Source organism: Arthrobacter sp. UYCo732, from assembly GCF_040547265.1.
Taxonomy (GTDB): domain Bacteria; phylum Actinomycetota; class Actinomycetes; order Actinomycetales; family Micrococcaceae; genus Arthrobacter.
Window position 1 is genome coordinate 228,275 of the sequence record NZ_JBEPPJ010000003.1, and the last position, 113,608, is coordinate 341,882.

The following is a 113,608-nucleotide window of genomic DNA, read 5'->3' on the forward strand; positions in this document are numbered from 1 at the left end:
GCCCCGACGGTGACCATGACGGCCACACCGTCATGAAGAGCGATCTCGCCGGAATGGCAGCGCACCCCGCCCCGGAACAGGAGCCGGAGCCGGACGCGGGACCACTGGTGCTGGCCCGGGTCTGCAACCGCGGCCATGCCAACCCGCCCACCCACGCCCAATGTGCTGCCTGCAGCTTGCCGCTTCCCTCCGACGCTGTCCAGGTGGCCCGGCCACGGCTGGGCAGGATGCGCGTGTCCACGGGGGAACTGGTGGACCTTGACCAGTCGCTGGTGATCGGTCGCCAGCCATCCGTGTCCCGGGTGCAGGGCGGTGTGATGCCACGGCTCGTCCAGGTGTCCAGCCCCAGCGCAGACATTTCCCGCTCGCACGTCGAAGTCCGGCTCGAGGGCTGGCACGTGATGCTGTGCGACCTGAAGGCCACGAACGGCACCGTCCTGGTCCGCGGGGGACAGCAGCCCCGGCGCCTGGCCCAGAACGAGACGGCCATCCTGCTCGACGGCGATATCGCGGAACTGGGTGACGACATCTCGCTGCGTTTTGAGGAGATTCTTTGAGTTCCAAACGGCCGGTTGCGCCGCCGCCCCACATTCCGGGGTTTACCTACATCAGCATGCTCGGCTCGGGCGGGTTCTCCGACGTTTACCTCTATGAGCAGGACCGCCCCCGGCGGAAGGTGGCCGTTAAGGTCCTCCTCTCGGACCTGAAGACCGAGGGCGCCCGGCGGCGCTTCGAGTCCGAGGCAAACCTGATGGCCCAGCTTTCGTCGCACCCGTATATTGTGACGATCTTCGAGGCTGAGGTGACCGAGGCCGGGCACTCCTACTTGGCCATGGAGTACTGCTCCCGGCCCAGCCTGGACGTCCGCTACCGCCGCCAGCGCTTCAGCGTCGACGAGGTCCTCGCCGTGGGCATCCAGGTGGCCTCCGCCGTCGAAACTGCCCACCGCGCCGGCATCGCCCACCGTGACATCAAGCCCGCCAACATCCTGGTGACCGACTACAACCGGCCGGCCCTGACGGACTTCGGGATCTCCGGCACCCTGGGTGGCGACACCGATGATGACGCGGGCATGTCCATCCCGTGGTCGCCGCCGGAACAGTTCACCGGGGGCCCGGTCGACGGCGTCATGGTGGACGTCTGGGCGCTGGGCGCCACACTGTACACACTCCTTGCGGGACGGTCCCCGTTCGTGATGCCCGGTACGGACAATTCCCAGCGTGAACTGATCTCACGCATCACCAGCGCTCCGCTGCCGCGCCTGGGCCGGGACGACGTTCCGGCATCACTGGAACGTGCGCTTTCCACGGCCATGGCCAAACCCGCCGCGTCCAGGTACTCTTCGGCCCATGCCTTCGCCCTGGCCCTGCAGCGGATCCAGGCCGAACTGAACCTGTCGGTCACGCCCTTTGAAGTGCTCGAAGAGCCGCACCACGATGACAGCCACCCGGATGACGGCTTCGAGGAGACCCGGGTCCGGAGCATTGCAGCCATCGATCCGGAGCGGACCGGCAGCGCCCCCACCTTCCCGGCACGCACTCGGCCCCGGGGCACCGGAACCGGAACCCCGCCGTCGGGGTTTCCCGCTGGTGCATTCCCCCCGGCCGCAGGTGCGGATTCCGCGCCCCGGCCCCAGGTTCCGGGAAATCTGTTCTCCGGCCCGACGGACGGACAACAGAGCGGCGGCCCGGCCGGAGGCTGGCAGGCCAGCGGCCCCGCGGGGGAGTGGGCCGATGCCACGATGCTCCGCGGCAGTGCGCCGCCCGCCGACTACGGCTCCGCACCCGACGCCACTGTCCAGCGCCCACGGCTCCAGCCAGCCCAGACTGCAGGCCCCCAGGCAGCACAGCAGGCCGGCCGCCTCCCGGGCCGGGCAGAACCCGGGATCGACTCGACGGTCAGCAGGCCTGCCGCGGTAGAGGAAAGTGCCCCCGAGGCTGTCCAGGACCACGGAAAAAGGAACCTGTGGCTCGCCTTCGCCGGCGGGACGCTGCTGGTGCTGGCCATCATTGTGGGCATCGTGCTGGCGTCGTCGGCACCGGAGCCGAAGGCCGCCGAAACCGGACAGGTCTCCAAGCCCCCGGCGGACGCCCTGGACAACGGGAGTGTCCCCGACGTCGCGGCCCTGGCCGGGGCGGTTAACTCTTCCGGCAAGGCAACGTTCACCTGGACCAACCCGCAGCCAAAGTCCGGCGACTTCTATAAATGGCGGGTCTATGCCGTGGGCGGAAGCGGCGAGTACCAGTCCACAACGGCGCCAACGGCCCAAATGGCCCTGAACCCCGCGGAACCCACCTGCATTCAAGTAATGCTCGTGCGCAGCGACGGCGCCTTCTCGCCCCTGAAAGAAGACTCGATCGCCTGCCTCCGCCAGTGACGGCACGGCATACCGGAAACGACAGTGAACGCGGGCAGCGCCCGGCGAGGAGGCACGGAAAATGGGGGATCTAGCAATAGATTTCTGTGGTGAATGGTACGAACCGTCCGATGAGGAAATCTTCAACATCGGCCGCGAAGGCGATCTTGAGGTGGACGACAACCCCTACCTTCACCGTCAGTTCCTGCAGGTGGCCCGGTACGACGGGATCTGGTGGCTGAGCAACGTCGGCAGGATGCTTTCCGCCACGGTGGCCGACGGCTCGGGCGGCATGCAGGCCTGGCTGTCGCCGGGGGCACGCATTCCGTTGGTGTTCAGCCACACGAACATCATCTTCACTGCCGGTCCCACCACGTACGAGTTCGCTGTCCACCTCAAGACACCGTCCTTCCGGCAGCAATCACGGGAAGACGACAGCAACGGCGACACCACGATCGGCCCTGTCGTTTTCACCGACTCCCAGAAGGCCCTCATCGTGGCGCTCGCCGAGCCGATGCTGCGGCGCGAAGGGACCGGGTTCAGTGCCATCCCGTCGTCGGCGGCCGCAGCCAAGACCCTGGGCTGGGCACTCACGAGGTTCAACCGGAAGCTGGACAACGTCTGCGACAAGCTTGACCGCGTCGGTGTCATGGGACTGCGCGGCGGCGGCGGAAAACTGGCCACCAACCGGCGCGCCCGCCTCGTCGAACACGCGGTCACCACCCATCTGGTGACCGCCGAGGACTTGTACCTTTTGAAAAAGATGAGGGGCGTGGACGAAGGATGAGGATCAGGCTGACACTCCGCCGGGATCCGGCGGAAACCAAGGACCTGGCCGTCACGGTCGACGGCCTGGCCACCGTGGCGGACATCGCCACGCAATTGTGGGTGGCCGACCCCGACAGGAAGGGCTCCATGGCGCCGGGGAACCTCTCATTGCGCATCGACGAGGCATTTGTGGGCGGTGGGATGCGCGGCAACGTCCTGACCCGGACGGACAACCTGCTGGAGTCGGGACTGCGCCCGGGATCCGTGGTTTCGCTGGCTGAGGTCAGCGACCACTTCAACGCCCCCGGCGCCAACCGCGGCCCCGCCGCCGCCACCCTGCGGATCCTGTCAGGGCCCGACGTCGGGCAGGAGTTTTCGCTGCCCTCCGGCACCAGCTACATCGGCCGGGACCGGGACGTGGACATCCGGCTTTCGGACCCCCTGACCTCCAAACGCCACGCCCGCATCACGGTGGGCGAGAGCGTGGAGATCGTGGACACCAACTCCGCCAACGGCCTCCTCATGGATGGCCTTCCCGTCACCCGGGCCACCCTGAACTCCTCGGACACCGTCACCCTGGGGGAGACCACCGTCACGGTGGTGCCGCTGGGACACAAGCAGGCGGCAGCGCCGACGTCGCCCCTTGTTGATTTCAACCGCTCCCCACGGGTGGTTCCCCGCTTTGACGCGCCCAAGCGGGTGCCCCCGGCGGGTCCCAAACGGCCGGACCACCAAGCGTTCCCGTACATCATGCTGATGGCACCGCTCCTGATGGGCGGCATCATGTTCGCGGTCACCCGGAACATGCTCTCCGTGATCTTCATGATGATGATGCCGCTGTTCATTGTGGGCCACTACGTGGACCACAAAATGCAGACCAGGCGGCAGCAGAAGGAGCAGCTCAAGCAGTTCCGGGAGTCCATGGCCGCTTTCCGGCAGGACATCACCGAACTGCAGCATGTGGAACGTGCAGTCCGACTGCAGGAAGCGCCCTCGGTCAGCGACACCGTGGACTCCATCTACAAGCTGGGCCCGCTGCTGTGGACCCACCGCCCCGAGCACCTCGGCTTCCTCGGCTTGCGGTTCGGGCTCGGCACCAGCCCGTCCCGCATCATGTTCGAGGAACCCAACAACAACGACACCGCAGCCGAATACATGCGCGAGATCCAGGACTGCCTGAAACAGTTCCGGGACATCGAAGGCGTGCCCGTGGTCTCCCAGCTGCGCACGGCCGGGGCCTTCGGCGTGGCCGGGGCACGCGGTCTCGTCGACGATGTGGCCCGCGGCATGGTGCTGCAGTTCGTTGGGCTCCATTCGCCCGCGGAAGCCGTAGTCACGGCCATCACCTCGGCGCAGTCCCGGCAGCGCTGGGACTGGCTGCAATGGCTGCCCCACGTCGGTTCCGGCCACAGCCCCCTTCCCGGCGACCACCTGGCCGCCGGTTCCGCCGGCGGCTCCACACTCCTTGCCCGGCTTGAGGACCTTGTCGACGCCCGCGAGGCGATGGCCAAGCGTTCCGCCCCGGAGCCGAGGGGGACCATCGACCCCGCCAAACACGAGCTTCCCGCCCCGGTGCTGCCGGCGGTGCTGGCCATCGTCGAGGACGACGCCCCGGTTGACCGCGGCAGGCTGACCCGCCTCACCGAACGCGGCCCGGATTCCGGCGTCCACGTGATGTGGGTTGCCACCGACATCCAGGCCCTCCCGGCCGCCTGCCGCGACTTTATGGTGGTGGACGGTGAAAACGGCACCACCACCGGTCAGGTTCGGCTGGGCCGGCACACCTATCCTGTCAGCTGCGAAAGCCTTGACGCCGAACTTGCTGCCCAGCTGGCAAGGATGCTGGCGCCCGTGGTGGACGTTGGCAAGCCGGTCACTGACGATTCGGACCTGCCGCGAGCGGTCTCCTACGCCACCCTGATCGGCAAGGACTTCCTGGACAACCCGCAGGCCGTCGCGGAGCGCTGGGAAGAGAACAATTCCGTCCATGCCTCAGCCGTGCCCAACCGGAAGGACAACGGAACCCTCCGCGCGCTGGTGGGTTCGAAGGGCATTGAGCCCCTCTATCTGGACCTGAAGAACGAGGGCCCGCACGCGCTGGTGGGCGGTACCACCGGTGCCGGCAAATCCGAGTTCCTCCAGTCCTGGGTCATGGGCATGGCCGCGGCCTACAGCCCGGACCGGGTGAGCTTCCTGTTTGTGGACTATAAAGGCGGGGCCGCGTTCGCCGACTGCCTCAACCTGCCCCACACCGTGGGTCTGGTCACCGACCTCTCCCAGCACCTGGTCCGCCGCGCGCTGACGTCCCTCCGGGCGGAGCTGCACTACCGGGAGCACCTGCTGAACCGGAAGAAGGCGAAGGACCTGCTGGCGCTCCAGCGCGAAGCCGATCCCGAGGCTCCGCCGTACCTGGTCATCATCGTTGATGAGTTCGCGGCGCTGGCCACCGAGGTGCCGGAGTTTGTGGACGGCGTGGTGGACGTGGCCGCCCGCGGCCGCTCCCTGGGCCTGCACCTGATCCTGGCCACGCAGCGTCCGGCGGGGGTCATCAAGGACAGCCTGCGGGCCAACACGAACCTCCGGGTGGCCCTGCGAATGGCCGATGACGACGATGCCACCGACATCCTGGGGGTGCCTGACGCAGCCTACTTCGATCCCACCATTCCGGGACGCGGCGCCGCGAAGACCGGACCTGGCCGCATCCAGGGGTTCCAGACCGGCTACGCCGGCGGCTGGACTACCGAAAAGCCCCAGCGCCCGCAGATCGACATTGTGGAAATGGCGTTCGGGTCCGGGCAAAGCTGGGAGGCGCCCGCCCCGGAGAAACCCGTCAAGGAAGCTCCTGCCGGTCCCAACGACATCGCCAGGATGACCACCAACATTGTCCGTGCAGCCGAATCGCTGGCCATCCGGCCGCCGCGCAAGCCGTGGCTTGACGAGCTCGCCACCACCTACGACTTCTCCAAGCTGCCTAACCCGCGGACCGACGAGCGGCTGCTCCTGGGCGTAGCGGATGATCCCACCCGCCAGGACCAGCCCACCGTGTTCTACGAACCGGACAAAGACGGCAACATGGCCATCTACGGCACCGGCGGCTCCGGCAAGTCCGCCGCCCTGCGCGGAATCGCGATTGCCGCCGCCGTCACGCCCCGTGGTGGTCCCGTGCACATCTACGGCATTGATTGCGGATCCGCCGGGCTCAAGATGCTGGACGGGCTCCCGCACGTGGGCGACGTCATCGACGGCGACGACGTGGAACGGGTCGGCCGGCTGCTGCGCCTGCTCAGCGATATCGCCGATGAACGGTCTGCCCGCTTCGCCGAGGTCCGGGCCTCCACCATTGGCGAATACCGGACCCTGGCGGACCGCCCCGACGAGAAGCGTATCTTTGTCCTGCTCGATGGCATGTCGGCTTTCCGCGAGACGTACGAATACAGCCGCCTGTCTCCGTTGTGGGACATCTTCCTGCAGCTGGCCACGGACGGGCGCCCCCTGGGCATCCACCTGGTCATCACCGGTGACCGGCCCAACTCCGTGCCGGCGTCATTGCTGGCCTCCATCCAGCGCCGGCTGGTCCTGCGGCTGTCCTCCGAAGACGACTACCTGTCCATGGACGTCCCCAAGGATGTGCTCAGTGCCTCCTCACCCCCCGGGCGCGGCTTGTTGGGTGGCCTCGAAGTACAGTTGGCCGTCCTGGGCGGGAACTCCAACCTCGCCCTGCAGGCCCGCGAGGTCCACAGGCTCAGCCAGGCCATGCTGCGGCAGGGGCTGGAACAGGCGCCAAAGATCCAGCGGCTCCCGGAGCAGGTGGACCTGGACCTGCTGCCCGCCGGCAGCCCGGACCTCCCTGTCATCGGCGTCGACGACGAAACCCTCCTGCCTGCGGAGATCACGGCCCAAGGCCCGCTGCTTCTGGCAGGGCCTCCGGGAGCAGGGCGCACGGTGGCGCTTGTCAGCCTGGCCTACGCGCTGCGCCGCACCAACCCGGATACCGAACTCGTGTACATCGGCTCGCGCCGGTCCGCAGTGGCATCCCTGCCACTGTGGAACCGCTCCGTGGTAGGGGCGGACGACCTTGCCGAAGTGGTGGAAGACCTGGTGGAGCACTCCATCGGCAATCCCGGCAAGGTGGCCATCTTCGTTGAAGGCCTGACCGAGTTCACGGACACGGCGGCGGAATCGGGCATGTCGCAGCTCGTGACGGCGTCCATCAAGGCTGACCAGTGGGTTATCGGCGAATCCGAAACATCAACCTGGTCCTCTGCCTGGTCACTCTCACAGCCGTTCAAATCAGGCCGCCGCGGGCTGCTGCTGAACCCGGGGGACATCGAAGGGGACAGCCTGCTGAGCACCTCGCTGGGCCGTGTCAGCCCGGAGTTCATCCCGGGCCGCGGCTACATCGTGGGACGCGGCAAGGCGCGCAAGCTGCAGATCGCTTTGCCGCCTGAAAACAGGGACTGAGTCCAGCCATCGCCGCGGGCCCGTAAAACCGAGGATTTGCGGGCCCGCGGCGCGTTGTAGGAGACTACGGGAACCACTAGTTCGCCGCGGAAAGGTGCCGCGCGCCCTCCGTAAAGGCAAACATGATCCGATCCTCTTCCGTGCTCCGCCACGTCACCTCTGCGGTGGCCACAGCGGTGCTGGCGCTCACCGTTGGCCTGTCGGCGGCGGTCCCGGCTCGGGCAGACGACGGCGGCGTGACCCCGGGATTGTGCATCCTGAACTGTCCGTCCGGGAGCGCACAGCCGGACGAACCGGGCAAGCGGAAGCCGAGTGTCCCGCCGCCGGACACTCCTTCCCCGCCGCCTTCAGCGCCCGCCCCGGCCCCCACATTTCCCGCCATTCCAGCAGCGCCGGCACCCGCTCCCGTTCCCGCCGTCGCCCCGGAGCCCACGGTTCCTGCACTTGAGGAGACACCGACGCCGGACGCCGCCACCACCACCGCGGAACCATCAGCGACTACCGCGAGCCCGTCCACTGAGTCGAACTGGGATAAACCAGTCACGAGATCGGCAAAGCACACCCAGGCAGCCGCCGTTTCGCGGAACGATGACTCAGGGCTGTTCGGAAGTCCTGGGCTGCTGGCCATCGTGGCGGGGGTGCTGCTGGTGGGAATCTCCGGCCTGGCGTTCGCCTGGTGGGGCCGGAACCGCCTCGCGTCGCATTGACTCGACGGTGAGCCCTTTGGTGATCGAGTTTGTCGGGCGCCAGGTTCGGCACGCTGAAACCACCGAAATGCTGTCCGGCATGGGCAGCGGTGCCCATCGACGGGTTTCCGGGGCCGGGATAGGTTTCAGGTAATGGATCTTCCGGATCAGCCGGGGGCCGCTGGGGATGCCGATCTGGATCGGATCCAACGACGCATGAGGAGAAACTGATGGCGATTTGGGGCGCAGATGTAGAGCAGCTCAGGACTCTTGGCACGAAGCTGCAGGCCGGTGCTTCGGAGATCGAGCAGCAGAGGTCCAACCTGTCCCGCCTTCTGGACAGCACCACCTGGGAAGGCCCGGACGCGAAGAACTTCCGCAGCGAATGGTCAGGCACCCACACCAGTGCGCTGAACCAGGTCATCCAGGCGCTGAAGGATGCCGGCCAGAAGGCCACCAAGAACGCCAACGAGCAGGACCAGGCTTCACGCTAGCCAGCACCGCTTGACTGACCCGCTTGACTGAGGGCCCGGACACCACAAGTGCCCGGGCCCTCTGGCATCCGGGTCTTGGTTGATCAGCGAGCGATCGGGGGCGACGACCCCGTGTGTGGGCACGATGTCGGGGGCGTAGGGCAAGATAGGTCTGTGAGCACAGCACCGGGCCCCGCGGGGGAAACAGCCGCCAGTAATGACGCCTTGACTGAACCGGACGCCGTCCCTTCGGGGTCCGTCCGCGAAGAATACGAGAACCTGGCCGACCTCGTCAGGAAATACCGGTTCGCGTATTACCAGGAGGACGAACCCCTGGTCTCGGACGCGGAATTCGACGAACTGTTCCAGCGCCTGGAAGAGATCGAGGCCCTGCACCCGGAACTCGTTGCCAATGACTCGCCCACACAGGAAGTGGGCGGCGAAGTCTCAGCCGCGTTCGCCGCCGTCGAACATCTGCAACGCATGTACAGCCTCGAGGACGTCTTTTCCCTGGAGGAGCTGCAGGCGTGGCTCACCAAAGCCGAGGCCGGCATTGCCAAACTGGGGGACACTGCCCGGCCCGCATGGCTCACCGAACTCAAGATCGACGGCCTGGCAGTGAACCTGTTGTACCGCGACGGCAAACTGGTCCGGGCCGCGACCAGGGGTGACGGAACCACCGGCGAAGACATCACGCATAATGTGCTGACCATCAAGGAAATCCCGCAGGAACTGACCGGCAGCGGCTTCCCGCCGGAGATGGAGGTCCGGGGCGAGGTCTTCATCCCGTCCAAGGCATTCGCGGAATTCAATGAGGCACTGATCGAGGCCGGCAAGGCGCCGCTTGCCAATCCCAGGAACGCCGCCGCCGGTTCCCTCCGGCAGAAGGACCCCGCAGAGACGGCAAAACGTCCGCTTCGCATGTTCGTCCATGGCATCGGTGCGCGTGTCGGACTGGAAACCCTCAGCCAGTCCCAGACCTATGCCGTGCTGGAAAAATGGGGTCTGCCCGTCAGCCCCTACTTCGAGGTCCTCGGGAGCCTCCCGGAAGTGCTGGCGTTCATCAAGCGGTACGGCGACAAACGGCACAGCCTCATGCACGAGATCGACGGCATTGTGGTCAAGGTTGACGAGCTCGCCACCCAGCGCGCCCTCGGCTACACCACTCGTGTGCCGCGGTGGGCTGTGGCGTACAAATACCCGCCGGAAGAAGTGCACACCAAACTGCTGGACATCGCTGTCAACGTGGGGCGGACCGGCCGGGTGACCCCGTTCGGCGTGATGGAACCAGTGAAAGTCGCCGGGTCCACGGTGGGGATGGCCACGCTGCACAACCAGGACGTCGTCAAGGCCAAGGGCGTGAAGATCGGCGACATTGTTGTGCTGCGCAAGGCCGGCGACGTCATCCCCGAGATTGTTGGCCCGGTGCTGGCCCTGCGCGCCCAGCAGCAACCGCCGGTGCGGGACTTTGTGATGCCCACTGAATGCCCCTCGTGCGGAACCCCGCTTGCTCCCGGCAAGGAGGGGGACGTGGACATCCGCTGCCCCAATGCCCGGTCCTGCCCAGCGCAGCTGCGGGAGCGGGTCTTCCACCTGGCCGGCCGCGGGGGGTTCGATATCGAAGCCCTCGGCGGGGAAGCCGCCATCGCTTTGACCTCTGGTCCGGGTGTGGATCCGGCCACCAACTGTGGAAGGGTGGAACCCGCCGGCGACGGCATCCTGGGAAGTGAGTCCGAACTGTTTGAACTGGCTGCGGACTCGGGACTGGAGGAACTGCGGAACAAGCTGGCAGACGTGAAGGTCTGGCGGGAGAAGCGCGTCAAGGGCGAGGGCACCGGGACGTGGGATCTGGTCCCATACTTCTGGACTCGAGCCACCGCCAAGACGCCGTCCAAGCCCACGGCAACCACCACCAAGCTGTTCAACGAACTGACCAAAGCCAAGACCCAGCCACTGTGGCGGGTGCTGGTGGCGTTATCAATCCGGCACGTGGGTCCCCGGGCGTCACGGGCCCTGGCCACGGCCTTCGGCAGCATGGAGAACATCCGGAAGGCCTCGGAGGAAGACCTGGCCCACGTGGATGGCGTTGGGCCCACCATCGCTGCCGCGCTCAAGGAATGGTTCGCCGAGGACTGGCACCTGGAAATCATCGACCGCTGGGCTGCTGCCGGGGTCCGGATGGAAGACGAACGTGATGAGTCCACGCCACGGACCTTGGAGGGGCTGATCATTGTGGTCACCGGCTCGCTGCCCACGTTCAGCAGGGACGAGGCGAAGGAAGCTATCCTCATCCGGGGTGGCAAAGCCGCGGGCTCGGTCTCCAAAAACACGAGCTATGTGGTGGCCGGCGAGAACGCGGGCACCAAGCTCGATAAGGCCGAGCAGCTGGGAATTCCCGTGCTGGACGAGGACGGTTTCCGGGAGCTTCTGGCGAACGGTCCGGCCACGGCTCCGGGTGCTGATGATGCGGAGAGTGCAACCGAATGAATCACCCGGACATCACCTCGGAACTGCTGAAGGTGGCCAAACAGGCGGCGGCCGCGGGCGCTGAAGTGCTGGCATCGCGCAATGGCGATGCCCTGGACGTCAGCAACAAGGGTGACGCCGGTGACTGGGTCACCGCCTTTGACGTCGCTGCGGAAGATGCAGTCCGGCAAGCCATCACCGCTGCCCGGCCGCAGGACACCATTACGGGGGAGGAACACGGGACCACCCGGCCGGCTTCCCCCAGCGGCTACCGCTGGTCCATCGACCCGCTGGACGGCACCACGAACTTCATCCGGAACATCGTTTACTACGCCACTTCCGTGGCAGTGGCGGATTCCGACGGCGTCTGGCTGGCCGGCGTCGTCAACGCACCGGCGCTGGGCCGCACCTATTACGCTGCCCGCGGCCAAGGCGCCTGGCTGGAAGAGCGCGGCCGGCTGACACGGCTGGAGGGCCCCGTAGCGGGCCGCGCCGGCCAGATCCTGGCCACCGGTTTCAGCTACGATCCCGCGATCCGCACCGAACAGGCCGCGCTGCTCGGCGACCTGATGGAAGGATTCGCCGACGTCAGGCGGTTGGGTTCGGCCGCGCTGGACCTCTGCCTGGTAGCTGATGGAACCCACGACGCCTACGGCGAACGGGGCCTCAACGAACATGACTTCTCTGCCGGTGCGCTCATCGCGGAGGAAGCGGGCTGCTGGGTGCGGCGTCCCCGCCTGGACAGTCCCCTCGACGGCGGCCCCACCGATGCGGACAGGCTGGCGGCCTGGACCTGCGCTGCAACCCTGGAGCTTTCGGGAAAGTTTCCGCTGTAACCCTGCAGCGGAACTAGCATTGTCAGGTGCAGCAGTCAATAACCATCAGACCCGCCGTTGAGGCAGACTTTAACGCCATCGCCAGGATTACCCGGGACTCCTACCTCGCAGCGGGGTACTTCGACAGTGCGGACCACCCGTACATGCAGCAGATCCAGGACGTCGCTGCGCGTGCTTCGAAGGCCACAATCTGGGTTGCCGAGCGCAACGGGCAGGTGGTGGGTTCTGTGACGCTGGCGCTCGCGGGCGAACAGTACGCCGACATAGCGCTCGATGATGAGGTGGAATTCCGGATGCTGGTGGTGGACCCTGCCGTGCAGCGCAGCGGGGCAGGGCAGGCCATGGTGGAAGCCATCATCGCGCACGCAAGATCGCTGGACGGGATAAACGGAGTGGCTCTGACGACCGGCAAGACGTGGGAGAGCGCCCATGGCCTGTACCGGAAGACCGGCTTCCGGCGGGTCAGGGAACGCGACTGGCTGATCCCGGGCACCGACATAAAGCTGATGGTTTACCGGCTCGACGTCCAGCAGCCATAAAGTGGTGCCGACTCATTCCAGCACTGAAAGGCCCACTATGCGCAAAACATTCGGCACGGGCTCTGTTTGGGAACAGTCCCTCGGCTACTCCCGGGCCGTCCAGGTGGACAATACCCTCTACATTTCGGCGACTGCCGCCAGCGGTGAAGACGGCATCGTGGGCGAGGACTTCTATACCCAGACCCAGTTCATCCTCCAGAAGCTTGGCACTGTCCTGGCCGACGCCGGTTTCAGCTTCGACGACGTAGTGCAGTCCAAGCTGTACCTGACGGATATCAGCAAGTGGGAAGAAGCCGGCCGCGCCCACGGCGAGGTCTTCGGCGACATCCGCCCCACCTTGTCGCTGGTGCACGTCCTGCCGTTCCTGGACCCGAAAATGCTGGTGGAGATCGAGCTCGTCGCCCAGAAGAGCGTCAGCTAGCAGGCACGCTACGCGGGGACACGCATCCTCCGCGTGCTCGCACGTTCCTCGCTTAGACGCACGCTTCCAGATACCTGTCCCCGTCTGGCGTGTCCTAAAGGCGCTCTTGGCCCGCCGACGGTTTGTTAGGAAGTTGGCCGCCCGTAGCGGTCTTCAGGGCGGCCGGTGGTCCCGTATCGGAGTTGGATGTCGACGGCGCCGTCATCGGCCAGCGAGGACAGGTATCGCCGGGCCGTGGCCCGGGAAACCCCTACCAGGGTGGCTACCTCCCCGTCCAGGCCACCCCCGTCCAGGCCACCCCCGTCCAGGCCACCCCCTCCAGACCAGCACCGCCTGGCTGCGGCGGTGTAGTTAAAGTCATCGGCGAAGAAGGCCTCGGTGTCCGTCCCGGGGCCAGCCCGTCGCCGGAGTCGGCGACGACGATGAGCAGCGTCCCGCCGTCGTCGTGCAATGGTCATGGCCGCGGCCGTCCTCCCCGGCGTCCCGAAGGGCACCGGCATGGTCGAGGCCACGTCGGCGTGGCTGGTCCAGATCATCCCGTCGGACATGGGCCCGTTTCTGGCCGTCATCACCGGTGTACTCAGCATCCCCATGCCGTTCTCCATGAGCAACGACGCCTTCTACTCCGGCGTGCTGCCGGTCCTGGGCGAGACCGCTGCGCACTACGGCGTCAGCAGCGCCGAGATGGCCCGCGCCTTGATCACCGGACAGCCGTTCCACCTGCAGAGCCGGCTGGTTCCCGCCATCCTGCTCCTGGTCCCCCCTGGCCAAAGTGGACCTGGCCACCATCATAAGAAGGTCCTGTGGCGCACCGCTGTGGTCGCCCTCGTCATGTTGGCAGTGGGAATGCTGACCGGAGCCATCGGTATCGGTTAGTCTTATGCTGCCTGTGGCCGGTCCACGTGACCGGGACCACGGCACCGAGGTGCCCGTCTGACGCCCGCTGGGGGTCGTCAGACGGGCACTGACGTTTCCCCACTAGACTGGTTCGGAAAACAATCCGAACTTGCAGGGGAGATCCATGGCTGCGATCAACCGTGACGACGTTGCGCACCTCGCGCAGCTCGCTCACATCGAGATGAGTGCTGAAGAGCTGGACAGGATGGCCGGCGAACTCGCCGTCATCGTTGAGTCAGTGAAGTCCGTGAGTGAAGCCGCCGGTGATGACGTCCCGGCAACCTCCCACCCGATCCCGCTGACCAACGTGTTCCGCGAGGACGTTGTGGGCCATACGCTCACCGCGGAGCAGGCACTCTCGGGAGCTCCGGATTCTGATGAGAACCGCTTCAAGGTCCCGGCAATCCTGGATGAGGCATAACCATGACTGACAACAACGAACTCATCCGCCTCTCCGCCGCCCAGCTGGCGGCGAAGCTTCGCGCCGGCGAGGTCACCTCCGTCGAGGTCACCCAGGCGTTCCTTAACCGGATCGCAGCGGTCGACGGCGGCGAACGCGGCGTGCACGCGTTCCTGCACGTCAACACGGAAGAGGCCCTCGCCGTCGCCGCCGAAGTGGACGCCATCCGCGCCGCCGGCGGCGCCGCAGCTGAGGAACTCCACGAACTCGCCGGCGTGCCCATTGCGGTCAAGGACCTCATCGTCACCATCGGCCAGCCCACCACGGCAGGGTCTAAAATCCTCGAGGGCTGGCACAGCCCCTATGACGCCACCGTGGTCAAGCGGCTCCGCGCCGCCAAAATGCCCATCCTGGGCAAAACCAACCTGGACGAGTTCGCCATGGGTTCATCCACGGAGCACTCCGCATACGGCCCCACGCGCAACCCCTGGGACCTGGACCGGATCCCGGGCGGTTCCGGCGGTGGCTCGGCAGCCGCCGTCGCCGCGTTCGAAGCGCCGCTTGCTCTCGGCACGGACACCGGCGGGTCCATCCGCCAGCCCGGCGCCGTCACCGGCACCGTGGGCGTCAAGCCCACCTACGGCAGCGTCTCCCGCTACGGCGCCATCGCCATGGCCTCCTCCCTGGACCAGATCGGCCCGGTCTCCCGGACCGTGCTGGACTCGGCGCTCCTGCACCAGGTCATCGGCGGGCACGATCCGTTCGATTCCACCTCCCTGCCGGACCCGCTGGAAGACCTGGTGGCCGCTGCCCGCGTGGGCAACGTAGAGGGCCTGCGCATCGGCATCATCAAGGAACTCCACGGCGAGGGCTACCAGGCCGGCGTCGAAAACCGTTTCAACGACTCCCTGGAACTGCTCAAGGAAGCGGGCGCGGAAATCGTTGAGGTCTCCTGCCCCAACTTCCAGTACGCCCTCGGCGCCTACTACCTGATCATGCCGTCGGAGGCCTCCTCCAACCTGGCAAAGTTCGACGGCGTCCGCTACGGCCTGCGCGTCCTGCCCGAGGACGGGCCCCTGACCATCGAACGCGTGATGGCAGCTACCCGCGCCGCCGGCTTCGGCGACGAAGTCAAGCGCCGCATCATCCTTGGCACCTACGCCCTGAGCGCCGGCTACTACGACGCCTACTACGGCTCGGCACAAAAGGTGCGCACGCTGGTCCAGCGCGACTTCGACGCCGCGTTCGCACAGGCCGATGTGCTGATCTCGCCCACGGCCCCCACGACGGCGTTCAAACTGGGCGAGAAGCTCAACGACCCGCTGGCCATGTACCTCAATGACGTCGCCACCATCCCCGCCAACCTGGCCGGCGTCCCGGGCCTGACCCTGCCGGGCGGCCTTGCGGACGAGGACGGCCTGCCCGTCGGCATCCAGCTCCTGGCCCCGGCTCGCCAGGACGCCCGCCTCTACCGGGTGGGCGCTGTCCTGGAATCCCTCCTCGAAGCCAAATGGGGTGGCCCGCTGCTGGCCCAGGCGCCTTCGCTGGTTGAGCGTGTTGGATTTCGGCAGGCTCAATTACCGATGATCGAAACCCAGGAGGCAAAATAGTGAGCACCGACGCAACCCTGAGCTTCGAAGAGGCCATGGAGAAGTACGATCCCGTCCTGGGGTTCGAGGTCCACGTGGAACTCAACACCAGGACCAAGATGTTCTCCTCCGCGCCCAACGTTTTTGGCGATGAGCCGAACACCAACGTCAACGAGGTGGACCTCGGCATGCCGGGCGTGCTGCCGGTGGTGAACAAGACAGCCATCGAGTCCTCGATCAAGATCGGCCTGGCGCTCAACTGCAAGATCGCCGAGTCCTGCACGTTTGCCCGGAAGCAGTACTTTTACCCGGACACCCCCAAGAACTTCCAGACGTCACAGTATGAAGACCCGATCGCGTACGACGGCTACCTGGACATCGAACTCTCGGACGGCACCATCTTCCGGGTCGAGATCGAGCGTGCCCACATGGAAGAGGACGCCGGCAAGCTGACACATATGGGCGGGTCTGCCGGCCGCATCCAGGGTGCCGACTTCTCGCTGGTGGACTACAACCGTTCCGGCGTGCCGCTGGTGGAAATCGTCACCAAGCCCATCGAAGGGGCCGGTTCCCGCGCTCCCGAGCTGGCCAAGGCGTATGTGGCCGCTGTTCGGGAGATCGTCAAGAACCTTGGCGTGTCCGACGCGAAGATGGAACGCGGCAACGTGCGCTGCGACGCCAACGTCTCGCTCCGACCGCACGGCCGCGAACGCTTCGGCATCCGTTCCGAGACCAAGAACGTGAACTCGCTGCGAGCCGTCGAACACGCCGTCAACTATGAGATCCGCAGGCACGCTGCCGTCCTGGACTCCGGCGAGCCGGTCATCCAGGAAACGCGCCACTGGCACGAGGACACCCGTACGACAACGTCGGGCCGGGCAAAGTCCGACGCGGACGACTACCGCTACTTCCCGGAGCCGGACCTGGTGCCGATCGTCGCTTCCCGCGAATGGGTGGAGGAACTGCGTGCCACCCTGCCCGAGCCGCCGGCCGAGCGCCGCAAGCGACTGCAGGCCGACTGGGGCTATTCGGACCTCGAATTCCGCGACGTGGTCAACGCCGGTGTCATGGACGAGATCGAGGAAACCATTGCCGCTGGCGCCACGGCCACCGTGGCCCGCAAGTGGTGGATGGGCGAGATCGTGGGCCGCGCCAAGAACGCCGACGTGGACCCCGGCCAGCTGGGCGTCAAGCCGGAAACCATTGTGGAACTGAACAAAATGGTGGAAGCCGGCAAGATCAACAACAAGATGGCGGCCGAAGTCCTGGACGGCGTGCTCGCCGGCGAAGGCACCCCGGCGGAGATCGTGGAACAGCGCGGCCTCGCCGTGGTCTCCGACGATGGCCCCCTGCTGGAAGCCATCGACGCCGCCCTGGCCGCGCAGCCCGACGTCGCGGACAAGATCCGCGGCGGCAAGGTCCAGGCCATCGGCGCGATCGTGGGCGGGGTCATGAAAGCCACCCGCGGGCAGGCCGACGCGGCCCGCGTCCGCGAGCTGATCCTGGAGCGCCTCGGCGTCGAAGGCTAAACCCCACGGCCTAACCCAACTGGGTCGCAGTTAATGTCGCGAAAACCCCTTTTGACGACGTTAACTGCGACCCAGTTTGGCGTGTAAGTACTCGTTTACTGCCGCTGCAAAGTACCCGTGTTCAGCACGGCGCCCCGGTTCTACACTGAGGGTCCAGGGCGCCGGTGCCCTGCGCGTGCCGTGGGAGGTCTGGTCATGTCAGTTCGGGAGCCGCTGAGGCTGCGCAAGGCAATACTGGCCGGCGTGGTGGCGCTGGCGCTGACCGGCGCGGGCACCGCGATCGCCTGGTCCGCCACCGACACGCCGTCTGCCTCGCCGTCTCCGTCGGATTCTGCCCCGGGCCAATCGGGCCAATCGGGCAAAGCGGACAAAGACAAGGCGGACAAAGCCCAGCGTCCACAGCATCTGCACAGCGAGAGTGTGGTCAAGAAGGCGGACGGGACGTTCGAAACGCACCTGACCCAGCAGGGCACGGTGGAATCCGTCACTGGAACCTCTGTCACCGTGAAGAGCGAGGACGGCTTTTCGCAGAGCTACGCGGTCAACGCTGACACTAAGATCGTGAAGTTCCCTGCCCCTGCTGCGGACGGCGCACCGGCAAAGAGCAACGACGGCAAACGGCTCGGGCCCGTAGAGGCCGCCATCGGGGAAATCGCCACGGGGGAGTCGGTCCGCGTCTCCGGCGTGAAGAGCGGCAACGACGTCGCCGCCCGCCAGATCGTTGAAGGCGCCGGAACCGGCCTCCGGAACGGGATGGGGCTCGGGAAAGGCCACGGGAAGGGACTGGGCCTGGGCAAAGGCCACGCGAAGGGGCACGGCCAGCGCTAGCTACCCTCCCCAAGTAGGTAGCAGCAGATGTCGTTTTGAGCGCTCATAACGACATGTGCTGCTACCCAGTTGGAGCGGCCGCCCGTGCGGTCAACTGTCCTCCACCAGCCCGGTCATGATTGACTGCAGGGCCTCGCACACAATCATCACCGACCGGCGCTTCAGGTTCTCCGGGCGGGCCAGGATGTCGATCCGCCGCCGCGTGCTAATGCCCTCGAGCGGCCGCAACACGATCGCCGGATTGAGTACCGGCCGCGCGGTATGCCGCGGCAACAGGCCCACCACGCCACCGGCCGCCACCAGTGCGGCGACCGTGGAGTAGTCGTTGATCCGGTGCACGATGTTCAGTTCCTTACTGGAGACGGCCGCGACGGCGGACAGCACGTCGGCGGGGGAGTAACCGGTGTGGCTGGTCACCCAAGGTTCGCCCACGACGTCGGCCGCTGTGACGGTGCCTTGACCGGCCAGACGGTGGTAGGCCGGGAGAGCGACGTCCAGCGGTTCATGCGCCAGCGGAATCACCGCCACCCGTTCCTCCGGCCACCGCGGACTGTGGTCCATCCGGTGCGCCAGCACCAGGTCGTAGCGCGCAGTCAGAGCCGGGAAGTCCTGCTGCGCCACGTCCTCGTCGGAGAGCTGGATCCTGGGCTGGCCGGGCGCGTCCAGGAGCCGTGCGAGCGGGGCAAACAGCGCCTGGCCGGCGCTGTGGAATCCGCTGAGCGTCACCGGCGCCACCGGTGAGCCGTGATACGCGCCGATCGCCGTGCGGGCATCCGCCATGGCGCTGACGACGGCGGCCCCGGCGTCGGCAAGCACCTGGCCGGCCGCTGTGAGCACCAGGTTCCGCCCCTCCTTCCGGGTCAGCGGGACCTCCACGTTGCGCTGCAGCAGGGACAGCTGCTGGGACACGGCGGACGGGGTCACCATCAGCGTTTCGGCCACTGCCTTCACACTGCCCAAGGCACCTAGCTCCCGAAGGATTTCCAGCTGATGAATTTCCATCCACCCAGTCTAAGCATTAGGTTTTGCTTTATCGTCGATTGAGAAAATACTGCTTGTGCTAATGCTTTGGACTGGCTCTAATGAAGGTAGATCGCCGTCCCGCGCGAAGCGGGGCGGCCACCAACAGTCAGGAAGCCAATGAAGGCCCTTTATAAATCCGGACCACACGCCGGGTTCGAGCTCGTTGACCGGCCGGAGCCCGAAGCCGGTCCCAACGACGTCAAGATCCGGGTAATGACCACCGGCATCTGCGGCACGGACCTGCATATCCAGTCGTGGGATGCCTGGGCCCAGGGAATGATCGAGGCACCGCTGATCGCGGGCCACGAATTCTACGGCGAAGTGGTGGCAACAGGTGAGGATGTGCGGGACGTCAAGGTAGGGGACCGCGTCTCCGGCGAGGGCCACGTGGTCTGCGGGATCTGCCGCAACTGCCGCGCTGGACGCCGCCAAATGTGCATCCACACCGTCAGCGTCGGCGTGCAGCGGGACGGCGCCTTCGCCGAGTTCGTGGTCATCCCCGAGACCAATGTCTGGGTGCACCACGATCCTTCCGTCACCCCGGAGCTCGGCGCAATTTTCGATCCGTTCGGCAACGCCGTGCACACCGCACTCAGCTTCCCGCTGGTGGGCGAGGATGTGCTCATCACCGGAGCAGGTCCCATCGGCCTCATGGCCATCGCCGTGGCCCGGCACGCCGGGGCGCGCAAGATCGCCATCACGGACGTGTCCCAGCCACGGCTGGACCTTGCCCGCCAACTGGGCGTGGACCTGGCAATCGATGTCTCCAGCACCCGCGTCAAAGACGCGCAGCGTGAGTTGGGCATGCGTGAAGGTTTTGACATCGGCATGGAAATGTCCGGCCACCCCACCGCGCTGCCTGAGATGATCGACAACATGAACCACGGCGGACGCATTGCCATGCTCGGCCTGCCCAGCCAGGACATCACCATCGATTGGGGCAAGGTGGTCACACACATGCTGACCCTGAAAGGCATCTACGGCCGGGAAATGTACGAGACCTGGTACGCCATGAGCGCCATGCTCTCGTCCAACCCGGTGCTGCATGCCGGCATCTCGGCCGTGGTGACGGACAGGCTCCCCGCCCTGGAGTGGGAAAAGGGCTTCGATATTGCCCGCGCCGGCGTCGGCGGAAAAGTTGTCCTCGACTGGACCGAACTCTAAGGAGCACCATGTACACCTCCACCAAGGAGCAGCTGCAGGCCGAGCTGGACGACATCCGCACCGCCGGGCTGTTCAAAACCGAACGCAGCATCAACTCCCCACAATCCAGCCACGTCACGGCGGGCCAGATCGGTGAGGCAGGCGCAGACGTCCTGAACTTTTGCGCCAACAATTACCTTGGCCTCGCCGACCACCCGGACATCATCGCCGCAGCCAAAGACGCCATGGACACCCGTGGCTTCGGCATGGCCAGCGTTCGCTTCATCTGCGGCACCCAGGACCTGCACCTGGAACTGGAAGCCCGGGTTTCCAGGTTCCTCGGGACGGAGGACACCATTCTGTTCTCCAGCTGCTTTGATGCGAACGGAGGCGTGTTCGAATCCCTTTTCGGGCCGGAAGACGCCATCATCTCCGACGCCCTGAACCACGCCTCCATCATCGACGGCATCCGGCTCTGCAAGGCCCAGCGGTTCCGCTACGCCAACCAGGACATGGCGGACCTCGAGGCCAAGCTTGTTGAGGCGAAAGATGCCCGCCGCAAGATCATCGTCACCGACGGCGTGTTCTCCATGGACGGCTACCTGGCGCCGTTGGTAGCCATTTGCGACCTCGCGGACAAGTATGACGCCCTGGTGATGGTGGATGACTCCCACGCTGTCGGATTCATGGGTGCCACCGGAGCGGGTACTCCGGAGCACGCCGGCGTGTCGCACCGCGTGGACATTTACACCGGAACCTTTGGCAAGGCGCTGGGCGGCGCCTCGGGCGGGTACGTGTCTGGCCGCAGCGAAGTGGTGGCCATGCTCCGGCAGAAGGCCCGGCCGTACCTGTTCTCCAACTCCCTCGCCCCCGCCATCGTGGCCGCGACTATCAAAGCGCTGGACCTGGTGGAGAATTCCGGGGACCTGCGGACCAGGCTGTTCGACAACGCCGGGCTGTTCCGCCGCCGGATGACCCAGGAGGGCTTCGACCTCCTGGCCGGCGAACACGCCATTGTCCCCGTCATGTTCGGCGATGCCGTGATGGCTGCCAAGGTGGCGGACCAGATGCTCCAGCATGGTGTTTTTGTCACCGCGTTCAGTTTCCCGGTGGTCCCGCGCGGCGCCGCCCGGATCCGTGTGCAGCTCTCGGCCTCGCATTCAGCGGACGACGTCGAAGCCTGCGTCGGTGCCTTCGTCGCCAGCCGTGCCGCAGTGGTGCGCTGACTCCTGCAGTGCAGGGTCAAGCCTGGCGCGGCGGCCCTGCAACTCTGCAAGGATGGAGCCATGACAGCACATTACGACGTCCTGATCGTCGGCGGCGGCATAGCGGGTCTGTCGCTGGCGTCGGCGCTCGCCGGCAGCTGCAGCGTTGCTTTGGTGGAAGCGGAGCAGGAGCTGGCGTACCACACGTCCTCCCGCTCCGCCCGCCAGCTCATCCCCAGTTACGGGCCGGAAGTTGTCCAGGAATTGACGCTTCGAACGCTGGCTCTGATGGCGGCACGGGACGCAGAACTGCCCACGCCGGTCCTGTCGCCCCGCAGTTTTATGCTCATCGGCACCGAGGGATCCGTCCGGGCCGAGGCCAGCGGCCAGATGAAGCCCGTTACACATGCGAGGGCGTTGGAACTGTGTCCCGCCCTCGTGCCGGAATCGTTTACCGCCGCCGGTCTGGACACCGGATCCTTCGGCTGCGACGCCCCGCTGCTGCTGGCTGACCACCGGCAGCGGGCGGAAGCCGCCGGCGCCGACATCATCACCGGCGCCCGGGTGTATTCCGGCCAGCGGCTGGGGTCCGGCTGGGAGGTCGGCGCTGGCCAGGAAGCCTTCCAAGCCGGCGTCCTGGTCAACGCCGCCGGCGCCTGGGCCGACGAACTCGCCGTCATCAGCGGGGTGGAGAAGCTCGGGCTGCAGCCGTACCGGCGCACTGCGGCCATTGTCGACGTCGAACGTTCCCTCCCTGATGACAGCCCCATGGTCGCGGCAGCAGATAACTCGTTCTACTTCCGCCGCGAAGGCGGCGGGGTGCTGATCTCGCCGTCGGAAGCGGTGCCCAGCGGCCCTGAGGACGCCCGGCCGCGGCCCGGCGACATCGAGCGCCTCATCGTCAAGCTCAACCAGCTGACCACGCTCGGGATCAGCGGTGTCCGGACCGCGTGGACGGGGCTCCGGACCGAGGCGGCCGACGGCATTCCGGTGGCAGGCTTCGACGCCGAGGCTCCCGGGTTCTACTGGCTCGCCGGACAGGGCGGTTACGGTTTTCAGACCTCGGCAGCGATGGCCGAGCTCGCTGCCGCCCAGATCCTGGCAGGGCAGGGGACCGGGCAGGATTCAAGGCAGCGTGCAGGGCAGGAGGCAGTGCAGGACGCAGGGCGGAGTGCACAACCCGCCGCCGCGCCGGATACCCGCACCCGTCCGGAATCCCGGACAGCGGAGGCGCTGGCCGCCACGCGCTGGTCCATCCGGCGCTGAAGAATGGTTCCATGAGTACCCTGATCACCAATATCGCCGAGCTGATGACCCAGGACCTGGAGCACCGGGTCCTGAAAAATGCCGCCGTGGTGATCGAGGGTGAGCGGATCGCCTGGCTTGGTGCCGCGGCGGACGCCCCGTCGGCCGATGATGCCGTGGATGCCGGCGGCCGGGCCGTGCTGCCCGGCTGGGTGGATTCCCACACTCACCTTGTCTTCGCCGGGGACCGCACCGCGGAGTTTGAAGCCCGGATGGCGGGGGAGCCCTACTCTGCGGGCGGCATCGCCGTGACCGTGGACGCCACCCGGTGGACGTCCGACTACGACCTCACCAAGCTGGCCATGGCCCGCGTGTCTGAGGCCGTCTCCCAAGGCACCACCTACCTCGAAACCAAGACCGGGTACGGGCTGGATGTTGAGCATGAGGCGCGCAGCGCAAGGATCGCTTCCACCGTGGCCGACGAAGTCACATTCCTGGGCGCCCACCTGGTGCCCGCGGGCACCGATGCTGAAGCCTACACAGGCCTCGTCTGCGGCCCCATGCTGGCCGCCGTCCGGCCCTACGTCCGATGGGCGGATGTGTTCTGCGAGGAAGGTGCCTTCAACGCTGACCAATCCCGCCGGGTCCTTGAAGCCTGCCGGGCTGCCGGACTGGGGATCCGGGTCCATGGCAACCAGCTCGGTGCCGGCCCCGGCGTCCGGCTGGCGGTGGAGCTGGGGGCGGCGAGCGTGGACCACGTGAATTACCTGTCGGCCGGGGATGTCGCAGCGCTCGCGGACAGCTGGTCCGGTTGGAATCAGGGAACGGGGATTGGCGAACGGGGGACCGTGGCCACGTGCCTGCCTGCCTGCGACCTGTCCACCCGGCAGCCGCTGGCCCCTGGGCGTGAGCTGCTGGATGCCGGCGTGCAGGTGGCGCTGGCCTCCAACGCCAACCCGGGCACGTCCTACACCAGTTCCATGGCCTTCTGTGTGACGACCGCGGTGCTGCAGATGCGTCTCAGTGTCCACGAGGCGGTGCGTGCCGCTACATACGGCGGCGCACTCGCACTGCACCGGGAGGCAGGGAACGACGCCGACGGCGAACGTGCGGTGGGATCCCTCGCCGTGGGGCACCGTGCGGACCTGCAGATGCTGAACGCCCCGTCTGCCACGCATCTCGCCTACCGTCCGGGCATGCCCCTCACGTACGCTGTGTGGCGGGCCGGCGCACGGGCACGATAGTTGCGTAGCGCCCAGGTCAACAGCCACCACAGTGACTTAATGTGATCGTTTGCCTCTGTTATGATCAATAAACGTCACATTTTGGTGATTGGTTGACTCTGAAAGGCCCCTATGACCCGCACTGACCGTCTGACGGCCATCCTGGATATCCTCGCCAAGACCGGCCAGGTGGAGGTGGAGGAGATCGTCACACAGCTGGGCGTCTCACCGGCCACGGCGCGGCGGGACCTGGACAGCCTGGCCAACCGGCGGCTGCTGACCCGGACCAGGGGCGGCGCCACCATCGGGGCGCTGGCATATGACCTGCCCGGGCGATACAACCGCGACGACCACGCCGAGGCCAAGGAACAGATAGCCCAGGCCGCTTCGGCACTGATTCCGCCGGGCGCCGTGATCGGGCTCTGCGGCGGCACCACCAGCACCGCACTGGCGCAGATCCTGGCAACCCGCGAAGACCTCAACGCCCCGGCCAACCAGTCCACGCTGACGGTGGTCACCAACGCCATCAATATCGCTTCGCAGCTGGCTGTCCGGCCCAACATTAAAGTCATGGTGACCGGCGGCATCCTCAACCCGCGCTCCTACGAGCTGGTGGGCCCCTACACGGACATCATCATGCAGAAGGTGGTCCTGGACATCGCGTTCATCGGCGTAAACGGTATCGACCCGGAGGTAGGCCCCACCAACACCGGTGAGGGCGAGGCGTCAGTGAACGCCCTGCTGGCCAGCCGGGCCCGGGTGTCCTACGTGCTGGCGGATTCCTCCAAGGTGGGAGTCCGGGCTTTCGCCACGATGGACGGCTACGCCTTCAACCGGCTGATTACGGACCACGGTATCTCCGCCGAGGACAAGGCAGCGTTCGAAGCCAACGGCACGGAAGTGATCGTGGCGCCGCACTAATATGTGCTGGCCGGTGTCCTGAACCACAGGCGGCCCGGCCCATCATCAGCTCTAATAGATCAGCGGCGGCGCATCCAGGACGGTCGCGTCCACCCGGCGGTCCACCCACTGGGTGAACGGCATATCCAGTTCATACTTATCGAGTTCGGTGCGCACCAGGGTCCGGACCTCGGAGTTGTTCGGGTTGTTAAGCGATTCGAAGTACTCCACCGACCAGTGGAACCAGCGCATGCAGAATAGCCGCATGGTCAGTCCGTGGGTTACCAACAGTGTGTTCGGTGCGTAATCCGGTTTGGACCAATGGCGGTAGAGCGTCTCCATGAAGGATGAGATCCGGTCGTAGACGTCTGAGCCGGATTCGCCCTCCCGGAACCGGTAGAAGAAATGCCCGTAGGCGTTGCGGAGCTCCTTTTGGTCCTCGATCTCGCCGCTGATCTGGAAATTGGCCCAGTCCTGTTCGCGGAGGCGCGGTTCCTCGATCACCCGCTCGGTCAGGTTACCCAGGTTGAGTGCCTCGAGGGTCTGGTATGCCCGCAGGTAAGGCGAAACATACACGCAGACCTGCCTGCCTTCCAGCTCACGGCGGATCCGTTCGCCGGCCGCTGTGGCCTGCTCCAGGCCGAGGGGAGTCAGTGGAATCCGATAGTCCGGGACCCTGTTGTAGATGGACGTATCGACGTTGGCCGTGGACTGGCCGTGCCTGACCATGATGATTTTTCCTGGCGCGCTCATAAGCCCCAAGCATAAGTGGGTGTTAACCCGGCAAGATGGAACCATGTTGGTTCCCTCGCGCCGTCGGCTGCGTATCGAAGTCTGGATTGTGCTTGGACTGTCCCTGGGGCAGTCCGCCGTGTACTCAGTGGTTCAACTGCTGGACAAGATGTCGCGGGCCCCGCTTGCGGAGGGAACCTCCACGCTGAACCAGTCGCGGAGTTCCCGCGAATACTTCGACCTCACGTACCAGTTGCTGGATATTATCTTTGCCCTGGTACCCGTGCTCCTGGTTATCTACTTCCTCACGGACCAACGGCAGTCGGGCGCGGGCGCGGGCGTGAGCACGCACGGCAGTTCGGCCTTCCAGAAGCTCGGATTCAATTTCGCCAGGCCGGGCCGTGACCTGTTGCAGGGCCTTGGCCTCGCAGCACTGATCGGGATTCCATCGCTGGGCCTCTATGCCGCGGGCCGGGCGCTGGGAATCACTACCGCCATCATTCCCAGCGCACTCGACGCCCACTGGTGGACCATTCCCGTGCTGATCCTCTCCGCCCTGCGGCATGCCGTGGTGGAGGAAGTCATAGTGGTGGGCTACCTCCTGGACCGCTTCGGCAAGTTCGGCTGGAGCATACCGCTGGCAATTTTTACCAGTTCCCTGCTCCGCGGCACCTATCACCTGTACCAGGGATTCGGGCCGTTCTTCGGCAACGTCGTTATGGGGGTGGTGTTCGCTTGGCTTTATACCAGGACGAAGCGGGTGATGCCGCTGGTCATCGCCCATGCGGTGCTGGACATTGTGGCTTTTGTGGGCTTTAGCTTGTTCGGCCGGGCTGTTGGCTTGGGGTGACGCGGCTGGGTTCCGTTAAAGCGATTCGGCCGCCGTCGGCAGGTGACGTCGTTGTCACGCGCTGATGGCGGCCGAAGATGTGATCCGGGCAGCGCTGCCCGGGGGATCGGATATTGGTCGGAAACGGACCGTCAGATGGTGACGGCTCCGGTGGCAGTTTCGAACGTCACGGACAGGATGCCTGGGGTTCCCTTCGGTGCAACCCACTCGACTGCCACGTCCTCCAACGGCTTCTCTACCGGTTCACCCAGCCAAGCCGTCACTCGCTCGGCGGACCCGGCGATAGTCAGGCAGCTCATCTTGACGTTGCTCTCATAGGCGTTGGACGGGTGGAGGGAGGGGTCGCCCTCCCACTTGAGCATGTAGGGAACCTGCGGGTCCGCGATCAGGCCCAGGATGCCGATCTGCTTCCAGGCCAGCTCACGACCGTCCGGGAACTTGCGGTTGCCGTTGACGGCGGCCCGGCCCAGGCGGTCTTCGAACGGGGCGAGGTCGTCCACTTCGACGCACCATCCCATCCAGCCGCCGCCGGCTTCGGACCGTGCCCGGACAGCCTGCCCGAAGGGAGCCTTGTCCGAAGCCGGGTGGTTCAGAACCTCTACAACTTCCAGGTATTTGTGGTCGGCGAGGGGAATGATCATGTTTCGGGTTCCGAAACGGGGGTGCACTCCACCCTTCACGGCTTCAACGCCGAGGGCGGACGAAATACGTTCGGTGGTGGCAACGAGGCCATCTTGTTCACAGGCGTAAGAGACGTGATCCATGCGCATGCCATCATCTTGGCACTTTGTGATGCGCCTCTCAGCTAAGGGTTGCCTTACCAGGTTTTGTGTTTCGGCAGCCCATCGACACCCGCGCACAACAACCCTGAAAACCGCCCCTGACCACCTTCGTCACAATCCTGTTACCGGCCCGGAAGCCTTCCTACACTGAACGCACATGCGCAGTGCCATATCTCGTCAAAGGAGCCCTGAATGTCGAACGGATGGTCTTTCGAAACCCGCCAGATCCATGCTGGCCAGGAGCCGGACAGCGCCACAGGCGCCCGTGCCCTCCCGATTTACCAGACGACGTCGTTCGTCTTCCCCAGCGCGGAAAGCGCCGCCAACCGGTTTGCCCTCGCGGAGCTCGCGCCGATCTACACACGCATCGGCAACCCCACGCAGGATGCCGTGGAGCAGCGTATTGCCAGCCTGGAGGGCGGGCTGGCGGCCCTTCTGCTGAGTTCCGGACAGGCGGCGGAAACCTTTGCCATCCTGAACATTGCCGAGGCCGGGGACCATGTGGTGGCCAGCCCCAGCCTCTACGGCGGTACTTACAATCTCCTGGCGCACACCCTGAAGAAGTTCGGCATCTCCGTGACGTTTGTGGCGGACCCGGACAACCTGGAGCAGTGGCGGGACGCCGTGCAGCCCAACACCAAGCTCTTCTTTGCCGAGGTGGTCTCCAATCCGCGACAGGACGTGCTGGACATCGAGGGCGTGTCGCAGGCCGCCCACGATGCCGGCGTGCCGCTGATCGTGGACAACACCCTGTCCACGCCTTACCTGATCCGCCCGCTCGAATGGGGCGCAGACATTGTGCTCCATTCGGCGACCAAGTACCTGGGCGGGCACGGCTCTGCCATCGCCGGCGTGATCGTGGACTCCGGCAATTTCGACTTCGGCAAGGACCCGGAACGGTTCCCCGGCTTCAACACTCCGGATCCGACGTACAACGGGCTCGTGTACGCCCGGGATCTCGGGGCCGGAGGGGCGCTCGGCGCCAACCTGTCCTACATCCTGAAGGCGCGGGTCCAGCTGCTTCGTGACCTCGGCTCGGCGGTGTCCCCGTTCAACGCCTTCCTGATTGCCCAGGGGCTGGAGACGCTGAGCCTGCGGGTGGAACGGCACGTGGCCAACGCAGTCGACGTTGCGCGCTGGCTGGAGGCAAGGGACGACGTCGAATCGGTCGCCTATGCGGGTCTGCCGTCCAGCCCCTGGTACGAACGGGGCCGCAAGTACGGTCCCAAGGGCACCGGTGCCGTGGTTGGATTCACCCTGGCCGGCGGGGCGGAAGCAGGCAAGCGCTTCGTGGACGCCCTGGATCTCCACTCGCACGTGGCCAACATCGGGGACGTCCGCTCGCTGGTCATCCACCCGGCGTCCACCACGCACAGCCAGCTCCCACCCGAGCAGCAGGCCATCGCCGGTGTGACACCGGGGCTGGTGCGTCTATCGGTGGGCATCGAACACATTGATGACATCATCGCCGACCTCGAAGCAGGGTTCCGGGCGGCCAAGGGCGCGGCCGTCAGCTGAGCCAGGAAGCCCCGCGAAGTCACAACCAGTCACACTCTTAGCCAGAGGCCGGGGCTGTTTCGTACACTCGAAGCAGGTCATGAGTGTCAGCGACAGCCCCGGCTTGCTGGCCGGCAACCCTCTTCCGTGGCGGGGTGCCCCGGGTGAGGACCTGGCCAGCCGGTCAAATGACGGCGGGCAAGCGCGTAGAAGAGGTCCTTTCCATGACGATCACCATCTCCCGAACTGCGGCTCCCGGAAACGGCGTGGTCCGCTACGCCAGCATTGGCGGCCTGCAGCTCGAAGCCGGCGGCAACCTGCCGGACGTCACTCTGGCATACGAAACGTGGGGAACGCTGAACGCGGACGGCTCCAATGCCGTCCTGATTGAGCATGCTCTGACCGGCAGCACGCACGTGACGCGCGGCGACAGCGACGAGCCCGGCTGGTGGGAGCAGCTGGCCGGACCCGGTGCGCCGGTGGACACTGACCGTTTCTTTGTGGTCTCCATCAACATTGTGGGCGGCTGCTACGGCTCCACCGGCCCGTCGTCGGAAGCCCCTGATGGAAAGCCATGGGGATCCCGTTTTCCGTTGGTGACGCTGCGTGACACCACGGAGGCTGAGGCGCGGCTGGCTGACCAGTTGGGCATTCACAGCTGGTTTGCCGTGCTGGGCGGCTCGTTGGGCGGCGCGCGTGCGCTGGAGTGGGCGGTCAGCTTCCCGGAACGGGTGCAGCGCTGCGCTGTGATCTCGGTCGGGGCGGCGAGTACGGCCGAACAGATCGCGTTCGCCCAGGCGCAGACCCTCGCCATCCGGCAGGACATCAACTTTAACGACGGCGACTACTACGGCGGACCGTTGCCCCAGGACGGCCTGGCGCTGGCCCGCCGCATCGCCCACATCACTTACCGTTCGGCAGAGGAACTCGACGGCCGTTTCGGACGCTCAGCGCAGCTTCCCGAATCACCGCTTCGGGCCGCAGCGTTGGGGGAGCGCGGGCGCTATCAGGTGGAAAGCTACCTGGACCACCAAGGGAAAAAGCTGGTGAGCCGCTTTGACGCCAACAGTTACATCGCGCTCACCGATGCATTGATGAGCCACGATGTCAGCCGCGGCCGGGGCTCCCTGGACGAGGCTCTTGGCCGCGCCACCGCCAGGTTCTTCGTGGCGGCCGTGGACAGCGACCGGTTGTACTTTCCGTCGCAGTCCCGCGAACTGGCCGACGCGCTCCCCGGCGAGGTGGACGTCCATGTCATCGAGGCTCCGATCGGCCACGACGGCTTCCTGACCGAGATCGGCCAGCTCGGCAACCAGCTGCGGAGCGTGTTCCTGGTCTAGGACGGGTTCCAGGTTTAGGGCCCGTTCTGGTTCAGGGCGGAGGTTCCCTGCCGCCGAGGTTCTGGGCGGGGATCAGCCGTTCATGATGTCGGAGCGGCGCTTCATGTATTCCTCCATGGCCAGTTCACCATTGCTGTACTGCTGGTCCAGCTCGGCTAGCTTCCGGGCGCGGTAGCCCTGCGGGGCCGACGGCGGCGGGGGAGTCGCCGGGGCAGAGGGGGCCTTGGGTGTTTCTGCACTGCGCTGCTGCCCGTTCTGGGGCTCCCCATACTGTTGCGGCTGACCGTACGGCGGGAACTGCTGGCCGGGGAACTGCTGGTCGGCGGGCGGAACAGGCTGTATCGGCGGGAGTGGCTGGCTCGGCGGCAGGGGCTGCGGGCTCATGATCTCGCGGTAGCCGCCGCTCATGTAATCCTGCTGCGTGTAGCCATCGCGGGGCTGCCGGTTTTGCTGTCCGGGAAACTGACCGGGGTAGCCGCCGGAGAACCCCTGCCCCTGATTCCGTTTGTTGACAGATTTCCGGTACATCCGCATCGCAATCGGAATCACGAACGACAGGATGATGATCCAGAAAAACAAGCTGTTCACGGTGTAGCGCCTCTCATATGTGTCCTTCCAGCTTAAGCCCCGGCCAGCCTAAGTCTCCGGAGCCACCCAGACGGCCCGGATTCCCAGGAAAGCCCCGTCCCGGTCCACGGCGCACTGCACCGCACGCTCCACGGCTTTGCCCCGCGTCGTGCCGCGAAGGGGCCCGATCGGGCGCGTCGAACACACGGATGTCCAGCTCGCAGCGACCGGGACAGAGGATGTGCCGCCAGAAACCGGCCAGCCGCCTTTTCAGCAGGACCACGTGCATCGGCGCACCGTCCCACGGGAACGCGGGAGCGATGCCGCCCAGATAATGCCCGGCGGCGGAATAGCCCATCACGTATTCGTCGTAGCACTGGATCAGGTCGATCCGCCGAGTGGGGCCGGGCGCCGCGCCGGCGGCTAGCGGCGGACGTCGGTGGTGCCCAGCGGACCCTCACCGGAACCCAAGGGGACGCCCGGACCGAACACCGGCCCCGGCGTCGGGCGTTTTGCGGTAATGCCGTCGCCGGAGGAGCGGTTGCGCAGCCGCCGCACCACCCACGGGACAAAGTGCGTGCGGGCCCACACCAAATCCCCGGACCGGGCTTCGCGCCACGTGCGCTGTGGCATTGACTTGGGCAGAAGCGGCTCCAGCGTGTGGTTCACATTGAGCGAGTCCAGCACCATGGCGGCGATGGTGTGGTGCCCCAGCGGTGAAAAATGCAGGCGGTCCTCGTCCCACATCTGCGGATCATTCAGCTGTTTGAGCGACCACATGTCGGCAATGATGGCGTCGTGGCGTGCCGCCACGGTGCGGAGGTTCTCGTTGTAGATGGCCACTTTGCTGCGGATCCGCCCCAAAACAGAGGAACCCGTGTCCGGGCCGTTGAACAGCACCACCGTGGCGCCGCCCATCGCCAGGATCTGGACCACCGAATCGAGCTTTTCCGCGAGGGCGTCGGGGTCGCCGCCGGGCCTGATGAGGTCGTTTCCGCCGGCGGAAAGGGTCACGAGGTCCGGCTTGAGAGCCAGGCACGCGGCGAGTTGCTGGTCCACGATCTGCTGCAGGAGCCGGCCGCGGACGGCCAGGTTGGCATAGGCAAAATCGTCCTGGCCGCGGCCCAGTTCCTCGGCTACGCGGTCAGCCCAGCCGCGGTATCCGCCGGGGCTCGAAGGTTCGGGGTCCCCGATGCCCTCCGTAAAGGAATCTCCCATGGCTACATAGCGGCTCCACGGGTGGGATTCCGTAACCGTGTGCGGATTCTGCAGGGCTCTCGCGTCACTCACCGTCCTATCCTGCCCCTTCGTCCGTAAGCTACGCCACCGTAGGTAGTTACCGGCGGGTAACTGTAAGAATGGAAACCATGACTGACGCCCAAGTATTTCCCGCCCCTGTTGTTATGTGGTCCCGGCCCGAGGACCAGCGCTCCGGACGGCCGCTGCTGGTGCTGCTCCACGGCTATGGCGCCAACGAACAGGACCTGCTGAGCCTGGCGGATCTGCTGCCCGAGGAAATTGTGGTTGCCTCGCTCAGGGCGCCGCTGCCCACTGGTCCGGGCTTCATGTGGTTCCCGCTGACGGCCTCGATCGATTACACCCTGGACGCCGTCAAGGAGGCGGCCGGCTACGTGCAGGGCTGGATCGACTCCGTCAAGGCCCACCACCCGTCCGTGACCCTGCTGGGCTTTTCCATGGGCATGGCCATGGCCACCACGCTGCTCCGGCAGCGGCCCACCGACTACGCCGCCGTCGTCGGGCTTTCCGGCTTTGTGATTGATGCCGACGGCGATCCCGCGTTCCGGGACAGCGAACTGGACGGATCCGTCCCTCTGTTCTGGGGCCGCGACCAGCAGGATCCGGTGATCACTCCGGACAAGATCGAATACACCATGGGCTGGGTCCGTGGGCACGTCAAGCTCACCAAGGTGCTCTATACCGGGATGTGGCACGGCATCAACCAGCAGGAGATCGGGCACGTCTCCGAGTTCCTGACCCACGAGGTGCTGAACAAGTAACAGACACCACAAGCAACGGACGACGGCGGCCCGCGGCTAAGTGGCGCTGGCCGCGCCGTTGTTGTTGTCGCGAGTGCGGGTGTCAGGCTTCGGGAGCGCTGACCCTGACCGTCTGGCCATTTACCGTCACGGTATCGCCGTTGTGCAGCTGGCGGCCGCGCCGTTCGTCGATCTCGCCGTTGACCTTGACGAGTCCGTTCTTGATGAGCTCGGCGGCTTCCACGCCGTCCTCCACCAGGCTGGCGAGCTTCAGGAGCTGGCCGAGGCGGATCATGCTGTCACGGATGGGGATCTCTTCAATGTCCTGGTTGCTCATACCAGCAATAATGCCTGACGTAAGGTGAATTCAATGACCCACACCCCACGGCTGCCACTGCTCGCCGGCCTTCCGCTGGCAGTCGGGGCGGGACTGGCCATTCCCGTCCAAGGGCGCATCAACGGCGCCCTGGGGGCAAGGCTCAACGACGGCATCGCCGCGGCTGTTGTGGGGTTCAGCACCGGCCTGGTGCTGATGATCGTGATCTCCCTGGTCATGCCCAGTGGCCGCGCCGGGCTTGCGAGGATCCTGCCGGCGGTTCGGAGCCGGGCCTTCCCGCCCGTATATGTCCTGGCCGGCGGGATCGGTGCCTTTTTTGTGTTCGCACAGTCCTTCACCGTCGGCGTCCTGGGCGTGGCCCTGTTTACGGTGGCAGTGGTGACCGGCCAGACGCTGAGTGGCCTGCTAGTGGACCGGCTGGGCATCGGACCTGCCGGCAAACGGGCTGTGACCGCGATGCGGGTGGTGGGCTGCGTGCTGACCGTGGCCGCGGTGGCATGGGCTGTTTCGCCGCGGCTGGCCGGCTCCGGCTTGCAGGGCGGCACTGGCACCTCCCTGGACGGCACCTCGCTGAACGGCGCAGGCGGCCCGGAGTTGGTCCTGCCGCTGATCCTCCCCGTCCTGGCAGGGTTCCTCATGAGTTTCCAGCAGGCCATGAACGGGACGGCCACGGTCCATTACCGCTCGCCCATTGCGGCCACACTGGTCAACTTCGTCGCCGGTGCGGTGTTGCTGTGGATTGCCTTGGGCATCAAAGTGGCGTTGCTCGGACCGGGCAATCCGTTGCCGGCCGAATGGTGGTACTACCTGGGCGGGCCCATGGGCTGCATCTTTATTGGCCTGGGTGCGCTGCTGGTCCGCAGCCTGGGAGTGCTGGTCACAGGGCTGGGCATGATCGCGGGGCAACTTCTGGGTTCGCTGGGCTTGGACCTCCTGGTGCCGGCGCCGGGGACTGTCGTGGAGTTGACCACCGTCCTGGGCACCCTGCTGACGCTGGGCGCTATTATCTTGGCCACCCTGCCTTGGCCCCGGGGTGCCTTCCGCCGGTAGCGCTTTCCCGGCGCAGTGGCCGGTAGGCTAGGACACGCAGTCCGCTGCACCTTGTTCCCAGCACCGTTCCCAGCCCCTTGTTTCGTTCATTCGCCCCGCCCGCAGTCAGCGGGATTGCACACCCGTGCATCGGGGCCAGATAAACCGCGGACCGCACCCAGCGGCCCTGTAGAAAATTGGAGTTCCACCATGGCACCAAAGTCCGTACTCGACCAGGTCATTTCCCTCTCCAAGCGGAGGGGTTTCGTGTTCCAGGCCGGTGAGATCTACGGTGGTTCGCGTTCTGCCTGGGACTACGGGCCCCTGGGTGCCGAGCTGAAGGAAAACATCAAGCGCCAGTGGTGGCAGTCCATGGTCCGCGGCCGCGAAGATGTGGTTGGCCTGGACTCGTCCGTCATCCTGCCCCGCCAGGTATGGGAAGCCTCCGGCCACGTTGAGGTCTTCTCCGACCCCCTGGTGGAGTGCCTCTCCTGCCACAAGCGCTACCGTGCAGACCACCTTGAGGAAGAGTATGAGGAAAAGAAGGGCCGCCCCGCCGAAAACGGCCTGAAGGACATCGCCTGCGCCAACTGCGGCACCCGTGGCGAATGGACCGCACCGCAGGAATTTTCCGGCCTCCTCAAGACCTTCCTCGGCCCGGTGGCCAGCGAGGAAGGCATGCACTACCTGCGTCCGGAAACGGCCCAGGGCATTTTTGTGAACTTCAACAACGTCCTCACCACGTCCCGGAAAAAGCCGCCGTTCGGCATCGGCCAGATCGGCAAGTCCTTCCGGAACGAGATCACCCCGGGCAACTTCATCTTCCGCACCCGCGAGTTCGAGCAGATGGAAATGGAGTTCTTCGTCGAGCCCGGCACGGACGAAGAGTGGCACCAGTACTGGATGAAGGAGCGCATGTCCTGGTACACCGGCCTGGGCATCCGCGAGGACAACCTGCGTTTCTTCGAGCACCCGCTGGAAAAGCTCAGCCACTACTCCAAGGGCACCACCGACATCGAATACCGCTTCGGTTTCCAGGGTTCGGAATGGGGCGAGCTGGAGGGCATCGCCAACCGCACCGACTTTGACCTCTCCACGCATTCCAAGGCGTCCGGCCAGGACCTGAGCTACTTCAACCAGGCCACCAATGAGCGCTACACCCCGTACGTGATCGAGCCGGCCGCCGGCCTGACTCGATCGTTCATGGCCTTCCTCGTGGATGCTTACACCGAGGACGAGGCACCCAACGCCAAGGGCGGCGTCGATGTCCGCACTGTGCTGAAACTTGATCCGCGCCTGGCCCCGGTCAAGGCCGCCGTCCTGCCGCTGAGCCGCAACGAGGACCTGTCACCGAAGGCCAAGGACCTGGGCGCCAAGCTGCGCAAGAACTGGAACATCGACTTCGACGACGCCGGCGCGATCGGCCGCCGCTACCGCCGCCAGGATGAGATCGGCACCCCGTTCTGCATCACCGTGGACTTCGACACCCTCGAGGACCAGGCCGTGACCATCCGTGAGCGGGACACGATGAGCCAGGAACGCGTCTCGCTGGACAAGGTGGAAGGCTACCTGGCCGCCCGCCTGATCGGCGCCTGAGAATGGCCATCGAATACCGCGAATGGCGCGACGGCGATGACCTGGCGCTGCTCGAAATCTGGGGCGGCACGGAGACCGAGCAGGCCCGGCAGTTCCGCGGGGCCCTGACCGTCTCGTCTGCCGGCAACGACGGGACCCCGTGGCGGCGAACCATCGTGGCCGAGGACGTGATCGACGGCGTCGGCATTCCGGTAGCGGCCGGCGTGGTCTACGAAGCCTCGCTGCACCCCGAACGGCTGTGGGCGTACATTGAGGTGGCGCGCGACCACCGGCGCTCCGGCATCGGTGCCACGCTCCTGACCATGCTGCGCCGCGAAGCCGAGCGGGCGCCGTCGGGCGTTGCCAGGCTCCGCGCGAAGGTGCAGCCCGGCAGCCCTGGCGCGGCGTTTGCCGAGTCGTTCGGGCTCTCGCCCATCCAGCGCTCCCGGCTGGTTGTGGTGGACCCCGGCGCGCTGAAGCTGCCGGTGTTCCCTGGCAAGGACGATGGCGGCCGGCCGGCGAACGATGAGAACGCCGGTTCCGATGTGGTCATGGACCTCGCCACGGGCTCTGTTGAGCTGACCGACCTGGTGGGGCGGTACTACACGTCCATCCACGGCTGGGATTCGCCGGGCGTGTTGTCGGTGGGGCAGGTGCAGAAGCTGTTCCTGGACGACCTCACCGGCGCGCACGGTGCCATTGTGTTGCGTGCTGAGCCGGAATCCGCTTTTGGCGCCGGGGTTGCGCCCAGCAAAAAGGGCCGCATCCGGGCGTTTGCAGTGAGCTACGCCCAGCCGGCCCAGGACCCGACGGCGGCCACCGCATCCGCCCAAGGGCACCAGGCGACGGACGTCTTTGTGGGCCACGAACCCGCACTGGACGCCGACGACGCCGCAGCCGCGGTCCGCGACCTCCTCGCGCTTCTCGCGTACCAGCACCCGGTCATGCTGGAACTGGACGATTCGATGACGGCCCTGCGCGCCGCCGTCGAGCCCTTGCTGGAAAGCGGCACGGCCCGCCAGCAGGGGGCCGACACGCTGGTCGTCTCGGACTGACCTGTCGGGCCCAGGCGGCCCAGCCGTCCGCATCTGAGTAGCGCCAAGTCGTTTGAACCCTTAAAACGACTTGGCGCTATCCAGTTAAGTCCTGCTACGGCACGGCCGTTCCGGCTGGGAGCACAGGTGGCACGAAGTTGAACGTCATCCCGAGCAGCCACACGAGCAGCCGCACCACCGGCAGGTGCAAGACAAACTGCAGGAACGTGAATCCCATCAGGTCACGGGCGCGCAGCCTCAGCACCGCCAGGAGCGGCAGCATAAAGAACGGGTTGCCCAGATTGGGCAGCGCCTCGGCGATGTTGTAGATCTGCACGGTCCGGCCAAGGTTCATCTGGACATCGGTGGCTAACTGCATGACATACGGCGCCTCGACGAGCCATTTGCCGCCGTCGGAGGGCACAAGCAGGCCTAGCAGGGCCGTATACAAGGCGATGACGACGGCGAACGCGCCGCCACCGCCGATGTCCGAGAAAAACTCGGCCAGGTGTGAGGACAGGGTCATGCCGCCGTTGCCGGTGGCCCTGGTCAGGATGGCTGCCATGGCGGAGAGCGGGAACTGAACCAGGATTCCGGCGGTCGGGGGACGGCCTTGTTGACCGCCTGCAGGAAGTTCCGCGGAGTTCCGTGCAGCACGAGGCCCAGGATCAGGAACACCAGCAGGGACCCGTTGCGGTGCCGCTGCGACGGGTTCGTCGTCGAGTTCGACGCCGAGATCCTCTGCGGTGCGGATCGCACCGCCCTGGGGTGCAGAGAAATGCGCGATCACGGTGGTCAGTTCCGTCAGGATCGCCAGGTGAAGATAGTGGTGCCGAAGTCCAGCACGCCGGTGATCTCCAGCAAGGCGGGCGGGAGGGACGCCGCCGTGGCCTGCAACTGCGCAGCGGAGGAGGACAGGCCCAGCGCCCCAGACTGCGCCACGGCGGTGCGGGCAGCGGCCGGGATCAGGGCGAGCCGGATGATGAGCCTGGCTACGGGCGGCGACGGCGATGAGGACGACGCCCGCCAGGGGAAAGATGTAGGCGCCCGGGAATCCTTTCTCGGTCCAGGCCGCCATCTTTTGGGCTACCTAGGCGCCCGGGAATCTTCGAGGCCGCCGTTTTTCAGGACTGCGTGCCACAGGAATACCTCTCCATTGAGTTGATCAATGCCAGTGGGAGTCTAGCCAGGCGGCGGGCCGGTTATCCGCCGCCTGCTCGCCGCTGCCCGGCTCCGCCGTTGGTGCGCCGGCGTGGTGGCCACGGCAGGAACCCCGACGTCGACTCCAGGTACTCCTGATAGCCGGGCCGGCTGGACATGGCCTTCTCGGCGAGGGGTTTGCCGGTCTTGGCCGCGAGGGTCCAGATCATGAGGGCCGGTGAAAGGATGGTGAGTACACCCGGCCAGGAGTCTGCGGCAATCAGGAACAGACCCGTCCACACGGCGGCGTCGCCGAAGTAGTTGGGGTGCCTGGTGTACCGCCACAAACCGGTATTGAGCACCGTGCCGCGGCGCGAGGGGTCCTTCTTGAACTGCGCCAGCTGCCAGTCGCCCACGGTCTCAAACACGAAACCCAGGACCCAGAGCAGGACTCCAAGGACTGCCACCCATCCCACGGCGCCGGTGGCGAACATTCCCACCTGGACCGTCAGGGACACAAAGAACATCGAGGCGCCCTGCGGCAGGTAGACGCGGCGGAGCGCGTAGGTGTTTCTGGATCCAGGCGCCGATGACAGGAGGTTTTTGTAGCGCGGGTCTTCGTGCCCGTCCCGCGCCCGCCAGCCGATGTGGATTCCGAGCCGCAGCCCCCAGACCGCAGTCAGGAGGACCAGCAGCAGGCGCCGCGTGTCGTCGCCCGATCCGGCGGAAAGGAACCAGCAAACCGCCGCCACGGCGACGAACCCGGGCCCCCAGGCGACGTCCATGACCGAGTGCCTGCCCTGCCTGACGGCCACGGCAAAAGTTACCGCCAGGACCACAACTACAGCCAACGCCGTCCACGGCAGCGAAACAGCGAACTCCGGCGAGGGAAATGGGCTCACAGGTTCACCTGCGTGGCGGATGCCGGCAACAGTTCGTCCAGGGTGTGGGACGCCGGGGAATCAAAGCCGATGCGCTCGGCGAAGGCCTTCATCACAAAGCCTGTGGCCAAAGAGTGCCACAGGCGGACCCGCCGGACCATGAAATGCCCGGCACCGCTGATCGAAACGTACTGCATGGAGGCCGCTGCGTCAGCGGCACGGCGGGCAAACTGCCGCGATTGGGTGGGGCTTGTCATTCGGTCATCGGTGCCATGGACAATGAGGACCTTGCGTCCGGCAACCCGTTCGGCCGGGGTCTCCGGCCCGAGCCATGGCGCCAGGGCAACCACAGCTTCCACATTCGAAGCGTCGGCCGCGCAGACGGCGGTGAGGCCACCCATGGAATGGCCTACCAGGAAGACAGGAACACCGGGGTGCTGTGCGGTGATGTGCTGGAGGGCCCAGCGGGCATCGTGGAGCGCGGACATGTCCTTCCCATTCCAGCCGCGCACGCTGTTCCGCAGTGACCAGACTGCCAGCCCGTGACACCTGCCCGCCTGGTGCAGGTGGCGGGCAAAGGTGACCATCCGCAGCGGGCTCAATTGCAGGGCAGCCACGGGTTCGTAGCTGTGCGCCCTGCCGCCGTGCAGCACCAGGGCCACGCCCTTCGTGGCGCCGGCGGCCGGCAGGACGGTGAGGGCCGCCTGCTGCCTGCTGCCCCGCGCCTTTTCGGCGGCGTTGCCGGGGGTACTCCGGTACTCCTGGGTTTTGCGGTCCGTCATGACTGGTTCCTTCCCGCTTCCTGCCATTTATCAACCTTAAGGTGCCGGACGTAGAGTTCAAGGTATGAGGATTAGCTGCTGATGGGATCCGGTCACTCCCACGCTTCCATAGATCATTCGGAGCCGACAGCAGAAGCGATTGCTGCGCGCCGGAAGGCGAACCGCATCCTTGCCGCGGTGCTGGTTCCGCTGACGCTGCTGACCCTGGCAGGAATGGCCATGCTGTGGCCGTCCGGGTCCAAAGAGGGGATCTCGCTCGCCAGCCCCTACTCGGCCGCGCCCGGTGTCACCTTTGACACCGGCAAGATCCAAAGTGTGGTCGAAGAAAGCTGCATGCAAGGCTCAGTTGCTGGCGGCCCGTCCGCCGATGGCACCGGCCAGCCAGCCCCGCAGGGTTCGGACTGCATGTTTGCCTTCACGCAACCCGACCAGGGCGGCAGCCCCGTCAAAGTGGTGATCAACCCCGATGTCGCAAAATCACACGGGGTGCGGCCGGGGGACCAAATCAGGTACCTGAACCTCTCCAAGGCCCAGGGGGCGGCGGCGTCGCAGGGCTCGCCAGCCTACATTTTTGTTGACTTCGTCCGGACCCTGCCCATCGTGGTGCTGGCGCTCCTGTACGCCTTGGTGGTGATTGTCGTGGCACGGTGGCGGGGACTCCGCGCACTCCTTGGCCTGGTGGGCGCCTACTTTGTCCTTGCCGGGTTTATGCTGCCGGGACTGGTGGAGGGGAAGCCTCCGCTATTGCTGGCGCTGGTGGGATCCACGGTGATTATGATCGGGGTGCTGTATTTTGCCCATGGATTCTCGGCCCGGACCTCGACGGCGCTGCTGGGCACCATGTTTGGGCTGGGCATTACGGCGTTGCTGGCTGCCTGGGCCACGGACGCCGCCAACCTCGCCGGAGTGGGCAGCCACGACGCCACCACCTTGATCAATACCTCGGCCAACATCTCCATTTCTGGGGTGATCCTGTGCGGCCTGATCATCTCGGGGCTGGGTGTGCTGAATGACGTCACCATCACACAGTCCTCCGCTGTCTGGGAACTGTACGAGCTGGCACCCGGCACCAGCGCCCGCAAGCTGTTCACCTCCGCCATGCGGATCGGCCGCGACCACATCGCCTCTACCGTGTACACCATCGCCTTTGCCTACGCGGGCGCAGCCCTGCCCATCCTGATTATTGTGATGCTCTACAACCGTCCGCTGGGGGACACCCTCACCAGCGCCGAGCTGTCCGAGGAAGTCATCCGGACGCTTGTCGGTTCCATTGGGCTGGTGCTGGCCATTCCGGTGACCACCCTGATCGGCGTGCTGGTGGTCAAGGCCACCAGCATCCGGACAGCGGGCCAGCCGGTGCCGGCCAGCAGCGCAGCGGTTCAGGAAATCAACCCGGACGACGTCGGCGATACCGGTGCGCTTGCAGCGGCAGTTGTCAGCGGCCGGTCGCGTGGTACAGCGCTGGATGACGGGGTGCCAGTGGAGGCGGAGAGCGGGGCAAACCTGGGGGCGCCCGAAACCCGGCGAGGCCGCCGCGCGGACCGCGGCTGACCCGAGCGGAAGGTAATCCCGCCGATTTGCCCGCCTTTGCGACAATGGACAGGTGACTGTTACCGCAACGCCTCCTGCCCCCAAGCTGGAACTCCCGCCCCTGAAGCTGGGCAACATCACGGTGGACACCCCCGTGATCCTGGCTCCCATGGCGGGCATCACCAACTCCGCCTTTCGTCGCTTGTGCCGTGAATACGGCGGCGGCCTCTATGTGGCGGAGATGGTCACCTCGCGTGCCCTCGTTGAGCGCACGCCCGAATCGCTGCGCATCATCTCGCACGACGACGACGAAAAAGTACGGTCCGTCCAGCTGTACGGCGTGGATCCCGTGACGGTGGGCGCCGCCGTGCGGATGCTCGTGGACGAGGACCGCGCGGACCACATCGACCTGAACTTCGGCTGCCCCGTCCCCAAGGTGACGCGGCGCGGCGGCGGCTCGGCCCTGCCGTGGAAGATCGACCTGTTCACCTCCATTGTCCAGACGGCGGTCAAAGAGGCCACCAAGGGCAACATCCCGCTCACCATCAAGATGCGCAAAGGCATTGACGAGGACCACCTTACGTACCTCGACGCTGGCCGGATCGCCCGTGATTCCGGTGTTGCCGCCGTCGCACTCCACGGCAGGACAGCCGCGCAGTTCTACTCGGGCCAGGCCGACTGGACGGCCATCGCACGGCTCCGCGAAGCCCTCCCGGATGTCCCCGTCCTGGGCAACGGCGACATCTGGTCTGCCGAGGACGCTGTCCGCATGGTCCGCGAAACCGGGGTGGACGGCGTGGTGGTGGGCCGTGGCTGCCAGGGGCGCCCGTGGCTGTTCGGCGACCTGATGGCTGCTTTCGAGGGAAGCGATGTCCGCCATAAGCCGGACGCCCGGAAGGTGGCCGACAGCGTTTACCGGCACGCCGAACTAATGGTCGAAACCTTCGGCGATGAAGACAAGGCCCTGCGTGAGATCCGCAAGCACATCGCCTGGTACTTCAAGGGCTACGTGGTGGGCGGCGAACTGCGGACTAAGCTGGCGCTCGTGACCAGCCTGGAGATCTTGCGCGAGACCCTGGACCAGCTGGACCTGGATTCGCCCTACCCCGGTGTGGATGCCGAAGGACCGCGCGGCCGGGCGGGATCGGCCAAGAGGCCGGCGCTGCCCAAGGACTGGCTGGAATCCCGCGCCCTGAACGAGGCCCAGTCCAAGGACATCTCAGCCGCGGAGCTGGATGTCTCCGGTGGCTGAAACCCGTACCACGGCACCGGTGCTGCCCGGCTACGAGGCACGGGACTCGGCCCGCTGGGTGGAGGAGCCGCCCAAGAACAACTACCGCTCCGATTTTGAGCGCGACCGTGCACGGGTCTTGCACTCCTCGGCCCTGCGCCGGCTCGGTGCCAAGACGCAGGTAGTGGCGCCGGACACGGACGACTTCGTCCGCACCCGCCTGACCCACAGCCTCGAAGTGGCGCAGGTGGGCCGGGAGCTTGGCCGCGCCCTGGGCTGCGATCCGGACGTTGTGGACACCGCGTGCCTCAGCCATGATCTGGGACACCCGCCCTTCGGGCACAACGGCGAGTCTGCCCTCAACGAGGTGGCACACGCCATCGGCGGGTTCGAAGGGAACGCCCAGACCCTCCGCCTGCTCACGCGCCTCGAACCCAAAGTGCTGGCCGCCGACGGCCGCCCGGCGGGACTGAACCTCACCCGCGCCAGCCTTGACGCGGCGTCGAAATACCCGTGGTCGGCACTGGACGCGCCCGTGATCCACGGTCAGCGCACCAGCAAGTTCGGCGCCTACGAGGACGATCTCCCCATCTTCAACTGGATCCGGGAAGGCGCCCCCGCGCGCCGGTCCTGCCTTGAAGCCCAGGTCATGGACCTGGCCGACGACATTTCCTACTCGGTGCACGACGTCGAGGACGCGATTGTGGCAGGGCACTTCCAGCTGCGCTGGATGGACAACCCGGACCACCGAGCCCGGGTGGTGGGCTACGCCAAGCAGTGGTACCTCCCGCACAATGATCCGGCCGCCATCGACGCCGCCCTGGCCCGGCTCGAGGCCACCGATGTCTGGGTCCGTGAAGCCGACGGCAGCCGCCAATCCATGGCCGCCCTGAAGAACATGACCAGCCAGCTGATCGGCCGGTTCTGCCAGAGCGCCCTGGAGACCACCCGTACCCGTTACGGCCCGGAAAACCTCACCAGGTACAACGCCGAGCTGATGGTCCCGGACGAAACAGTGATGGAGATCGCGGTGATGAAAGGCCTGGCCACCACCTTTGTGATGACCACCGAACACCGCCAGCCCATTTACGAGCGCCAGCGCGAGGTCCTGCACGCCCTGGTCATCGCCCTGAACGCCGCGGGTGACCGCCACCTGGAGCCGATGTTCGCGGCGGACTGGCGGGACGCGGCCGACGACGGCGCACGGCTGAGGGTGGTCATCGACCAGGTGGCGTCGCTCACGGACGGGTCGGCGCTGGCTATGTACGAACGGCTCGTGGGTAGCCTGCCGTCGCTTTGGTGACAGAGGCCATAGGGCGCCTTTCCCTGTCGCACCCCGGGACTAGGATGGCACTGTGGTTGGCCTGATCAAACGTGAAGATATTGACGAAGTACGCCAGCGCACGGACATCAAGGAAGTGGTTGACGGGTACGTCACACTCAAGGGTGCCGGCCTGGGCACGTATAAGGGCCTGTGCCCTTTCCACGACGAGCGCTCGCCGTCGTTCACCGTCCGCCCGCAGGTGGGCCGGTACCACTGCTTCGGCTGCGGCGAAGACGGCGACGTTATTGCCTTTGTGCAGAAACAGGACCACACGTCCTTCCATGAAGCTGTGGAAAAGCTGGCCGCCCGAATCGGCTACGAACTGCGCTACGAAGACGGCGGGACCGGCCCCAGCCGCGAAGAGGTGGGCCGGCGCCAGCGGCTCCTGGATGCCCACAAAATTGCCGATGAGTTCTTCCGCGCCCAGCTGCTGACGCCGGGCGCAGCCGAAGGCCGGAACTTCCTGTACAACCGCGGCTTTGACCGGGCCGTCTCAGAGCAATTCGGCGTGGGCTACGCGCCACAGGGGTGGGACGCGCTGCTGAAGCACCTGCGCGGGCGCGGTTTCACAGATGCTGAGTTGAAATTGACGGGGATGTTTTCTGAAGGCAATCGGGGGATCTACGACCGATTCCGCGGCCGCCTGATCTGGCCCATCCGCGATATCGCCGGCGACACCATCGGCTTCGGCGCACGGAAACTCTACGAGGACGATCAGGGCCCCAAGTACCTCAACACCCCCGAAACCACGCTCTACAAAAAGTCCCAGGTGCTCTACGGGATTGACCTCGCCAAAAAACACGTCGCCAAGGACAGGCAGCTCGTGGTGGTGGAGGGCTACACGGATGTCATGGCCTGCCACCTCGCGGGAATCCCGACGGCGGTGGCCACGTGCGGTACTGCGTTCGGTACCGAGCACATCAAGATCGCCCGGCGGCTGCTGTCCGACGACGGCAGCGGGGGAGAGGTCATCTTTACCTTCGACGGCGACGCCGCCGGCCAGAAGGCCGCGTTGCGGGCCTTCGAGGAGGACCAGCGCTTCGTGGCGCAGAACTATGTGGCTGTGGACCCCACCGGCGCCGATCCCTGCGACCTGCGGCAGACCAAGGGGGACGCCGCCGTCCGGGATCTGATCAACAGCCGGCGCCCACTGTTTGAATTCGCCATCAAAGCAACATTGAAGCGCCACAACCTGGACACCGTTGAGGGCCGTGTGGCCGCGCTGCGGGAATCTGCTCCGGTGGTGGCACAGATCCGCGACGCCGGCATCAGGCCCGCCTACGCCCGTGAACTGGCAGGCTGGCTCGGCATACCGGTGGAAGAGGTTAGCAGGGCCGTGGCGGTAGCCATGAAGCGCGCCAGCGCCGGCCCGCAGGGCGGCACGGGATCCGCCGTTGGCCCGGCAGGGGGCCCGGCTCCCGTGAGGCCTGCACAAGCCGGCGGACCCGGCGTCGCTGCGGGACCGGCGTCGGGCGCTGTTCCCTCTTATCACCGCCCCGATCCCCGCGACCCGGTGGCGTCCATGGAGCGGCAGGCGCTGGAGGTGGCGCTGCAGGAGCCTGCATCCCTGGGCGGCGGCATCTGGGAGCGTTTCTCGGCTGCGCGGTTCGTCACGCCCGCATTCCAGGCCGTTCACGACGCCATGCGGGCCTCGGGACCGGGTTTCATCGGCGAACCTGTGCGCTGGGTGGAGCAGGTGATGAACGAAGTCCCGGAACCCCTGCGTCCGTTGGTGTCTGAACTGGCCGTGGTGCCGCTGCCGGCCAGCACCGCCGAAGCCGTGCAGAAATACTGCAAGGACATCCTGGCGCGCCTGTTCGAGCTCCAGATCACCCGGGTGAAGGCCGACAAGATGGGCCAGTTGCAGCGGCTGGACCCGGCAGCCAATCCCGCGGACTTCCAACGGCTCAACCGGGAACTGATGATGCTGGAAATGGAACGCAGGGCCCTGCGCTCGGACGCTTAAGGGCCCCGATTTCGCTTCCGATTTCACTTCCCCGCGGGGTCTTTGCTAGGCTGGTACCCGCTTCATTCCTCCTTAGCTCAATTGGCAGAGCATTCGACTGTTAATCGAAGGGTTGCTGGTTCAAGTCCAGCAGGAGGAGCGCACAATCCCCGTTCCGGGTCTCCGGAGCGGGGATTTTTTTCTACCCGGGGAGGGTATCCCGGCCCTTTGGTGGCACCGATTTCCCTTTGCCGGGAGACCTTTGCTAAGGTCATACCTGCTTCATTCCTCCTTAGCTCAATTGGCAGAGCATTCGACTGTTAATCGAAGGGTTGCTGGTTCAAGTCCAGCAGGAGGAGCCAACAACAAGAAATCCCCGTCCTCAGGTGAGGGCGGGGATTTCTTGTTGACTGGACCTTGCCCCCTGGATTTGCCCCCTGGATTTGCCCGTTAGACAAAGTCCATTTCCACCTGCAGGAAACGTTCGGCCTCGGCGATGGCTGCGAGGAAGGCTTCCTGCTCAGTGGGGGACTTGCGGGGTTCGCGCGGGTGCCACTCATGCGGTGCTGAGTGCACCCGGGCGAAGCCTGCGGCCGGCGGCGCGTAGAAGATACCGAAACGCTGCACCGGCCACTCGGCGGACGTCTCAGGGGCTACCAGGAGGGCCGCGCTGGAGGCGGGGTTGAACCACTGGGCGATGGGCCGGCGCCGGTCCTCCGTGAACAGGCCGGCAGCGTAGAGGGCCGCCGACTGCTGGCCCGTCTGCGCGCACAACCGATCCCACCACAGTGGCAGGATGCCGGAGTCGCAACGTTGCCAGGTGGCCGGGAGCGGCGAGGAGTACTGCCAGCTGGGCATGGATTTATTTTATCGCGCGACGGTGCGCCACGGCAGGGTCGGCGCCTCCTTTGCCGGCAGCCGCCCTGAGGGCCGGAACCATGGCCGGAATCGCGGGCAGGGCACGCGCCGGTTCACGCGCTGGCGGCTTTCACGGCCAGGGGCGTGCCGGTGGTTCACCTACTTGCGGTTCCAGGGCCCGGGGTTCAGCCGGTACAGCAACGCCGAGCCTGCCAGCGCGCCGAGGATGATCCCGATGGCCGGACTGCCGAACATCCGGCCGGCAAAATAGCCGGCGACGGCGCCCAGCACCGCCCCGAGGAACAGTCCCCTGGGGTTGCGGTGCGGTTTGCGTTTCATCAGGTCACCTTTCGGCTGGCTGCGGGGCTCGGTGTGTGGGTTGGACTCTATGTGTGGATGCGACCCAGCGCGTGGGCGGGGCTCGGCGCGTGGACGGGCTCATGGGCATTGCCGGCTCGCGGAATTTGCCCGCTCACTGGATAGACGGGACGGTGCGCGGCCGCACGATCAGCCAGAGAGCGGCTATCGCCACCAAGATGCATGCGGCCTGAACGGCTCCCATGGGCGTGGAGCTGGTGATCCCCAGCCACCCCACTACCGGTGAGATCAGGCCCGCCATGAGGAAGGTCGCGGCCCCCAGGAGGGAGGCGGCCGTGCCGGCCTGCGCCCCGTGGCTGGACAGCGCCAGGACCTGCACACAAGGGAACATGAATCCTGTGCCCATAATGTAGAGCCAAAGCGGGACGAGGACGCCCCAGAGGCCCAGGCCGGCCTGGTCGAAAATCACGATCAGCAGGGCCATGAGGAACATCCAGGCTGTGGCATAGACCAGGATCCACTGCGGCGGGACCCTCCTGATGAGCCGGGAACTGATTTGGACGCCGGCCACGATGCCCAGCGAATTGATTCCGAAGAGCAGGCCATACTCCTGCGGTGAGAATCCGAAAATGTCCTGGAACAGGAACGGTGAAGCAGACAGGTATGTGAACAGGCCAGCGAAGTTCATGCCGCCCACCACCAGCAGACCAACAAATATCCGGTCCGTAAAGAGGACTTTGTAGCGCTGGCCGGCAGTCAGGCCGGAATGGCCGCGCATCTCCGGCGGCAGGGTTTCCCGGACCAGGAAAAGCGCGCCAATGATCACCAGGGCGCCGTAACAGGCGAGGAACACGAAGATGCCGGGCCACGGCATCACCAGGAGCAGCTGCGATCCGATGACGGGAGCCAGGATCGGTGCGAGACCGTTCACCAGAGCCATCCGTGAGAACATCCGCACCATGGCGTAGCCGGAGTACAAATCGCGCACCATGGCCATGGCCACCACGCCACCGCCGGCCGCGCCCACACCCATCAGCACGCGGAAGAAACCCAGCATGGCGATATCGGTGGACAGGGCCGCCCCCACGGAAGAAGCAATGTGCAGTGCGGTGGCAAGGATCAGCGGCAACCGCCGGCCGAACCTGTCGCTGAGCGGGCCCACCACCAGCTGACCCAAGGCAAAGCCCACCGTGGTACCGGCCAGGGTCAGCTGTACCTGTGCTTCTGAGACACCCAGGCTGGCTTCGAGCGCCGGAAAGGCTGGCAGGTACAGATCGATCGTGAAGGGTCCCAATGCGGTGAGGGCGCCGAGGAGGAGGATGTACAGAAATTTCCGGCGGCGGCTCAGTGAATCGCCCGGATTGAAGGGAGTGGTCACGGAGACCAATCCTAGGCCCGGCAGGTCACTTCCTCATGGTCTTACAGGCGCGCCGTAAGGCCAGCACGGACGGTTGCCTGAAGCTGAATGATAGCTTTGGGGGCGGGACTGTGCTGTCGCACGCTCCTGCAGATCACTGACGACGGATCGACCAAACAGCAGACCAGCAACAATTAAGGCGGGAACCGATGAGCGGACGACACACCGGGCGGACCAGCCAGGGACTGCGTATCACCGCACTCCCCAGGACGCTGAAACTTCTCTTTCGCCTTGCACCCCGCCAACTCAACGACGAAATCGCCTTTGCCAAGGTAGAGCTGAAGCGCAAGGGCATTCAGGTGGGGGTGGCGGCCGCGTTTTTCGCCGTCGCGCTCCTTTTCCTGGCTTTCCTGGTAGTTGGCCTCATTGTGGCCGCCATCATGGGCCTCGCCACCATCATGCCGGCCTGGCTCGCGGCCTTGCTTGTCTGCGCCGCGTTCCTGGTCATTGGGCTCATCGGTGCGCTGATCGGTCTCCGCAAATTCAAGAAGGCTATGCCCCTGTTGCCGGAGGAGACCATCCGGGGGATCAAGTACGATCTGGGGATTGCCAAGGAAGGCTCGGACTTCAACGCTGCAATCCTTGATCCGAACAGCCCGGAGGCCAAAGCCGCCAAGGCCGCCAAGGACGAAGCCGCTGCCAAGGCCAAGGCAGAGAAGGAAGCCAAGGAAGAGGCTCACAGGGTGGAGTTCCCGCACGCGTCCGAGCCCGAGCTTCACCGCAGGCTGGAGCAGCGGCGGCGGCACATCGCCGAAGTCCGAGACGAGCTGGACGCCGAGCTCGACGTTAAGCCCCAGGTCAGTTTCCTGCTGGGTGCGGCCAAGGAAAAGCTGGGGGAGGGCAAAGCCGTTGTTGAGCATGGCAAGGCCACGGCCGGACAAAAATTCGCCGCGTTCTCGGATTCCATTGAGAATGCCGGCGTCCGGTGGAAGCCCTTTGCCGCCCTAGCGGCTTCAGCCACCATCTTCGTGGTGCTGCTGCGCAGGCTGCTCCGGAACCCATAACTGACCGACACATTTACGCTGTGCTGTGAGGAGGGGAGCGGAGTGAAGTTCATCGGCGCTGGCGCGCGTTCCGGCCGCCCCCAGATTGACCACGACCACGTCTTCACCATCCCCAACGTCCTGACTGTGCTGCGCTTTATGGGCGTGCCGTTGTTCATCTGGCTGGTCTTGGCGCAGAAAGAGTACGGCATCGCCGTCGTGGTCCTTGCGGTTATGGCGGGCACCGACTGGATTGACGGGTACGTGGCACGCCGCTTCGATCAGGCGTCCAAACTCGGCCGGGTCATGGATCCGATGGCTGACCGGCTCGCGCTCATCGCGGTGGCTGTCACCCTGGTGATCGCCGGTGTCGTGCATTGGCTCTACCTGGCCGCGCTGCTGGTGCCGGACGCCGTGCTCCTGGTCCTGACCCTGTTCTACTTCCGCGGCCATCCTGACCTGGTTGTGAGCCGGGTGGGCAAGGTCCGCACCGGCTTGCTGCTGCTCGGCACCCCCCTGCTGGTCCTGTCGCGGCTGGATACTCTCGTCAGCGGCGCCCTGTTCGTTGCCGCATGGATGGTGCTGGGACTCGGACTCGCCGGCCATTGGATCGCTGCCTACAACTATTTCTGGGCCATTCTGCGAAAAGGCAAAATGCAGTCACATCAGGCCGGCAAACAGCAGGACGGCAACCAGCACAACGGCAACGAGCACAACGGCGACCAGTACGACGGCGGCACCGCCTGATGGTGTGGGTGGCGGTTCTGCTGGCGGTGCTTGGGGCATTCTGCCTTGCCTTGGGTGCGCAAAAGCAGGGGAGCGCCGTCAAGGCCGACACGGGTGGGCTCGCCCTGAGTTCACACGGCTTCCTCCGTCTGCTTCGCAACCCGCGGTGGATGCTGGGCCTCCTCTTGTTGTGTGTCGGGATGGGCATGAATGCGGTGGCGCTGGTGTCAGCGCCCCTAACGGTGGTGCAGCCGATCGGGGCAATCGCGCTGGTCATTACCACCGTGGTGAACGCACGCGACCAGGACATCACCATCAACCGGGCCACCATGGTGTCCATCGCGGCCTGCGTGACCGGTTCCGCGCTGTTTGTCCTCCTTGCCGTGAACGTGACGCAGGAGAACCACAACGTTGGCCAGGACGAGGAACTCACCATTGTGTTGCTCCTTGCCCTGGCGGTGGGGGTCTTCGGCACCCTGACGGTGATGTTCCGGCACCGGATGAGCGCCTTCGTCTACATCCTCGGTGCCGGCGTCCTGTTCGGCTTTGTGGCGGTGCTGACCCGCATCATCGGCAAGCACCTGCTGGATCCGAACGGACTGGTCCTGCTCAACGTCCAGTGGTACTCGGTGGTGGCCATTGCGGCCGCCGGCGGACTCGGTTCCTGGTTCGTCCAGAGTGCATACTCTGGCGGCCCGCCTGACCTGGTCATTGCCGGGCTGACGGTCATTGATCCGATCGTCGGAATCGCCATCGGCATCGTGATCCTGGGAGAGTTGCGTCCTGACGTCCACGCCGTCATGGCGATTGGCATGGCTACGGCAGCTTCCCTTGCTATCGTGGGGGTGATCGCCCTTTCCAGGCACCACCCCGAGGTCACCAAGCGCAAGAAAGATGCGCGGAAGGCGGCGGGCAGGGCGTCCCACTAGCCTGTCCCACTGACCAGCCGATTCTTGACCTAGCCGATTATCACTAAGAGGCCCCGCGCCACCGTGCCGGCGGCCACCCGGTGCATCCAGCGTCAGCTGCGCATCGTGACCTTCAGGAGCTCTCCACGTGACACCGCCCTCTGACCAGCGCCCTCTGACCATCCTGATCGCCGCGGATACCTATCCGCCCCACATCAACGGGGCCGCCCAGTTCAGCTACCGGCTGGCGAAGGGCATGACCGGCCGCGGCCACAACGTGAACGTGCTGGCCTGTCGGGCGGATAACGGCGCGAGCTTCACCGAGTTCCGTTCCGAGGCAACTGTTCACCGGCTCCGCTCGCATGGCGTGTTCACCCACGAGTACTTCCGCATCTGCTTTCCCTGGGAGATCAAGAAAGAGATCAGCCTCCTGTTCGACCGGGTCAAGCCTGACGTGGTGCACATCCAGAGCCACTATATGATCGGCGAGCACGTCTTGTATGAGGCGGTGAAGCGGGGCATCAGGATTGTGGCCACCAACCACTTCATGCCGGAGAACCTGAACCCCTTCCTGCCCTTCCCGCAGTGGTTCAAGGACATCATCGGCAAGATCTCCTGGAAGGACATGGGCAAGGTCATGGGCCAGGCCGACGTCGTCACCACGCCCACGCCCCTGGCCGCCAAGGCCATGCATCAGCATGCTTTCCTGCGCAAGGTGCTGCCCCTTTCCAACGGGATCGATGCTGCGGCCTATGAGTTGCAGCCCGGTGAGGTCATCGAAGGGCATGCCAGTCCTACGGTGGTGTTTGCGGGCCGGCTGGCGGAGGAGAAGCACGTGGACGTGCTCATCAACGCTGTTGCCAAGACCCCTGCGGAACTGAACGTCCACCTGGAGGTAGTGGGCGGCGGTGAAGTCCGCCAGTCCCTGGAGGCGCAGGCGAAACGGCTTGGGCTCGAGGACAGGGTGCGGTTCCTTGGCCTGGCCAGTGATGAACAGCTCCGGGAGACCTACATCAAGGCGGACCTGTTCTGTATGCCTGGTACTGCCGAACTGCAGTCCCTGGTGACACTGGAAGCAATGTCGGCCTCGACGCCTGTCCTGCTGGCAGACGCCATGGCGCTGCCGCACCTGGTGCGCGACGGCGAGAACGGCTACCTGTTCACTCCTAACGACAGCGACGACCTCGCGGCGAAGATTACCCGCATCCTTCAGCTGCCTGCCGCCGAGCTGGCAGCGATGGGCCAGGCCAGCAGGCGGATGGTGGAACCGCACAGCATCGAGGGCACCCTGCAAACCTTTGAGGACCTCTACCGGGGGGCAAGCTTCGAAGACAAAGTGGTCTGATCGCAGGAAGCTGTCGGCCTGGCAGCCGCCGCCGCCGCGACCTGACCAGCAGCAACGGTGGTCTGAGGAAGCGTCCCGGTTTGCTAGAGTGTTTTTGCCCTGCTGAATCCGAAGTCCTCCATGGATCTCGTAAGCAGAGGGCATGGGGCTATAGCTCAGCTGGTTAGAGCGCGGGACTCATAATCCTAAGGTCCTCGGTTCAAGTCCGAGTAGCCCTACCTGAAAAGAGCCCTTGAACTGCGGAAACGTGGATCAGGGGCTCTTTAATTTTGATGTTCTCAGGTAGTAGTCCACCGCTTGCCCACCGGAATCATTCCCGGCGCTGGCCGAACGGCTCCAGCACAGTCGTGTTGTCCGGCGCCTCGTGGGTCTTTTGGACGTAGTGCTTCCGCGTGACGTTTTCGCTGGAGTGCCCGAGCTGGGCGGACGCGACGGCCATGCCGGAGGAGGCTTCCAGCAGGGTTCCGACGGTCTTTCGGAAGGTGTGCGGGGTCACCCACTGGAAGCCGAGCTCGTCGCGGGCAGAGCGCCACTGCCTGCGGAAATTGTTGGGGTCCCGGAGCGACCCGACGGCAGATGGGAACACCACGTCCCACGGTTGGCCTCCAGCTGCCCAATTTGCCGCCTCAGCAGCATTTCCCCGGCGAAGGCGGGTAGGAAGTACCTTTGACGGGAATGGGCGCTCTTAGGGTGATCCTGGATGGTCAGGCCCTGACCCGGCATGTAGACGATGGTCCCCTTCACGGTGACTGCCGGCTTGGCTGACTTCAGATCGATGTCCTTCCAGCGGATCGCGAGGGCTTCACCAATCCGCGCGCCGGTGGCGAGCATGATGTCGACGACGTCGAGCATGTCCACCGTGGGGTAGCGGCCGGCCTGCTTCTTGTTGGCCTCCCATTGGCGGAGGCCGGCGCGCAGTGCGCCGACCGCGGCGACTGTCAGGGCCCGAACCTCCTTGTGGTTGGTTGGAATCGTGGCAACGTCACGCAGAGGGTTTCCCGTCAAGGGCGCCGTGCCTGGCTGCCAGGCCCGGCATGCCCGACAGGACGGTCTTGCAGAGGTTCGCCGTGGCGTTGCCGTGCTTGGTTCGCATGGTTTTGAGGAACCTGTCCAGGGTGGAGACGGTGGCTTCCCGGATCCGGATCCGGATTCCGCCGATGCCCGGGCTGACGAAGTTGTCCATGATGTCCCGGTACCGGCGCCGGGTGTTCAGCGCCCGGTCAGTGTCCTCAAACTCGGCCCACCAGATGACCGCGAGCTTTGCAGACACCTCGATCCGGAATTGAGTAACATCACCCCCGAAACCACGGGAAGGTTTGCGCACTCAGCTTCTGAAAGTGACCGATCAGTTTCGCCAGGGGCTGCTCCGACGTGTCTACTACTAAGGAAACGAAGGTGACCTATCCTGCAGAAATGGGCGTGAGGGTGGGCTCAAACCGAGCGAGACCATTCGGCGTTGGAGCCGCTTTTTGGCGCGTTCGGGTTCGTTTTGTCGAAATGGTCAACGCCGAGTTCGTCATAGGCGACTCCGTCGTGGAGCATGTTCCAGACGATGACGAGCAGCGTGTGTTGGAGAGCGACTACGGCGCGCAGGGCGCCGGCATGGGATTGAATGCGACGGTATTTCACGGCGAGATAGGTCGTTTTTGATCGGGAAACGGCCAGTGCCGCGATTCCCAATGCGGCTTTGAGGTAATGGTCGCCGGGCCGGGTTTGGGTGGATTTTATTCGTCCAGCGGACTCGTTCCGGCTGGGACACACTCCCGCCCATGATGCGAGATGGCCCGCCGTGTCAAAGACGTTCATGTCGACGCCGGCTTCGGCGATGATGACGTTAGCGACATTCTTCGATATCCCGGGGACGGTCATCAGCAGCTCCCGGGCTAAGGAAAAAGGTTCCATCGCAGTCGATGCGGGCGTCGAGGGCCGTGAGGGTCGCCTCGATTTGGTCGATGCGGTCCAGATGCAAAGGCACCATGAATGCGTGGTGGTCGGTGAAACGGCCCGTGAGGGCTTCGACTAGCGCCGCGGATTTTGCGGCCCATCGAGGCGTGTGCCAGCGAAGCCAAGGTCTGCGGGTTACGTTCTCCGGATATGAGAGAGCATCGAGGATGCGGCGGGCTGATTGGGTGCTCAGCGTGCTGAAGACCGAGGACAACTTGATGTTGGAGTCCCTCCAGCCCTTTTTCCAGTCGTCCCTACTCGCGGGTGCGCTCATGAGTCAGGTTCGACCGCGTGCGGGTTAGATCCCGCAACTGCCGGATCGGCTCCGGCGGCACGAAACTGGCCCGCAGCAGGTTGTGAGCCGCGAGCTCCGCAAGCCATGTCGCGTCTGAGACATCCGACTTCGGCCCCGGGATATTCCGCGCAGCTTTAGCATTGACAAGTTGCACATTCAGCGACTCCGCCAGCAGGAAATAGAACGGTTTCCAGTAGTCGCCGGTGGCCTCCATCACCACCACTGTCACCGCGGCTGCCTCAAGATCACGCCGTAGGCGCACGATCTCATTCGTCGTCGCCCCATATGTGGTCACAGTCCTCCTGAAAGTTCCTACCCGCATTCCCGGTACCCGGATGCAGACCTTCGCATCACGTTTGGAGATATCCATTCCTGCGGCACGCTCGTGCACGATGTCCATCATCTACTCCTCGCATCTGGTCCAACGACACCACCGGCTGGTGGTGCCAGGTGCCGCGGGAAGGGCGGGGAAATTAATCAGGAATCTACTAAACGGGCTCATCAAACCCGATGCTTTTGGGCTTGCGGCACCAATCCACGGTTCCCGTGGAAGCCCTCCACGCCACGCTCATAAACAGGCTCTAAGCACTAAGACACATCGGCGTCGACCGCGGCACCGCCATCATCCGCCGCTACCCAACCCGGCCGCAAGAGCGTTTTCGCAGAACCACAACGCCGCGAAGCGGCTCCACCGCTCATAACTAACGGTGCATACACCGACTCAACCATGAGGTTTCGAAGCATAGTTACGAGAATCGCTGGCCGCTCACGAACTCGCACAATCACGCCAAATTTGGAGCCGTGCGGTCGTGGTGTTCGCCCGGACGGTGAGCCAGGGGTGCCGTGGGGATAATCCCACAGCGGACTTTCGCCTGCTATCGGCTTATAGACGACCACCTCCTCGCCGATGCTGCCAAGGAATGTAGCGTTTGAAGCCGTCGTGATGCGGCCGGTGAGCGTCAGCTCGGCCATCACTAACTAGGTCCGGTGCTGGCATCAGACCTCGGGAAGGGTGCAGATGTGCCCGTCGGCGTCTATGGGGTAACCGCAGAGCAAGCACATCGGACGCCCGGCGCCCACGACCTCACGGGTGCGTTTGGCGAATGCGCGGGCGGTGCCGACCGGCATTCGTACCAGCAGCATCTCGGTCTCGTTAGCGGCGTCCTCATCAAGGGATTCGTCGTTCTCATCAGCATCGACATCGGTGATGGGGTAGGCCTCTATTACGACCTGCGCCGTCGGTGGGTCCCAACCTAAGCTCATGGCGCCGGTCCGAAACTGCTCCTGAACGGCCTCGAGCTTGTCATCGTCGACAAGTTCCATGGGAGTACTCGTGGGAACGCTGAAGGGGTTGCCCTCGACGGTGATGACCTGGTCGAGAATTTCGTCGATCTTCTCGGCGAGCAGAGCCGACTGCTGCTTCTCCAGGGCAATACTCACGATCTGCGTGCCTGCGCGCACCTGCAGGTAGAACGTGCGCGCCCCCGGAAGGCCGATGGTGCCAACGACGACCCGATCAGGCCAGGCAAACTCATGAACACGTTTAGGCATGTCAGTATTTTAGGCACATGAGGTTCATGGCGCCTTTTGCCCTGCACCGCCGCCCACCGGCGCATCGCCAGAGTGGATGCCGTTCGACAGCCACGACAGATCACCCGCGTCGGTGTTGGTCGCATGGACGCTCGGCCGACTAGCGCCGTAGCGCACGATCGATACGGAGGCGGGGCCCACGTTAATACGCTGGAACAGGTCAAGGTGCATGCCGAGCGCGTCGGCGAGGATTGACTTGATGATGTCACCGTGACTCACCGCCACCCACACGGCCCCTGGCCTGTACTCGGCTTCGAAGGCCGATCGTGGCGTCGAATCGCTGCCACCGACCGAGCCTGCATCGCGGCCATGGATTCACCGCCGGGAAAGATGACGGCGGACGGTTGCGACTGCACAACCGACCACTTCGACCCGGGAGCAGGGTGTCGCAGACTTCAATGGAGCCGCCGCGTCCATTGCTGTCCCTGAGGACCGCGATGCGGTAGGCCGGGGGCGCGGGAGGAGATCCGCTTTGAGTCGTAGCAAACTCCACGACCAGTTCGCCAGCCTGAGGCGGATCGGCATCGACGAGATCTCCTACAAGCGCGGCCACAAGTATCTGGCCGTCGTCGTCGACCACGACAGCGGCTGGCTGGTCTGGGCGGCGCCGGGCCAGGACAAGGCCACCCTGGGCAAGTTCTTCGACGCCCTCGGGGTGGAACGCTGCTCCCGGATCACGCATGTCTCCGCCGACGGGGCCGCGTGGAACGACGCCCGTAAAGCGGCCCGGGCCAGCGAGGCCAGGCGCGGCCGCTGCCGGCCCGCGAAAGACGCGGCGCCCCCCCGGACAGTGCCCGCGCAGCCGGTGTGAAGAACTCCCGTTATGCGCTCTGGACGAACCCGGAGAACCTGACCGAGAAGCAGCAGCTCGCCTGGATCGTGCAGACCGACCCCACCCTCGGCCGGGCCTACTACCTCAAGGAAGGACTCCGGGTCATTTTCAAACTGCCCCACGACGAAGCCGCTGAAGCCCTCGATAAGTGGGTTGCCCGGGCGCGCGGGTGCCGGATCCCCGCGTTCGCGAAGCTCCAACGCAGCATCGTCAACCACCGTGCCGCGATCCTCGCCGCAATAGAGCATGGGCTCTCCAAACGGCGTGTCGAATCGATCAACACGAAGATCAGACTGATCACCCGCATCGCCTTCGGCTTCAAATCACCCGAAGCACTCATCGCCGTCGCGATTTTCAGCCTCGGTGGTCACAAACCGGTGCTCCCAGATCGGAATTGACCTACGGAAGAGTCAGCTCTACACGGCCTCCCGTACCTGCGTACAAGTGAGGCTTCGCTATTGGTCGCTCGCCTGAGCTCCGGAACATCACCGGGGAGGAGCCACCATTCGGGCGTTGGAATTGATGGGGGCTTGTTTCCGCTGGGGCAAGGGACGATAGTTCTGATATGCGGGCCAGCCGGTCGCCCAGCCTTGGTCCGCATCCAGGTCTTTTTTGGTCGATTGCCTGATGCTAGGAGGATCGCGAAATGTCGGGTTGGAACGCCGACAACGCAGCCGGTCCGGCGGGCGCGGGAGCCGTCACAGTTCTTGATGGCTCCTCATTTTGTTTGACTGCGTCCGACGGTGACATGCACTCGGGGAGTCCCCATGGCGCGTTTTTTCACGACACCCGGTACATATCCGAGTGGAACGTTAGCGTTGATGACGTTCCACTCGAGGCGCTTGCCGCGACGGCTGTGGAACCCTTCCGGGCCGTGTTTATAGGCAGGTTAAGCGGCCATTCCGGCAGCGCTGATACGCCGTTGCTGATAGAGCGGGAAAGGATCATTGGTGCCGGTCTTACGGAAACCATCACGATCGAGAATCACTTGGCGGTGCCTAACACTTTACGGCTCGCCCTGAGCGTGAATGCCGATTTCGCCGATCTTTTTGAGGTTAAGGATGGCAGGCCTGCCAGCCCGGGGCAGCAGCAGATCCGGATAGAGGGCGATAGTCTCCTCCTTGAGTGTGAAGGGGAGGGCCGGCGTCATGGGCTTGTTGTCCGCGCACCAGGCGCCGCTGTAGAGGGCCACCGACTCGTGTGTACGGTCACCATTCCTGCCCATGGGAAGTGGGCTCAGACGTTCACTGCCACGCCCTATCTGAACGGGCAGGCGGTGATTTCAACGGCGGCGTATGGCACTGATGAAGTTTCCTCCGAGGCCCGGCATCGTCTCTTTTCGTGGCGGATGTCCATGCCCATCCCTAACTTGGGTGATGCCTCCGTCCGAAATACGATTTTGCGCAGCCAGGAGGATCTCGGCTCACTCCGGATCTTTGATCCGGACCACCCCGACCGCGTCGTAGCTGCGGCAGGCGCTCCATGGTTCATGGCCCTTTTCGGGCGTGACAGCCTGCTCTCGTCCCTTATGTCCCTCCTGCTGGATCCCTCCTTGGCACTAGGCACCCTCCAGACGCTGGCGGACCACCAAGGCAAGGAAGTTAACCCCGACACGGAAGAAGAGCCCGGCCGGATCCTCCATGAAGTGCGTCTGGGTACCAGCACGGAGTCCGTTCTGGGCGGCCGCAGTATCTACTACGGAACCGCGGATGCCACCCCGTTGTTCGTCGGCATCCTTAGCGAGCTGGGACGTTGGGGGCTGGAACCGGAGGCAGTCCACGCCCTGCTGCCGGCCGCAGACCGCGCGCTGGCATGGATCGAGAACTACGGCGACCGTGACGGCGACGGATTCGTCGAATACCAGCGGCAAACTGAACACGGGCTGATAAACCAGGGCTGGAAGGATTCGTGGGACGGCATCAATTTCGCCGACGGCTCACTCGCTCAGGGGCCCATAGCGCTGTGCGAAGTGCAGGCCTACACGTACGGGGCCTATGTCGGGCGTGCCCTGATGGCGCTGGACGACGGCGACACCGAAGCAGCCGATCTCTGGGCGGGCAGGGCGGTCCGGCTGAAAGAGGCGTTCAATGAACGGTTCTGGCTGCCGGACCGGGGATATTTTGCCGTCGCCCTGGATGGGGACAAGAAGCCAGTAGACGCCCTGGCCTCAAATATGGGTCATTGTCTCTGGATGGGCATCGTGGACACCGACAAAGCAGCCCAAGTAGCGGCGCACCTGATGTCCACGGAAATGTTCACCGGCTGGGGTATCCGCACTCTGGCCAGCACGATGGGGGCCTACAACCCTCTCAGTTATCACAATGGTTCCGTCTGGCCGCACGACAGCGCCCTGATAGCGCATGGGCTGATGAGATACGGATTCATCGACGAGGCCCAGAGAATCGCCTACGGACTGTTCGAAGCAGCCGAGCACTTCGGCGGCCGGCTCCCGGAGCTGTTCTGCGGACTGGACCGTGAAAGGTTCCCAAATCCGGTACCCTACCCTGCAGCGTGCTCACCCCAGGCGTGGGCGGCGGCGGCTCCGATCCATCTGATCCGCATGCTGATGCGGTTCGACCCTGCCCTTCCCTGGAACGAGCTCTGGCTCGCACCGGAACTTCCAAAAGGCTTCGGGCAGTTCCGAATCGACAACGTGCCGTTTGCCGGAAACAGGCTCACCATCAACATCACCCAGGACTCCGTTACCGTGGATGGCCTGCCGGAATCCATAAAGCTCCGGCTCGAAGCGCGTCCCGCCCTTCGGGAACTCCTGAATCTGACCCGGACGAAATGAGTGCTGCTCTACTGGGTATGGAGAAGCACGACATTATGCAATTCTCGGGTCCGATGGCTTCTTCCTCGATCGCTTCGTAGTTGTGTCGCGTGGTGTCTACCTTCGAATAAATGCATGGAATCGGAAACGGGGCGGCGGGCGCATATGGTCAGCAGCCTGGGCCAGAACGTTCAACGCCAGCTCGAGGGCGTCCAGCTGGAGGGGGTCTTTACCGACAAGGCCTCTGGCAAAGACACCCAGCGCCCCCAGCTTGATGAGCTGCTGCGCTTCATCCGCGACGGCGACACCCCTCGTGGTGCACAGTATGGACCGGCTCGCCCGGAATCTGGACGATCTCCGGTCCAGGCACTCACGAAGATACGCGTGCGGGTCAAATTCGTTAAGGAGCAGCTGGTCTTCACCGGGGAGGAATCACCCTTGGCGAATCTGATGCTGTCGGTGATGGGTGCTTTTGCCGAATTCGAGCGGGCCCTGATCGGTGAACGCCGGCGCGAAGGCATCACACTGGCAAAGGCGCGCGGTGTCTACCGCGGCCGCAAGAAAGCACTCTCGGCCGAGAAGGCCAGTGAGCTGCGGGAGCGGGCTGCGGCGGGGGAGCAGAAGACGGGCCTGGGCCGGAAATTCGGCATCAGCCGCGAAACCCTCTACCAGTACCTGAAGGTCAGGAGCTAGGTTGCCGGGCTTCGCCTCTGCAGGGTGCCATGCCGGTGTTGGGAACAGGCACAGTGATGGATGAACCGATGTGCTCACGGGGAACGCCCTTGTGCTCCGGGGCCAGGATGTCGGGGCCTTGTGTGCTGAGGGTCAGGCTGTGGGGGAGTGCCGGCAGCGCGCGGCGTGAAGGGTGATGCCCACGCTCACCGCGACGCTGAGGGCGAGTGCCAGTAGGCCGGAGTATGCGGCGAGGGAGTAACTCCCAGGATCAGCTATCGTATCCGCAACAGGTTCCATGTAGTAACAAATCGTCTGCCATGCGGTGACTCCGAGTACCGCGATGAGTGCGGCGACGGTCCACGCGGCTGCCACCAACAGGATCGCCTTCGTACGTCCTTTCATTCGTCCCGTTTCGTTGCGAGTCTAGCGTCAGCGAATTTCGCCCGGCGGAACAAATACGAGCGGAGCCCGTACCCGGACGCCCCGGCAAATCTGACAGGGGTGCAGGGTGCCTGGAAGCTGAAATCGGGTTGGGGCAATGCCTGACGTTGCCCTGGCCACCAGCCCGGGCCTTCGGAAGATCTCCTTCACCGGCTCCACCGACGTGGGGATTTCCATCGCGCAGCAGGCTGCCGCCACGGTCAAGCGCGTCACCATGGAGCTCGGCGGCAACGATCCTGCCATCGTGCTGGACGACGCGGACCTCGCGGTCACGGCCCGCGGGATCGTGGGCAGCGCGTTCCGCAACGCCGGCCAGGTATGCATGGCGGTCAAGCGCGTCTACGTCCCGCGCAGCCGCAGCAGGGAACTGGCCGAGGCCATCGCCGCCGAGGCGTCTCGCCACGTGCTGGGTCACGGCATCGCGGAGGGAACCACCATGGGCCCCATGCACAACGAATCGCAGCTCAAGCTGGTCCACGGCCTGGTCGACTCCGCCGTCGGCAGCGGCGCCCGCATCATCACCGGCGGCCGTCCCGGCTGCGACCTGCACGGCTACTTCCTCGCCCCCACGGTAGTGATCGACGCAGAGCCGGGCATGGACCTGGTGGAGCAGGAACAGTTCGGTGCGGCACTGCCGATCGTTGCCCATGACGATCTCGATGCCACCATCGCCGGGCTCAACGCCGGGGAATTCGGCCTCGGTGCTTCCGTGTGGAGCCCGGACCAGGAGCGCGCGTATTCCATCGCTTCCCGGCTCGAAGCCGGAACCCTATGGATCAACCAGCACACGCTTGTGGAGCCCGATGCCCCGTTCGGTGGCTGGAAATCCTCCGGCGTCGGCCGCGAACGCGGCCGCTGGGGGCTGGAGGAATACCTGGAAACGCGCGTCCGTAATGCCCGCCGCCATTCCTGATCCCGCACCCATACTGCAGAAGTATTCACCTTGAGCGTCGAACTGATCACCCTGGGCACCGCCGCCGGACCGGCCATCCGCGGACCGGAAAACGGCATCTCCAGCGCCCTCGTGGTGGGCGACGCCTTCTACATGGTGGACTTCGGGCTCGGCTGCTCCCGCGCCGCCCATGAAGCAGGGCTCCGGGGCAAGGACTTCAAGGCCGGCTTTGTCACCCACCTGCACTCGGACCATGTAGGGGAAACTGCCCGGCTTCCTGCTGTGGAACTGGGGCAACCCGGTGGACGGCTTCACCGGACCGGTGTCCGTCGTGGGGCCGGTTAAGGACCACACCCGCGAGGGAGGCGCGGGTCTCTCCGGCACCAGCGAACTCGTCTCTCACGCGCTGAAGGCGTTCTCCTACGACATTGACATCAGCGTCCACGACGAAGCCCGGCCCGATCTGGCCTCCCTGCTGCTCACCGTCGACCTCGACACGCCCGCCCACGGCTCGCTGGCGAAAGCTGCCGGCCGCACTGGCCGACATCCAAGCCGATCTGGGCACTACGCTGGTGCAGGCCGGGCTGCTGCTGGGCATCATCCAGGTAGCCAGCATCGTGGGCGGGTTGGCAACTGCCGTGGGCGGGGAGATGGCGGGCCTCCGCCGACCCCTGGTCTCGGGCCTGCTCCTCCTGAGCGCCGCCTCCGCGCTCGGAGCGGCCGCCCCCAGCACGGAACTGCTGATGGCCGCACGGACGCTGGAGGGCGTCGGGTTCCTGCTGGCCGTCGTCGTCGCCCCTGCCCTGATCCGCAAGGTGGCACCGCCGCGACGGCTGAACGTGGCGCTAGCAAGCTGGGCCACGTTCCAGGGCATCGCCGCGCTGATTGGCCTGACCGTGGGAGCGGTGTTCCTCCAGGCCTCCGGCTGGCGGCAGTGGTGGCTGGTAATGGCCGTAGTCACGCTGCTCCCGGTGCCGCTGCTGCTGCGCCGCGTGCCCAGGGATGTGCCACCGGCCCTCGCCGGGCTGCACCCGCGCTCCGCCGGGTGGGCCGCACTGTGGCCACCCGCCGGCCGTGGATCACCGGGGTGGTCTTCGCCTGCTATACGGCCCAGTGGATGGCCGTTCTCGGCTTCCTGCCGTCCATCTACCGGTCAGCCGGGCTGGAAGGCGCGTGGCCCGGCATCCTCAGTGCCGTCGTGGGCGGCGTCAACGCTCTCGGCGCCGTCAGCGCATCCAGCGCGGCGTGCCCGAGCGGAGAATTGTCTTCTGGACCTTCCTGGCGATGTCCGCCGCCTCCGTGGCCACGATCGCCGTCCCCTGGGCGAGCTTCGGGAATGGCTTCCTCATCCAGTTCGGCCTCATTGCTGCGTTTTCCGCCGTCGGAGGCCTGATCCCTGCCGCAATGACCAGCTACTCAGTGCGCATCGCCCCTGCCGACGGATCCGTCACGGCTGTGCTGGGGCTGACGCAGCAGATCTTCAACGTAGGAAATTTCCTGGGCCCCATGCTCTTCGCCCTGCTGGCCACCCGCACCGGTGGCTGGGGCACCACCTGGTGGCTAACCTGTGGACTGAGCGTCCTTGGGATGGGCCTGCTCGCTTTCCTGGGAGAGACCGGCTCCGGGACGATCGCCGGTGTGCCGCGCCCCGGAAAGTGTCTTTCCACCCAACGGAAAGCTAAAATGTAAGGCCCGTCACAGGAGCCTAGAGTCAAGGAAATGCCGCTGCAATCCAGCAAAGGCTCCCTCTTCAACGATTGGGCATACTGTGTCTGCAACTCCTCTTCCCGACGTGGCTCCGGGCTCCGAAAACTCCCGCGATCCCCGGACCTGGTCCCAGGCCAAACGCAACCGCTACGGCTTGATCATCACGGTCTGCCTGCTCTTCCTGATGATGCTCAGCTGGGCGGACAAGGCGGTTCTGGGCATAGCCGCCGTGCCCCTGATGAAGCAGCTGGGCATCACGCCCGAGCAGTTCGGCCTGGTGGGCAGTGCCATGTTCCTGACCTTCGGCGTGGCGCAGATCGTGGCTGCCCCCATCGCCAACAAGGTCTCCAGCAAGTGGATCCTGCTGGTGCTGTGCCTGCTGTGGTCCCTGGCTCAGGCCCCCATCCTGCTGTTCGCGTCGCTGCCCGCCCTCTGGGCCAGCCGCCTGCTGCTGGGCGCCGGCGAGGGCCCGCTGGCACCGGTGCTGATGCACGGCATCTACAAGTGGTTCCCGGAGAAGAAGGGCGCCACACCGGCCGCTCTGGCGTCCGCCGGTGTCACGCTGGGAATCGTGGCCTTCGCCCCGGTCCTGGCCTGGGTGATCGGGCAGTTCGGCTGGCAGACAGCGTTCGCCGTGCTGGCCATCCTGGGCCTCATCTGGTCCCTGTTCTGGATCATCGTGGGCAAGGAAGGCCCGTACACCAGCCGGAAGGCCGAGCAGGAGATTGACGGCATCGCCCCGGAGGAAGCTCCCGTGGTGGTGGAGGCCAAAGTCCGCGACTGGCGCACCATCCTCTCCACCAGCTGGATCTTCGCGGTACTGGCGTCCTTCTTCGGCTACTGGACCTTCACCCTGGCCATGTCCTGGGGCCCGGCCTACTTCCAGAACGTGCTGGGCTTCACCGGGCAGCAGGCCGGCACCATGATCGCGCTGCCGGCCGCCTGGGGTGCCATCGCCACAGTGGGCCTCAGCGCACTGACACAGCGCCTGCACCTCAGGGGCGTCCCCACCCGGAAGGCCCGCGGCTGGGTGCTCAGCATCGCCGCAACCTTCGCCGGCGCCTGCCTGGTGGCGGCCACGCTGACCACCTCCCCCTTCCTGTCCATCACCCTCATGGTCTTCGGCTTCGGCACCGCACCGGCGCTGTTCGCCATCACCTACCTGATCGTCGCAGAACTGACCACCATCGCCCAGCGCGGCGCCAACCTCTCCATCGCCAACGCCGTCCTCACCACCGGCGGTGTTTTCGCCCCGGCAGTCTCCGGCTTCCTGATCGGCGGCGCGGCCACCCCGGCGGAAGGCTACAAGGCAGCCTTCGCCCTGGCCGGCGGCCTTATGCTGACCTTCGGAATCCTGGCCCTGATATTCGTCAACCAGCAGCGCGACCGCCGCAGGCTTGGTCTGGACACACCCGCTGCCCCCGCCACGCCGGCTGTCTCAGCCTCGGCAGCAGGCAACGGATCCACTCCATTGGAGGCAGGCACCAGGGCCTGAACCCGAGCCTGTCGTCGGACACTGTTTAGACAAGGTGGACGACGCCGGCGGCTACTACCACGCTGCTCAGCAACAAGGCAGGTGTCGCAAGCTTCGGCTTTGGAACTGGGTTCGCTTCCATGGATTACTTACTCGACCAGTTTAGAGTTGCCAACCGACATTGATAAGGCTGTCTTCCCAAGTCACATGGTCGTCGAGCGACCCCCAAGCAAAAAGATTGCAACATCCTTGCACCCGACGTTACCGAAGTTCGTCGCACCGTTCATCTGCCGCGACGCCGCCGGTCCAACTGCCTTCCACGGCCGGCGTTGCATCGGGGAAGGCAGTTGCGGTAAGTTACTCACCAGTAACTTCACTTGCTTCGGGGATGGTCATCCTTGGAGCCCTGCGGCCAGCACTGATCCCGAGCGAGGAACCATGTCCAGGAAATCCATTGACATCAACGACCTTCCGTATGCCGACGGTGACTTTTTCGCCTTCGAGCAACTACTCGCGGGCAAGGAGCGGGACCGCCTGGCCGAGATCCGGGGCTTCCTGTCCCGCGAGGTCCGGCCGATTGCCGTGGACTGCTGGAACCGCGGCGAATTCCCCATGGACCTCATCCCCAAGCTGGCCGAAATCGATCTGGTCAGTCCCGTAAGGCGGCAGGGCTACTCGAACCTGTTTGCCGGCCTGGTCCACGCCGAGGCCACGCGTGCCGACGCTTCCATTGCCACTTTCCTCGGCGTCCACGACGGACTCTTCACCGGCTCCATCGAGGCTCTGGCCTCGCAGGAACAGCAGGAAGCCTGGCTCACGGACATTTATTCGCTGAAGAAGATCGGCGCGTTCGGACTCACTGAACCCCTGGGCGGCTCGGACGTGGCAGGCGGTACCCGCACCACGGCGGAGCGCGACGGCGACACCTGGATTCTCAATGGCGCCAAACGGTGGATCGGCAACGCCACCTTCTCTGATTGGGTGGTGATCTACGCCCGCGACCTTGCCGACAACCAAGTCAAGGGCTTCCTCGTTGATACGGCACTGCCCGGCTACAGTGCCACCAAGATTGAAAACAAGATCTCCCTACGGACCGTCCAGAACGCGGACATCGTTCTGGACAACGTAGTGGTTCCCGACTTTTACAAACTCGCGGGCGCCAACAGCTTCCGCGACACCAACAAGGTCCTCAAAGTGACCCGGCTGTCCGTCGCCTGGCAGGCGGTCGGCCAGCAGCTCGCTGCTTTCGATGTGGCCCGCCGCTACGCCGTGGAAAGGCACCAATTCGGCCGTCAGCTGGCATCGTTCCAGCTGGTCCAGAGCCAGCTGGTGCAGATCCTTGGCAACGCAGTCAGCTCCATGGGCATGATGGTCAGGCTTTCGCAGCTGGAGGACGCGGGCGAGGCCAAGGACGAACAGTCTGCGCTGGCCAAGGCATTCACCACCGCGCGCATGCGTGAAAGCGTGGCCATCGGTCGTAGCCTCCTGGGCGGCAACGGGATCGTCACGGACTTCGAAATGGCTAAGATTTTCGCTGATGCTGAAGCCATCTATTCGTACGAAGGAACCCACGAGATCAATACGCTGGTGACCGGGCGCGCCATCACGGGGGTCTCAGCCATCGTCTAAGGCCACTGGCTCCGCCCGGCTGTCGGGGTCCGCCCTGCCCGCTGGCTCGGCGCTCGTGACTGGGTCCGCCTTTCTGACCGGCAGCAGGATGGACGGGAGGAGGTCCGTCACGAATTCCAGCGGATTGACGTAGTCATCTGCCCGCCTGACGCCCCAGTGGACGCAGGCCAGGGCGCCGCAATGACCTGCCTGCAAGGTACCGATGATTTCGCCCTGCGCCACAACGGTTCCGGCCGTTAGTCGGCTCTCAACGGGCTCAAAGCTACTCCGAAGTCCGCCCCCGTGATCGATGGTGATCACTGGGCGGTCCACCACCACGCCTACGAAGCTCACGGTGCCGGACGCTGGCGACGTGACCGGGACGCCGTCGTGGGTTGCCTTAAGGTCCACGCCGCGATGACCGCTCATCCACGGCTTGTCCGGCGGGTCGAAGGCCCGCATAACTGCGGGCCTGGGCGCAAGGGGCCAGTCCCAGGCGGGGCGGGGAGCCGTTGCCTGCGGAGCCGCAGCGGCCGGCAGCAGAAGGACGGCGGCAAGCACAAAAGTTGCTTTCATCTGCCCAGCATTCCCTCTTGGATCGGCCACCGGGAGTGCCCGGTGCTGCCATGTGGAAAACGCCCGCCGGAGGCCCGGATGCTGTCCTTGTGGTGTTGACGGGTGGTTCCGTGGCTGTCGTAGGGTCGTGGCTGCCCGGGGGAGGCGGTTATGGCTTTGGTTGCTGTGGCCCGGCGATTCACGTCGTGACGGCTTCGAAGGATTGGCCGCCCGCACTCTTCGCGATGACCCGACCGCTGATTGAGAGACGCGACATGATCGCGATGCTCGTCGCGCACGGCCAGAACATCCTCTACATCCCGGGCCGGATCGTCCACCACGCCTCCAAGCTCTACCGCGGAGAGGGCAAAACGGATGCGAAGGACGCCGCTGTGATTGCTGACCAGGCACGGATGCGCCGGGATCTGCAGCCCCTGCGGGCGGGGGATGAGATCAGTACCGGGGTGAGGATCCTCACCTCCCGCCGGGCGGACAAGTCCGCGGACCGGGTCCGGGCGATCAACCGGCTGCAGGCCCAGCTGCTCGAGTACTTCCCGGCCCTGGAGCGTGCTTTTGACTACAGCCGCTCCAAAGCCGCCCTCCTGCTGCTGACCTAACACCGGACCCCGGACGGAATCCGCCGCACCGGCCAAGCCAGGCTCCAGGCGTGGTTGAAGAAACACGGCGCCCGCTCCTCCGCCGTTGTCGCTGCCGCTGCGGTCGAGGCCGCGAAGTCCCAGCACACCACCGTTCCGGCCCAGCACCTCGGGGAACTTATCGTCGCGGCCCTGGCCCAGGAGATCGTCACCCTGAACAAAGAACTGGCCGAGCTGGACGCCCTGATCAGCGCGAAGGTCACCGAACACCGGCACACCCGGACCTTGCTCAGCATGCCCGGCTTCGGCCCCGTCCTGGCCGCGGAGTTCCTTGGCGCTACCGGCGGGGACCTGACGGTCTTTGAAACCGCGGACCGGTTCGCCGGCGTCGCCGGACTTGCCCCCGCACCCAGGGATTCCGGCCGCATCAGCGGCAACCACCACCGCCCCAGACGCTACGACCGCAGGCTCCTGCGCGTCTTCTACCTCTCTGGCCTCTCGGCGCTTAAATCCTGCCCGGCATCACGGACCTACTACGACCGCAAACGAGGCGAAGGCAAAACCCACATCCAGGCCATGCTTTCACTGGCCCGGCGCCGCCTCAACGTCCTCTGGGCCATGCTCCGCGACGGCACCACCTACACCCGGTTCTCCGCACCGGCGCCACCATTGGTCGTCTGACCGAGTCCGTCCCGCCCCGAAATCCGCGCCGCAGACTCAAGCGGCACCGTTTTTCTCCACGATTTCCGAGGTATGGCCCCCTCGAGGCGGTATTGCCGGCCTGGGTTGCTATCCCGTCCGACAAACCCGGGGTCGGACCCGTGGCGAAGCGTTATCTATGTGACCGATAGATGACACCCCTGCGGAATCCTGCGCGCTGGACATCCCGCGAGGAATGAGTCAAGAATGAGCCGGCGGGTGTCGGCGAAACTCCCTGTGCTCCCGGCCGGGCTCGTTCAGCCCGGCGGATCTGACCCTTGGAGGCGGGACATGAAGGCTGTGGTTGTCGGGGCGGGCATTGCGGGCCTCGTGGCGGCCCGCCAGCTCGGTTTGGCCGGCTGGGACGTCGAGGTCCTCGAGAAATCGGCCGCTCCGCGCCCCGATGGCTACATGATGGACTTCTTTGGTCCGGGCGTGGAGGCGGCGGAGCGGATCGGCCTCTACCCGCGGCTCGCCGCGGTGGCCTACCACGTCGAGGCCGCCGAATATGTCGATGCAACAGGACACCCCACCTCCAGCCTCGATTACGACCAGTTCGCCGGCTTGCCGGCGGGAAGGTCCTGAGCCTGCTGCGCCCCGACATGGAACGCGCCGCCCTCGCTGCGCTCGACGACGTGGCCTCCGGCCGGGTGCGAATCCGTTACGGGGCGCCGGTTTCCCAGGTATGGAGCGGTGAGGACGGCGTGGAGGTCGCCGTCGGTGACCCGCCGGACGTGACGCTCGGCGCGGACGTCCTCGTCGGCGCCGATGGCATCCATTCCGGTGTACGAGCCCAGGTCTTCGGCCCCGAAGAGGAATACCTGCGCCCCCTGGGCATGCGGGCCGCCGCGTTCATTGTGACCGAGCCGGTCCTGAATGCCCGCTTCCGGAACCGGTTCGTCCTCACCGACAGCATCGACCGGATGGCCGGGCTCTATAGCCTCCGCTCAGACGAGGTGGCGGCATTCATGGTCTACCGGGATGCCACAGACGCGCCAGGGCACCAGCGCTCCGGGAGTCCACGGGAGCGGCTGCGCCGCGAGTTCGCCGGCCTCGGCCACGCCGTCGACCGGCTGCTGGAGCTGTGCCCCGAGCATCCGTACGACGACGTCGTCGCACAGGTTGTCATGCCGGGCTGGCAGAGGGGGCGGACCGTTCTCGTGGGGGACGCCTGCGGGGCCGTGTCGCTGCTCGCGGGTCAGGGCGGCTCACTCGCCATCGCCGGTGCCGCGTTGCTGGGGGACTTCCTGGGACCCGTGGCTTCACCTGACGGGATCAGCGCAGCCCTCGCCGAATTCGAGCGACGCTGGCAACCGGTAGTCGAGGAGGCGCAGGCCGCCGGGAGGCGCACCGCGTCATCGTTCCTCCCCTCCAATCGGACCCAGCGCCTCCTGCGCCGCTGGATCATACGGGCCACCCATCTGCCAGGAATCGACCGGCTCGTGGCCCGCCAGATCGTGGGCAGAATCGCCAAATAGGCCGCGCGACCGGCATCGGTCGTCCAGAAGAGCGGCGGGAATCGGCCGAGAGCTGCCCTAGTTTCGACGCGGAGCTGGAATGCTCCGCGTCGCGGTGGTGGCCAGCATCGTGCCTCAGCACAACCCGCCCTGCCGTTACTGCTCCGGAACCAAGTTGGGGAACAAGCGCCACTGCGGATTCGTTGCACTCGGGACGACAACCAGGGAACGAGGAACGGATCATGACCGCTGATTACGATGAACTGCGCGCCGACGTTAAGGAAACGCAGGATAAGTCCCTTGAGGCACTAAAGTCCGCCAACGCCCCTGACGCGCTCAGCGTGGTACGGGAACTCGACGCACCCGATGATGCTGACGCTCTCGGCGTTCCGGGCGGCGAAATCGTAGCTGAGGAACTCACCGTTCAGGTCGTCCCCCAAGCCGCGGACGAGTTTACGTGCCACTCCTGCTTCCTGGTCCGGCACCGCTCCCAAATGGCCCGTGAACACGACGGTCACCAATATTGCCAGGAATGCGAAGGCTAACCGCCCCGTTTGGCGTTCGAGCACCAAACCTGACACCACGCCGGAGCCCGCCGATGGTGAAGGCGCTGACCATTGCCGGTTCTGTTGCTACCAGATAGCCGAGCACCACGAAGAAAGGATGACATTCAGGACCTTCTTCGGCCCGTCCAGCCGCCGGGCCAGTGCGTCAGCTCGGCGAAGCCGGCCGCTTCCCGCAGATGCGCCCGGGGCCTCGGCACTGGGCCCTTGTTCTGTCATGAATGTCCGGACCACGGAGCATGGTGGACACCATAGAGAGCAGACCCATCGCCGAGTTTGCTCTTGGGAATGACGCTGATTTCAAGCACCACCGCTGTAGTGTCGGCGAGGTCGCCGGATCCGGTGCCACGCACCGCCTGCAGCACCTCAGATTCGCTGAGGCGGTTTCTGCGCAGTTGGGCATGCTGAAGTTCTCCAAAAAAACGAGTGCCACGGGCTTGGACGTCACTGCAGATCTGGCCCCGGGCACATGCGAGGACGCCCACGCGACGACGAACTGCAGGCCCGCGAGCAGCGCCAACGCCGTCACCCCTCAAAAAGGCAACGTCAGAACTGAGTAGGATCCTCGCGAGCGTGGATCCCAAGGCGACCGTCACAATGAAATCGAACGCGTTGAGCTGCCCCAACGTCCTCTTGCCCGAAACCCGCAGGACCACCACCAGGGCAGCATACAAAACTGAACCGATGATCAGGACACGGAGAATATCCGCCCAGGAATCAAACCACATACTCTTCATGCTCCTTCGATACGGTAGTCGGCCGATATCAGGGACAGGGGAACGTCACTGACAGTACGCTGGGTATTTCCGGTTCGGTTAGCTGCAAACCAAAGGACAGTAGGCAGTGAAGCTGAATCGCCCGTCGAAAGCTGGCCTTCGGGTAGGAAGAGCAGGACCTTATGACTGAAGTGCCTTCACTACAGGCGGACCGCTGCTGATGAACGGCCGTGCCGCGCACTGGCTGGACGCGCTGCGGAGCCAGTTATGGCCTCTCCCGGCGTTGTCAGTTGCCCTCGCCGTGGTGCTGGGTGTGGCGGTGCCTGCTCTGGATTCCGCTGTCGACGGCCAACTGCCCGGGAATGTCGGTGTTTTTCTCTTCAGCGGAGGCCCGGGAGCGGCCAGGTCGGTCCTGCAGGCCATCTCAGGGTCCCTGATCACGGTGACGTCCCTGACCTTCTCGCTCACCGTGGTCACGCTGCAGCTGGCCAGCAGCCAATTCTCGCCGCGGCTGTTGCGGACTTTCACTTCCGACCGGTTTGTGCACGTAACGCTGGCCCTCTTTCTGGCATCTTTCGCCTTCGCGCTGACGGTCCTGCGCAGCGTCCGCGACGAAAGCAACGGAAACACCGCCTTCGTACCGGAAATTTCGGTCACCCTCTCGTTCGCGCTTGCCATAGCCAGCGTCGTGGGGCTGGTGCTCTTCCTGGCGCATCTCACCCGGGAAATCCGTGTGGAAACCATGATGCGCAACGTCAACGTGGAAACCCGGGAAACCATCGACCGGGTCTTTCCCGAGGACCGGCCCGCACGCGGGCCCGAACCCGTCCCGGCGTCCGGCGCCTTCCACATCAAATCCAGCTCCTCAGGCTTCCTGACGTCGCTGGATAAAGGCGCACTCCTGCAGGCCGCGAGAGATTCCGGTGCCGTGGTGCGGATAGACCGGGAACCGGGCAGCTCCCTCGTGGAGGACGTTCCCTTCGCTACCGCCTGGGCGGCCGAACCGGGAAGAATATTAGGACACGAGGCCCGCGAGAAGCTGGCCAAAGATGTCAATGCCGCTGTGGCAACAGGGTATGAACGCACCAACGTCCAGGACGTCGGGTTCGGGTTCCGGCAACTGGTTGATGTCGCCGCGCGGGCACTCTCGCCGGGCATCAACGACCCCACCACGGCAGTGCACGTCATCGGGCACCTCTCGGCCCTGCTGTGCCGGCTGGCGGGAAGGAACCCCGGCCCGGAGCACGTGACCGACGAGGACGCGCGCGTCAGGGTGGTGCTGTCACTTCCCACGCTCCGGGACCTGCTCGACATGGCGATGAACCAGCCCCGGCAATACGGCGCCGCGGACGCGGCCGTCGCGCGCCGCCTCCTGGGGCTCCTTCACGAACTTGCATGGTGCGATGCGAAGGGCCAGTACCGGATGGAGATCCTGGACCACCTGGGCCGCATGCGCAACGCCATCGGCGCCGGGGATTACTCAGGCCCCGAACGAAAAAACCTGCTGGACAAGGCCGACTCCATAGGAACCCAGCAGACATAGAACCGGCAACCCAACGGGGTTCAGCTGTGGCAAAAGTAATACACGTGTGACCAACCGGATGGAGATCCGAAGATAGGCTCGCAGACGTGTCCAACAGGAAGTGGGGATGGCCGCGCTGAGTTGGCCTTCGCTTGGGATGCTTCGCTACGAAGCGCTTTCTTGTGTTTCCTCGCGGCTCTTCTCCTCACGGGGGCCGCCTCGCACACCCACGGCAGCCGGTACGCCATCGTTGGACACAACCCCTTTCAGTCAGTGGTGACCCCATCACCCGGCCCTGAAGGAGTTGAGGCAGGGGCTCCTCCGGCGGCAACTTCACCCGGCCCGGGTGAGGCACGGTCGTCGGCTTCTCAGGCTGTCCGCGTGGTCCATCAGGCCGGCCCGTGTAGTGACCCCGAGCCGATGGAGCGGGACTGCTGCGAACGGAGGCAGGCTCCGCGCGGCGAACCGGCCCCGCTGAAGACAGGGGCGGTGGACCCGCCCGCTTTGCTCCAGCGGCAGCCCGGTGACGGACTTCTTTCCAGCGCTGTCCCCCCGGAGCCGGATCTTCCGGCGCTCACGGTGGTTCAGCTTTCCATCAGCAGGACGTAAAAAACGGTCTCGCCGTTGCAATGCACCACGACCTGTTGAATAGACCTGGAAAAGAGAAACCAATGACACATGTACAGTCCATGCTGGACGCCCACCCTCTGGGCACGGGAAGCATCGACAAGGCCAAACTAGTCGAATGCATCCAAGCATGCTTTGAGTGCGCCCAAACGTGCACTGCGTGCGCCGACGGTCGCTGACCATCCATCCCGTCCGCGGAACCGCCGGGGCCGGCTTCATCTTCCGCGGCCCACCCGGCCTGGACTACCGCCAGATCCAGGCCCAGCAACGGATCCTTTTCGACGCCTAAACCCCGCATGAGTGGCCGGTGCCTGAACTGCCCGACCTACGCGGCCAGGTGTGCGCCGCCGACGACCTGTACTTCGACGCCGTCAGCCAGGTCCGGCTGCCTGGCTGGTCCCGGGGACGGGTAACCCTGCTCGGCGACGCCGCGTCCTGCGTATCGTTGGTCGGAGACGGGTCCAGCCTCGCCATGACCGGGGCCACCACCCTCGCCGGAGCCCTGGCCGGCACCCCCGGTGACCCCACCACCGCGCTGCGCGGTTACGAATCGCACCACCGCAAGCTGGCCAACTCCGGCCAGCGCGGCCACGTCCTGGCCGCCGCGCTGCTCGTTCCCGCGACCCGAACCGGCCTCACCGCCGCAACCTCACCGCCCACCTACTGCCTCACTGAGCCCCGAAACCAGCGCGGGCCGCCACCAACTGGAAAACTCCCGCAAAGGCGCCCCGGCTGGCCGCTTGAGAAAGTTGTCCGCGCCGAGGCGATCAGGGACTGAATTCGTCGCCCGGACGTGACCCAGCCACAGCCTTCCGCGCGGCGCCAGCGCTGGGACTTACCCGGCAGAGGACGCGGGCTTGCGGGAGGAGTACCCTGTGAATATCCGTCCGGCACGGACGGACGCCTTCGGTGTTAGGGGATGAAAAAACGTGGCTGCTGATCCAGCGCCGGCTCCATCAACGGGGCCGCACCCCGCCTCGCGGCCGGTCAACAAACCTGCCCCTTCCAAGCCAAAACGCCCTCCAGGGAAACCGTCCCAGCACAGGGATGGGACCACGGACGTGACGCGGGCCGGGATGATCTGGGTTGCGGTCAGTGCGGGTCTCGTTCTTCTGGTGTTGCTCATCATCTTCATCCTGCAGAACCAGGATCGCGTGACCGTGTACTATTTCGGCGCCGCGGGCGAGCTTTCCCTGGGCATGGCGCTGTTTATCGCGGCAGTGGCGGGCGGGATCCTGGTCGCGATCGCCGGGGCAGCGCGGATCCTCCAGCTGAGAAGCCAACGCCGTCACCCGCCCGCCGTGCCTCCGGCCCCGTCGGGGCCCGCCGCCACCGGCCGGCCAGGCCCCACGCCCGGGCCGTGAGTCCGCGGCGCTAGTCGGGACGGCGCCCAACTTCCTGAGCCGCCGAGCGGGCCCTGGTCAGCAAGAACGCGAAGGGCCTCGCTGCGCTCGGACAGCACAAGCATTTCTTGACCTTTTTTGCTGCTGTCCGTTGGATCGTACGTGCCCGCTCCACCGGCTCAACCGTGCTGCGGCCGGCCGCGCAGCCGACGTTTCGTGTTCGGCGTTGCGCTTATTTCCTCACACAACCCGCCCGCTGGTTGCCCTTCGGGTTGCCCCGGTTCCGTCGGGCACAGCTACGCGATGCTCCGCCAGCAGGCAAAAACATGGTGGGGGAGAAGGGGTAGCCGGTACGCCAGGCGCCCCGCCCCGCCCGAGCGAAACGGAGCATCACCTCGTGAGCACAACAACCATGACCCACGCCGTCAGCGGCGACACCACAGAGCCGGTGGACGACCGGTCCTCCCCGCCGACAACCGGGCAGGAGACGGGTACGGCTGGATGGACACCCTCGAAGGCACCGCCTGGTCCGTTTCCGCTCAGGCCCCTCTAACGTGAAATCGGGTCTGCCCTTGGTCTTCCCGGTTATCGTCGTTTGCGCCGGGTGTTCAGGTCGGTCCGCCACCGGCGTAGGAACAGCAGTGTTTTGATAAGGGCTGCCGCGGCTGGTGCGCGCAGGCGGGCACGGGTGTCGGCGATAGCGGCGTGCCATACCCCGTCCGAGTAGGTGGGGTAGGGGTGTGTGACCGCGGCGATGTCGGAGGTCTTCAGCCGGCGTTCCATGGCCAGGACGACCTCGGCCAGGGATTCCCCTGCGCGGGGCCCGACGATGGTGGCGCCCAGGATCCGGCCGGCCCGGTCTACGTGCAGCCGGGTGAAGCCCGCGGTGGTGTTGTCGGTGACGGTCCGGTCCACGTGGGTGTGGGGGGTGGTCAGGACATGGGCGTCCGTCCCCGTGACGCCAGTTGTGCCGACGGCGGCGAGTTCGGGAGATGTGTAGGTGACCCGGGGCACGATGGGACTGATTTTGCTGGTCAGGCCAAGAACAGCGTTACGTGCAGCGATACTGGCGTGCACCCCGGCAACATGAGTGAACCTGGGATGGGAGGTGACATCCCCCGTGGCCCAGAAGGACGGATTAGTGGTGCGCATCCCGGGATCGGTGATGATCTGGCCGTGGGCGTCCGTGGAGATGTCCAGTTGTTCGAGTCCGTGCCCGACGGTTCGCGCCGTCCGTCCGGCCGCCAGCAGGACGGTGTCGGCGGTGAGGGCTGTGCCCTCGTCCAGTTCCAGACGGGAACCGGATCCGGTCGGGCTGATCCGTTCCACACGGGTGTGTTCCAGGATCCGGATGCCGTCCGCTTCCAGGCTGGTCTTGACTAGTGCGGCTGCTTCGCGGTCTTCTCTGGGCAGGATCGTTGACCGGATGATCAGCGTGACCTCGGATCCGCGCCGGGAGCGGAGAACCTTGCAGCGCCCCTGATGAACCGCACCCCGGCAGCCTCCAGGGCCTGAGGGGAATCCACCGGTTCGATGGCGCGATGGCATCCCGGATCATGGTGCGCACGAGGGAAAAGTCCGGGGCCTGCCCGGTGAGCATTGCCCTTGTGCGGGTCGTGGTGGCGGCGGCAGGGAGTGTCTTGGACGGGACACAGCCGGTCCACGCCAATCACCGCCCGTCCGGTCGCGTTCGACCAGCACCGTCCGGGCGCCGACGTCGGCGGCCGTCATCGCGCCGACAAGCCCGGCGGTGCCGCCGCCGAGGACCAGCAAATCGACAATCCCGTCCCTGTCCACCATGTCCGTGCCCTCCGTCGTCGGGTAAGTTTGGCACCCAATCCTGCCCCATCGTCAGCGTGCGTGGCCAACTGGAACGGGAGGGCACCGTCAAAAACAAGTACAACATCTATGCGCCGGCCTACGACGTGCTCTCCGGCGAGTTCGCCGTGTACCGGGCAGGACGTATCCTGGGCATCGATGCACTCGACCCGAGGCCCGGGGATCAGATCCTGGATATCGGCTGCGGGACCGGCCTGAACTTCCCGCTCCTGCAGGACAGGATCGGACCCGCTGGGACAATCATCGGCATCGACCGCAGCCCCGGAATGCTCCGCCAGGCACAACTCCGGGGCCACGCACCACGGCTGGGTCAACGTCATCCTGGTCCAGGCCGACATGACCAGCCTCGACGCCCGGACCGTCACGGCCCGGATCCGGGACCAGGGCGGGGCAGCCGCCTCGGACGGCGCCCTCGCCACCTAATCCCTCTCCCTGATGCCGGCCTGGCGGTGCGCCTGGACAAATATCCCCGGCCTCCTCCGCGCGGAGGCACGCGTCTGCGTCGTGGACATGCAGGCGCCGGCCGGACGGGCACCCTGGCTTGCGCCGCTCGCCCGCCTTGCCTGCAGGATTGGCGGAGCCGATATCCTAGCCCACCCCTTCCAGGCCGTGGAGGAGGACTGTGCGGGCGTCCTCAGCCGGTCTGCCCGGGGCGGGCATCTCCAAATCCGGGCCGGGACCCTGCAGCCCCGCCACGACTAGCGCGGCCGGGCTCAGGGCCCGGCGCACGTTCGGGCCGTTCGGCGGTCGCGGATCTCTGGCGTCCCGGTGACGGCGGGACCCCGGCGGGGGCGGGCAGCCTGAGTGTCCCACGAGCTGGTCACCCGTGTGGGCAGGGCCGGGCGTTCCTCAGGCGCTGGTTTGGTTCACACTGCACCGCTTGCCGGGCCGCGTTTCTGGTGCCAGACAAAGGCGAGTCGCAGGCTGGTGACGGATGCGAGGGATACGCCGATGAGTAGCAGGGTGGCCTGGTCGTGGAGGATGAGCTGGATCACCAGGACGATCAGGGCGCCGAGGCAGGCCAGAAACCCGGTACCGCTGACCAGCCGTGGCCAGAACCCCGCCAGGACCCGGGCTGCGAGAAGGTTCGTGGCTCCGAAGACGGCCAGGAAGACCGCCGATCCGAAGGTCAGCAGGGCAGTGATGTCCGGCAGCATGGCGAAGGCCGCACCGAACACTGCCAGGAACACGAGCGCGGTGACGGGCAGACCGGCCCTGCTTCTTGCGAACGCCGCCGGTAGCTCGTTTGCCAACGCTATCTCGTGCATCTGGCGTGCCGTGGAGAACAGGGTGGCGTTGATCGCAGAACTCGCCGCCAGAAGCGCCCCGAGGCTCGCGATCCAGTACCCCGCCGGCCCCAGGGCCACCTGGCCGGCCGCGGCAAACGCGACTTCCTTCTGGGCCACGATGACCTCGTCGCTGACCAGCATCTGAGAGCCGATCGTCACAGTGACGTAGATCAGGGTGACGAGCGCGACCGAGAGGTAGAGTGCCCGTGGCAGTGTCCAGCGTGGCCTGACGAGGTCATCGTAATCGTAGGAAAGCAGTTCGAACCCCTCGTAGGCGACGAAGATCGATGCCGATGCCACGATGGCCCCGGCCAGACCCTTTTCATCCAGCGGGGCAAGCCGTTCCGGGGAAAAGTGCGCGAACCCGATGACGGAGATCAGGGCCAGAACCCCGACCTTGATCAGGACCACGAGGTCCTCAGACAGCGCCGATGCCCAACCCCGCGAAGGTTGATCCCCAAAAACACCAGCAGGATCAGGACAGCGAAAACGTTCGCGAATGCCCCCGGCAAACCAAAAGCGTGCGCCGCGTAGTGGCCGAAGGTGAACCCATAGACTCCTACGGCGATCAGATAACCGAACATCAGCAGCCACGAGATGTAGGAGCCGGTGCGCGGGAACCCGGCATTGTGCAGGTAGACGAAGAGGCCGCCGGAGCGACCGGCCCTGGCCGAGAGCGCCGCGAAGGAATGCGCGGTCACCATGGCGATCGCCCCGCCGATCACGAAGCTTCCGACAGCGAGATGTCCGGCAAGTGCGACGGTGACACCCAGGACGCTGAAGATGCCCCCGCCGATCATGCCCCCGACCGCCATCGCCACCGCATCACGCAGGCGGAGCCTGCCCACTCCCTTGTCCCGGCGCGCGGCCGTCCTGGGATGAAACGCCGCCTTGGGTGTCGGAGGTCCGCTATCCATATGCTGCGCCCAATCTGTACGACAGTGACGGCCGGATTCCGTGCCTGTGCCGACCGTAGCACTACCGACTCTGAACGGCGCGGGAACGCGGGGTCTAGGATGCTCATTGAGGCCGGTGAAAGGAAAAGACAAATGACCAGTAACAGCTCATTCACGATTGTGGTTGGTTTTGACGGTTCCGAACATTCTCAGACAGCACTGAACTGGGCGGTGGCCGAGGCCCGCCAGCGCAACGGCCAGCTCCGCCTGATCACGGCCTGGAGCAAGCCGCCGATGGCGTGGTACCCGGCGGTGCTGGAAACGGCGGCGGGTGAGATTGCCGCTGAAGAGTCTCCAGAGACAATCGCAGGGACGCTGCAGGCTGAGGCGCTGAAGTCCGCTGCAGATGAGGGCGTGGCCGCCACCGGGCAGGTTGTTCGCAGTGATTCACCGGCGTCAGCGATACTCGACGCCGCCCAGGACGCGGATCTCGTCGTCGTCGGCTCACGGGGTCACGGCGGATTTCCCGGGCTGCATCTGGGCTCGGTCTCGACCCAGGTAATCCACCACGCACCATGTCCTGTCCTGGTCGTCCGGCCCAAGGCCTCTTGAGGGATGACCGTGGGCAATTGTCCTCGGATTGGTATGTTGCCAAGACCCCGGCACGGCGTGTGCCGGGCCGTCAACAGCATGACTGCCTGACTTCCACTGAACGGGCGTGCTGCGGTTCTAATCGGGGGAGTATTACGGTGTTGGGGGAGGGTGATTCTCGAATTGCCTGGCGACGATGACGTCGGTCGAGGAATGGGCGAGGATGGACAGCACAATGACCAGCGCCACGAGATGAAAGAGCTCATCGGAGCGCTGCACACCTGATTCGAGGACGAGAAGCCCATACACCACAGAGGCGAACCCTTTGGGGCCGAACCACATCGCCGCCAGTTGCTCTTTGGCCGGCAGCCGTGTGCCGAGGAACGAAACCAGCAGAGCCAGCGGGCGGGCCGCGACGATAGCCAGGATTGCGAATACCCACCCTGTCCACGCGATCTCTCCGAACAGGAACGTTGGGGTGATCAGCGCACCAAAGACCAGGATGGCGGCCAGCTTAAGCAGTTCCGACACCAGTTCCCCGAACGGTTCGAATTCCTCCCGGAAACCCGGGCCTGCGTTGGCCACGGTGATGCCGGCCGAGAACGCTGCGAGGAAGAGGTTGGCTCCGGTCACCAGGCAGATGGCAAGTACGAGCAGGCCGATGGATACCGCCACCAGCGGTTGCAGTCCTTTCGTTGCCAGCAAAAAGGGAAGCCGCTCCAGCCAAATGACTATCAGCGGCACGAGAACTCCGATAAGCAGGCCCAGAGCTATTTCTTCGGCCAGGACCCCGATCCCGACGTCCGTTCCGCCACCGAGGGCCAGCAGCACAAGGACTACGGGCAGGGCCAGCCCGTCATTGAGTCCTGACTCGACGTTGAGGAGGTGGCGTAAGCGCCCCGGTACTTCCTTGCGCCCCACAATGGCGGCCGCGAACACCGGATCGGTCGGTGCCAGCACTGCACCGAGCAAGAAGCACGGAAGCCAGGGAAGACCTGCAATGTAATGGGCCAGCAGTGCGGTGACAAGAAGTGTCAGTGGCAGCCCGAGCAGCAGTGCCCGGCCAGGCAAACGCCAGGCGCTTCGAAGGTCCGACAGTCCCACTTTCATTCCGTCGGTAAACAGGACGGAAAACAGGGCCAGCTGGGCCAGAACCCCCACCACCGGATCCCCGGGCTGTATGGGAACGAAGCCAAGCATGCCCTGGCCCAGGACAAAGCCGCCGAGAAGAAACAGTACCGCCGTGGAAAGCACCGTTCGGCTGGCGCGTTCGGAAATGAGAACGCCGAGTACCAGCAGCACCGCGAAAGCGAGCGTGAGCATCGGGATCATCCGCATCCCCCCGTCTGCTTGCGTGCGCCAGAATTCAGGAGCGAAACTGCTTTGGCGCCAGGAATCAGGTGGCGCTCCTGGGCCGGACGATCAGGACGGGGCAGGGCGCATGGTGGGAGACCTGGCCGGAGATTGATCCGATCAGGAGCCCGGCGAAACCTCCGTGGCCGCGGGATCCCACGATGAGAAGGTCCGCGTCTTTCGCCGCATCCAGCAACGCAATCGCGGGGGAATCCCGAACTACTTTTCCGGCGATGTCCAGGACACGTTCAGCGGCGTGAAAGGAGTCGTCGATACCGCTGTCTTCTACCCTGGATGGCACAGGAGGATAGTGCCAGGCGGTGATGACCCGGACCTTTCCGTGGCGCAGGCGCGCTTCGTCCACGGCCAGTGAAGTGCGGCCAGCGACTGTTCGGAACCGTCGACACCGACCACGATCAGGAATGTACCGGTCCCGTTCATTCTTCTGTCCTTTCGCGTCCCAGCAGCCGACGGCCCTGGGCAGTGTCAGTCTGTGCCCGTCGTTGGCGAGTGGTCAAGGCTGTCTTCTGGGCCGCCCCTTGCAGGCCGCGGCTGAAGGCCGCTCATTCGAAGCAGCCGGACCGAGGTCCGTGCGAGTGACTCGTTCAGCCGGCGTCCACAACGCTGCAGCCTCACGGTGCCAGGCATCGCCGGGATCATGGCTGCCCCGGCAGGGATCCGGGCCGGGGGAGGGTGAAGTTCCGGGGATGGCGTCACGCACTCATGTGGTCCACCGATCCGGACTCGGAGTAAACCCATGGCCGTATAGTCTTGATCCGGCTCTTCCACCGCTCTCCACGACCAGCCCGACGGCGAGTGCGTGCCGCGAAAAGGAGTCGATCACCCTCCAAGTCCGCAGACAGGGGCTATGGGCTGGTGCTGCAACTGATGCATCTGTTGGAGTGCTTCGCTAGCTAGCCTGCCGTGACCGGGCGGCGGTTTGGTCTGTCAGTTCCTGGACGTGGAGTAGTTGGGATTGGGCGTCCGTCCGGTCGATCTGGTCCCCGAGCAGTTCGGAAATGAGTTGGCGATGCTTGCGTATCGCGTGGCGGAGCCGCTGGTCTTCGTGGCGCAGGAGCTCGCGTTCGACGCTGAGCGAGCCGCCGGTTGAGTCCGTCGCCTTGGGATGTACTCCGCTGGTCAGTCGGGCTCTGGCGTTCCTGACTTCGCGCATGAGCGGTTCCTGCCGGACGAGCCCTGGGGCTGACGCTGGCGCGTCGGGCAACCTCCGCGACCGTGATGGGCACGCGGCTGCGTTCCATGGCCTGGATAGTTGCAAGCACAGCTGGTCGTTTGCTCTTGCTCTCTCTTTTCCGCTGCCGGACCATGGAGGAGGGACGCAACCTCGCATCACTGCGACAGGCGGACCTGTCCTTATTGGGCTGGCGATAATCATTGGCTATGCGGCCGCGGCCATAGTCATCCGTCAGAACAGGTAGTACCGCAGGAGCAGGTAGGGCACGCAGAGCCCTATGGTGACGGCGGTGACCACCAGCCCGTATTTGGTGAAGGTCCAGAACGAAATGGGGTGGTCGTAGCGCTTCGCTATCCCGATGACGACGACGTTTGCACTGGCTCCGACGGCGGTGGCGTTGCCGCCGAGGTCCGCCCCGAGGGCCAGCGCCCACCAGAGGGGCTTGGCTGCGGCGCCGCCTGCCTCCACAAGGTCATGCGTTATCGGCGCTAGTGTGGCCACGTAGGGGATGTTGTCAATAATGCCGGACGCGAAAGCCGAGCCTGCGAGCATTGCGACGGCGGCGACGTCGTAGTTGTCCCCGATGAGAGAGGCGACGGCCTCGCCCACCGCGTCGATGACTCCAAGGTTGACCAGGGAACCGATCATGATGAACAGGCCTGCAAAGAACAGCAGCGTCTCCCATTCGACGTCTCCGAACACTTTTCGCGGTTCAAGCCGGGCGAGCAGGATGAGGAGGCCTGCGCCGAGCATCGCGACCAGGGACGGTGCGAGCCCCAGCACCGGGCGGGCAACGAAACCGATCAGCACCAGGCCCACCACCACGAGCGATTTGATCAACAATGACTTCTCCCCCAGCGCCTCCTTCTCGTTCAGGGCCATGACGCGCGCGGCCCGGTCCGGATGGAAACGGAAGGCGGAGCGGAACATCCAGCGGCACAGTCCGATGAAGACGACGAGGAGCACCGCGACGATCGGCGCGAGGTTGATGATGAAGTCGTTGAAGGTCAGGCCCCCGCGGCTGGCGATGATGATGTTGGGAGGGTCGCCAATCAGAGTGGCCGTGCCGCCGATGTTGCTGGCCATCACTTCCGCGATCAGGAAGGGAACGGGCGGTGCCGCGAGCCGCTCACACACCAGGAGCGTGACGGGGGCGGTGAGCAGCACCGTGGTGACGTTGTCCAGAAGTGACGAGAGCACGGCGGTGATGACCACCAGGATCACCATGATCCGGAACGGATAACCCCGGGCCTTCTTCGCCGCCCAGATCGCGAGGAACTCGAAGAGGCCGGTCTGCCGGAGGATGCCGACAATAATCATCATGGCCAGCAGCAGGAAGATGACATTCCAGTCGATCCCGCTCTCGGCCGAAAAAAACATCCCCGTGTCATTGGTGGCACCGATCAGGACCATCGCAGCTGCGCCGCCCAGCGCGGTGGTCGTCCGCGGCAGTTTTTCGGTAGCGATCAGAACATACGCTGTGAGAAAGACACCAAGAGCAAGAATGACCTGGACCGTCACTGCTCCTCGCTCCGTGAGCCAGGGCCGCCGGCGCTGGCCAGGACGGCCTTGATGACGGCGGGAAGAGTGATAAACATCGGGGCATCCCGAGGCGAGTCGCGGACCAGGGCAATCTGGGTGCGGGCATCCACCATGCGCGCCGCGATCTCGACCAGGGTCGCGTCGGACTCGATAGTCAGGATCTTGCGGACGGCAACGCCCTCATCGTCAAGCATCTCCCCGACGGTCCGTTCTGCGAGGTATTCCCACAACTCGGCGGCCCCGGCCTCGTCGAACACGGCGGCCAGCGACACATCATCGAGAAGGTAACCGGGCACCATGAGCCGCAGAACGTCCACGGCTGAGACTATGGCTGTGGGAACTCCCAGCTTGTTTGCAATCACCAGCCCCACCAGGCCGCTATCGGCGATCAGGCGTCCGGCTTCCACCGCATTGGTCTCGCGGCGCACAACGGGTAAAGCAACTTGCAGGTCGGCTGCGCGCACAACGGCTCCTCATGCCTCGGGGGACAGAACGTAGTCCCATCCAACCACCGGTTTCCTGCGCTTGGCAGGGGTTGTCGGCGTGTTCAGCGATCCGGCCATCTGCCGCATTCCATTGTTCTGTAGGCACAGCATCTGGATGTGGTGTTGTCGCTGCCCTTCCAGAACTACTCGCAGGCCGAACAGGGACTGCGCCGCCTGCTCAAGATGGGTGGCGCATGGCCGGATAACGACCCGGGAGCGGACGCCACGGCGCGGTTTTCGGATGGTGAGGATCTCGCTTGTTGTAGCGGTTTCGCGCCGGGGATTCGAGAGAGATTTCTGTGAGTTTCCGCAGCTCACCTGCCGTTCAGAACAGGAAAGGTTCCGGGTGGTGACGGTCGAGGCTGGGGTTTCGGTGGTCAGCGAGGGAGTAGGCGGGCGGTGAGGTTGCGGGCGGTGAGGCCGGTTCGGGTCGCGGGGACGAGCAGCGCGGCGGCCAGGACGTGGCTGCGCTGGCGGGAGTTGGCCAGCTTGCGGTGGTGGGGTCACCAGGGGTGCCGGCCAGGGCTCCGGCGAGGGTGGTGGCCCCGGTCATGGCGAGGCTGGACCCGTCTCCGACCAACGATACGCAGGACGCGGCGTCGCCGAGCAGGGTTACCCGTCCCCGGGACCGGCCCGGCAGCCGGACCTGGCTGACGGCGTCGAAGTACAGGTCGTCGGCGGCGCACACCTGGCCGCGTAGGTCGGGCAGTTCAGGCACCGGCCACTCATGCGGGGTTTAGGCGTCGAGAATGATCCGTTGCTGGGCCTGGCGGTCGCGATAGTCGAGGCCGGGTGGGCCGCGGAAGATGAAGCCGGCCCCGGCTGTTCCGCGTACGGGATGGACGGTCAACGACCGGCCCGGCTGGTTGTACATCACCACCGTTCCGGCCGGGGCCCGCCGCCATCGGCCGGCCAGGCCCCACGCCCGGGCCGTGAGTCCGCGGCGCTAGTCGGGACGGCGCCCAACCCCCCGAGCCGCCGAGCGGGGCCCTGGTCAGCAACAACGCGAAGGGCCTCGCTGCGCTCGGACAGCACAAGCATTTCTTGACCTTTTTTGCTGCTGTCCGTTGGATCCTACGTGCCCGCTCCACCGGCTCAACCGTGCTGCGGCCGGCCGCGCAGCCGACGTTTCGTGTTCGGCGTTGCGCTTATTTCCTCACACAACCCGCCCGCTGTTTGCCCTTCGGGTTGCCCCGGTTCCGTCGGGCACAGCTACGCGATGCTCCGCCAGCAGGCAAAAAACATGGTGGGGGAGAAGGGGTAGCCGGTACGCCAGGCGCCCGCCCCGCCCGAGCGAAACGGAGCATCCCTCATGAGCACAACAACCATGCCCCACGCCGTCAGCGGCGACACCACAGAGCCGGTGGCCGACCGGTCCTCCCCGCCGACAACCGGGCAGGTGACGGGTACGACTGGATGGACACCATCGAAGGCACCGCCTGGTCGGTCTTGCCGAACTGGGGCAGCGAGGGATGGGACGCCGGATCCTGGCCCTACATCATCCTCGCCGTCGCCCGCACCCGCGACCGAACCGGGGAACTGTTCGGCTACGGCACCTACGTCGAAGGCGACACGTCCACGTACTGGTTCCGGGCCCAGGCGGCCTGCTACGAAGCGATCACCGCCGAGGTGTTCTTCCACTGGGCCTCCGGCCAGTCCGACGGACCGGACAGCCTCCCCGCCGCGGCGGCGGAACTCCCGGACCGGGACCGGAAGCCCTACCCCGGCTGGACCGACTAACCACCGGCCCCGTGCCCCGGCCGCCGACGGGCCGGGGCACGGGCACGGCACCGCAAAACATCCGTTGACAACATCATTGAGTGTCCTCGAATATTGGCGCCTGTAGTACACTTGGTGGAGCAGTTTGCTGTGCCCTCAACGCATTGCGTCAGCACGCCTCATTCAGGAATGCGGGGGAGCAGCAGCTGACTACGCGCATCCAGACCTCCACTTCCGAAGCCCCGGCTTTGATTGCGGAGGATTGCGTCTCTTGCGGTCAGTTCCTTCGCGGTCCTGATGAGAGTCGCAATGGATGCCAGGAGCACGGCCCGCCTTGGGCCACGCTAACCAACCGTCAACTATTGGCAGGGTAAGAGGGCTGTAAGGCTTTCTCATGAATGACCTGCCGGAAGGAGCGTCGGCATGCCCGTCGTAACTATGCGCCAGCTGCTTGACAGCGGCGTCCACTTTGGACACCAGACCCGCCGTTGGAACCCGAAGATGAAGCGATTCATCTTCACGGAGCGCAACGGCATCTACATCATCGACCTTCAGCAGTCGCTGTCCTACATCGACCGCGCCTTCGAGTTCGTGAAGGCCACCGTTGCACACGGCGGCACCGTTCTCTTCGTCGGCACCAAGAAGCAGGCCCAGGAAGCAATTGCTGAGCAGGCTACCCGCGTTGGACAGCCGTACGTGAACCAGCGCTGGCTCGGCGGTATGCTGACCAACTTCCAGACCGTTTCCAAGCGCATCCAGCGCATGAAGGAACTGGAAGAGATCGACTTCGACGACGTCGCCGGTTCCGCGTACACCAAGAAGGAACTGCTGCTCCTTCGCCGTGAACTCACCAAGCTGGAAACCAACCTTGGCGGTATCCGCAACCTGACCAAGGCACCTTCCGTGCTCTGGATCGTGGACACCAAGAAGGAACACCTGGCTGTCGACGAAGCCAAGAAGCTGAACATCCCGGTTGTGGCCATCCTGGACACCAACTGCGATCCCGACGAAGTCGACTTCCCGATCCCGGGCAACGACGACGCCATCCGCTCCGTAAACCTGCTGACCCGCGTTGTCGCCGACGCCGTCGCTGAGGGCCTCATTGCCCGCAACCAGCGTGCAACCGGCACCACCGAGGCTCCGGAAGAGCCGCTCGCTGAATGGGAGCGCGAACTCCTCGAAGGCAGCAAGACCGAAGAGGCTGCAGCCGCTGTAGCTGCTCCGGCAGCAGAAGAAGCCGCAGCTCCGGCTGCTGAAGAAGCTGCTGCTCCGGTTGACGAGGAAGCTCCGGCCGCTGCCGAGGCTCCCGCCGCCGACGCCGACAAGTAAGACAAGTAAATCCGGATTTTCCGGCGCTGCCCGCAACGCCGGAGCACTGACAGGATGGCGGCTCACCCAGTGAGCCGCTGTCCTGTCGGTCCGTACACCACATACATTTTCTAGACAGAGGGGTTCACATGGCGAACTACACTGCCGCTGACATCAAGGCTCTGCGCGAGCGCACCGGCGCCGGCATGATGGATGTCAAGAAGGCTCTCGACGAAGCCAACGGCGACGCCGAGAAGGCCATTGAGATCATCCGCATCAAGGGCCTCAAGGGCGCTACCAAGCGCGAGGGCCGCTCCACCGCTGAAGGTCTGGTGGCCGCCAAGGTCAGCAACGGCGTCGGCGTCATGATCGAGGTCAACTGCGAGACCGACTTCGTTGCCAAGGCTGACAAGTTCATCCAGCTCGCTGACAAGGTCCTGGCCGTTGCTGTGGAGTCCGGCGCTGCCGATCTCGAAGCCCTCCTGGCCACCGAGGTTGACGGCAAGCCGCTGTCCGAGGTCGTTGTCGAAGAGGGCGCAATCCTGGGCGAGAAGGTTGTTGTCCGCAGGATCTCCCGCATCGAAGGCGGCACTGTTGACGCTTACCTGCACAAGACCTCCAAGGATCTCCCGGCTCAGGTCGGCGTCCTGTTCGCTGTCGACGGTGAAGGCGAAGCCGCTGCCACCGCTGCACACGACGTTGCAGTTCACATCGCAGCGATGTCCCCGAACTACCTGACCCGCGAAGACGTTCCGTCGGACCTGGTCGAGTCTGAGCGCCGTATCGCTGAAGAGACTGCCAAGGCTGAAGGCAAGCCCGAGGCAGCCCTCACCAAGATTGTGGAAGGCCGCGTCACGGGCTTCTACAAGGGCGAAGTCCTGGTTGACCAGGCGTTCGCGAAGGACGCCAAGAAGTCTGTGGCACAGGTCCTCGAAGAGGCCGGCGTCAAGGGCACGTCCTTCGCACGCTTCCGCGTAGGCTCCTAGTCGCATCCGCAATAGGGGTGGCCACTTCGGTGGCCGCCCCTTTTGCATGCACCCGGCAAGGGCCAGATGAGACCTTTGGCCACCCAGCACGATAACCTTTTTCAGAGTTCACCAACGGGAAGGCACCCATGAAAGCCGTCAATACTTCAAGCCAGCCAGAAAAGAGCCGGCGCCGCGTCCTCCTGAAGCTCTCAGGTGAGGTCTTCGGGGGCGGAAAGCTGGGCGTTGACCCTGACACGGTCCGCGGTGTGGCCAAGCAGATCGCCGCCGCAGTTCCCGACGTCGAAGTCGCCATCGTTGTGGGTGGCGGAAACTTCTTCCGCGGGGCCGAACTGTCCCAGAGCGGCATGGACCGCTCGCGGGCAGACTACATGGGCATGCTCGGTACGGTCATGAACTGCCTGGCCCTGCAGGACTTCCTGGAGCAGGCCGGGGTTGAAACCCGCGTCCAGAGCGCCATCACCATGGGTCAGGTTGCCGAGGCCTACATCCCGCGGCGCGCCATCCGCCACATGGAAAAGGGCCGCGTGGTCATTTTCGGCGCAGGCGCCGGACTGCCGTACTTCTCCACCGACACGGTCGCCGCCCAGCGTGCCCTGGAAGTCCATGCAGACGTTGTCCTGATGGCCAAGAGCGGCGTGGACGCCGTCTACACCGCCGACCCGAAGAAGGACCCCGCTGCCGAGCGCCTCGATACCCTGAGCTACGACGACGCACTGCGCCGCGACATCCGGGTCATGGACCAGACCGCCATGACCATGTGCAAGGACAACAACCTGTCCATGGTGGTGTTCGGGATGGAAGGTGAAGGGAACGTTACCCGCGCCATCCTGGGCGAAAAGCTGGGTACCCTGGTGACGCCCTAGCTGCGGCTAGGATGATTTCAGCACGGTTCCATCCCCCGCTGGCGGGGACATTGCTGGAACCAGGAACACTGAACCAAGATTGTGCATGGAACCGGTAGCCGGACTGCACTGATTTCTGAGGAGAGACCGTGATCGAAGAAACCTTGCTCGAAGCCGAAGAGAAGATGGACAAGGCAGTAGAGGTAGCCAAGGAAGACTTCGCGTCGATCCGCACCGGCCGGGCAAACCCGGGCCTCTACAACAAGGTGCTGGTGGATTACTACGGTTCACCCACCCCGCTGCAGCAGCTCGCGTCCTTCGCTATCCCGGATGCCCGCACCATCCTCATCACGCCGTTCGACAAGACCGCCCTGCGCGACATCGAACGCGCCCTGAGCGACTCCGAGGTGGGCGCCAACCCCTCCAACGACGGCAACGTCATCAGGATCACCATCCCGGACCTGACCCAGGAACGCCGCAGGGAATACGTCAAGATCGTCAAGACCAAGGGTGAGGACGCCAAGATTTCCATCCGGAACATCCGGCGCAAGGCAAAGGAAACGCTGGACAAGCTGGTCAAGGACGGCGAAGCCGGCGAAGACGAAGGTAACCGCGCCGAAAAGGAACTCGATGCGCTCACCAAGTCCCGTGTGGACGGCATCGACGAGCTGCTCAAGCGCAAGGAAGCAGAGCTGCTCGAAGTCTGATGAGCCAGGCAGAGCAGGCCCCCGCACAGCGGGCGCGCACTAAGGGGAAGCAGCCGCGGAGCAACCCGACCCCCAAAGCCGGCCGGAATCTTCCGGCAGCCATCGTGGTGGGCCTGGCTATGCTCATCGGTGTGCTGGGTGGGCTGCTCTTCCTGCCTCTCGGCTTCGTTGCTGTCACCACGGGTTTCGCCGTTTTTGGCGTTTGGGAAATTTACCGCGCCCTCGAGGCAAACGGGACCAGGATGCCTATTGTCCCGGTCATGGTGGGAACCATCGCCATGCCGTTCGCGGCGTATTTCGGCGGTCTGGAAAGCCTGCTGTTTGCCATGCTCCTGAGCTGCGTGGCGGTGCTGCTGTGGCGATCGGTGGAAAGCCCTGCCGGCTCAGCGAACAGCATTTTTGCCGGGGTGTTCGCGCTCGGCTGGGTGCCTTTTTTCATCAGCTTCGCTGCGCTGCCGCTGCACGCTCCCGGCGTTGCCACACCGGTGGGACTCTGGCCGGGCGGGACGATTCCGCCCGGGGCTTGGCAGGTGGCCGTGATGCTCCTGCTGGTGGTCTCTAACGATACCTTTGGGTACCTTGTGGGGGCTTCCTTGGGCAAGCATCCCATGGCACCCAAGATCAGCCCCAAGAAATCCTGGGAAGGGTTTGGCGGATCAATCGCCGGGGCCATGCTGATCGGAATCCTGGCCTGCATTTTCATCCTGGACAAGCCCTGGTGGGTGGGCGTGATCCTGGCCGTGGGACTCGTCGCAGCGTCCACCGCGGGCGACCTTGCCGAGTCGATGGTCAAACGTGAACTCGGCATCAAGGACATGAGCAGCGTCCTGCCGGGTCACGGCGGTGTGATGGACCGGCTGGACTCCATCGTTTTTGCCTCACCCGTGGCGTTTGTCCTCTTCGCGATGGTCTCGGGGGTCTGAGCCCGACCACCCCTGCCCGACCACTTCGCCGGACACCGGCAGCGCCAAATAGACTGGTGCACAAACCTGACCCAGCTGAAGAGCAACAAAGGAACAACAGTGGCATTGGATTTTCAACGGAAAATTCCCGCGTCGTTTGAACGCGTGCGGGGCAACGAGTTTGGTTACAACGCCAAGCAGGTGGACCAGTTCCTCCAGCGGGCCAAGGTGGCGCTCGAGACGCCGAAGGCCGCCATCCACGCCGTCAGCAGCGCAGATGTCCGCGCCGTCTCCTTTGATCCGGTCAAGGGCGGTTACTCCGCCGCCGTGGTGGACGCAGCACTGGACCGCCTTGAAGACGCCTTTGCGCGCCGCGAACGGGATGAACTGATTGCTGCCCGCGGCGAAAATGCCTGGCTGCGGGAGATCGGCAATCTTTCCGGTATTCTCCGGGGCCGCCTCCACCGGCCTGATGGCGACCGGTTCCGGCGCCCCATCAAGAAGAAGGTCCGCAGTTACAACATCCTGGACGTGGACAATCTCTGCTGTGACCTGATCGGCTACCTGGAGGAGGACAAGCCGCTCAGCGTGGACAGTGTCCGCCGGGCCATCTTCCGCCCTGTGGTGGGCGAGGATGGGTACGAGGAAACCCAGGTTGACGCCTTCCTGGACCGCGTGGTCGAACTTATGGCTGCCATCGACTGAGCAAGCTCATTCGCCGTCCCGCGGCGTGGGGGAGATTGTCTGATGGCGGCCCCAAAGGGCCAGATACGACTTGGCGCCGTACACCGCCGTCGCAAGGAAAAGGTGAGGCCGCAAAAAGCCCCTACCGCGACGGACCCCGACATTCCGGTGACGGCCGCTGTCGTGGGCCCTGCCCGGATCGCCGCCACTCACATCGGACATGCCGCTCGTGGGCACCCTACTGAGGCAAGGCGCGAGGGCAGCGGCGCCGCCCATTGCAGCCGCGCCGGACCGTCACCGTTCGGTGACCAGCGGCCGTTCCGGCGTGTGCAGCCGCGTCATGACCCGTGGCATGGTCCTGGGGATCCTGTCTTTCGTCGCACGGGAGACCAACACCATCACTGCGAACGCGGCAGGGACTGTCCACGCCGCCGGCTGGGCCAGCCAGAACGGAATTCCCCCGGCGCCCAGGACAGCCCCGCACACCATGGCGCCCCCACAGAGCACGGCGCCTGTCACCATCCCGGCTATGGCGCCGGTGTCGGTAAGGCCGCGCCACCAGATGCCCAGCAGGAGGACGGGGCAGACGGTGGAAGCGGTGAACGCGAACACCAGGCCCACGCTGCCGGCCAAAGCCAGGGAATCGGTGGTCACGGCGAAGCCCAGGGGGACCACAGCGGAGAAGACGGCCGCGAGCCGGAAGCCGCGGACGCCGCCGCCCAGGACGTCCTGGCTGATGACACCGGCCAGAGACACCACCAGACCGGAGGTGGTGGACAGGAACGCGGCAAAGGCGCCGGCCACCACCAGCGCCGAAAGCAGGTCTCCCGCAGTTCCCCCAATGAGGTGCCCCGGCAGGAGCAGGACCACCGCGTCCGCTTGTCCTGACCGGGCAAGTTCAGGCGCGAACATCCTGCCCGCCAGCCCGTAAACGGTCGGAAATAGGTAGAACACTGAGAGCAGGCCGAGCACGATCAAGGTGGTCCGCCGTGCCGAACTGCCGTCCGGGTTCGTGTAGAACCGCACCAGGACATGGGGGAGTCCCAAGGTGCCAAACAGCAGCGCCACCAACAAGGAGATGTTCTGGTAGGCGCCGGCTGGAGCCATTCCGGTGGGGTTCACGACTGCCGGAGCCACGGCCGCCGTGCCGCTGCCGGTAAGCGTGAACACGATGAACAGGACCGGTACTGCCAGGGCAGTGAGTTTCAGCCAGAACTGGAACGCCTGGACAAAGGTAATGGATCGCATGCCGCCCGCAACCACGGTCAGGCAGACCACAATGACCACCGCCAGCGATCCCACCCAGGCCGGAAGCCCCGTGGTGATCCGGATGGTCAGGGCCGCACCGTGGAGCTGGGGAACGATGTACAGCCAGCCCACCACCACCACCACCAGGCTGGTCACGCGGCGGACCGCACGCGAATCCAGCCTCGCCTCTGTAAAGTCCGGGATGGTGTAGGCCCCTGACCTGCGCAGCGGGGCGGCCACAAACAACAGCAACATCAGGTAACCCGCTGTGTAGCCGACAGGGAACCACAAGGCATCAGTACCTGAGAGCAGGACCAGCCCGGCCACCCCCAGGAAACTGGCCGCGGACAGGTACTCGCCCCCAATGGCTGAGGCATTCCACCACGGCCGGACTGTGCGGGACGCTACATAGAAATCCCCGGTGGTGCGGGAAATCCGCAGGCCGTAGAAACCGATCACCGCCGTTGCTACGGAGACCACAACGACAGCCACCACAGCGACAGCGGGATTCATCGGGAAATCACTTGTCCCCGGCCAGGTCGCGGTAGCGGGCCTCATTCCGGGCGGCCGTCCGGATGAACAACCAGGCGCTGAGGCCGATCACCGGGTAGATCCCGGCGCCCAGCAGCAGCCAGTCGAACGGGATGCCGGCAACTCTGGTCTCGGCAAGGCCGGGCACGGCTGCCAGCAACACCGGGAACGCGCCCAGAATCAACATGAACCCGACGGCCACCACCAGGGCAAGCCGCAGCTGGGAACGGATCAGGGACCTCACGAAGAGCTGTCCCACGTCTGATTCCTCGGCTGCTTCGCGTGTTTCGCCGGCAGGCCGGAGTGCGGAACGGGGTGCGGTGACGCGGACGCGCGTCATGGCTGCGGCCGGATGCGGGTAACCTGCAGCTTTTCCCGCACCGTGGGCAGGTGGCGGCGGCTGATGGGGAGGCTGGCGCCGGCAACGGAGACGCTGGGCTTATCCGCCGCCAGCTTCATGGAGGTGACATGCTTCAGGGCAACAAGGTAGGAGCGGTGCGTACGGATGAAACCGGCCTCTGCCCATTGCTGCTCCAGATCGGCCAGCGGCACCCGGATGAGGTAGCTCGCGTCCGCGGTATGCAGCCGGGCGTAGTCTCCTTGCGCCTGGACGTAGGTGACGTCGTCGCGCCGGATCATCCTGGTGGTGCCGCCCTGGTCCACGGTGATCATCTCAGGCGCCGCGCCGCCGTCGTGCATTAGCTCACTGATCCTGCCCACTGCACGGGCCAGCCGGTCGGGCCGGATGGGCTTGAGCAGGTAGTCCACGGCGGCCAGTTCGAAGGCTTCCAGGGCGCAGTCCTCATCGGCGGTGACAAACACCACCGCCGGAGGTTTGCTGCTGCGGGAGATGGCACGGGCAACGTCAAGGCCGGACACGGCCGGCATGTGGATGTCCAGGAAAACAGCGTCCACTGATTCGCTGGTGAGCGCCCGGAGTGCTTCGGAGCCGGAGGACGCGCGGTGGATGGTTCCGATACGGTCGTCCCTGCGCAGCAGGTACGCCAGTTCCTCTACGGCGGGCAACTCGTCGTCGGCGACGAGGACATTAATCATGGTTCTACACTAGCCGCCCGGGGAAGACGGTCTCAGGCGTCGTGGCCGGGTTGGGACTTTGGGACGCGCATGGTGATCAGCGTCCCTTCACCCAGGGCGGTCTCAATCACCAGGCCGTGCTGCTCCCCGTAGACCTGGCGAAGCCGGGCGTCAACGTTGCGCAGTCCCACGTGGTCCCCGTCCCGGTGGCCTGCCAGCATGGACTGGAGTTCGGCAGGATCCATCCCCACACCGTCGTCCTCGATGGTGACTTCCGCAAAGGCGCCCGAATCGTTGGCAGTGATGGTGATGTGGCCTGCACCTTCCTTGGCCTCCAGACCGTGCCTCACTGCGTTCTCCACCAGCGGCTGGAGGCTCAGGAAAGGAATGACCGTGCTGAGCACTTCCGGCGCGACCCGCAGGCTGACCTGCACCCGCTCCCCGAAGCGGGCCCGTTCCAGCAGGAGGTACCGGTCGATGCAGCGCAGTTCCTCCGCCAGCGTGGTGAAGTCACCGTGGCGCCGGAACGAGTACCTCGTAAAATCCGCAAACTCCACCACGAGTTCGCGGGCGCGTTGCGGGTCCGTGTTGATGAACGACGCGATGGCGTTCAGGGAGTTGTAGATAAAATGCGGGCTGATCTGTGCCCGCAAGGCCCGCACTTCAGCTTCCATCAGCAGCGTCCGGGATGCGTCCAGTTCCGCAAGTTCCACTTGGACGGCTACCCAGTCGGCCACTTCTCCGGTGGCGCGGACAAGCCCGGCACCCGCCGACGGCGCAAACGCCGCGACCACGCCCACCACCCGTGACCCGGCGCGTACCGGGGCGATGACGGCCTCGAGATTGGCGAACCTACGGTCTGCACCCAGATCCCGGGCCTGGAGTACTGCCGTGCGGCCTCCGGTCAGGACGCCGGCGGCGAGCTCCATCAGCAGCGGTTTCAGTTCCTCTGCGGCACCATCCCAGGCGAGGACCCCCGCGGTATCGGTAATCGCCAGGGCGTCACAGCCGAGAAGGTTGCGCAACTGGCGGCTTGCCTTCGCTGCCCCCGCAGGGTTCAGCCCCGTGCGCAGGTGCTGTCCTGCGCGGGATGCGGCGTGCAGCGTTTTGTATGTGGCGCGCTCGGCATCGGTGCCCAGATCTCGGAAAGACCGCAGCACCTTGATGCCCACGCCGACGACGACGGCGATCGCCAGTACGATCAGGGCGATGGCTGCTGCGGTCAGGAGCGGGGAGTCCGGCATGGTGCCCAGCGTAGCGGCGGGTGCCGTTTGCCGCAGCATCGCGACCGTTGAGCGACCACTGCGCCAGCGCCTCTGGAATGTAGCGCCCGTCACGGCGCAAAGTGATTGCAGTCACATTGACGGCATCCTGCCCCCAAGGCCGCGGCCGGTGTGAACCAGGCAAGTTCTCAATGAGGAGGAACGATGGGTAAAGAACCCCGGACTCCGGGCGCAGCGGCGTCCGTGGACTTTGAAGAGGTCCAGTCGACAGTGCGGTTCCAGGAACTGCGCAAACGCCACCGCAGCTTTGTCTTCCCCATGGCGGTAGCCTTCCTGCTGTGGTACTTCGCATACGTCCTGCTGGCTGACTATGCGGTCGGTTTTATGTCCACCAAGGTGTGGGGGAACATCAACATCGGGCTGATCCTGGGCCTGCTGCAGTTCGTCACCACGTTCGCCATCACCGGCTGGTACGTCAGCTACTCCAACCGCAAGCTGGACCCGATCGCCGCGGAAATCCGCAACGAAATCGAAGGCCATGAATTTGATACGGACGGCACCACCGTGACCGGAGTGAACAAATGATCGGGATTGCCGCGGCGGTTAACGTCGCCGACCTCAAGGAAACCACGCTCCTCAACATGGGGATCTTCGGCCTGTTCGTCGCCGTGACCATGGTGATCGTGTTGCGTGCGAGCCGGAACAACAAGACCGCGGCCGACTACTACGCAGCCGGGCGCTCCTTCACCGGGTCCCAGAACGGCACGGCCATCGCCGGCGACTACCTCTCGGCGGCCTCGTTCCTGGGCATTACCGGCGCCATTGCCATCAACGGCTACGACGGCTTTATGTACTCCATTGGGTTCCTGGTGGCGTGGCTTGTGGCACTGCTGCTGGTGGCCGAACTGCTGCGGAACACAGGCAAGTTCACCATGGCCGATGTCCTCTCCTTCCGGCTGAAGCAGCGTCCGGTCCGCATTTCCGCGGCCATCTCCACCCTTGCCGTCTGCTTCTTCTACCTGCTGGCCCAGATGGCAGGAGCCGGCAGCCTGATCTCCCTGCTTCTGGGCATCAGTGACTGGGGCGGACAGGCGCTGGTGATTATCGTCGTCGGCGGACTCATGATCACGTACGTACTGATCGGCGGCATGAAGGGCACCACATGGGTCCAGATCATCAAGGCGATCCTGCTGATTGCCGGCGCGGCAGTCATGACCCTCTGGGTTCTGGCCATCTACGGTTTCAACCTCTCCAGCCTCCTCGGTGCGGCCGTTGAGACCTCCAACAACCCTGCGGTGCTGAACCCCGGCCTGCAGTACGGCAAGAGCGAAACCTCCAAGCTGGACTTCATGTCCCTGGGCCTCGCACTGGTCCTGGGCACGGCCGCGCTGCCCCACGTGCTGATGCGCTTCTACACCGTGCCTACGGCCAAGGAAGCCCGGAAATCCGTGGTCTGGTCCATCTGGCTGATTGGGCTCTTCTACCTCTTTACCCTGGTCCTTGGGTACGGTGCAGCAGCCCTCGTTGGCGCAGAAACCATCAAGGGCGCACCGGGCGGCGTCAATTCCGCGGCACCCCTGCTCGCGTTCTACCTCGGCGGACCGCTGCTGTTGGGCTTCATCTCTGCTGTGGCCTTCGCCACCATCCTGGCGGTGGTGGCCGGCTTGACCATCACGGCTGCGGCATCGTTCGCCCATGACATTTACGCGAACGTCATTGCCAAAGGCAAGGCCGACGCCGACACTGAGGTGAAGGTGGCGCGGCGCACCGTAGTGGTGATCGGCATCCTGGCCATCCTGGGCGGCATCTTCGCCAACGGCCAGAACGTGGCCTTCCTGGTGGCCCTGGCCTTCGCCGTGGCGGCTTCGGCCAACCTGCCCACCATTATCTACTCCCTGTTCTGGCGGCGTTTCACCACCCAAGGTGCCGTGTGGAGCATGTACGGCGGCCTGGGCTCGGCCATCATCCTGATCATCTTCTCGCCGGTGGTATCCGGCGGAGCGACCTCCATGATCAAGGACGCCCACTTCGCCCTCTTCCCGCTCAGCAACCCGGGGATCGTGTCAATCCCGCTGGCGTTCGTGCTCGGCTGGCTCGGTACAGTGCTGGACAAGAACCGCGAGGACACCGCCAAGCAGGCCGAGATGGAAGTTCGGTCGCTCACCGGCGTTGGTGCGGAGAAGGCCGTGGACCACTAACTCCTGGAAACGGACGACGGCGGCCCGCAGCCGCCGTCGTTCATTCAGGCTCGTAGTCCCGGCCCAAGGCCCGCGTCCCCTTTCGGGGCCGCGGGCCTAATCCTTGCCCCGGGGCCCTTCCCTTATACTCGGGGTCCCTAAGCCTTGGGCTTGATCTTGATGTTCATCATTTTGAGGTCATGGGTGCCCTCGAAGCGGTAGACGAGGTCGATGTTCCTGGCTCCGTCGCAGGTGATGAGACCCAACACATCGGCTGTCTTGGTACCGTTCTCCGTGTCGGCACTGACCGCACTGTAAGTGGGCTTGCAGGAGTTGTCCATCTCCAGTGTCTTGATGCCGGCGATGAACGCTTCCTTGGTCACCTGTTCCTGGAGCGCCGGGTCGAGGTATTTGTCGTATGCCGTGGAGGAGTCGCCGTCGATCACCAGTTTGGTGAAGTCGTCGGCGAGGCCCTTGGCATGGTTGGTGGGTCCAGCCACAACATTGAACAGGATGACCACACCAAGGATGACCAGCAGCAGGACGCCGCCCACTACGCCCAGGATTGTCCACAGCCGCCGGCGGCCCCGCGCAGGGGGCTCTTCCCCGGGCAGCCCGAACGGCCCGTCGGCCGGTGGTTGGCCGGGCACGCCGTACTGGCCTGGAGCACCACCGTACAGGCCTGGCGGGCCGGATTGAGTCGGCTGTTCCCGTGGCTGCGGGGGCGAGACTGCGGGCTGGTACGGTTCCTGGGGGTTGCTCACATGGAGCCTTTCCGGCAACGCGGTGGCACTGCCTTTTTGATGGGAGCCGCTGGACGGTCCCCATGGATTCACCTTCGAACAGCCTATAACCCAGTCCGCCGGCATAGGCCATGGTCAGATCACGCGGGTAACACTAATTTGCGTCAGGTTACCGGTCGGGTTCCGGATCCTGGCCGTCGCCGGAGCCCCGGTCCAGGAGTGGCTGGATGCGGAAGGGAATGAGTTCGCCCATGGCCAAAGCGGTGTCCGTCCGCTCCACGCCGTCGCAGGCCAGGATTTTCCCGTTGATCCGGAAGAGGTCTTCCGCATCCAACGCAACCACGCGCAGGAGGAGGTCGGCCGAGCCGGTCAGGCCATATCCTTCCAGGATTTCCGGAATGCCGGCGAGGTCATGGGCCAGTTGCCCCAGCTTCTGCTGCTGGACGTGGACCGAGATGAAGGCCATGAGGGGATACCCGAGCGACGCCGGGTTGATCCGCCGCTCGAAGGACAGGAAGACGTGCTTCTTCTCGAGCTGGGCCATGCGCGCCTGAACAGTGTTCCGGGACAATCCCAGCTTCTGGGCAAGCGCCACTACTGTGCGCCGGGGGTCACGGGCCAGCGCTGAGAGCAGTCGGGTATCGGTGCCATCCAAAGCGTGCATAATGCGCAAGGTTAGCACGGTGGCGGTTGTGCAAACAGGGCATGTTGCTCAGTATTTGTGGTGGTAGTTGTACCCCTTGAGCATTGTGAGTAGTGTCACAATTATCCGGGGCAACGGCGCCCGGGCGGCTGGCGGCTGGAGGGACCACAAGTCTCCAGGCCTCGGTCAAACGACGTGAGAAGGTTGCGTGCCATCGTGTCCACAGACGAAGCGGGCCAAGGCGGGACAAGGGCAGGTTCCTCTGCTGGCAGTGCAGGAAACCATGGCGGATCTGGCAGGGATCTGATCCAACTGATTACCCCGGAGGGCGAGCGGGTTAGCCATCCGGAATTCGACCCCTGGGTCAAAGACATCGGCGATCAACAGCTGTGCTCCCTGTTTGAGGACCTGACGGTCATCCGGCGCATCGACGTCGAGGCAACCGCCCTGCAGCGCCAGGGGGAGCTCGGACTCTGGCCGCCGTTGCTGGGTCAGGAAGCAGCACAGGTCGGTTCCGCCAAGGCACTGCGCCACGACGACTTTGTCTTCTCCAGCTACCGTGAAAACGGCGTGGCCTACTGCCGCGGAGTGGACCTTGCGGACATCCTGCGTGTCTGGCGCGGAAACGCCTCCTCCGGCTGGGACCCCTACACCGTCAATATGGCCACGCCACAGATCATCATTGGCGCACAGACGCTGCACGCCACCGGTTATGCGATGGGCATCCAGAACGACGGCGCCGACTCTGTGGCGGTGACCTATTTCGGCGACGGTGCCACGAGCGAAGGCGATGTTAATGAGGCACTGGTGTTTGCCGCCAGCTTTCAGGTGCCGCTGGTCTTCTTCTGCTCCAATAACCATTGGGCCATCTCGGAGCCGGTGCGGCTGCAGTCCCACGTGCAGCTCGCCGACAGGGCTGCAGGCTTTGGAATTCCGGGCCTCAGGGTGGACGGAAACGACGTTCTGGCTGTCATGGCGGCGACGCGCGTAGCCCTGGACCGTGCCCGGCACGGCGGCGGGCCGACGTTCATCGAGGCCGTTACCTACCGCATGGGGCCGCACACCACCGCGGACGATCCCACCCGCTACCGTGACGCCAACGAACTCGAAGACTGGGCCGCTAAGGACCCCATCGACCGCGTCCAGGCACTCCTGGACCGCAAAGGCCTCCTCACGGATCAGCTCCAGCAGCAGGTCAGGGACAAGGCAGACGCCGTGGCCCGCGAGCTCCGTGCAGGCTGCAGTGGCACGCCGGAGCCGGAGCCTCTGGATGTGTTCAAACATGTATACAGCGCACCCAACTCCTGGCTGGACCGGCAGCAGGACCACTACGCCCGATACCTTGCTACTTTCGGCGATCCCGCAGGAGCCACTTCCCAGGAAGGTGCACGCTGATGACCCACATGACCTTTGCCCGTGCCATCAATTCCGGCCTGCGCAAATCCCTCGAAAACGATCCCAAAGTCATCCTCATGGGCGAGGACATCGGCGCCCTCGGCGGTGTGTTCAGGGTGACCGACGGCCTGCAGAAGGACTTTGGCACCCACCGCGTGGTGGATACGCCGCTGGCCGAGTCGGCCATCATTGGAGCCGCCGTCGGCCTTGCCTACCGCGGTTACCGTCCCGTGGTGGAGATCCAGTTCGACGGCTTCATCTACCCTGCCTTTGACCAGATCGTCAGCCAGGTGGCCAAACTGCACTACCGGACGCAGGGTGCCGTAAAGATGCCCATCACCATCCGGGTCCCCTTCGGTGGTGGCATTGGTTCACCCGAGCATCACTCCGAGTCACCCGAGGCGTACTTCACCCACACCTCCGGGCTGCGGGTGGTGACCGTTTCCAATCCGCAGGACGCCTTCACTGTGATCCAACAGGCCATTCTGTCCGATGACCCCGTCCTCTACTTCGAACCCAAGCGCCGTTATCACGACAAAGGTGAGGTGGATGAAGGCACCGACGTCCGCACTTCGCTGCCTATGGATACAGCCCGTGTGCTCACCGAAGGGACGAACGTGACGCTTGTGGCATACGGACCGCTGGTGAAAACAGCCCGGGACGCCGCCACCGCAGCCGCCGACGAAGGTATCTCCATCGAGGTCATCGACCTGCGCTCGCTGGCGCCGGTGGATTACGCCACCGTTGAAGCTTCGGTGCGGAAGACGGGCCGGTTGGTGATCACCCATGAGGCCGGCCAGTCAGGGGGCCTGGGTGCCGAAGTCGCTGCCAGTATCACGGAACGGTGCTTCTACCACCTTGAGGCGGCGCCCGTCCGGGTCACCGGGTTCGATATTCCCTACCCATACTCGAAGGTGGAAATGCACCATCTGCCCAGCCTGGACAGGATCCTCGACGGCGTGGATCGTGCACTGGGGCGGCCAAACTCACTCAGCGGGCTGGAAGGTTGAGCGCCGCCATGATCAAGGAATTCAGGCTTCCGGACCTTGGTGAGGGCCTCACGGAGTCCGAAATCGTGAGCTGGAAAGTCGGCGTGGGCGATACGGTCACCCTGAACCAGGTTATTGCGGAGGTGGAAACGGCCAAAGCCGTGGTGGAGTTGCCCGCTCCGTTCGCCGGCGTGATTACCGCGCTTCACGAACAGCCCGGCACCGTGGTTGCAGTCGGCAAGCCGATCGTCTCGTTTGAAGTACCGGACGACGGCGGTGGGTCGCCGGCCGGTACCGCCCCCGCAAGGGCCGCGCAGGCTGAGGCGGCGGCACCCAAGCGGCAACCCAACCTCGTGGGGTACGGCGCCGTCGTCGAAAGTTCCGGCCGTCCGGTGCGCCGCCAGCGGAACTTTGGTGCGTCGGTGGCTGAGCCTGCCGAAACCGAGCCTGCCGCAACCGGGCCTGCCGCAACCGCGGTGGTTGAGCCTGCTCAAACCAAGCCTGTCGAGACCTACGACCGTCCCCGCTCCACGCCTCCTGTTCGGAAGCTCGCCAAGGACCTGGGTGTCGAGTTGGCCGCAGTCCCGGGCACCGGAGACCATGGACTGATCACGCGGGACGATGTCCGGAACTTCGTCGGACGTGCGGACGTCACAGCGGCGGCGCGGCATCTGTCTGCTGTGTCGGACGCCGCTGCCCCGGCTGCGCAGGGTGGGCGCGAAGTCCGCTCTCCCATCAAGGGTGTCCGGAAGTTCACGGCGGCCGCTATGGTGGCGAGCGCTTTCACGGCGCCGCATGCCACGGAGTTCCTCACGGTGGATGTCACGCCCACCATGGATCTGCTTGCCAAACTGAAGACCAGTGGGGCCTTCCGGGATCATAAGCTCACTCCGCTGACCCTCGTGGCCAAGGCTGTGCTCATCGCGCTCCGGCGGAACCCGTCACTGAACTCACGGTGGGACGACGCCAACCAGGAGATTGTGCAGTTCAATTACGTGAACCTCGGCATCGCTGCAGCCACGCCCCGCGGGCTCACCGTACCGAACGTCAAGGACGCGGACACCCTGTCCCTGCTGGCACTTTCTGAAGCCCTGACGGATCTGACGGAGACCGCCAGGGCCGGGAAGACTGCTCCGGCTGAGCTGGCTGAGGGCACCATCTCCATCACCAACATCGGGGTCTTTGGGATCGACGCCGGCACGCCCATCCTTAACCCGGGTGAAGCGGCCATCCTGGCTGTGGGCGCGGTGCGGAAGAAGCCGTGGGAGTTCCAGGATGAGGTGGCGCTGCGTCAGGTCATGACCTTGAGCCTCTCCTTTGACCATAGGCTGGTGGACGGGGCGCAGGGCTCGCGGTTCCTTGCGGACGTCGGCGCCATCCTGGCCGACCCCGGCATGGCGCTCACGATGGTCTGACCCGCGAGTTTTTGTCCAGATACTGCGACTTAGGAGCGGTTCATCTCGCAGTATCTGGACAAAAACTCCTATTCGAGGGAGGGCTAATGAGCGTCCACTGTGAGGGCCGCCAGGGCCATGCTCTCCAGCAGCGGGCGGGCCGTTCTCGGAGCGATCTTGCGGCCATGGTTCCGCACCGAGTGCGGCGTGGAGTTGATCAGGCCGAAGGTCGCGTGGGCCCGCATCCGCAGTTCTGCAGCGTCGACGGCGGGGAGCAGCCGGGCCAGGACCCCTACCCAGAGCTCCACATAGTTTCGCTGCAGGGTCCGGACCTCCGCCTGGTCCTGCTTGGAGAGATTGCTGAAGTCCCTGTCCTGTACCCGGATCACGTCGGGCTTGCCAAGCGCAAAATCCACCTGGAACCCCACCAGCCGCCGGAGGGCCGCGAGCGGATCCGAGGTTTCCGCCACCACGCGTTGTCCGCCCTCCAAAAGGTCCCGGCTGACCGTCAGCAGCAGATCACCCAGCACTGCCTGCTTTCCCGGGAAATGGCGGTACACGGCCGGGCCGCTGACGCCCGCCGCGGCCCCCAAGTCCTCCAGTGACACGCGGTTGAAGCCGTTCACTGCAAACAGCGATGCGGCGGCGGTCAGTAATGCCTGGCGCCGAATCTCTTTGGCCTGGCTGCGCTGCGTTCCCGTAGAAGGCTGGGTTTCCGGAGCGGGCCGGTCTGATGGCGCCGGCTCGGATGGCTGTGCAGGTCGCGTGATGGGCACGTTTTCCTCCTCGGACCTGCAAATTCTAGCAATGGGTCGACGTGTTGGACATCACAGTTATTAGAGACTAACCTAAATCTCAGTTACAAGGCACTAACCGAGTTCGAAGCCGAGGCTCCACACGAAAACTTGTAGCTGAAGGCTCGCAATAGAACAGGAACGGACCGCGTCGATGGAGACCCTCACCAGCCGGCTTGACGCCGCAAGTGACCTGTTTGCGGCCAACCACACCGCGCAGTCCACGCTCGCCAGGGCACTGCGCGCCAGGCTGGCCGAGACTGCCCTCGGGGGACCGGTGAAATCCCGCGAACGCCATGTGACCCGTGGAAAGCTCCTGCCGCGCGAACGCATCAACCAGCTGCTGGACAACGGCAGCCCGTTCCTGGAAATAGCACCGCTCGCTGCCGACGGCATGTACAACAACGAGTCGCCCGGTGCCGGGGTGATCGCCGGGATCGGTCTGGTGCACGGCCGTCAGGTGCTGGTGATCTCCAACGACGCCACGGTCAAGGGCGGCACCTATTACCCCATGACGGTGAAGAAGCACCTCCGGGCCCAGGAGATCGCCCTGGAGAACCGTTTGCCGTGCATCTACCTGGTGGACTCCGGGGGAGCGTTCCTCCCGAAGCAGGACGAAGTCTTCCCGGACAAGGAACATTTCGGTCGGATCTTCTACAACCAGGCCAGGCTGTCTGCGGCCAAGATCCCGCAGATCGCCTCGGTGATGGGCTCCTGCACCGCCGGTGGCGCCTATGTTCCGGCGATGAGTGATGAGACCGTGATTGTGCGGAACCAGGGCACCATCTTCCTGGGCGGCCCGCCGCTGGTGAAGGCCGCGATCGGCGAGATTGTCACCGCAGAGGAACTCGGCGGCGGCGGCGTCCACTCGAGGATCTCCGGCGTCACCGACCACCTGGCCGAGAACGATGAGCACGCCCTGCAGATCATCCGCGACATCGTCCAAACGCTCCCCAGGCCGGCAGCCCCCGTGTGGGACGTGGATGCCGCCGTCGAACCTGTCGCGGACCCGGCCGAACTTTATGGCGCAGTGCCCACGGACGTCAACGCGCAGTACGACGTCCACGAGGTCATTGCCCGGCTGGTGGACGGCAGCAGATTCCACGAGTTCAAGAGGGAGTATGGCACTACGCTCGTCACGGGTTTCGCCAGGCTGCACGGCCACCCGGTGGGGATCGTGGCCAACAACGGCGTGCTGTTCAGCGAGTCCTCGCTCAAGGGCGCGCATTTCATCGAACTGTGCGATCAGCGCGGAATCCCCCTGGTCTTCCTGCAGAACATCTCCGGCTTTATGGTGGGCAAGGATTCCGAGCAGGGCGGCATCGCCAAAAACGGCGCCAAGATGGTCACCGCGGTGGCCACCGCCAGGGTGCCCAAGCTGACCGTGGTGATCGGCGGGTCCTTCGGGGCCGGCAATTACTCCATGTGCGGGCGTGCGTACTCGCCGCGTTTCCTGTGGATGTGGCCGGCGAGCAGGATCTCCGTCATGGGCGGCAACCAGGCGTCCAGCGTCCTGGCCACCGTCAAGAGGGACCAGTACGAGGCCCGCGGGGAGGACTGGTCCGCCGCTGACGAGGACGCGTTCAAGGCCCCCATCAAGCAGCAGTATGAGGACCAGGGCAGCCCGTATTACTCCACCGCCCGGCTCTGGGACGACGGCGTGATCGATCCCGCGGACACCCGCACCGTGCTGGGACTGGCGCTCGACGTCGTTTCCCGCACCCCGCTGCCGGAGACCTCCTTCGGCCTTTTCCGGATGTGAGCCCGCTGTGACTATGTATTCCCCGGCCAGTACCTCAACACCCGAAACGCCCCTCTTCGGGACAGTCCTCGTGGCCAACCGTGGGGAGATCGCCTGCCGCGTGATCCGCACCCTGCGCGTCCTCGGGATCCGTTCCGTGGCCGTCTACAGCGATGCCGACGCCGACGCCCGGCACGTGCGTGAAGCTGACCGTTCCGTGCGGATCGGCCCCGCTGCCGCTGCGGAGAGCTACCTGAACATCGTGGCCATCGTCCAGGCCTGCCGCGACACGGGCGCCGAGGCGGTCCACCCCGGCTACGGCTTCCTCAGCGAGAACGTCGATTTCGCCCGGGCCCTGGAAGCAGCCGGCATCACCTTCATCGGCCCCGGCGTCGAATCCCTGAACGTCATGGGGGACAAGATCCGGTCCAAGAACCACGTGGCGGGCTACGGCGTTCCCGTGGTGCCCGGCGTCGCCGAGCCTGGTATGACCGACGCGCAACTGATGGAGGCCGCGGCCGCCGTCGGATTCCCGTTGCTCATTAAACCGTCCGCCGGCGGCGGCGGGAAGGGCATGCACATCGTGGAACGCCCCGGCGAACTCGAGGCCGCACTGGCAACCGCCCGGCGCGTCGCGGCGAGCGCCTTTGGTGACGACACGCTCTTCCTGGAGCGGATGGTACGCACGCCGCGGCATATCGAAGTCCAGGTCCTGGCTGACAACCACGGCAACGTAATTCATCTCGGTGAGCGCGAGTGCTCCCTGCAGCGCCGCCACCAGAAGGTCATCGAGGAAGCGCCATCACCGCTGCTGGAAGGACTGAACGACGGCGGCGCCACCCGTGCCCGGATTGGTGAGGCGGCCTGCCAGGCGGCCCGGAGCGTCCACTACAGTGGTGCCGGCACCGTAGAGTTCCTTGTCTCTGACGAGGCCCCGGATGAGTTCTTCTTTATGGAGATGAACACGCGCCTCCAGGTGGAGCACCCGGTCACTGAAATGGTCACCGGCGTCGACCTGGTCGATTGGCAGGTGCGGATCGCCGCCGGCGGGGAACTGACCGTCCGACAGGCCGACGTCGAACTTAACGGGCACGCCGTCGAAGCCCGCGTCTACGCGGAAATCCCGGAACGGAACTTCATGCCGTCAGGCGGTGAGGTAGTGCTCCTGGATGAGCGCGGCGCTACGTTCACCCCCACGGAAAATTTCAGCCCGCCCGCCCCTGCAGCCGAGGACCCGGACATCCGCATCGATTCCGCGTTGTTGCAGGGGCTGGAAATTTCCAGCGATTACGACCCCATGGTGGCCAAGGTGATCGCCTGGGGCGCCGACCGTAAAGCCGCGCTCGCACGGCTCGATGCTGCGCTCGCCGGCTACACGGTCCTGGGGATCGACACGAACGTGGAGTACCTTCGCCTGCTGATCAACGACGACGACGTCCAGGCCGGGCGCCTGGACACCGGCCTGATCGAGCGCAGGATGCCGCACTTCACCTTCCGCCACGTCGGGGAGGCCGAGCTCATCGCCGCCGCGGTTCCGGAGTGGGCGGTAGCCCATAAAGCGGCGAACGCCGGATCCCCCTGGGCCGGCACCACCGGCTGGCGGCTGGGAAGCCCGGCGGCCTGGACCCGGACCTTTGGTGTCCCCGGCGGCGACACGGCCACAGTAGCGCTGACTTGGGTAAGCAACGTGGACCTTGGCCATGCCACGGCCCGGGTCGACGATGGCGCGGAACACGAGGTGACTGTCCTGGGACTGACCGGACATGTCGTGTTTCTGGCGATCGACGGCCAGCAGATGCGGTTCGCGCGGGGTTCTTCGTGGGAGGAGGACCGGGCAATGGGGGGTGCGCAGACTCTCTACGTTGGCAACGGCGGCTGGTCTTGCCGGCTGGAAGTACTGACCCGGGAGTCGCGGCTCGCCCGATTGCTCGCGGGCATCCAGCGCGAGGAGGGTATGGCAGACCCGGAGGTCCGCTCGCCCATGCCGGGCACGGTGGTCTCGGTTGCCGTCGCCAACGGAGACGCCGTGGCGGCTGGCCAGGTCCTCCTGTCTGTCGAAGCCATGAAAATGGAACATCAGCTCGTGGCCGAGGTAGCAGGCACGGTACACATCAGCGTCAGGACCGGCGACCTGGTGAAGGCGGACCAGATGCTGGCCACCATCCACGCAGCGGCCACTGATTTACTCACGGACCCCATCCCGGGCGCACTTACGGACCCGGACAACACAGGCAAGGGAGCCTAGCCATGGCAGATTTCGAACTCAGCGAGGAGTACCAGGATCTCAGCGATACCGTCCGGGATTTCGCGGACAACGTGGTGGCACCGGTCTCCGCGAAGCACGATGAGGAACACAGCTTCCCCTACGAAATCGTGAAGCAGATGGCAGGCATGGGTCTCTTTGGGCTGCCGTTCCCGGAGGAATACGGCGGGATGGGCGGAGACTACTTCGCCCTCGCGCTCGCCCTCGAACAGCTGGGCACGGTGGACCAGTCCGTGGCAATCACCCTGGAAGCCGGCGTCTCCCTCGGCGCCATGCCCGTCTACCGGTTCGGCACTGAAGCCCAGAAAGACGAGTGGTTGCCGGTGCTGGCCTCGGGTGAGGCGCTCGCGGGCTTTGGTCTCACGGAGCCCGAAGCAGGGTCTGACGCCGGGGGCACCAAGACCAATGCGAAGCTCGACGGCGGGAACTGGGTGATCAATGGCAACAAGGAGTTCATCACCAACTCCGGGACGGACATCACCCGCCTGGTCACTGTCACAGCGGTCACGGGCCAGACGGAGCGCAAGGACGGCAGCGTCAAGAAGGAAATCTCCACCATCCTGGTGCCCACCGACACACCGGGGTTCAAAGCGGAGAAGCCCTATAACAAGGTGGGCTGGAACGCATCAGACACCCACCCGCTGACGTTGAAGGACGTCCGCGTGCCGGAGGAAAACCTGCTCGGTGAGGAAGGGCGCGGCTACGCTAACTTCCTCTCCGTCCTGGATGAAGGCAGGATCGCCATCGCCGCGCTGGCCACAGGGGCAGCGCAGGGCTGCGTGGACCTTTCGGTGAAATACGCCAAGGAACGCAACGCGTTCGGCCAGAACATCGGCAAGCACCAGGCCATCGCGTTCAAGATCGCCCGCATGCAGGCAAGGGCCCACACTGCCCGTTTGGCCTACTACGACGCCGCCGCCAGGATGCTCGCAGGAAAGCCATTCAAGACGCAGGCCGCCATCGCTAAGATGGTCGCAGGCGAGGCAGCCATGGACAACGCGCGGGATGCCACCCAGGTGTTCGGCGGCTATGGCTTCATCAACGAATTCACCGTGGCACGCCACTACCGCGACTCCAAGATCCTTGAAGTGGGGGAGGGCACCACGGAGGTCCAGCTGATGCTGATCGCCCGCGAGCTCGGACTGTAGCCGGCACGAGAGGATCACTGATGATTAACAAGGTTGTTGCCAGCGCAGAGCAAGCCATAGCGGACATCCCGGACGGCGCGTCGCTCGCGGTGGGAGGGTTCGGCCTGTGCGGGATCCCGGTGGCACTGATCGACGCCCTGCACCGGCACGGCACCAGGGACCTGGAGACGGTGAGCAACAACTGCGGCGTGGACGGCTGGGGCCTGGGCGTCCTGCTCCGTGACGGCCGGATCCGGCGGACCGTCAGTTCCTACGTCGGCGAAAACAAGGAGTTCGCGCGCCAGTATCTTTCCGGTGAACTCGAAGTGGTGCTGACCCCGCAGGGGACACTCGCGGAGAAACTCCGGGCCGGCGGCGCGGGGATCCCGGCTTTCTTCACCAAAGCGGGCGTGGGCACCCAGGTGTCCGAGGGCGGACTCCCGCAGAAGTACAACGCCGACGGCGGGGTTGCGATCGCTTCCGCATCGAAGGAAGTGCGCACCTTTAACGGGGTTGACTACGTCTTGGAAGAGTCACTGACGCCCGATTTCGGCCTGGTGCATGCGTGGAAAGGCGACCGCCATGGCAACCTTGTCTTCCATGCCACCGCCATGAACTTCAACCCCCTCTGTGCCATGGCCGGCAGGATCACCATCGCCGAAGTGGAGGAGTTGGTGGAACCCGGCGAACTGGATCCGGAGCACGTCCACGTGCCCGGCATCTTCGTCCAGCGGGTGGTGGTGGTGCCCGACGGGGAGAAACGCATCGAAAAGCGGACTGTGAGCCTGGCAACGGCGTCAAGCTCTGGGCAACAGGCAACCCGGCAGGTAACCCCACAGGCAGGAGCGTAGCCATGGAGTCGAACAACAGGCAGGGAGCCCCTCCCCGTCCGGAAGCCGTCCGGCCCGAGTACCGGCGGGCCGCCGTCGGCCATCCGGAGGGCGCCAATCAGGACACCAAAGGGTGGACCCGCAACGAGCTCGCCGCCAGGGTGGCCCGTGAGCTCAGCAATGGCCAATACGTCAACCTGGGCATCGGCATGCCCACCCTGATCCCCAACTACATTCCGGCCGGGATCGAGGTGGTCCTCCACTCGGAGAACGGCATCCTGGGCGTGGGCCCCTACCCGGCCGAGGACGCCGTGGACCCGGACCTGATCAATGCCGGCAAGGAGACCGTCACGGTCAACAAGGGCGCCGCGTTTTTCGATTCCGCTGCATCGTTCGGCATGATCCGGGGCGGCCACGTGGATGTGGCCGTGCTGGGTGCCATGGAGGTGGCGCAGAACGGCGACCTGGCCAACTGGATGATTCCCGGGAAGATGGTCAAGGGTATGGGTGGTGCCATGGACCTGGTTTTCGGTGCCAAAAAGGTGATTGTGATGATGGAGCACGTTGACCGGAACGGCCGGCCCAAAATCGTGGAGCAGTGCACGCTTCCGCTCACCGGCAAAGCCTGCGTGGACCGGATCATCACCGACCTCGCCGTGATCGACGTTGTCACCGAAGGCGGGCGGTCCCGGCTGGTGCTCCGCGAACTGGCGCCCAACGTGTCCGTCGAGGACGTCGCGGCGGCCACCGGGGCGGAACTCTTCGAAGAGGACCAGGAACTCACCGTATGACGGACGGGGTTTCGGCAGGCTCAACCGCCGGCGGATCAGGCCCAGCCGCCGGCCCGCGGGTAATTGAACAGCGCGGCCTGTATTTCGAGGAGCTCGAGGAGGATGTTGTCTACGCGCACCGGCCTGGACGCACCGCGACAGAGGCGGACAACGTCCTGTTCACCACGCTCACCATGAACACACAGGCTCTGCACCTGGACGCCGCCTGGAGCGCCGGCCAGCCCTTCGGCCAGCGTCTTGTCAATTCGATGTTCACGCTGTCCACCGTGGTGGGCCAGTCCGTGTCACAGCTGACCCAGGGCACCATCATCGCCCAGCTTGGCCTGACCGATGTGTCCTTTCCGCACCCGCTGTACCACGGCGACACGCTCTACACAGAGACCGTCGTTACGCAGAAGCGGCTTTCAGCATCGCGGCCCGGCCAAGGGATCGTGACCATGCAACACACCGGCAGGAACCAGGACGGCACCGTGGTGGCGCTGGCCACCCGGAGCTGCCTGATGTGGACACGTGCCGCCCACAGCGGGCGCCCGGCGGAACAGGAACAGGGGAGCGGAGAGGGCGTCGAAAAGGGGACAATGTCCGTATGACATTTGTGATGGGACCCGCACTGTTGTTCTGCCCCGCCGACCGGCCGGAGCGTTACCAGAAGGCCGCCGAGCGCGCCGATGCCGTCATCCTGGACCTGGAAGACGCCGTGGCACCCGCGGACAAACAGCGGGCCCGCGGCGCGATCCTCGCCCAGCTCGGTGCGGCCGGCGACGGACCCGAGCTGGACCCCAGCCGGACCATCGTGCGCATCAATCCGGGGGGCACCGAAGAGTTCGAGAAGGACCTTCACTGCCTGGCGCACACGCCATACCGGACGGTGATGCTGGCTAAGGCAGAGAACGCTAACCAGCTGGAAGCACTCAAGGACTTCCACGTCATAGCACTGTGCGAAACAGCCAAGGGAATCCTGAATGCGCCTGCCATCGCGGCGGTGCCTAATGTGGTTGCCCTGATGTGGGGCGCCGAGGACCTGCTCGCGTCCCTGGGCGGCACCTCCTCCAGAATGGACGACGGCGGCTACCGCGCCGTGGCGCTGCACGCCCGGTCCGCGGTACTTGTCGCCGCCCGCGCCTTCGGGAAGGAAGCCGTGGACGCTGTCTACGTCAACATTCCTGACCTCGACGGGCTGGCCATGGAGTCTGGCGATGCGGTGGCGTCCGGCTTCAGCTCCAAGGCGTGCATCCACCCCAGCCAAGCGAACGTCGTCAGGGGCGCCTACGCGCCGTCAGACGCTGACGTCGCCGCCGCTAAGGAGTTGCTGCAGACCGCCGCTTCCGCCGGGTCGGGCGTCTTCCAGTTCAACGGCAAAATGATCGACGGGCCCATTCTCAAACATGCGGAGGCCACGCTCCGCAGGGCCGGACTGCGCGCCTGACTCACTGAACCTGGTGGATCTGCGGCGGCCCGTTGGTCGCCGCGGCTTGACGCTCCGGCGCCTGGATCGCAGGCGGCGCCTGATCACAGCCGCCGCCCGCTCGATCCGCGCCGGGACAACGGCGGAATGGCCTCATACAGCGGTGTCCTTACCCACCGCGCTCCGGTTTCCCGAAACTCACTGCGGGTGGCGAAACGATACAGGTAGCTGTTGACCCGCACCCAACGCGGCGGTTCGCCGTCGAACGGGTCATGGCGCAGAAGCCGCAGCGTCTGCCGATCAGCCTCGAGGAGCTTCCCGAGGAAGGCATAAAACCACTGCACGTGGACGGTGCGCAGCGGAAGGAACCACATCAGCCAGTCCAGCCGCAGGTGGTAGGGCGCCCACTGCCGCGGCAGGCGGCGCAGGTCTCCGGGCTTGCCCTTGAATCCGTACTCGCGCCAGTCAGCCGCCGCGTCCGGTTCCGCGTCCAGGGTGCCTTCCACCACGATCTCTACGCGCTGCGTGGTCACGGTGCCGAACGCGCCGTAGGTGTTGACCAGCTGCCAGCGGTTGAAGCTGGCATTCATCAGCTGTCCCTTGGAGATGAGGTTGCGCAGCGGCCAATAGCTCAGCACCACCAGCAGGAGCGACGCGGCGAGGATGATTGCAAGCCAGTACGGCGGATTCCCGCGGGTGCCCGCCCCGGAATCCCAGTCCGGGGGCAGGACCGGGAACACGGCAAGGACAACGGGGTCGCTGACAGCGGCGAATGCCAGCACGATGGCGATCCAGTTCAGCCACGCAAAGTTGCCGCTCGCCACCAGCCACAGCTGCGTGAAGATCACCATGCCCGCGGCCATGCTGGCCAGGGGCTGCGGGAAAAAGAGGAAGAACGGCACAATCAGTTGGGCGAAGTGGTTCCCCAGCACCTCCAGCCGGTGGAAGGGATTGGGCAGCAGGTGCGCCTGCCGGCTCAAGGGACCGGGCATCGGCTGCGTCTCGTGGTGGTAGTACAGTGCTGTCAGGTCACGCCACTCCGGGCCGCCGCGGATCTTGATCATCCCTGCACCAAACTCCAGCCGGAACACCAGCCAGGCCGCCAGGAGCAGAATGGTGCGGGGCGGTTCAGTCTGCTCTGAGCCGAGGAACGCGACCGTGAAGCCGGCTTCCAGGATCAGCATTTCCCAGCCGAAGCCGTAAAACGTCTGGCCAACGTTCACGATCGACATGTACAGCAGCCACAGGGCCAGGAACGCGATCAGCGGCACCCATGGTGGCCCGAGCTGGGGGAGGCCGGCCACCAGCAGCGCCGAAATGGCCAGGCCTGCTGCGCAGACCCAACGCAGCAGCTTGTCCGAGTAACGCCACCTGAAGAGGGTGGGCCGCCGCCGGGAGCTGTAGCTCTCCAGATAACGGGGAGCGGGAAGCAGCCCGCGTTCACCCAGGAGTGCCGGGAACTGGTTCAGGGAGGACAGGAACGCCACAAAGTACAGCGTTGCCACACCACGCTGGAGCACTTGCCGCGCGAATTCGTAGTCCGGAGCATCGAACCAGGAAACCCAGTCCACGCAGTCAACGTTACGCCTGGCCGTTCCCGGCTCCCAGCTCGGCACCATGCCCGCCGTGCGGGATACTTAAGCCATGCAGCCTCGCAGAATCGTCCTCCTCGGATCCACCGGCTCCATCGGCACCCAGGCGATCGACGTCGTCGACGGCGCCCCGCACCTTTTTGAGGTAGTGGCGCTCAGTGCCGGCGGCGGGAACCTTGAGCTCCTCGCCCGCCAGGCGGTTCACACCGGCGCTGCCGCCGTCGGCATCGCCTCCGGTGATCACCGGCAACTGCAGGACTTGATCGCCGAGGCTGCCCGTCTTGCCGGCCGGCAGGACTACCGCCCCGAGATCATCGCCGGCCCGGACGCCTCGGCACGCATCGCAGCCATGGAGTCCGACGTGGTGCTCAACGGCATCACCGGCTCCATCGGGCTCGCACCCACCCTCGCCGCGCTGAAGTCAGGCGCCACGCTGGCGCTGGCCAACAAGGAATCGCTGATCGTAGGCGGGGCGTTGGTCAAGGCTGCGGCCCGCGAGGGCCAGATCGTACCGGTGGACTCCGAGCATTCGGCCATTGCCCAGTGCCTGCGCGCCGGAACAGCCGCCGAAGTGGAGAAACTCATTCTGACCGCATCCGGCGGCCCGTTCCGCGGCCGGACCCTGGACCAGCTCCACGATGTTTCCCCGCAGGAAGCCCTGGCGCACCCCACGTGGGATATGGGCCTGATGGTCACCACCAACTCGGCCACCTTGGTCAACAAGGGCCTTGAACTTATTGAGGCCCATCTGCTGTTCGACGTACCGCTGGACCGGATCGAGGTTGTGGTCCACCCGCAGTCCGTGGTTCATTCCATGGTCCAGTTCGTTGACGGGTCCGTCATAGCCCAGGCGTCCCCGCCGGACATGCGCCTGCCCATCGCCCTGGGCATGGGCTGGCCGGACAGGGTGCCCAAAGCGGC

At 65.3% G+C, this 113,608-nt stretch carries 106 protein-coding genes, 3 tRNA genes, 11 pseudogenes and 1 riboswitch (2 of these 121 cut by a window edge); of the genes and pseudogenes, 79 read left to right on the plus strand and 41 right to left on the minus strand.

Features of this window, described 5'->3' with window-relative positions; translation table 11 throughout:
* From ABIB45_RS07215 to ABIB45_RS07260, 10 genes are all read left to right on the plus strand, one after another.
* A protein-coding gene (locus tag ABIB45_RS07215) for an FHA domain-containing protein (protein WP_354215222.1) crosses the window boundary here: on the plus strand, positions 1-557 show its 3' portion. Its footprint begins 1,231 nt before the window's first position; the window shows 557 of its 1,788 coding nt (coding positions 1,232-1,788); its start codon lies beyond the left edge, outside the window; it ends in the stop codon at positions 555-557.
* Entirely contained in the window at positions 554-2,377 is a 1,824-nt protein-coding gene (locus ABIB45_RS07220; protein WP_354215223.1) for a serine/threonine-protein kinase, read from the plus strand. The genes ABIB45_RS07215 and ABIB45_RS07220 overlap by 4 nt, the downstream gene beginning before the upstream one ends.
* 61 nt (positions 2,378-2,438) lie before the next feature.
* Entirely contained in the window at positions 2,439-3,143 is a 705-nt protein-coding gene (locus tag ABIB45_RS07225) for a hypothetical protein (protein ID WP_354215224.1), read from the plus strand.
* Entirely contained in the window at positions 3,140-7,585 is a 4,446-nt protein-coding gene (locus tag ABIB45_RS07230) for a type VII secretion EssC family protein (protein ID WP_354215225.1), read from the plus strand. Before ABIB45_RS07225 ends, ABIB45_RS07230 begins: the two co-directional genes overlap by 4 nt.
* A 122-nt stretch (positions 7,586-7,707) precedes the next feature.
* On the plus strand, positions 7,708-8,292 hold the full coding sequence (locus tag ABIB45_RS07235) for a hypothetical protein (protein WP_354215226.1): 585 nt from the start codon (positions 7,708-7,710) through the stop codon (positions 8,290-8,292).
* Positions 8,293-8,501: 209 nt separating this feature from the next.
* A complete protein-coding gene (locus ABIB45_RS07240; protein ID WP_354215227.1) occupies positions 8,502-8,765 on the plus strand; it encodes a WXG100 family type VII secretion target in 264 nt (87 codons plus the stop codon).
* A gap of 153 nt (positions 8,766-8,918) precedes the next feature.
* Positions 8,919-11,231, plus strand: a complete 2,313-nt coding sequence (ligA, locus tag ABIB45_RS07245) for an NAD-dependent DNA ligase LigA (protein WP_502909168.1) — start codon at positions 8,919-8,921, stop codon at positions 11,229-11,231.
* Positions 11,228-12,046 carry an inositol monophosphatase family protein gene (locus ABIB45_RS07250; protein ID WP_354215228.1) on the plus strand — a complete coding sequence of 273 codons (819 nt, stop codon included), beginning with the start codon at positions 11,228-11,230 and terminating at the stop codon, positions 12,044-12,046. The genes ligA and ABIB45_RS07250 overlap by 4 nt, the downstream gene beginning before the upstream one ends.
* Positions 12,047-12,072: 26 nt before the next feature.
* Positions 12,073-12,585 carry a GNAT family N-acetyltransferase gene (locus tag ABIB45_RS07255; protein ID WP_354215229.1) on the plus strand — a complete coding sequence of 171 codons (513 nt, stop codon included), beginning with the start codon at positions 12,073-12,075 and terminating at the stop codon, positions 12,583-12,585.
* Between the two features lie 37 nt (positions 12,586-12,622).
* Positions 12,623-13,006: a RidA family protein gene (locus ABIB45_RS07260; RefSeq protein WP_354215230.1), complete on the plus strand. Its 384-nt coding sequence runs from the start codon at positions 12,623-12,625 to the stop codon at positions 13,004-13,006.
* Between the two features lie 125 nt (positions 13,007-13,131).
* Here the strand turns inward: ABIB45_RS07260 and ABIB45_RS07265 are convergent.
* Positions 13,132-13,275, minus strand: a pseudogene (locus ABIB45_RS07265) (helix-turn-helix domain-containing protein); the annotation flags it as partial.
* Positions 13,276-13,453: 178 nt separating this feature from the next.
* Between ABIB45_RS07265 and ABIB45_RS07270 the strand changes: the two are divergent.
* The 5 genes and pseudogenes from ABIB45_RS07270 to ABIB45_RS07290 form a co-directional block, all read left to right on the plus strand.
* Positions 13,454-13,882: pseudogene (locus tag ABIB45_RS07270) on the plus strand (citrate:proton symporter); the annotation flags it as partial.
* Between the two features lie 145 nt (positions 13,883-14,027).
* The gene (gene gatC, locus ABIB45_RS07275; RefSeq protein WP_354215231.1) at positions 14,028-14,324 is read left to right on the plus strand and encodes an Asp-tRNA(Asn)/Glu-tRNA(Gln) amidotransferase subunit GatC; all 297 of its coding nucleotides are present in this window, start codon (positions 14,028-14,030) and stop codon (positions 14,322-14,324) included.
* 2 nt (positions 14,325-14,326) lie between these two features.
* The gene (gene gatA / locus ABIB45_RS07280) at positions 14,327-15,913 is read left to right on the plus strand and encodes an Asp-tRNA(Asn)/Glu-tRNA(Gln) amidotransferase subunit GatA (RefSeq protein ID WP_354215232.1); all 1,587 of its coding nucleotides are present in this window, start codon (positions 14,327-14,329) and stop codon (positions 15,911-15,913) included.
* Complete coding sequence (gene gatB, locus ABIB45_RS07285; RefSeq protein ID WP_354215233.1) at positions 15,913-17,421, plus strand: Asp-tRNA(Asn)/Glu-tRNA(Gln) amidotransferase subunit GatB; 1,509 nt, start codon at positions 15,913-15,915, stop codon at positions 17,419-17,421. The genes gatA and gatB overlap by 1 nt, the downstream gene beginning before the upstream one ends.
* A 195-nt stretch (positions 17,422-17,616) precedes the next feature.
* Entirely contained in the window at positions 17,617-18,249 is a 633-nt protein-coding gene (locus tag ABIB45_RS07290; RefSeq protein ID WP_354215234.1) for a hypothetical protein, read from the plus strand.
* Between the two features lie 90 nt (positions 18,250-18,339).
* Here ABIB45_RS07290 and ABIB45_RS07295 read toward each other — a convergent pair whose 3' ends face one another.
* A complete protein-coding gene (locus tag ABIB45_RS07295; RefSeq protein ID WP_354215235.1) occupies positions 18,340-19,251 on the minus strand; it encodes a LysR family transcriptional regulator in 912 nt (303 codons plus the stop codon).
* Positions 19,252-19,389: 138 nt separating this feature from the next.
* Between ABIB45_RS07295 and tdh the strand changes: the two genes are divergently transcribed.
* The 5 genes from tdh (at position 19,390) to ABIB45_RS07320 (ending at position 25,009) form a co-directional block, all read left to right on the plus strand.
* Positions 19,390-20,436, plus strand: a complete 1,047-nt coding sequence (gene tdh, locus ABIB45_RS07300; RefSeq protein ID WP_354215236.1) for an L-threonine 3-dehydrogenase — start codon at positions 19,390-19,392, stop codon at positions 20,434-20,436.
* Between the two features lie 8 nt (positions 20,437-20,444).
* Entirely contained in the window at positions 20,445-21,641 is a 1,197-nt protein-coding gene (locus tag ABIB45_RS07305; RefSeq protein ID WP_354215237.1) for a glycine C-acetyltransferase, read from the plus strand.
* 60 nt (positions 21,642-21,701) lie between these two features.
* On the plus strand, positions 21,702-22,886 hold the full coding sequence (locus ABIB45_RS07310) for an NAD(P)/FAD-dependent oxidoreductase (protein WP_354215238.1): 1,185 nt from the start codon (positions 21,702-21,704) through the stop codon (positions 22,884-22,886).
* An 11-nt stretch (positions 22,887-22,897) separates the two neighbouring features.
* Positions 22,898-24,109: an imidazolonepropionase gene (gene hutI / locus ABIB45_RS07315; protein ID WP_354215239.1), complete on the plus strand. Its 1,212-nt coding sequence runs from the start codon at positions 22,898-22,900 to the stop codon at positions 24,107-24,109.
* Positions 24,110-24,220: 111 nt separating this feature from the next.
* The gene (locus tag ABIB45_RS07320; protein WP_354215240.1) at positions 24,221-25,009 is read left to right on the plus strand and encodes a DeoR/GlpR family DNA-binding transcription regulator; all 789 of its coding nucleotides are present in this window, start codon (positions 24,221-24,223) and stop codon (positions 25,007-25,009) included.
* Between the two features lie 51 nt (positions 25,010-25,060).
* On the opposite strand, the gene ABIB45_RS07325 is transcribed toward ABIB45_RS07320, so the two are convergent.
* Positions 25,061-25,741: a histidine phosphatase family protein gene (locus ABIB45_RS07325; RefSeq protein WP_354215241.1), complete on the minus strand. Its 681-nt coding sequence runs from the start codon at positions 25,739-25,741 to the stop codon at positions 25,061-25,063.
* 43 nt (positions 25,742-25,784) lie between these two features.
* Between ABIB45_RS07325 and ABIB45_RS07330 the strand changes: the two genes are divergently transcribed.
* Positions 25,785-26,570 (plus strand): CPBP family intramembrane glutamic endopeptidase, encoded by a 786-nt coding sequence (locus tag ABIB45_RS07330; protein WP_354215242.1) that lies wholly within the window; start codon positions 25,785-25,787, stop codon positions 26,568-26,570.
* Between the two features lie 131 nt (positions 26,571-26,701).
* Here the strand turns inward: ABIB45_RS07330 and ABIB45_RS07335 are convergent, their stop codons facing one another.
* Positions 26,702-27,340 (minus strand): VOC family protein, encoded by a 639-nt coding sequence (locus tag ABIB45_RS07335; RefSeq protein WP_354215243.1) that lies wholly within the window; start codon positions 27,338-27,340, stop codon positions 26,702-26,704.
* A gap of 204 nt (positions 27,341-27,544) precedes the next feature.
* On the opposite strand from ABIB45_RS07335, the gene ABIB45_RS07340 reads away from it, so the two are divergent.
* Entirely contained in the window at positions 27,545-28,870 is a 1,326-nt protein-coding gene (locus tag ABIB45_RS07340) for a bifunctional o-acetylhomoserine/o-acetylserine sulfhydrylase (RefSeq protein WP_354215244.1), read from the plus strand.
* 75 nt (positions 28,871-28,945) lie between these two features.
* A riboswitch (SAM riboswitch) is annotated at positions 28,946-29,060 on the plus strand.
* 13 nt (positions 29,061-29,073) lie between these two features.
* A complete protein-coding gene (metX, locus tag ABIB45_RS07345; RefSeq protein WP_354215245.1) occupies positions 29,074-30,189 on the plus strand; it encodes a homoserine O-acetyltransferase MetX in 1,116 nt (371 codons plus the stop codon).
* Between the two features lie 72 nt (positions 30,190-30,261).
* Here the strand turns inward: metX and ABIB45_RS07350 are convergent, their stop codons facing one another.
* Positions 30,262-30,777 carry a hypothetical protein gene (locus ABIB45_RS07350; RefSeq protein WP_354215246.1) on the minus strand — a complete coding sequence of 172 codons (516 nt, stop codon included), beginning with the start codon at positions 30,775-30,777 and terminating at the stop codon, positions 30,262-30,264.
* 402 nt (positions 30,778-31,179) lie between these two features.
* Positions 31,180-31,974: an SGNH/GDSL hydrolase family protein gene (locus ABIB45_RS07355; RefSeq protein WP_354215360.1), complete on the minus strand. Its 795-nt coding sequence runs from the start codon at positions 31,972-31,974 to the stop codon at positions 31,180-31,182.
* A 149-nt stretch (positions 31,975-32,123) separates the two neighbouring features.
* Between ABIB45_RS07355 and ABIB45_RS07360 the strand changes: the two genes are divergently transcribed.
* Positions 32,124-32,774 (plus strand): alpha/beta hydrolase, encoded by a 651-nt coding sequence (locus ABIB45_RS07360; protein ID WP_354215247.1) that lies wholly within the window; start codon positions 32,124-32,126, stop codon positions 32,772-32,774.
* Positions 32,775-32,856: 82 nt separating this feature from the next.
* Here ABIB45_RS07360 and ABIB45_RS07365 read toward each other — a convergent pair whose 3' ends face one another.
* Positions 32,857-33,090: an RNA-binding S4 domain-containing protein gene (locus ABIB45_RS07365; RefSeq protein ID WP_354215248.1), complete on the minus strand. Its 234-nt coding sequence runs from the start codon at positions 33,088-33,090 to the stop codon at positions 32,857-32,859.
* Positions 33,091-33,123: 33 nt separating this feature from the next.
* Here ABIB45_RS07365 and ABIB45_RS07370 point away from each other — a divergent pair, with 33 nt between their 5' ends.
* From ABIB45_RS07370 to ABIB45_RS07380, 3 genes are all read left to right on the plus strand, one after another.
* On the plus strand, positions 33,124-34,140 hold the full coding sequence (locus ABIB45_RS07370; protein WP_354215249.1) for a DMT family transporter: 1,017 nt from the start codon (positions 33,124-33,126) through the stop codon (positions 34,138-34,140).
* 189 nt (positions 34,141-34,329) lie between these two features.
* Positions 34,330-35,715 carry a glycine--tRNA ligase gene (locus tag ABIB45_RS07375; protein WP_354215250.1) on the plus strand — a complete coding sequence of 462 codons (1,386 nt, stop codon included), beginning with the start codon at positions 34,330-34,332 and terminating at the stop codon, positions 35,713-35,715.
* 2 nt (positions 35,716-35,717) lie between these two features.
* Positions 35,718-36,749 (plus strand): GNAT family N-acetyltransferase, encoded by a 1,032-nt coding sequence (locus ABIB45_RS07380; RefSeq protein ID WP_354215251.1) that lies wholly within the window; start codon positions 35,718-35,720, stop codon positions 36,747-36,749.
* Positions 36,750-36,843: 94 nt separating this feature from the next.
* Here ABIB45_RS07380 and ABIB45_RS07385 read toward each other — a convergent pair whose 3' ends face one another.
* The 3 genes from ABIB45_RS07385 to ABIB45_RS07395 all read right to left on the minus strand — a co-directional run bounded on the left by ABIB45_RS07385 (position 36,844) and on the right by ABIB45_RS07395 (position 39,531).
* On the minus strand, positions 36,844-37,806 hold the full coding sequence (locus tag ABIB45_RS07385) for a TIGR00366 family protein (protein WP_354215252.1): 963 nt from the start codon (positions 37,804-37,806) through the stop codon (positions 36,844-36,846).
* Between the two features lie 124 nt (positions 37,807-37,930).
* A complete protein-coding gene (locus ABIB45_RS07390) occupies positions 37,931-38,770 on the minus strand; it encodes a DUF1295 domain-containing protein (RefSeq protein ID WP_354215253.1) in 840 nt (279 codons plus the stop codon).
* Positions 38,767-39,531 carry an alpha/beta hydrolase gene (locus tag ABIB45_RS07395; RefSeq protein ID WP_354215254.1) on the minus strand — a complete coding sequence of 255 codons (765 nt, stop codon included), beginning with the start codon at positions 39,529-39,531 and terminating at the stop codon, positions 38,767-38,769. The genes ABIB45_RS07390 and ABIB45_RS07395 overlap by 4 nt, the downstream gene beginning before the upstream one ends.
* A gap of 81 nt (positions 39,532-39,612) precedes the next feature.
* Here ABIB45_RS07395 and ABIB45_RS07400 point away from each other — a divergent pair, with 81 nt between their 5' ends.
* The 6 genes from ABIB45_RS07400 to ABIB45_RS07425 all read left to right on the plus strand — a co-directional run bounded on the left by ABIB45_RS07400 (position 39,613) and on the right by ABIB45_RS07425 (position 45,923).
* Positions 39,613-41,082, plus strand: coding sequence for a YibE/F family protein (locus tag ABIB45_RS07400; protein ID WP_354215255.1), 1,470 nt, complete (start codon positions 39,613-39,615; stop codon positions 41,080-41,082).
* Positions 41,083-41,134: 52 nt separating this feature from the next.
* The gene (gene dusB / locus ABIB45_RS07405; RefSeq protein WP_354215256.1) at positions 41,135-42,313 is read left to right on the plus strand and encodes a tRNA dihydrouridine synthase DusB; all 1,179 of its coding nucleotides are present in this window, start codon (positions 41,135-41,137) and stop codon (positions 42,311-42,313) included.
* Entirely contained in the window at positions 42,297-43,595 is a 1,299-nt protein-coding gene (locus tag ABIB45_RS07410) for a deoxyguanosinetriphosphate triphosphohydrolase (RefSeq protein WP_354215257.1), read from the plus strand. The genes dusB and ABIB45_RS07410 overlap by 17 nt, the downstream gene beginning before the upstream one ends.
* A gap of 52 nt (positions 43,596-43,647) precedes the next feature.
* Complete coding sequence (dnaG, locus tag ABIB45_RS07415; RefSeq protein ID WP_354215258.1) at positions 43,648-45,582, plus strand: DNA primase; 1,935 nt, start codon at positions 43,648-43,650, stop codon at positions 45,580-45,582.
* Between the two features lie 66 nt (positions 45,583-45,648).
* Positions 45,649-45,721, plus strand: a tRNA-Asn gene (locus tag ABIB45_RS07420).
* Positions 45,722-45,847: 126 nt separating this feature from the next.
* Positions 45,848-45,923: transfer RNA gene (locus tag ABIB45_RS07425), tRNA-Asn, on the plus strand.
* Between the two features lie 88 nt (positions 45,924-46,011).
* Here the strand turns inward: ABIB45_RS07425 and ABIB45_RS07430 are convergent.
* From ABIB45_RS07430 to ABIB45_RS07440, 3 genes are all read right to left on the minus strand, one after another.
* Positions 46,012-46,419 (minus strand): hypothetical protein, encoded by a 408-nt coding sequence (locus ABIB45_RS07430; protein ID WP_354215259.1) that lies wholly within the window; start codon positions 46,417-46,419, stop codon positions 46,012-46,014.
* Positions 46,420-46,578: 159 nt separating this feature from the next.
* Entirely contained in the window at positions 46,579-46,758 is a 180-nt protein-coding gene (locus ABIB45_RS07435) for a hypothetical protein (RefSeq protein ID WP_354215260.1), read from the minus strand.
* 133 nt (positions 46,759-46,891) lie between these two features.
* Positions 46,892-48,115, minus strand: coding sequence for a multidrug effflux MFS transporter (locus tag ABIB45_RS07440; RefSeq protein WP_354215261.1), 1,224 nt, complete (start codon positions 48,113-48,115; stop codon positions 46,892-46,894).
* Positions 48,116-48,303: 188 nt separating this feature from the next.
* Here ABIB45_RS07440 and ABIB45_RS07445 point away from each other — a divergent pair, with 188 nt between their 5' ends.
* From ABIB45_RS07445 to ABIB45_RS07465, 5 genes are all read left to right on the plus strand, one after another.
* On the plus strand, positions 48,304-49,158 hold the full coding sequence (locus ABIB45_RS07445) for a phage holin family protein (RefSeq protein WP_354215262.1): 855 nt from the start codon (positions 48,304-48,306) through the stop codon (positions 49,156-49,158).
* Positions 49,159-49,200: 42 nt separating this feature from the next.
* Positions 49,201-49,884 carry a CDP-alcohol phosphatidyltransferase family protein gene (locus tag ABIB45_RS07450; RefSeq protein WP_354215263.1) on the plus strand — a complete coding sequence of 228 codons (684 nt, stop codon included), beginning with the start codon at positions 49,201-49,203 and terminating at the stop codon, positions 49,882-49,884.
* Positions 49,884-50,792 (plus strand): DMT family transporter, encoded by a 909-nt coding sequence (locus ABIB45_RS07455; protein ID WP_354215264.1) that lies wholly within the window; start codon positions 49,884-49,886, stop codon positions 50,790-50,792. Before ABIB45_RS07450 ends, ABIB45_RS07455 begins: the two co-directional genes overlap by 1 nt.
* 127 nt (positions 50,793-50,919) lie before the next feature.
* Entirely contained in the window at positions 50,920-52,116 is a 1,197-nt protein-coding gene (locus ABIB45_RS07460) for a glycosyltransferase (protein ID WP_354215265.1), read from the plus strand.
* A 144-nt stretch (positions 52,117-52,260) separates the two neighbouring features.
* Positions 52,261-52,334 (plus strand) — tRNA-Ile (locus ABIB45_RS07465).
* A 92-nt stretch (positions 52,335-52,426) separates the two neighbouring features.
* Here the strand turns inward: ABIB45_RS07465 and ABIB45_RS07470 are convergent.
* The 7 genes and pseudogenes from ABIB45_RS07470 to ABIB45_RS07495 form a co-directional block, all read right to left on the minus strand.
* Positions 52,427-52,705: a tyrosine-type recombinase/integrase gene (locus ABIB45_RS07470; RefSeq protein ID WP_354215266.1), complete on the minus strand. Its 279-nt coding sequence runs from the start codon at positions 52,703-52,705 to the stop codon at positions 52,427-52,429.
* Positions 52,609-53,121 carry a hypothetical protein gene (locus ABIB45_RS07475; RefSeq protein WP_354215370.1) on the minus strand — a complete coding sequence of 171 codons (513 nt, stop codon included), beginning with the start codon at positions 53,119-53,121 and terminating at the stop codon, positions 52,609-52,611. The genes ABIB45_RS07470 and ABIB45_RS07475 overlap by 97 nt, the downstream gene beginning before the upstream one ends.
* Entirely contained in the window at positions 53,099-53,386 is a 288-nt protein-coding gene (locus ABIB45_RS07480) for a hypothetical protein (RefSeq protein ID WP_354215267.1), read from the minus strand. The genes ABIB45_RS07475 and ABIB45_RS07480 overlap by 23 nt, the downstream gene beginning before the upstream one ends.
* Positions 53,387-53,497: 111 nt before the next feature.
* Positions 53,498-54,755: pseudogene (locus ABIB45_RS07485) on the minus strand (IS110 family RNA-guided transposase).
* Between the two features lie 437 nt (positions 54,756-55,192).
* A pseudogene (locus tag ABIB45_RS22555) lies at positions 55,193-55,327 on the minus strand (SCO1664 family protein); the annotation flags it as partial.
* A 24-nt stretch (positions 55,328-55,351) separates the two neighbouring features.
* Positions 55,352-55,906 carry a DUF3090 domain-containing protein gene (locus ABIB45_RS07490; RefSeq protein ID WP_354215268.1) on the minus strand — a complete coding sequence of 185 codons (555 nt, stop codon included), beginning with the start codon at positions 55,904-55,906 and terminating at the stop codon, positions 55,352-55,354.
* Positions 55,907-55,930: 24 nt separating this feature from the next.
* Positions 55,931-56,310 (minus strand): annotated as a pseudogene (locus tag ABIB45_RS07495) (histidine phosphatase family protein); the annotation flags it as partial.
* 116 nt (positions 56,311-56,426) lie between these two features.
* On the opposite strand from ABIB45_RS07495, the pseudogene ABIB45_RS07500 reads away from it, so the two are divergent.
* The 4 genes and pseudogenes from ABIB45_RS07500 to ABIB45_RS07515 form a co-directional block, all read left to right on the plus strand.
* Positions 56,427-57,175 (plus strand): annotated as a pseudogene (locus ABIB45_RS07500) (ISL3 family transposase); the annotation flags it as partial.
* 350 nt (positions 57,176-57,525) lie between these two features.
* Positions 57,526-57,957, plus strand: a pseudogene (locus tag ABIB45_RS07505) (glycogen debranching N-terminal domain-containing protein); the annotation flags it as partial.
* Between the two features lie 174 nt (positions 57,958-58,131).
* Entirely contained in the window at positions 58,132-59,571 is a 1,440-nt protein-coding gene (locus ABIB45_RS07510; RefSeq protein WP_354215361.1) for an amylo-alpha-1,6-glucosidase, read from the plus strand.
* 144 nt (positions 59,572-59,715) lie between these two features.
* Positions 59,716-60,243, plus strand: a pseudogene (locus tag ABIB45_RS07515) (recombinase family protein).
* Positions 60,244-60,375: 132 nt separating this feature from the next.
* Here ABIB45_RS07515 and ABIB45_RS07520 read toward each other — a convergent pair.
* Positions 60,376-60,627, minus strand: coding sequence for a hypothetical protein (locus ABIB45_RS07520; RefSeq protein WP_354215269.1), 252 nt, complete (start codon positions 60,625-60,627; stop codon positions 60,376-60,378).
* A 136-nt stretch (positions 60,628-60,763) separates the two neighbouring features.
* Between ABIB45_RS07520 and ABIB45_RS07525 the strand changes: the two genes are divergently transcribed.
* The 6 genes and pseudogenes from ABIB45_RS07525 to ABIB45_RS07550 all read left to right on the plus strand — a co-directional run bounded on the left by ABIB45_RS07525 (position 60,764) and on the right by ABIB45_RS07550 (position 66,368).
* The gene (locus tag ABIB45_RS07525; RefSeq protein WP_354215270.1) at positions 60,764-61,579 is read left to right on the plus strand and encodes an aldehyde dehydrogenase family protein; all 816 of its coding nucleotides are present in this window, start codon (positions 60,764-60,766) and stop codon (positions 61,577-61,579) included.
* A gap of 30 nt (positions 61,580-61,609) precedes the next feature.
* Positions 61,610-61,903, plus strand: a complete 294-nt coding sequence (locus ABIB45_RS07530; protein ID WP_354215271.1) for an MBL fold metallo-hydrolase — start codon at positions 61,610-61,612, stop codon at positions 61,901-61,903.
* Between the two features lie 227 nt (positions 61,904-62,130).
* Positions 62,131-62,562: pseudogene (locus ABIB45_RS07535) on the plus strand (MFS transporter); the annotation flags it as partial.
* A 241-nt stretch (positions 62,563-62,803) separates the two neighbouring features.
* Positions 62,804-63,247 carry a hypothetical protein gene (locus tag ABIB45_RS07540; RefSeq protein ID WP_354215371.1) on the plus strand — a complete coding sequence of 148 codons (444 nt, stop codon included), beginning with the start codon at positions 62,804-62,806 and terminating at the stop codon, positions 63,245-63,247.
* A 79-nt stretch (positions 63,248-63,326) separates the two neighbouring features.
* Complete coding sequence (locus tag ABIB45_RS07545) at positions 63,327-64,760, plus strand: MFS transporter (RefSeq protein ID WP_354215272.1); 1,434 nt, start codon at positions 63,327-63,329, stop codon at positions 64,758-64,760.
* Positions 64,761-65,177: 417 nt separating this feature from the next.
* The gene (locus tag ABIB45_RS07550) at positions 65,178-66,368 is read left to right on the plus strand and encodes an acyl-CoA dehydrogenase family protein (RefSeq protein ID WP_354215273.1); all 1,191 of its coding nucleotides are present in this window, start codon (positions 65,178-65,180) and stop codon (positions 66,366-66,368) included.
* Here ABIB45_RS07550 and ABIB45_RS07555 read toward each other — a convergent pair.
* Positions 66,354-66,923 carry a M23 family metallopeptidase gene (locus ABIB45_RS07555; RefSeq protein ID WP_354215274.1) on the minus strand — a complete coding sequence of 190 codons (570 nt, stop codon included), beginning with the start codon at positions 66,921-66,923 and terminating at the stop codon, positions 66,354-66,356. The genes ABIB45_RS07550 and ABIB45_RS07555 overlap by 15 nt on opposite strands.
* 224 nt (positions 66,924-67,147) lie before the next feature.
* Between ABIB45_RS07555 and ABIB45_RS07560 the strand changes: the two are divergent.
* The 4 genes and pseudogenes from ABIB45_RS07560 to ABIB45_RS07575 all read left to right on the plus strand — a co-directional run bounded on the left by ABIB45_RS07560 (position 67,148) and on the right by ABIB45_RS07575 (position 70,199).
* Positions 67,148-68,179 (plus strand): annotated as a pseudogene (locus tag ABIB45_RS07560) (IS110 family RNA-guided transposase).
* A gap of 309 nt (positions 68,180-68,488) precedes the next feature.
* Positions 68,489-68,782: an NAD(P)-binding protein gene (locus ABIB45_RS07565; RefSeq protein ID WP_354215275.1), complete on the plus strand. Its 294-nt coding sequence runs from the start codon at positions 68,489-68,491 to the stop codon at positions 68,780-68,782.
* A 17-nt stretch (positions 68,783-68,799) separates the two neighbouring features.
* The gene (locus ABIB45_RS07570) at positions 68,800-69,675 is read left to right on the plus strand and encodes an FAD-dependent monooxygenase (protein WP_354215276.1); all 876 of its coding nucleotides are present in this window, start codon (positions 68,800-68,802) and stop codon (positions 69,673-69,675) included.
* Positions 69,676-69,896: 221 nt separating this feature from the next.
* On the plus strand, positions 69,897-70,199 hold the full coding sequence (locus ABIB45_RS07575) for a DUF4193 domain-containing protein (RefSeq protein WP_211882386.1): 303 nt from the start codon (positions 69,897-69,899) through the stop codon (positions 70,197-70,199).
* Positions 70,200-70,432: 233 nt separating this feature from the next.
* Here the strand turns inward: ABIB45_RS07575 and ABIB45_RS07580 are convergent, their stop codons facing one another.
* Positions 70,433-70,945: a DUF421 domain-containing protein gene (locus ABIB45_RS07580; protein WP_354215277.1), complete on the minus strand. Its 513-nt coding sequence runs from the start codon at positions 70,943-70,945 to the stop codon at positions 70,433-70,435.
* A 208-nt stretch (positions 70,946-71,153) separates the two neighbouring features.
* Between ABIB45_RS07580 and ABIB45_RS07585 the strand changes: the two genes are divergently transcribed.
* From ABIB45_RS07585 to ABIB45_RS07605, 5 genes and pseudogenes are all read left to right on the plus strand, one after another.
* The gene (locus ABIB45_RS07585) at positions 71,154-72,476 is read left to right on the plus strand and encodes a DUF2254 domain-containing protein (RefSeq protein WP_354215278.1); all 1,323 of its coding nucleotides are present in this window, start codon (positions 71,154-71,156) and stop codon (positions 72,474-72,476) included.
* 650 nt (positions 72,477-73,126) lie between these two features.
* Positions 73,127-73,252: pseudogene (locus ABIB45_RS07590) on the plus strand (four-helix bundle copper-binding protein); the annotation flags it as partial.
* Positions 73,222-73,371 carry a hypothetical protein gene (locus tag ABIB45_RS07595; protein ID WP_354215372.1) on the plus strand — a complete coding sequence of 50 codons (150 nt, stop codon included), beginning with the start codon at positions 73,222-73,224 and terminating at the stop codon, positions 73,369-73,371. The pseudogene ABIB45_RS07590 and the gene ABIB45_RS07595, both read left to right, overlap by 31 nt.
* An 18-nt stretch (positions 73,372-73,389) precedes the next feature.
* The gene (locus tag ABIB45_RS07600) at positions 73,390-73,860 is read left to right on the plus strand and encodes a Rossmann-fold NAD(P)-binding domain-containing protein (protein ID WP_354215279.1); all 471 of its coding nucleotides are present in this window, start codon (positions 73,390-73,392) and stop codon (positions 73,858-73,860) included.
* Between the two features lie 283 nt (positions 73,861-74,143).
* Positions 74,144-74,446, plus strand: coding sequence for a LapA family protein (locus ABIB45_RS07605; protein ID WP_502909227.1), 303 nt, complete (start codon positions 74,144-74,146; stop codon positions 74,444-74,446).
* Between the two features lie 564 nt (positions 74,447-75,010).
* On the opposite strand, the gene ABIB45_RS07610 is transcribed toward ABIB45_RS07605, so the two are convergent.
* Both ABIB45_RS07610 and ABIB45_RS07615 read right to left on the minus strand, forming a co-directional pair.
* Positions 75,011-75,973 (minus strand): FAD-dependent oxidoreductase, encoded by a 963-nt coding sequence (locus ABIB45_RS07610; protein ID WP_354215281.1) that lies wholly within the window; start codon positions 75,971-75,973, stop codon positions 75,011-75,013.
* Between the two features lie 6 nt (positions 75,974-75,979).
* A complete protein-coding gene (locus ABIB45_RS07615; protein ID WP_354215282.1) occupies positions 75,980-76,225 on the minus strand; it encodes an FAD-dependent oxidoreductase in 246 nt (81 codons plus the stop codon).
* Positions 76,226-76,371: 146 nt separating this feature from the next.
* On the opposite strand from ABIB45_RS07615, the gene ABIB45_RS07620 reads away from it, so the two are divergent.
* Entirely contained in the window at positions 76,372-77,223 is an 852-nt protein-coding gene (locus ABIB45_RS07620; protein WP_354215362.1) for a methyltransferase domain-containing protein, read from the plus strand.
* On the opposite strand, the gene ABIB45_RS07625 is transcribed toward ABIB45_RS07620, so the two are convergent.
* Positions 77,131-77,964, minus strand: a complete 834-nt coding sequence (locus tag ABIB45_RS07625; protein ID WP_354215283.1) for an APC family permease — start codon at positions 77,962-77,964, stop codon at positions 77,131-77,133. The genes ABIB45_RS07620 and ABIB45_RS07625 overlap by 93 nt on opposite strands.
* Entirely contained in the window at positions 77,955-78,470 is a 516-nt protein-coding gene (locus tag ABIB45_RS07630) for an APC family permease (RefSeq protein WP_354215284.1), read from the minus strand. Before ABIB45_RS07630 ends, ABIB45_RS07625 begins: the two co-directional genes overlap by 10 nt.
* A gap of 132 nt (positions 78,471-78,602) precedes the next feature.
* Here ABIB45_RS07630 and ABIB45_RS07635 point away from each other — a divergent pair, with 132 nt between their 5' ends.
* Complete coding sequence (locus ABIB45_RS07635; RefSeq protein ID WP_354215285.1) at positions 78,603-79,061, plus strand: universal stress protein; 459 nt, start codon at positions 78,603-78,605, stop codon at positions 79,059-79,061.
* A 132-nt stretch (positions 79,062-79,193) separates the two neighbouring features.
* Here the strand turns inward: ABIB45_RS07635 and ABIB45_RS07640 are convergent, their stop codons facing one another.
* The 6 genes from ABIB45_RS07640 to ABIB45_RS07665 form a co-directional block, all read right to left on the minus strand.
* Positions 79,194-80,363 carry a cation:proton antiporter domain-containing protein gene (locus ABIB45_RS07640; RefSeq protein WP_354215286.1) on the minus strand — a complete coding sequence of 390 codons (1,170 nt, stop codon included), beginning with the start codon at positions 80,361-80,363 and terminating at the stop codon, positions 79,194-79,196.
* Positions 80,364-80,436: 73 nt separating this feature from the next.
* Complete coding sequence (locus ABIB45_RS07645; protein WP_354215287.1) at positions 80,437-80,757, minus strand: universal stress protein; 321 nt, start codon at positions 80,755-80,757, stop codon at positions 80,437-80,439.
* A gap of 546 nt (positions 80,758-81,303) precedes the next feature.
* Positions 81,304-81,567: a hypothetical protein gene (locus ABIB45_RS07650; protein WP_354215288.1), complete on the minus strand. Its 264-nt coding sequence runs from the start codon at positions 81,565-81,567 to the stop codon at positions 81,304-81,306.
* Positions 81,568-81,819: 252 nt separating this feature from the next.
* Positions 81,820-83,109, minus strand: coding sequence for an ArsB/NhaD family transporter (locus ABIB45_RS07655; protein WP_354215289.1), 1,290 nt, complete (start codon positions 83,107-83,109; stop codon positions 81,820-81,822).
* Positions 83,106-83,594 (minus strand): CBS domain-containing protein, encoded by a 489-nt coding sequence (locus ABIB45_RS07660; RefSeq protein WP_354215290.1) that lies wholly within the window; start codon positions 83,592-83,594, stop codon positions 83,106-83,108. Before ABIB45_RS07660 ends, ABIB45_RS07655 begins: the two co-directional genes overlap by 4 nt.
* Positions 83,595-83,940: 346 nt before the next feature.
* A complete protein-coding gene (locus ABIB45_RS07665; RefSeq protein ID WP_354215291.1) occupies positions 83,941-84,333 on the minus strand; it encodes a hypothetical protein in 393 nt (130 codons plus the stop codon).
* A gap of 698 nt (positions 84,334-85,031) precedes the next feature.
* On the opposite strand from ABIB45_RS07665, the gene ABIB45_RS07670 reads away from it, so the two are divergent.
* The 7 genes from ABIB45_RS07670 to ABIB45_RS07700 all read left to right on the plus strand — a co-directional run bounded on the left by ABIB45_RS07670 (position 85,032) and on the right by ABIB45_RS07700 (position 90,787).
* On the plus strand, positions 85,032-85,355 hold the full coding sequence (locus ABIB45_RS07670) for a hypothetical protein (RefSeq protein ID WP_354215292.1): 324 nt from the start codon (positions 85,032-85,034) through the stop codon (positions 85,353-85,355).
* 402 nt (positions 85,356-85,757) lie between these two features.
* Positions 85,758-86,663 carry a 30S ribosomal protein S2 gene (gene rpsB, locus ABIB45_RS07675; protein WP_354215293.1) on the plus strand — a complete coding sequence of 302 codons (906 nt, stop codon included), beginning with the start codon at positions 85,758-85,760 and terminating at the stop codon, positions 86,661-86,663.
* Between the two features lie 128 nt (positions 86,664-86,791).
* Positions 86,792-87,628: a translation elongation factor Ts gene (tsf, locus tag ABIB45_RS07680; RefSeq protein WP_354215294.1), complete on the plus strand. Its 837-nt coding sequence runs from the start codon at positions 86,792-86,794 to the stop codon at positions 87,626-87,628.
* Between the two features lie 128 nt (positions 87,629-87,756).
* Entirely contained in the window at positions 87,757-88,494 is a 738-nt protein-coding gene (pyrH, locus tag ABIB45_RS07685) for a UMP kinase (protein ID WP_354215295.1), read from the plus strand.
* A 128-nt stretch (positions 88,495-88,622) separates the two neighbouring features.
* Positions 88,623-89,180, plus strand: a complete 558-nt coding sequence (gene frr, locus ABIB45_RS07690; protein ID WP_354215296.1) for a ribosome recycling factor — start codon at positions 88,623-88,625, stop codon at positions 89,178-89,180.
* Positions 89,180-90,103 carry a phosphatidate cytidylyltransferase gene (locus tag ABIB45_RS07695; RefSeq protein ID WP_354215297.1) on the plus strand — a complete coding sequence of 308 codons (924 nt, stop codon included), beginning with the start codon at positions 89,180-89,182 and terminating at the stop codon, positions 90,101-90,103. The genes frr and ABIB45_RS07695 overlap by 1 nt, the downstream gene beginning before the upstream one ends.
* 99 nt (positions 90,104-90,202) lie before the next feature.
* Positions 90,203-90,787 (plus strand): DivIVA domain-containing protein, encoded by a 585-nt coding sequence (locus ABIB45_RS07700; protein ID WP_354215298.1) that lies wholly within the window; start codon positions 90,203-90,205, stop codon positions 90,785-90,787.
* Between the two features lie 273 nt (positions 90,788-91,060).
* Here the strand turns inward: ABIB45_RS07700 and ABIB45_RS07705 are convergent, their stop codons facing one another.
* From ABIB45_RS07705 to ABIB45_RS07720, 4 genes are read right to left on the minus strand one after another with little or no spacing between them, the layout of a single operon-like run.
* Entirely contained in the window at positions 91,061-92,527 is a 1,467-nt protein-coding gene (locus tag ABIB45_RS07705) for a sodium/solute symporter (protein WP_354215299.1), read from the minus strand.
* Positions 92,528-92,534: 7 nt separating this feature from the next.
* Positions 92,535-92,885, minus strand: coding sequence for a DUF485 domain-containing protein (locus tag ABIB45_RS07710; RefSeq protein WP_354215300.1), 351 nt, complete (start codon positions 92,883-92,885; stop codon positions 92,535-92,537).
* Complete coding sequence (locus tag ABIB45_RS07715; RefSeq protein WP_354215301.1) at positions 92,882-93,601, minus strand: LytR/AlgR family response regulator transcription factor; 720 nt, start codon at positions 93,599-93,601, stop codon at positions 92,882-92,884. Before ABIB45_RS07715 ends, ABIB45_RS07710 begins: the two co-directional genes overlap by 4 nt.
* Before the next feature lie 32 nt (positions 93,602-93,633).
* Positions 93,634-94,824, minus strand: coding sequence for a sensor histidine kinase (locus ABIB45_RS07720; protein ID WP_354215363.1), 1,191 nt, complete (start codon positions 94,822-94,824; stop codon positions 93,634-93,636).
* Between the two features lie 183 nt (positions 94,825-95,007).
* Here ABIB45_RS07720 and ABIB45_RS07725 point away from each other — a divergent pair, with 183 nt between their 5' ends.
* Positions 95,008-95,388: a DUF485 domain-containing protein gene (locus tag ABIB45_RS07725; RefSeq protein WP_354215302.1), complete on the plus strand. Its 381-nt coding sequence runs from the start codon at positions 95,008-95,010 to the stop codon at positions 95,386-95,388.
* The gene (locus ABIB45_RS07730; RefSeq protein ID WP_354215303.1) at positions 95,385-97,001 is read left to right on the plus strand and encodes a monocarboxylic acid transporter; all 1,617 of its coding nucleotides are present in this window, start codon (positions 95,385-95,387) and stop codon (positions 96,999-97,001) included. The genes ABIB45_RS07725 and ABIB45_RS07730 overlap by 4 nt, the downstream gene beginning before the upstream one ends.
* Positions 97,002-97,138: 137 nt before the next feature.
* Here the strand turns inward: ABIB45_RS07730 and ABIB45_RS07735 are convergent, their stop codons facing one another.
* Positions 97,139-97,744 carry a hypothetical protein gene (locus ABIB45_RS07735; protein ID WP_354215304.1) on the minus strand — a complete coding sequence of 202 codons (606 nt, stop codon included), beginning with the start codon at positions 97,742-97,744 and terminating at the stop codon, positions 97,139-97,141.
* Between the two features lie 148 nt (positions 97,745-97,892).
* On the minus strand, positions 97,893-98,387 hold the full coding sequence (locus ABIB45_RS07740) for an Lrp/AsnC family transcriptional regulator (protein ID WP_354215305.1): 495 nt from the start codon (positions 98,385-98,387) through the stop codon (positions 97,893-97,895).
* Positions 98,388-98,582: 195 nt separating this feature from the next.
* Between ABIB45_RS07740 and pdhA the strand changes: the two genes are divergently transcribed.
* From pdhA to ABIB45_RS07755, 3 genes are read left to right on the plus strand one after another with little or no spacing between them, the layout of a single operon-like run.
* Positions 98,583-99,761: a pyruvate dehydrogenase (acetyl-transferring) E1 component subunit alpha gene (gene pdhA / locus ABIB45_RS07745; protein WP_354215306.1), complete on the plus strand. Its 1,179-nt coding sequence runs from the start codon at positions 98,583-98,585 to the stop codon at positions 99,759-99,761.
* The gene (locus tag ABIB45_RS07750; protein WP_354215307.1) at positions 99,761-100,771 is read left to right on the plus strand and encodes an alpha-ketoacid dehydrogenase subunit beta; all 1,011 of its coding nucleotides are present in this window, start codon (positions 99,761-99,763) and stop codon (positions 100,769-100,771) included. Before pdhA ends, ABIB45_RS07750 begins: the two co-directional genes overlap by 1 nt.
* Before the next feature lie 8 nt (positions 100,772-100,779).
* Positions 100,780-102,165, plus strand: coding sequence for a dihydrolipoamide acetyltransferase family protein (locus tag ABIB45_RS07755; protein ID WP_354215308.1), 1,386 nt, complete (start codon positions 100,780-100,782; stop codon positions 102,163-102,165).
* 83 nt (positions 102,166-102,248) lie between these two features.
* Here ABIB45_RS07755 and ABIB45_RS07760 read toward each other — a convergent pair whose 3' ends face one another.
* Positions 102,249-102,920 carry an SACE_7040 family transcriptional regulator gene (locus ABIB45_RS07760; RefSeq protein WP_502909230.1) on the minus strand — a complete coding sequence of 224 codons (672 nt, stop codon included), beginning with the start codon at positions 102,918-102,920 and terminating at the stop codon, positions 102,249-102,251.
* Between the two features lie 172 nt (positions 102,921-103,092).
* Here ABIB45_RS07760 and ABIB45_RS07765 point away from each other — a divergent pair, with 172 nt between their 5' ends.
* Genes ABIB45_RS07765 through ABIB45_RS07795 form a run of 7 tightly spaced genes read left to right on the plus strand, consistent with a single transcriptional unit; the run spans position 103,093 to position 111,116 of the window.
* Positions 103,093-104,700 (plus strand): carboxyl transferase domain-containing protein, encoded by a 1,608-nt coding sequence (locus ABIB45_RS07765; protein ID WP_354215309.1) that lies wholly within the window; start codon positions 103,093-103,095, stop codon positions 104,698-104,700.
* Positions 104,701-104,713: 13 nt separating this feature from the next.
* Entirely contained in the window at positions 104,714-106,924 is a 2,211-nt protein-coding gene (locus tag ABIB45_RS07770; protein ID WP_354215365.1) for an acetyl/propionyl/methylcrotonyl-CoA carboxylase subunit alpha, read from the plus strand.
* 2 nt (positions 106,925-106,926) lie between these two features.
* On the plus strand, positions 106,927-108,090 hold the full coding sequence (locus ABIB45_RS07775) for an acyl-CoA dehydrogenase family protein (RefSeq protein ID WP_354215310.1): 1,164 nt from the start codon (positions 106,927-106,929) through the stop codon (positions 108,088-108,090).
* 20 nt (positions 108,091-108,110) lie between these two features.
* The gene (locus ABIB45_RS07780; RefSeq protein ID WP_354215311.1) at positions 108,111-108,920 is read left to right on the plus strand and encodes a CoA transferase subunit A; all 810 of its coding nucleotides are present in this window, start codon (positions 108,111-108,113) and stop codon (positions 108,918-108,920) included.
* A 2-nt stretch (positions 108,921-108,922) separates the two neighbouring features.
* The gene (locus ABIB45_RS07785; protein WP_354215312.1) at positions 108,923-109,690 is read left to right on the plus strand and encodes a CoA transferase subunit B; all 768 of its coding nucleotides are present in this window, start codon (positions 108,923-108,925) and stop codon (positions 109,688-109,690) included.
* Positions 109,687-110,280, plus strand: coding sequence for a MaoC family dehydratase (locus ABIB45_RS07790; protein WP_354215313.1), 594 nt, complete (start codon positions 109,687-109,689; stop codon positions 110,278-110,280). The genes ABIB45_RS07785 and ABIB45_RS07790 overlap by 4 nt, the downstream gene beginning before the upstream one ends.
* Complete coding sequence (locus tag ABIB45_RS07795) at positions 110,277-111,116, plus strand: HpcH/HpaI aldolase/citrate lyase family protein (RefSeq protein ID WP_354215314.1); 840 nt, start codon at positions 110,277-110,279, stop codon at positions 111,114-111,116. Before ABIB45_RS07790 ends, ABIB45_RS07795 begins: the two co-directional genes overlap by 4 nt.
* An 83-nt stretch (positions 111,117-111,199) precedes the next feature.
* Here the strand turns inward: ABIB45_RS07795 and ABIB45_RS07800 are convergent, their stop codons facing one another.
* Positions 111,200-112,666, minus strand: coding sequence for a lipase maturation factor family protein (locus tag ABIB45_RS07800; RefSeq protein WP_354215315.1), 1,467 nt, complete (start codon positions 112,664-112,666; stop codon positions 111,200-111,202).
* Positions 112,667-112,739: 73 nt separating this feature from the next.
* Here ABIB45_RS07800 and dxr point away from each other — a divergent pair, with 73 nt between their 5' ends.
* Positions 112,740-113,608, plus strand: partial view of a 1-deoxy-D-xylulose-5-phosphate reductoisomerase gene (gene dxr / locus ABIB45_RS07805; protein WP_354215316.1) — the 5' portion only. It continues 316 nt past the right edge of the window; the window shows 869 of its 1,185 coding nt (coding positions 1-869); its start codon is at positions 112,740-112,742; the stop codon falls past the right edge of the window.

Bases quoted from the DNA above. Each gene is read 5' to 3' on its own strand.
- ABIB45_RS07225 (WP_354215224.1), top strand. From the start codon at position 2,439: ATGGGGGATCTAGCAATAGATTTCTGTGGTGAATGGTACGAACCGTCC.
- ABIB45_RS07230 (WP_354215225.1), top strand. From the start codon at position 3,140: ATGAGGATCAGGCTGACACTCCGCCGGGATCCGGCGGAAACCAAGGAC.
- ABIB45_RS07235 (WP_354215226.1), top strand. From the start codon at position 7,708: ATGATCCGATCCTCTTCCGTGCTCCGCCACGTCACCTCTGCGGTGGCC.
- ABIB45_RS07240 (WP_354215227.1), top strand. From the start codon at position 8,502: ATGGCGATTTGGGGCGCAGATGTAGAGCAGCTCAGGACTCTTGGCACG.
- ABIB45_RS07250 (WP_354215228.1), top strand. From the start codon at position 11,228: ATGAATCACCCGGACATCACCTCGGAACTGCTGAAGGTGGCCAAACAG.
- ABIB45_RS07260 (WP_354215230.1), top strand. From the start codon at position 12,623: ATGCGCAAAACATTCGGCACGGGCTCTGTTTGGGAACAGTCCCTCGGC.
- gatC (WP_354215231.1), top strand. From the start codon at position 14,028: ATGGCTGCGATCAACCGTGACGACGTTGCGCACCTCGCGCAGCTCGCT.
- gatA (WP_354215232.1), top strand. From the start codon at position 14,327: ATGACTGACAACAACGAACTCATCCGCCTCTCCGCCGCCCAGCTGGCG.
- ABIB45_RS07290 (WP_354215234.1), top strand. From the start codon at position 17,617: ATGTCAGTTCGGGAGCCGCTGAGGCTGCGCAAGGCAATACTGGCCGGC.
- ABIB45_RS07295 (WP_354215235.1), bottom strand. From the start codon at position 19,251: ATGGAAATTCATCAGCTGGAAATCCTTCGGGAGCTAGGTGCCTTGGGC.
- tdh (WP_354215236.1), top strand. From the start codon at position 19,390: ATGAAGGCCCTTTATAAATCCGGACCACACGCCGGGTTCGAGCTCGTT.
- ABIB45_RS07305 (WP_354215237.1), top strand. From the start codon at position 20,445: ATGTACACCTCCACCAAGGAGCAGCTGCAGGCCGAGCTGGACGACATC.
- ABIB45_RS07310 (WP_354215238.1), top strand. From the start codon at position 21,702: ATGACAGCACATTACGACGTCCTGATCGTCGGCGGCGGCATAGCGGGT.
- hutI (WP_354215239.1), top strand. From the start codon at position 22,898: ATGAGTACCCTGATCACCAATATCGCCGAGCTGATGACCCAGGACCTG.
- ABIB45_RS07320 (WP_354215240.1), top strand. From the start codon at position 24,221: ATGACCCGCACTGACCGTCTGACGGCCATCCTGGATATCCTCGCCAAG.
- ABIB45_RS07325 (WP_354215241.1), bottom strand. From the start codon at position 25,741: ATGAGCGCGCCAGGAAAAATCATCATGGTCAGGCACGGCCAGTCCACG.
- ABIB45_RS07330 (WP_354215242.1), top strand. From the start codon at position 25,785: ATGTTGGTTCCCTCGCGCCGTCGGCTGCGTATCGAAGTCTGGATTGTG.
- ABIB45_RS07335 (WP_354215243.1), bottom strand. From the start codon at position 27,340: ATGCGCATGGATCACGTCTCTTACGCCTGTGAACAAGATGGCCTCGTT.
- ABIB45_RS07340 (WP_354215244.1), top strand. From the start codon at position 27,545: ATGTCGAACGGATGGTCTTTCGAAACCCGCCAGATCCATGCTGGCCAG.
- metX (WP_354215245.1), top strand. From the start codon at position 29,074: ATGACGATCACCATCTCCCGAACTGCGGCTCCCGGAAACGGCGTGGTC.
- ABIB45_RS07355 (WP_354215360.1), bottom strand. From the start codon at position 31,974: ATGGGAGATTCCTTTACGGAGGGCATCGGGGACCCCGAACCTTCGAGC.
- ABIB45_RS07360 (WP_354215247.1), top strand. From the start codon at position 32,124: ATGACTGACGCCCAAGTATTTCCCGCCCCTGTTGTTATGTGGTCCCGG.
- ABIB45_RS07365 (WP_354215248.1), bottom strand. From the start codon at position 33,090: ATGAGCAACCAGGACATTGAAGAGATCCCCATCCGTGACAGCATGATC.
- ABIB45_RS07370 (WP_354215249.1), top strand. From the start codon at position 33,124: ATGACCCACACCCCACGGCTGCCACTGCTCGCCGGCCTTCCGCTGGCA.
- ABIB45_RS07375 (WP_354215250.1), top strand. From the start codon at position 34,330: ATGGCACCAAAGTCCGTACTCGACCAGGTCATTTCCCTCTCCAAGCGG.
- ABIB45_RS07380 (WP_354215251.1), top strand. From the start codon at position 35,718: ATGGCCATCGAATACCGCGAATGGCGCGACGGCGATGACCTGGCGCTG.
- ABIB45_RS07385 (WP_354215252.1), bottom strand. From the start codon at position 37,806: ATGGCGGCCTGGACCGAGAAAGGATTCCCGGGCGCCTACATCTTTCCC.
- ABIB45_RS07395 (WP_354215254.1), bottom strand. From the start codon at position 39,531: ATGACGGACCGCAAAACCCAGGAGTACCGGAGTACCCCCGGCAACGCC.
- ABIB45_RS07400 (WP_354215255.1), top strand. From the start codon at position 39,613: ATGGGATCCGGTCACTCCCACGCTTCCATAGATCATTCGGAGCCGACA.
- ABIB45_RS07410 (WP_354215257.1), top strand. From the start codon at position 42,297: ATGTCTCCGGTGGCTGAAACCCGTACCACGGCACCGGTGCTGCCCGGC.
- ABIB45_RS07430 (WP_354215259.1), bottom strand. From the start codon at position 46,419: ATGCCCAGCTGGCAGTACTCCTCGCCGCTCCCGGCCACCTGGCAACGT.
- ABIB45_RS07435 (WP_354215260.1), bottom strand. From the start codon at position 46,758: ATGAAACGCAAACCGCACCGCAACCCCAGGGGACTGTTCCTCGGGGCG.
- ABIB45_RS07445 (WP_354215262.1), top strand. From the start codon at position 48,304: ATGAGCGGACGACACACCGGGCGGACCAGCCAGGGACTGCGTATCACC.
- ABIB45_RS07455 (WP_354215264.1), top strand. From the start codon at position 49,884: ATGGTGTGGGTGGCGGTTCTGCTGGCGGTGCTTGGGGCATTCTGCCTT.
- ABIB45_RS07490 (WP_354215268.1), bottom strand. From the start codon at position 55,906: ATGCCTAAACGTGTTCATGAGTTTGCCTGGCCTGATCGGGTCGTCGTT.
- ABIB45_RS07510 (WP_354215361.1), top strand. From the start codon at position 58,132: ATGCCCATCCCTAACTTGGGTGATGCCTCCGTCCGAAATACGATTTTG.
- ABIB45_RS07520 (WP_354215269.1), bottom strand. From the start codon at position 60,627: ATGAAAGGACGTACGAAGGCGATCCTGTTGGTGGCAGCCGCGTGGACC.
- ABIB45_RS07525 (WP_354215270.1), top strand. From the start codon at position 60,764: ATGCCTGACGTTGCCCTGGCCACCAGCCCGGGCCTTCGGAAGATCTCC.
- ABIB45_RS07550 (WP_354215273.1), top strand. From the start codon at position 65,178: ATGTCCAGGAAATCCATTGACATCAACGACCTTCCGTATGCCGACGGT.
- ABIB45_RS07555 (WP_354215274.1), bottom strand. From the start codon at position 66,923: ATGAAAGCAACTTTTGTGCTTGCCGCCGTCCTTCTGCTGCCGGCCGCT.
- ABIB45_RS07565 (WP_354215275.1), top strand. From the start codon at position 68,489: ATGAAGGCTGTGGTTGTCGGGGCGGGCATTGCGGGCCTCGTGGCGGCC.
- ABIB45_RS07570 (WP_354215276.1), top strand. From the start codon at position 68,800: ATGGAACGCGCCGCCCTCGCTGCGCTCGACGACGTGGCCTCCGGCCGG.
- ABIB45_RS07575 (WP_211882386.1), top strand. From the start codon at position 69,897: ATGACCGCTGATTACGATGAACTGCGCGCCGACGTTAAGGAAACGCAG.
- ABIB45_RS07580 (WP_354215277.1), bottom strand. From the start codon at position 70,945: ATGTGGTTTGATTCCTGGGCGGATATTCTCCGTGTCCTGATCATCGGT.
- ABIB45_RS07585 (WP_354215278.1), top strand. From the start codon at position 71,154: ATGAACGGCCGTGCCGCGCACTGGCTGGACGCGCTGCGGAGCCAGTTA.
- ABIB45_RS07610 (WP_354215281.1), bottom strand. From the start codon at position 75,973: ATGCCATCGCGCCATCGAACCGGTGGATTCCCCTCAGGCCCTGGAGGC.
- ABIB45_RS07615 (WP_354215282.1), bottom strand. From the start codon at position 76,225: ATGGTGGACAGGGACGGGATTGTCGATTTGCTGGTCCTCGGCGGCGGC.
- ABIB45_RS07630 (WP_354215284.1), bottom strand. From the start codon at position 78,470: ATGGATAGCGGACCTCCGACACCCAAGGCGGCGTTTCATCCCAGGACG.
- ABIB45_RS07635 (WP_354215285.1), top strand. From the start codon at position 78,603: ATGACCAGTAACAGCTCATTCACGATTGTGGTTGGTTTTGACGGTTCC.
- ABIB45_RS07640 (WP_354215286.1), bottom strand. From the start codon at position 80,363: ATGCTCACGCTCGCTTTCGCGGTGCTGCTGGTACTCGGCGTTCTCATT.
- ABIB45_RS07650 (WP_354215288.1), bottom strand. From the start codon at position 81,567: ATGCGCGAAGTCAGGAACGCCAGAGCCCGACTGACCAGCGGAGTACAT.
- ABIB45_RS07670 (WP_354215292.1), top strand. From the start codon at position 85,032: ATGGACACCATCGAAGGCACCGCCTGGTCGGTCTTGCCGAACTGGGGC.
- rpsB (WP_354215293.1), top strand. From the start codon at position 85,758: ATGCCCGTCGTAACTATGCGCCAGCTGCTTGACAGCGGCGTCCACTTT.
- tsf (WP_354215294.1), top strand. From the start codon at position 86,792: ATGGCGAACTACACTGCCGCTGACATCAAGGCTCTGCGCGAGCGCACC.
- pyrH (WP_354215295.1), top strand. From the start codon at position 87,757: ATGAAAGCCGTCAATACTTCAAGCCAGCCAGAAAAGAGCCGGCGCCGC.
- ABIB45_RS07695 (WP_354215297.1), top strand. From the start codon at position 89,180: ATGAGCCAGGCAGAGCAGGCCCCCGCACAGCGGGCGCGCACTAAGGGG.
- ABIB45_RS07705 (WP_354215299.1), bottom strand. From the start codon at position 92,527: ATGAATCCCGCTGTCGCTGTGGTGGCTGTCGTTGTGGTCTCCGTAGCA.
- ABIB45_RS07710 (WP_354215300.1), bottom strand. From the start codon at position 92,885: ATGACGCGCGTCCGCGTCACCGCACCCCGTTCCGCACTCCGGCCTGCC.
- ABIB45_RS07715 (WP_354215301.1), bottom strand. From the start codon at position 93,601: ATGATTAATGTCCTCGTCGCCGACGACGAGTTGCCCGCCGTAGAGGAA.
- ABIB45_RS07720 (WP_354215363.1), bottom strand. From the start codon at position 94,824: ATGCCGGACTCCCCGCTCCTGACCGCAGCAGCCATCGCCCTGATCGTA.
- ABIB45_RS07725 (WP_354215302.1), top strand. From the start codon at position 95,008: ATGGGTAAAGAACCCCGGACTCCGGGCGCAGCGGCGTCCGTGGACTTT.
- ABIB45_RS07730 (WP_354215303.1), top strand. From the start codon at position 95,385: ATGATCGGGATTGCCGCGGCGGTTAACGTCGCCGACCTCAAGGAAACC.
- ABIB45_RS07740 (WP_354215305.1), bottom strand. From the start codon at position 98,387: ATGCACGCTTTGGATGGCACCGATACCCGACTGCTCTCAGCGCTGGCC.
- ABIB45_RS07750 (WP_354215307.1), top strand. From the start codon at position 99,761: ATGACCCACATGACCTTTGCCCGTGCCATCAATTCCGGCCTGCGCAAA.
- ABIB45_RS07755 (WP_354215308.1), top strand. From the start codon at position 100,780: ATGATCAAGGAATTCAGGCTTCCGGACCTTGGTGAGGGCCTCACGGAG.
- ABIB45_RS07765 (WP_354215309.1), top strand. From the start codon at position 103,093: ATGGAGACCCTCACCAGCCGGCTTGACGCCGCAAGTGACCTGTTTGCG.
- ABIB45_RS07770 (WP_354215365.1), top strand. From the start codon at position 104,714: ATGTATTCCCCGGCCAGTACCTCAACACCCGAAACGCCCCTCTTCGGG.
- ABIB45_RS07775 (WP_354215310.1), top strand. From the start codon at position 106,927: ATGGCAGATTTCGAACTCAGCGAGGAGTACCAGGATCTCAGCGATACC.
- ABIB45_RS07780 (WP_354215311.1), top strand. From the start codon at position 108,111: ATGATTAACAAGGTTGTTGCCAGCGCAGAGCAAGCCATAGCGGACATC.
- ABIB45_RS07785 (WP_354215312.1), top strand. From the start codon at position 108,923: ATGGAGTCGAACAACAGGCAGGGAGCCCCTCCCCGTCCGGAAGCCGTC.
- ABIB45_RS07790 (WP_354215313.1), top strand. From the start codon at position 109,687: ATGACGGACGGGGTTTCGGCAGGCTCAACCGCCGGCGGATCAGGCCCA.
- ABIB45_RS07795 (WP_354215314.1), top strand. From the start codon at position 110,277: ATGACATTTGTGATGGGACCCGCACTGTTGTTCTGCCCCGCCGACCGG.